Source organism: Vibrio sp. vnigr-6D03, assembly GCF_002835515.1.
GTDB classification, from domain to species: Bacteria; Pseudomonadota; Gammaproteobacteria; order Enterobacterales; family Vibrionaceae; genus Vibrio; species Vibrio penaeicida.
The window spans coordinates 115,343-230,685 of record NZ_PIZL01000019.1 but is presented as its reverse complement, the minus strand read 5'-3'; the positions used below and the strand labels follow the sequence as shown (position 1 = coordinate 230,685).

Sequence of the window (115,343 nt, the reverse complement as noted above, 5' to 3'; positions counted from 1 at the left end):
TTTTTCTCGTTACGCCAATGCTCAAGTAGCTGGCCAGTGTTGATATTGGGATGAGAACGGCATTTATCAAGTACTTCCTCAAATAAACTTAACCCCGGCAAGTTAATATGCCGTACGCTGGTCAAATCTGGTACTAACTCCACGTAATGTGGGTTCTGTAGAAGTAAGGCAATGACTTCACGCATTGGAGTACGTTTGATTTCTTTATGCGGGGCAGGGGGCTTTCCATCCTGTTTTGGTAAGGATGGTTTTTTGTAAATTCCCGTCTTTTGTCCCAACAGCTTTAATAGCTGATCTTGCATAGAGGTATCAGGCACTTTGTGTATTAAAGGTAGTGCCAATGCTTCTAATGCAGCTTTACCTTCATTGTTGCCGACATCTACTTGCGAAAGCAAATTGCTAAAAAGGTAATTAGAGAGAGGCTCGGCATTTTTCATTTGCTCTTCAAAAGCTTCTTTACCGTGTGCTCTAATGTAGCTGTCTGGGTCTTCCCCATCAGGAAGAAAAAGAAACTTTAGAATATTGCCGCTTTTTAAAAAGCTAAGCGCATTTTCTAATGCTCTCCAAGCCGCTTCTCGACCTGCTCTGTCTCCATCGTAACAACAAACGACCGTATTGGTTTGTCGGAACAGGAGTTGTAAATGATCGCCAGTGGTAGATGTACCTAGCGATGCGACGGAATAGTCGACCCCATATTGTGCCAAGGCAACCACATCCATGTAGCCTTCAACCACAAGTATTTGAGGCGGTTCTCGATAGGCTTGGAGTACCTCATACAATCCATAGAGCTCTTTACCTTTATGGAATATGGGGGTTTCTGGTGAATTGAGATACTTTGGTGTGCCATCACCAATGACTCGACCGCCAAAACCAATGACACGCCCACGCCTGTCTCTAATTGGGAACATGACGCGCCCACGAAAACGGTCATAGCGATTGCCCTTATCGTTTTCGATCAACATACCGCCGGAAACAAGCATGTCTTGATTCGTTTGAGATTGTCCGAAGTTTTTACGGACTAAATCCCATTCATCGGCGACATAACCGATCCCGAATTTCTGAACGACTTCTTTTGAAAGACCGCGGTCTTTTAAGTACTCAATGGCATGCTTGCTGCTTGATAGTTTTAATTGAGAACGATAAAACTGAGCAATGCTGCCCATCATGTCGTAGAGATTGCGCTTTTGCTCTGTATTGGCTTTTGGAGCTGAGCTGAAGCCACCTCCGCTCCGTTGCTCTCTTGGAACTTCTAATCCAAGATAGGAAGCAAGTTCTTCAATAGTTTCAACAAACTCTAAGCGTTCGTACTCCATAAGGAAGTCGATGGCATTACCATGCGCACCACAACCAAAACAGTGATAGAACTGCTTTTCTTGGCTTACGCTAAAAGATGGGGTCTTCTCGTTATGGAAGGGGCAGCAAGCACTGTAGTTTTTGCCTTTCTTTTTCAGCTTCACTCGAGCATCGACGATGTCTACGATATCAAGCCGCGCGAGGAGGTCATCAATAAAAGAACGAGGGATCTGTCCTGCCATAAAATCCAGAATATTGAATCAAAGAAAAGAAGAGGCTTGCAGATACAAACAAGCCGTGCACTCCAGAGGATAGCACGGCTTGTTGCAATTTGATTTGGGTTTAAGCCAATTTAGAGCGAACGAGTCCGCTGACTTTACCCATATCTGCGCGCCCTTGAATTTGCGGTTTAAGAACACCCATCACTTTACCCATGTCTTGCATGCCCGCAGGTTTTGATTCAGTAATAGCAGCATCAATCAGTGCAACTACTTCTTCTTCGGTTAGCGGTTGAGGCATAAAGTCCTCTAGTACAGTGATTTCAGTTTTCTCCGCGTCTGCAAGATCTTGACGACCAGCAGATTCAAATTGAGCGACTGAATCGCGACGTTGTTTAACCATTTTGGTCAGCACTGCAAGTATATCGTCGTCTGACAGAGTAATCCGTTCATCGACTTCACGTTGCTTAATGGCTGACAGAGCTAAACGAATTGTGCCAAGGCGCGGTTTGTCCTTGGCTTTCATCGCTAATTTTTGCTCATCTTTGAGTTTATCAATTAGAGCCATAACTTAATCCTTTTGGAGCAAGTTATTAGTACAGGCGAACGCGACGTGCGTTTTCGCGAGCTAGCTTCTTAGCGTGACGCTTTTGAGCTGCTGCTTTAGCGCGTTTGCGAACTGTAGTTGGTTTCTCATAGTGCTCACGACGACGCACTTCAGAAAGAATACCTGCTTTTTCGCAAGAGCGCTTAAAACGACGTAGAGCTACGTCGAACGGTTCGTTTTCACGTACTTTAACTACTGGCATATGCCTTTCACCTCAGGGGTTATTCGTTAATGCTGGTACCTTACCAACCCATCAGTAGTCTGAAGGGTCTTTAACCAGCTTGATCAAAAATGGTGCGGAATTTTAATCTGATCAGTTACCCTTTGTAAAGTATTATCGCCGTCAGAACTGGTTAATTTTTTTTCGTAGCGGTAAACTTGCCGCAATTCTAGCTAATACTGAGAACGTAATGCGCATTTTAGGTATAGAGACGTCCTGCGACGAAACAGGCATCGCCATTTACGATGACCATAAAGGGCTTTTAAGTCATAAGCTATATAGCCAAGTTAAACTTCATGCCGATTACGGTGGTGTTGTGCCAGAGCTTGCTTCTCGAGATCATGTAAAGAAAACCATTCCATTGATTAAAGAAGCACTAAAAGATGCTGGGTTAACATCAAAAGACATTGATGGCGTCGCATACACCGCCGGACCTGGTTTGGTCGGGGCTCTATTAGTGGGTGCAACGATTGGTCGCAGCGTAGCCTATGCATGGGGAGTACCAGCCGTTCCAGTGCATCATATGGAAGGTCACTTGCTGGCCCCAATGCTGGAAGATAATCCTCCTCCATTTCCTTTTGTGGCTTTGCTGGTTTCTGGTGGACACACCATGATGGTGGAAGTGAAGAGCATTGGTGAGTACCAAATTCTAGGCGAATCAATTGATGACGCGGCGGGTGAAGCGTTTGATAAAACTGCCAAATTAATGGGGCTAGATTACCCTGGTGGTCCATTGCTTTCTCGTTTGGCGGAAAACGGAACTCCGGGGCGATTTAAATTCCCGCGTCCGATGACTGATCGTCCAGGATTGGATATGAGTTTCTCAGGTCTTAAAACATTCGCGGCTAATACGATAGCGGCGAACGATAACGATGACCAAACCCGCGCCGACATTGCTTATGCGTTTCAAGAAGCGGTATGCGCAACCTTAGTGATTAAGTGCAAGCGAGCACTAGAACAAACGGGCATGAAGCGCATTGTTATTGCGGGTGGAGTGAGTGCAAACAAACAACTGCGGGCTGATCTCGAAACGTTAGCCAATAAAATTGGTGGGGAAGTGTATTACCCACGTACCGAATTCTGCACCGATAATGGTGCCATGATTGCTTATGCTGGTATGCAGCGTCTTAAGAATGATGAGGTGGCGGACTTATCGGTTTCAGCCAAGCCTCGTTGGCCAATTGATCAGCTAGATCCGATTCATTCATAATTACTAGGGTCAATAGACCCTAAGTGATTCACATATAGCGACCAGCAAATAACTGGTCGTTTCTGTAAGTTCCCAAGCTGCATTTAATCGGTGTTACTTGGGTATGCATTTTCTAAAGGATTCCTATGCCTACTTTCACCCGTCATGGTCAAACCATGCATTATCAAGATGTGGGTCAAGGCCCGGTTTTACTGTTTGGACACAGTTACCTGTGGGACAGCAATATGTGGGCACCTCAAATCGATGTGTTGAGTCAGCAATATCGTTGTATCGTGCCGGACTTATGGGCGCACGGTAAATCCGAAGCTTTGCCGCAGCAAACCTCCACGCTTCAAGACTACGCGTCAGATGTTTTGTCATTAATGGATAGCTTGGAGATTGAAGAGTTCAGTCTTATTGGGCTGTCTGTAGGCGGAATGTGGGGAACCGAAGTTGTCACATTAGCCCCATCTCGAGTGAAGGGTTTGGTGATTATGGACTCATTTGTTGGTCTAGAGCCGGAAATTACGCACGCCAAATATTTCGGAATGCTGGATGGTATCGCGCTCGCCCAATCGATACCTGAACCTATCTTGGAAGCAATTGTACCTTTGTTTTTCGCCAAAGATGCGGAAGTGGAGAACCCAGAGTTGGTCGCTAATTTCCGTCAGTCACTTTCTCGATTACAAGGTGAGGCGGCTGTTGATGTTACTCAAGTAGGACGAGTTGTATTTGGACGCCGTGATCAGTTTGAAGATATTGAAAAGTTTGCTTTACCCACACTCATTATGGTGGGCGATCAAGATAAGCCAAGACCTGTTTTCGAATCGTATTTGATGCAAGATGCTATTACAGGTAGTGAATTAACGGTTATCCCTAATGCGGGTCATATCAGTAATCTAGAGCAGCCAAGTTTTGTTAACGAAAAACTGATTAGCTTCTTAAATAAAGTCTACGGTTAAAATAGAGTTTACGGTTAAAATTCAGTGCTCGGTTAAGCTTTAGAAGAGGAGGTGCGGTCGCCAACCTTTGGTTCCGTACCTTCATATAAGCGCTTAATGTTTTGATGATGCCGTAAAATGATTAGGCAACACAGCATAGAGACAGGAAGTGTGTATTCCGGCCTAAACCACCATGTATAAAGCGGCGCAATGAGCGTAGTGAGAATAGATGCAACAGAAGAATAACGAGTAAAAAAGACAACCGTTACCCACGTTGCCATTAACATTCCCATTAAACCCAGCCCCATGGGTGCCATTGAACCCAGCGCCGTCGCCACGCCTTTTCCGCCTCTGAAATGGAAAAACAGCGGATACATATGACCTAAGCAAGCGGCAATGGCCACTATGCCCAAAATGACATCTTCTACCCCAAGGTACCAACTTAGCCAAACAGGAATGGTGCCTTTGAGCATATCGATAAGCAATACTGATACTGCAGCAAATTTAGAACCACTTCTGAGTACATTGGTCGCGCCAGGGTTATGAGAACCTGTTGTTCGAGGATCTGGGATTCGGAACAAGCGGCAAATTAAAACGGCACTAGAGATCGAACCTAACAAATAGGCGGAGATGATCATGATGAGTGCAGTGGGTGTCATGCTTGTCCTTAATTCACCAAAAGTAATGCTGATTAGGTTAGGAAAATCGAGTATATTCTACGGGTTTTTACCTCAAATGGGTATCCGACCTGTAAACGATAAAGGAAGAATAATGGCTTTAGACAAAGTATTCATCGAACAATTGGAAGTGATTACCACTATTGGGGTTTACGACTGGGAACAAGAAATAAAACAAAAATTGGTTCTGGATATTGAAATGGCGCACGATAATCAGCCTGCAGGAAAGAGTGACGATGTCGCTGATGCCCTTGATTATGCTCAAGTGAGCGGAGCGGTATTAGAGCATATTGAAAAAGGTCGATTTTTGTTGGTAGAACGTGTGGCTGAAGAAGTGGCAGAGTTAATTATGTCCCAATTCTCAGTGCCTTGGGTAAAAATTCGCCTAGCTAAGCCTGGTGCGGTTCCTCAAGCAAAAAGCGTTGGGGTTGTGATCGAACGAGGTCAAGCATGATCGTCACCTATATAGGTGTAGGGTCAAATATTGAACCGGTGAAGCATGTTCAAGCTGCTGTGTCAGAGTTACGTCAACTTGGCGAACAATTGCGGGTTTCAACTGTCTATGAATGTGCTTCGGTTGGATTTGAAAGTCGTCCTTTCTATAACCTAGTCGTCGAGATGAAAACGCCGTTAAATCTTGACGATTTAGCGGCTAAGTTACGAGAATCCGAAATTCGCTGGGGGCGAAACCCTGACGCAAAAAAAATGCAAGATCGTACATTAGATCTGGACATTATTTTGTATGGCGACATCGTTTCGAGTACGCCATCTTTACCACGCGAAGACATTTATAAATACGCGTTTGTTATTCAGCCTATGTATGAGCTTTGTCCTCATTTAGTGATCCCAAATGATGGCAGAACCGTTACGCAGGTTTGGCAAACAATGGATAATTTAGATTCACTGACGCCAGTGAATCCTTTTGATAGCGATTTTAATCAATGAGTTATTTTGAAGCTTTTATGTTGGCCTTAATTCAAGGTCTAACAGAATTCCTTCCTATTTCCAGTTCTGCCCATTTAATTTTGCCTTCCGCCATTCTTGGTTGGGAAGATCAAGGCTTAGCATTTGACGTTGCCGTGCACGTAGGGACGTTACTTGCTGTTGTAATTTATTTTCGTAAAGAAGTCGTCACCCTTTTTGCTGCATTGTTTGCGTCCATTTTTAAAGGCGACAGAAGTAAAGAAGCTAAACTGGCGTGGATGATTGTTATTGCCACGATTCCGGCCTGCGTGTTTGGTTTGTTTATGAAAGACATCATTGAAATCTACTTACGTAGTGCTTGGGTCATCGCAACGACGACCATCGTCTTTGCCTTGCTGCTATGGTGGGTGGATAAAAATGCTCCGCTTAAAGATGATGAATACGCTGCCGATTGGAAGAAATCTGTCTTCATTGGTGTATCCCAAGCATTAGCAATGATTCCGGGGACATCGCGCTCTGGGGCAACGATTACCGCAGCACTGTATCTTGGCTTTACTCGTGAAGCAGCGGCGCGTTTTTCATTCTTAATGTCTATTCCAATCATCACATTGGCAGGCGGTTACCTAGGTATGAAATTGGTCACCAGTGGTGAGCCTGTGCATATGGGATTCCTATTAACGGGTATTGTGACCTCGTTCATCAGCGCTTATATCTGTATTCATTTCTTTTTGAAACTGATTTCCAAAATGGGTATGACACCATTTGTTATATACCGTTTGATCCTTGGATTTGGACTGATAGCATTTTTGTTGTTGAACTAAAATATGACTATTTAGAAATAAGCTCAAAAAAAGCGGTCGATAATTCGACCGCTTTTTGTTGGAAATTTAGATAGGTGATTGGGTATATATCAATCGTTATTTTTAGCTTCTACGTTTAATATTTTTGCGATAGACGCCTGATAAGACACTTCCAACGACTCTCGGCTGTGGCAGCGCACGCCTAAATCATTGAGCACCCCATCGCCAATACCGTAAATCCAACCGTGAATTTGAACTTCCTGACCGCGCTCCCACGCTGAGTGCATGATGGTCGAATTGCCTAGGTTGTAGACTTGCTCGGCCACGTTAATTTCACACAGCTTGTTTGACCACTCTTCACGAGGAAGACTGCCCAACCAATTTCTGTGTTTTAGGTACAAATCTCGAATATGCAGCAACCAGTTATTGATAAGCCCTAGCTGAGGGTTTTCTATTGCCGCATTAACGCCACCACAACCATAGTGCCCACATACAATAATATGTTTTACCTTGAGTACATCTACAGCGTATTGCACAACGGATAAACAGTTTAGGTCGGTGTGAATCACTTGGTTGGCGACATTGCGATGAACAAACAATTCACCAGAGGCTAAACCAGTCAGTTGTTCAGCGGGAACGCGGCTATCAGAACAGCCTATCCAAAGGTATTCGGGGTGCTGGGCTTCAGCGAGATTGGTAAAAAACTCAGGCTTTTCAGATTTGATGGTTTGGGCCCAAGAAGAGTTATTATTAAATAACTGTTTGATATCCGGCATGCTACATTTCCTTTTTATTTGCGCCACTATACACAAGCTTGACGTCTCATACCTCTTTCAAATCAATGTTCTTGATGATTTTGTGACTGGTCAGATTAGCATTTTGTTAATAATAGAAACGTTTTATTACTCTTTTTTCATATCTCGTATGCATTGGTAGCAAACGTTTGCATTTGTTTTATAAATTATTCATAACCAATTTCGTCATGACATTGTGAAATGGTCGTGTGATTTGCGTCACTCAATGGTAAAATCCGCCCGCATTTCTATCCATGCAGGAGCAATATTTTGACTGGAAATCGATTCGCGGATTGGAATCTGAAGGGTGATCTATTTGGTGGTGTCACCACGGCTATTATCTCATTGCCACTGGCGCTTGCATTTGGTGTTGCATCTGGAGCTGGCGCTGAAGCTGGGCTTTGGGGGGCGATACTGGTTGGTCTGTTTGCTGCTTTGTTTGGCGGTTCATCTAGCCTGATCTCGGAACCTACGGGTCCTATGACCGTTATTATGACGGCAGTATTGACCACTATGACCGCGAAATACCCAGAAAGTGGGATGGCGATGACGTTTACCGTTGTCATGATGGCGGGCGCATTTCAAATCATGCTCGGAACGCTCAAGCTGGGCAAATACGTTACCCTCATGCCTTACAGTGTTATCTCCGGCTTTATGTCGGGCATTGGTGTGATACTTATCATTTTACAGCTTTCGCCATTGTTAGGTCATCCAGCGCCATCGGGTGGAGTCACCGGTACGTTGAGTGCTTTACCTGATATGGTTTCAGGGATGAAGTTCAGTGAGCTGTTCCTTGGGATACTGACCCTTGGTATCTTATTCTTCTTCCCTAAAAAGTATCGCCGATATGTTCCTGCTCAGCTCGTTGCTTTGGTGGCGGTAACACTTCTTTCTGTAATCATTTTCGATTTCGATAGTATTCGTCGAATTGGTGAAATCCCTGCCGGTTTGCCTTCTTTTGTTATTCCAACCATAAATGCTGAAGTCTTTACCACCATGGTGATCGATGCATTGGTACTGGGTACGCTTGGGTGTATTGATACTTTGTTGACCGCCGTTATTGGTGATTCATTGACTCGTAAAGAGCATGACTCCGACAAAGAGTTACGAGGTCAGGGACTTGCAAACATGATTTCTGGTCTGTTTGGTGCTTTGCCTGGTGCAGGTGCAACCATGGGAACCGTAACTAACATTCAAGTTGGCGCACGTTCACCGCTCTCTGGCGTTATACGTGCGCTTGTTTTAGCGCTGGTGGTGCTGGTTGCGAGCGGATTGACAGAGCCGATTCCAATGGCGGTATTGGCAGGTATCGCAGTGTATGTTGGTTTTAATATTCTAGATTGGAGTTTCATTCAGCGAGCGCATAAAGTCAGTGTCCAAGGTATGGCCATCATGTACGGTGTTATGCTTCTCACCGTATTTGTTGACTTGATAGTTGCAGTAGGGCTCGGTGTATTCATTTCAAATATCATAATTATTGAAAGGCTGAGCCGTGAACAAGCACGCCAAGTAAAAGCCATCAGTGATGCCGATGAAGATGATGTGCCACTTACCGACAGCGAGAGAAAGTTGCTAGATAGTGCGAACAGCAAGGTTTTGTTCTTCTATCTGTCTGGTCCTATGATTTTCAGTGTATCGAAGGCGATATCACGCCAGCACAGCAGCATTTCCGATTATGAAGTGATGATTTTGGATTTAACCGACGTTCCAATGATCGATGTTACGGTTGGCTTAGCGTTGGAAAATGCCATTAAAGATGCCAAAGACGCTGACTGTGAAGTGTATTTGTTATGTCCAAATGAACGCACTCGTCAGCAACTTGAAAAGTTCCACGTTCTTGAGTTGGTGGACGATGGAAATACCTTCTCTTTCCGCTATGAGGCATTAAAATCAGCTGTGAAATACGTTCGAAAAGCGGATTTTGAATAACAGAGTTTGAAACAATAAAAAAAGCGCAGCCAACGAGCTGCGCTTTTTATTTGAGCAATAGACTTGAAAAGTTGACACATCGTCAGCATTTCCTTTTGGTTATCTTCGAAAAGAGCGCGGCAAGCATGTACGCATTAGAAATAGAACAACTTAGAAAAACCTATGCGGGTGGGTTTGAAGCTTTAAAGGGCATCAGTTTGAATGTCGAAAAAGGCGATTTTTACGCACTTCTCGGTCCTAATGGGGCGGGGAAGTCGACAACCATTGGAATTATCACCTCTCTCGTAAACAAAAGTTCAGGGAACGTGAAAGTCTTTGGGCACGATATTGATTCACACCTAGAGCTGGCTAAACAAAATTTAGGTCTAGTACCGCAAGAATTTAACTTCAACCAGTTTGAAACGGTTGAGCAAATCGTATTGCAACAAGCGGGATACTATGGTGTAAGCAAAGGGTTGGCCAAAGAGCGTGCGCAGAAATACCTGACGAAACTCGATTTGTGGGAAAAACGCGAAGAGCGAGCTCGAAACCTTTCTGGAGGGATGAAGCGCCGTTTAATGATCGCAAGGGCATTGATGCATGAGCCGCAATTATTGATTTTGGATGAACCAACCGCGGGGGTCGATATTGAGTTGCGACGCTCGATGTGGGATTTCCTAAAAGAAATCAACGAGCAAGGTATTACCATTATTTTGACAACGCATTATTTAGAAGAGGCTGAAATGCTGTGTCGCAATATTGGCATTATCAATCGCGGTGAGTTGATTGAAAACACGACGATGAAAGATCTACTCAATAAGCTTCATGTTGAAACCTTTATTTTGGATTTAGAGCATGGCGCTAAAGTGCCTGAGCTTACTGGTGTTAATTCTCAGAGCTTAGTGAATGACTCCTTGGAGATTGAATTAGAAAAAACGGAAGGGTTGAATCATGTATTCACTCAACTGACAGAAAGTGGTGTTCATGTGCTCTCAATGCGCAATAAAGCCAATCGACTGGAAGAGCTGTTTGTGACCATTGTAAGAGAGCAGGGGTAAAGACATGTATCAACTGTATTGGACAGCGTTCCAAAGCCTACTCGCGAAAGAAGTGAATCGTTTCATGCGGATCTGGGTACAAACTCTGGTTCCGCCAGCAATCACTATGACACTATATTTCATTATATTTGGTAGCCTGATTGGTTCAAGAATTGGTGAAATGGGCGGATTTTCCTATATGGAATACATTGTCCCCGGTCTTATCATGATGTCGGTGATCACTAACTCCTATTCTAATGTTGCCTCTTCATTTTTTAGTGCGAAATTCCAGAAAAATATCGAAGAGCTGTTGGTCGCACCAGTGCCCAATTATGTGATTATTGCAGGCTTTGTGATGGGAGGCGTGGTTCGTGGCTTATTGGTTGGCGCAATAGTTACCTTGGTTTCACTGTTTTTTGTCGATCTTCAAGTTGAGCATTGGGGCATTATTATTGCCACCGTTTTTCTCACCTCAGTTGTGTTCTCATTAGGTGGGCTCATCAACGCAGTATTTGCAGGTACATTTGATGATATTTCCATTATCCCTACATTCGTTCTAACGCCGCTAACCTATTTAGGTGGTGTGTTTTACTCCATCAGCTTGCTTCCAGAGTTTTGGCAGGGAGTGTCGAAAATTAACCCCATTGTTTACATGGTAAATGCCTTTCGTTACGGCTTTTTAGGTGTGTCGGATGTTGGTATTGCGACTTCTTTTGGAGTTTTAGGCGTTTTCATCATTGGCTTGTACGCCGTGGCGCATTATTTGGTTGCTAAAGGGATAGGGCTGCGAAGCTAATCTATCAATGACGTTTGCTCAAGTGAGCGTGTTTTAGAGCATGATAGCTTCTAGAAGCATTAAATATAAAACGGGTCGCCTGAGCGACCCGTTTTTGTCATTTATGTAATTGAACCAGAAGACTTTTGCTTACGCCTTAAGATAAAAAGTGATTACTCACCTTTATCTCTTATTACTCGCTTTTGTCTTCACTGCTCTCTTTTACATCGTTTGTCAGTTCAAATACTTGATTGTCAATCAAGCGAGCTTTTCCTAAGTAGGCAGAAATTAGGATGACAGCTTGAGACGATTCACTCGTAATAGGTTGAAGCGTTTGAGCGTCCCGAATAAAAATTTCATCAGGCTGCAAGTCGGCAGCGCGCAACTGATCATTGGCATCTTCGATGATGGAAGCGTAATCATCTCGCCCGCCACGAATTTGGCTGCTGATCCAGCGCATGGTACGAGCAACGACAGGTGCTCTCTGACGTTCGTCAATGGTAAGTAAAGAGTTACGAGAACTCATTGCCAAACCATCCATTTCACGGACGGTAGGTACACCAATAATCTCAATATCCATGGCGAGATCGATGACCATTTGACGGATAATGCCAAGTTGTTGAAAGTCTTTTTCGCCAAAGCATGCGATATCTGGCTGAACAATGTTGAACAACTTAGCAACGATGGTTGATACGCCTTTGAAATGTCCTGGGCGCGATGCGCCTTCAAGCATATGAGACAGCCCTGGAACTTCTACATATGTTTGTTTATCGAGACCTTCCGGATACATGATTTCCGGTGTTGGCGTAAACACAAACTCGACCGATTCACCGTTCAGCTTGCTCAAGTCTTCTTCAAGCGTGCGCGGGTAGTTATTTAAGTCGTCCGTACGTTCAAATTGCATCGGGTTAACAAAAATACTCGCCACCACAATGTCGGCATGCTCACGAGCCTTTCTCACAAGCGTAAGATGCCCTTCGTGCAAGTTGCCCATGGTTGGAACAAATGCAATACGACGACCATCGCGTTTACACTGTTTGATTTGTTCTCTAAGGGATGCAATATCAGTGAAAGTTTGCATTATGTTTCCTTACTCAAAGGTGTGCTCGACACCTGGGAAAATCTGATTTTGTACATCGTCCTTGTACTTCGTAATGGCTTTACGAATATCACCAGTTTCAGCTAGGAAGTTCTTGGAGAATTTTGGCATGTAGTTGGCTGCAATACCAAACATATCATGCATCACTAATATTTGACCGTCAGTATCCGGACCCGCACCAATACCAATCACTGGAATCGTTAGGCTTTCGGTAATACGCTTCGCAAGAGAGGCTGGAACGCATTCCAGCACTAGAAGTTGTGCACCTGCGTTTTGGAGAGCAATCGCATCCTGTACCATTTGCTCGGCACGCTCGGCATCACGACCTTGAATTTTAAAGCCACCAAAAATATTGACAGATTGCGGAGTCAAACCAAGGTGAGCGCAGACAGGTACAGAGCGTTCTGTCAACATGCTGATGGTATCAGCGAGCCAAGTTCCGCCTTCAACTTTGACCATGTTTGCTCCCGCTTGCATGAGCTTAGCGGCGTTTTCACAAGCTTGCTCAGGGGTTGCATAAGTCATGAACGGCATGTCAGCCAGCAAAAGACTGCTTGGGCTTCCAGCACGTACACATCGAGTATGGTAAGCAATGTCATCAATGGTGACGGGCAATGTCGAGCTTTCACCTTGGAGTACCATTCCCAATGAATCACCAACCAAAAGCAGTGGCATTTCTTGCTCTTCAAACAATTGGGCGAAGCTGGCATCGTACGCAGTCGATGTCGCGAATTTTTGACCTTCTTGCTTCCAGGTCATGAGCGTATTAATAGTGACGTTTTTCATTTTATATCCTTATTAGGGGCAACTTATGACGACCAGATGTTGAGACCATTACGGTCAGTTTGCTCCAACAATGTCTGCAGTTGCGTCCCGTCAGGGAGAGTTAAACGTGGTGCGATTTCAGCGAGTGGGTAGAGAACAAATTCTCTTACCTTCATTCCATAGTGTGGAACGGTGAGACGCTCTGAATCGATCACCTCATTGCCGTATAAGATGATATCCAAATCGAGGGTTCTTGGTCCCCATCGCTCATCTTTACGGACACGCCCTTGCTCAAGCTCGATTGTTTGAGTGCAATCGAGAAGTTCAAGTGGCGTCAAACTGGTTTTTATTTCAACCACGGCATTGATGTAGTCGGGTTGATTCTGTGGTCCCATTGGCGTACTGCTATACAGGGAAGAAGTGCAAACAAATTCTGAATTTGGAATGTCTTTAAGCGCTTCGATTCCCTGTTTTGCCTGAGTGACGGGATCAGATAAATTGCTGCCAACAGCGATGTATACTGTAATCATTCCTGTGGCTTTCTTTTTTTGTTTCTGTACGTCTTACGTCGGCGCTGCCCAGTACTTGAACCGCCTAATTCGTTCACCATAGCTTGGCGCATATTGCGACCTGCATTTTGGTAAGTTTGCCACCATTTCGCCAACTCTTTGGTGTCACCTTGCTCGACTTCACCACGCATTTCAAGGAAATCAAAACCCGCACGGAACTTGTTCAACTCAAGTAGGCGAGTTGCTCGTTTACCATTACGTCTTAGCAATCGTAGCTGGAGCTGCCATATCTCTCGAATGGTTGCAGTGTGGCGTCTTGGTATCGCAAGACTTCTAACTTGTTCATCTAGAATCATATTACTGGCTTCCATGATGGCGTCGTAGTAAGCGAAATTTCGCTTTTCCATCAATCGTTCAGCAAGTTGATTCAGTGGGTACCAAAGTAACGCTGCAAACATGAAGGCAGGGTTGATTCGTTTGCCATCTTGGATGCGCTTGTCTGTAGATTCCAATACTAGCTCAATCATTTTTTCGGTTGGGCTTTCTTGTTCTTCAGTAAATTCGCGAGCAATTTCAGGGAACAATGGTTGGAAAAGATCGTACTCACGTAACAAGTGGTAGGTTTCCAATCCATAGCCTGATTGCAGCAGTTTTAGTGACTCTTCAAACAATCGCGCTGCTGGGATGTCTTGCAGTAAGTGCGCCAGCTCTTTGATTGGAGCTGCCGTGCCTTCGCAGATATCCATGTCCAACTTAGCGGCAAAACGAACAGCACGAAGCATTCGAACCGGATCTTCTCGGTAGCGTGTTTCTGGATCGCCGATGAGGCGGATTAGCCCATCATCAAGATCATCAATACCGCCAGCATAATCATGGATACTGTAATCGGCAATGTTGTAATACATTGCATTTACAGTGAAATCACGTCGTTCAGCGTCTTCATCTATGGTGCCATACACATTATCACGAAGCAGCATGCCTTCTTTAGACTGCGCAGCAACGTTTTTAGTCGGTTCTTGATGATGACCACGGAAAGTGGCAACTTCTATGATATCGCGCCCAAACATAATGTGCGCAAGGCGGAATCTACGACCAATTAAACGGCAGTTTCTGAACAGGCTTTTTATCTGTTCTGGAGTGGCGTTCGTCGCGATATCAAAATCTTTTGGCTGTTCGCCTAATAAAAGGTCACGTACACCACCACCTACCAGAAACGCATCGTATCCAGCATTATGCAGGCGGTAGAGCACTTTCAGTGCATTGTCGCTTATCTGTTTGCGAGAAATGTTGTGATCTTCTCGTGTAATAATATTCAGAGTAATTTCTCCGTTTGAGCGACTATTTTGTTGGCCCTTGCTGGTAAGGATTTTACGGCAAAAGCGAGTAACTTGACTAAAAATAGCCCACCTCTATTACGTTTGTGCTCAAAAATTGCGGCTAATAATAGCTTAGCTGTCCTTGTTTGAGAATGGGGACGTGATTTTGATCTTGTCTGGTAACTGTTTTAAGTGCCAGTTTTCGATGCCCCATTGCAGTATTTCTTCTTGAGTAGCTTGCTCTAATTCTTTTGTAATATCAAAGCCTAAGAAGCTCATTGCTAGCAATGTTTCAGGTTTGGGATCGTCTTGAAGAATACCCTCTGCACGATTCTGCTTTGAGAGCTTATTTCCTCTATCATCAACGGCTAACGGCAGGTGTAAGTATTGAATCGGTGTTTTTTTAAGCATTTGATATAAGCTGATTTGGCGACCTGTAGGTTCGATTAAGTCAGCTCCGCGAACCACTTCCGTTACGCCCTGATGAATGTCATCTAAAACAACCGCAAGGTTATAAGCAAATAAACCGTCCCGTCGCTTAATAATAAAGTCCTCTTGCGCTAAAGAGGCTGGAATGGGTATTGAACCGTGTCGCAAATCGTTGAACTCAGTCACAGGGTGCGTCATGGTAAGTCGCACGGCACAGGGTTGATCGTTGAGCAATTTTTTTGCTCTGCAAGTACCAGGATAAAAACCACCCGCTTCTTTTATCTGCTTTCGGCTACACTCGCAGTAATATGCCACTCCATCTTTTAACCACTGATCTATTTGCGCTTGGTAAGCGTTGTGGCGTTGGCTTTGATAAATGACTTCGTCATCCCAAAATAGGTGATATTTTTCGAGAGTCGATAGAATCAAACCAGCCGCGCCAACCATTTCTCTGGGCGGATCGAGATCTTCCATTCGAACCAACCACTTTCCATGTAAAGACTTAGCTTGGAAGTAGCTGCCCAAAGCGGCAATAAGTGAGCCAAAATGAAGAGGGCCAGATGGGGATGGGGCAAAGCGCCCTATGTAATTGGATTTACTCATGGTATTCATCAAAAAAGGGAGCGAATCGGCTCCCTTTTATCCTTGCTTTAGCGCAGCTGAATTAGCCTTGCATTTGTCTTTCTTTCATTTCAGCAAGCGTTTTACAATCGATACACAAATCAGCAGTTGGGCGAGCTTCTAATCGACGGATGCCAATTTCAACACCACAAGATTCACAGTAACCAAAGTCACCATCTTCGATTTTATCAAGCGTCTTCTCAATTTTTTTAATTAGGCGGCGCTCACGATCTCGGTTACGCAGCTCTAAACTAAATTCTTCTTCTTGCGAAGCACGGTCAACAGGATCTGGAAAGTTTGATGCTTCATCTTGCATGTGATGCACAGTGCGATCGACTTCTTCCCTGAGCTGATTGCGCCAAGCTTCTAAAATTTTTGTAAAGTGAGCTAACTGGTCAGGTGACATGTACTCTTCACCTGGCTTTTCTTGGTAAGGCTCAACCCCTGCAATTGCTAGGATGCCTAGCGTTTTTCTTTTGTTACTTTCTGGCATACAGCATCTCCTACTTACACCTTTTTGACTGACCAGCAGACAAATTAAGGCGGGTATCTATAGCAGAAAGAAAAGCTGGTGGCAATGACTCGTAATGGTGGGCCCTTGCCATTGTGAAGTTCGCATCATTTTTCATTGTTGTTGATAAATTCAACATTTTGAATCAGTTGCATTTCACGTTCAGAGAGTTTGGCTTTGTAGCACAATATCTCCACGCCACTTTCTTTCGCTTGATTTAACAGTTGTGAATATTTCGCATCTATATGGTGTGCTGAAGACACTTTTTCAATACCAGTATGTAAAACAGTAAAAAAAAGTACGGCTCTGCTTCCATTTTTTGAGACTTCCATCAACTCGCGAAGGTGCTTTTGTCCTCGCGTTGTGACTGCATCAGGAAAATAGCCTTGTCCATTTTCCTCTAATAAAGTCACACTTTTCACTTCAATATAGCACTTCGGGCGATCTTCGCTTTCTAGAAGGACATCAATACGGCTGTTTTCACTACCATATTTCACCTCTGTTCTTAAAGAGTCGTACCCAATTAGCTCTGGAATGCGACCTTGTTTGATTGCTTCAACCACCAATGCATTGGGTTTAGCTGTATTGATGCATATCATGTCGCCTTGAGCATTTTGTGAAAGCTCCCAACTGTATGGGTATTTTCTTTTCGGGTTATCGGATACGGAATACCAAATCGTATTGCCGGGATCGGCGCAACCGGTCATTGCGCCTGTATTGGCGCAATGGATGGTGGTAACGGAGCCGTCTTCCAGTTCTATATCCGCCAGAAAGCGTTTGTATCTTTTGATCAACGTTGCACGTTGTAACGGTGAAGTAAATTCCATAAGTCGTCGTTTGGGGTTTGATACTGTTATTATGTACAATGCTTTGGTGAGAACTCACTGTATTTAAAAACGAATGACTTTACCGTGTGTCATTTAAAAATACGTTATTAAAGAGCACGTGAGTATCATGTCTCACCTTGCATCAAGAATACGGTTTGTAAACCAAACCCATTACAGCACAAGGATCTCTCATTGTCACAATCCTCTAAGTTACCGCTCCCGATAGAAGCCGTTCTTCCTGAATTGTTGGTTGCGTTAAGAACACAAAACCAAGTGGTGCTAAAAGCTGAGCCAGGGGCTGGGAAATCAACTCATCTGCCTCTACAGCTGCTTAAGCAAAATGTGGTGGAAGGCAAAATTATCATGCTGGAACCTCGGCGATTGGCTGCGCGGAACATTGCCACTTATCTCGCTAAGCAATTAGGAGAGAAGGTAGGTGAGACCGTTGGGTACCGTGTCCGTGGAGAAAAGAGAACAAGCAAAAACACGCGTTTAGAAGTGGTTACTGAAGGTATTTTGACACGGATGATTCAGTCTGATTCGGAGCTGACTGGTGTTGCGATGGTCATTTTTGATGAATTCCATGAGCGCAGTATCCACGCGGACACCAGTTTGGCATTTTGCTTGGAGATCCAAGAAGTATTTAGAGAAGACCTAACATTGCTTGTTATGTCTGCGACACTTGATGAAATGGCGTTAAAGGGGTTGTTGCCTTCGGCTTCTTATATTGAATCTGACGGGCGAGGCTACCCTATTGAATACCGATATGCGCCGCTGATGCCCAATGACAGGCTGACAACAGCTGTGGCAAAACAGGTTCGCTCTCTTCTTAGTAGTGAAGACGGGTCTATCTTGGTTTTTTTACCGGGAGCTGGTGCTATCAACCAAGTTATGGAATCGCTGAATGAACTTGATTCTGACGTAGATGTATTCCCGTTATTTGGTCAATTAACGTTTGCTGAGCAGCAACTGGCTATTTCTCCTGCAGAGCAGGGAAAAAGAAAGGTTGTGTTAGCGACGAATATTGCGGAAACCAGTTTAACCATTGAGGGAATTCGCATTGTTATCGACAGCGGGTTGGAGCGTTTTGCCAGTTTTCAGTTAAAAACAGGCATCACTCGATTAGAACAACAAAGGATTGCGCAGTCCTCTGCTCATCAACGTGCCGGTCGTGCTGGTAGGCTAGAACCCGGTATTTGTGTACGTATGTACAGCGAGCAGCAATTCAAGCAACAACCTAAAGTACCAGAGCCAGAAATCCTTCGGAGCGACTTGTCTTCTGTGTTGCTCGAAATGTTTCAATGGGGGAGTGACGCATTTTCTTACTCGCATTGGCTTAATGTACCAACCAAAGCTGCCATTGATACAGCAAAAGATCTGCTCAATCAGCTCGGTTTACTGAGTGATTCTGGCACGCTGTCTGAGCTAGGAAAACAGGCGCAGGCGCTGGGAACCGACCCAAGGACTGCTGCCATGTTATTAAAAGCCCATTCGAAAGGAGCTGCCTATTTGCAGTGTGCCGTAACGCTAACGGCTTTGATAGAAGAACCAGAGCGGCAAGGTGATAACTTGATGCATGCCTTGCAGCGTTTTAAAGACGGGCATCACCAAAAACAAAAGAAAGTACAAACCAGAATGTCGAGTTTAGCTGCTAGGTTTAGCTCGGTTTTAAAAGGGAGTGCTGATGAATCACTTGCAGGTGAATGTCTTTGCTGGGCTTACCCCGACAGAATCGCTAGGCAAAGAAAAACAGAAAGTGAGAACTACCTATTGGCGAACGGGCATGGCGCGCAAGTCGATTCATTGTCTTCGTTAGTGAAAAGTGAGTACTTGGTTGTCGTGGATCTGATGAAAAACCATCGCAGTGACAGCCAAGTGTATCTTGCTTGTCCGTTGGATGTTGTACCTAAAAATAGAGTGAATCAAGCCACTTATGTGTATTGGGATGACAAAAAAGGAGAGCTTTTAGCAGAGGAAAGGCTGCAGATAGGTGCTATTGTGCTAGAAAGCAAACCAACCCAAAACATCAGTGAGCAACAAAAGTCCAACGCATTGTTGGATTACATCCGTGAAAGGGGCACTCATGCTCTCCCTTGGTCGGACAAATCTGAGCGTTTACTTCAACGTATTCGATGCGGTCAGGCATGGATTGAGGAAGAAACATGGCCTGACGTCTCAGATTCGGGCTTGCTTGATAATCTGACAGAGTGGCTGTTGCCATTTATGAACGGTGTTTCTAACATGAAGACCCTAAAAAAGGTCGATATACACCAAGCGCTCACTGCCTACTTAGGTTGGCCATTGAACCAGAAAATCGATGAGTGGCTACCGGAGCGTTATACATTGCCTACAGGGCAAAGTCGGCAAATTGATTATCAAGAAGGAAAGCCGCCAATGCTTTCAGTCAGAGTACAGGAGGTGTTTGGTGAACAAGCTTCTCCAACAGTGGCGAGTGGGCGGGTGTCTGTGGTGCTAGAACTGCTTTCTCCAGCTCGACGACCGATTCAAATTACGCAAGATTTAGCCGCATTTTGGCAGGGCTCGTATCACGAAGTAAAAAAAGAAATGAAAGGGCGTTACCCTAAACATCCTTGGCCGGATGATCCGGCTAACCATGTGGCGACAACGAAAACCAAACGACAGTTGAATTCATGACAGATAAAAAGAAAACGTCAGGGCGAACGACAAAAAAAACGACGGCTAAAAAGAGCACTCAAAAGAAACGCCCTCGTCAAAACAAAACAAAAAAGAAAACGTCAAAAGGTTGGTTGCGTACTCTTTGGGGGTTAGCGTGGAAAACAACCGTTACCGTGTTTGCGGTGTTGGTTTTTGTCGGTATCTACCTTGATAGCGTGGTTCGCCAGAAATTTGAAGGTCAGCTATTTGACCTACCAACAGTCGTTTATGGACGAGTATTGACGCTGAGCCCTGGAAGTCCTGTGACATTACCACAGCTTCGTAAAGAATTGGATGTGCTCAATTATCGAAAAGTCCGAGCTCCTCGACATCCAGGGGAGTATTCATCTTCATCGACAAAAATTGAACTTATTCGACGTGATTTCGAATTTGAAGACGGTCCAGAAGCTTCCCGCCACGTGATGTTGTATTTCAACGCCCAAGGCTTGGAAAGGATAAAGTCGCTCGAATCCGAGCGAGATATGGGGTACCTGCGTATTGATCCTAAAATGCTCGGGATGTTGGAAAAAAATACGGAAGAAAACCGCCTTTTCTTAAAGCGGGAGCAATTCCCTGAAGTATTGGTCGATGCCTTATTGGTTACAGAAGACAGAGACTTTTACCAACATGAAGGGGTTTCTCCGTTTGCGATTCTTAGAGCATTAGTGGCAAATGTAAAAGCAGGGCGCACTGTTCAGGGGGGGAGTACTCTGACCCAACAGCTAGCGAAAAACTTGTTCTTATCTCGTGAACGAACACTCTGGAGAAAAGTCCGAGAAGCGTATATCGCCCTGATATTGGATTATCGTTATAGCAAAGATGAAATATTAGAAGCCTATTTGAATGAAGTGTACTTAGGTCAAAGCCGAGGTGAAGCCATTCATGGATTTGGTTTGGCGTCGAGGTTGTATTTTGGTCAACCTTTGCAAGAGCTTCGTATCGACCAAATTGCCTTACTGGTGGGGATGGTAAAAGGTCCTTCTTATTACAACCCAGTCCGGAAACCGGAGCGAGCAAAAGAGCGTCGAGATTTGGTATTACGCTTGATGATGCAGCACGACATTCTTACTTCTCATCAGTTTGAAATGGCGGCCAGCCGCGATTTGGATACGCAAGATAAACCGCAAATAGCCAGCCGCCAGCCAGCCTATTTTCAGCAGGTTAGCCGTGAGTTAAAGCAGAAAGTGGGTGAGGCTTTCCAAAGGCAAACTGGGTTGAAAGTATTTACGTCTCTGGATCCCGTTTCGCAATTTGAGCTGGAAAAAGCGGTGAAATCCAAAATTCCTCAATTGGAATTGAGGTCCGGGAAAGGGTTGGAAGCCGCTGGCATTGCGGTGGATAGACGCAGCGGAGAAATTCGCGCTATGGTAGGCGGCAAGCGAACTGGGTATGACGGCTTTAATCGAGCCTTGAATGCTTCAAGACCGATCGGTTCCTTGGCAAAGCCGGCGGTCTATCTCACTGCATTACAGAATCCGTCGGAATACACGCTAGCATCCACGTTAGATGATACGCCATTCTCTCTCAAAGGCAGTAAAGGGAGCGTGTGGTCACCCAAGAATTACGATCGAAAATTTCGCGGTGATGTGTCTTTGTATCAAGCCTTTGCGAAATCACTAAATGTGCCTACAGTAAGACTCGGTCTGAAGTTGGGTATTCCTCAGGTGATGGACACATTTGAAAAGCTTGGTGTAGATCGGCAGGAAATTCGCCCTGTACCGTCTATGTTTCTTGGATCGTTTTCTTTGACACCTTACCAAGTCGCACAGATGTACCAAACGCTGACGAACTCCGGTAAGAAAGCACCACTGAGCGCGCTTCGAAGTGTGAAAGATTTAGATGGAAACGTTCTGTATCGTTCTATTCCCAAAGTATCACAACGAGTTTCGCAACAAGCGGCTTGGTTAACAACTTATGCAATGAAGAAAGCGGTTGCCGAGGGAACTGGACGCTATTTGCAAGGTCAATTTAGCCGTATGACACTGGCAGGAAAGACGGGAACCAGCAATGATACTCGAGACAGCTGGTTTGTAGGAGTAGATGGTCGCGAAGTGGTGACTCTTTGGCTTGGTCGTGATGATAACAAGCCTACCAAGTTAACGGGTGCAAGTGGCGCATTGCGGGTGTACCACCAATATTTGCAAAACCGAATTCCAGAACAGCTCATTCTTCCGTGGCCTGCACAAATTACTACCTTAGGGTTTGCGATTAAACCTGATGGCGGATTAAAAGTTGATTGCGATAAAGCATTTACGCTTCCTGTTTGGGATAAAAACGGTAATGCACGTGAGGCGTGCAAAAGTGAGCCCGCCAAATGGTTGAGCAGTTTATTTGACTAAAGCCATTGATGTAGCCCTCAAAACCATGAAACTGCGTTGGGGGTCTAAGGTGCTGGGGTATAAGGATATCGATAAAGGAGTGCTTTTGTTTTTCTCTAAGTTTAATGGAATAGCAACTTTCACTGTGATGGTGGCAACCGTAAGTATTGCGGCTTTACTGAGCTCTTTTGTTAATGCTCAGGAGCAACTCCGTGAGGCAGAACATCAAGAGAAAGAGCGACCCGTTATCGCCGTCGTACTCGCTGGCGGTGGAGCAAAAGGTGCAGCCCATATTGGTGTGTTAAAAGCACTCGAAGAGATGCATATTCCCGTTGATATCATTACAGGCACCAGCATGGGTGCCTTTGTGGGAGGGTTGTACTCTACCGGCATGTCGGCTGATGAAATCGAGTCGTTTATCCATACGATAGATTGGAACAGTGGCTATCGCGATCGAGTTGAGCGACAGCATTTGCCCGTTCGTGAAAAAGAATATTTTGACCGATACCAGATCAGAACCGATTTAGGGTTACGTTGGATAGAAGTCACCGCGCCGCGCGGAGTGGTGCAGGGGCAAAACATGTATAAAATCTTGCGCGAGACCGCAGGAAACATTCCGCCTATGGCATCATTCGATGATTTAGCTGTGAAGTATCGTGCTGTGGCAACAGACATTGTTGAGTTAGCTCCCGTCGTATTAGAAAGCGGCTATTTAACCGATGCCATGATGGCCAGTATGTCTGTGCCTGGAGCGCTGCCGCCATTTCCTTTGGGGGACAAATTGCTCGTGGATGGAGGGGTAACCAACAATATGCCCGTCGAGCTTGCTCGCTCTATGGGGGCTGACTTGGTTATTGCTGTGGACATCAGTACAAACTATCAGTCCAAACAAGAGCTAAAAACGTTCCTCAATGTGGGTGATCAGCTCTCCAATTACATGGTGCAACGCAGCACTCAGCGGCAAGCAACCCATTTACAAGATAAAGATGTATTGCTCAAGCCCAAAGTTGGCAATATGTCGACAACAGAATTTTCCCGTATGCCAGATGCGTATGAATTGGGCTATCTAGCGGCTATTGAATCTAAAGACGCACTAGAGTCCTTTGTGGTTACGCCTGCACTTTACCAAAAGTATATTTACCGAAAACAAGAAGCGCGAAAAGCCATTGATTACGGCGATGAGCTCTTAATTGACGACATCGTTATTCACAATAACAGCCACTATAACGAAAACGTGTTAAAGCAGTTTCTTGGTTTGGAAGCAGGTCGCCGATATGATTTGGAAGAACTTGAAGAACACGTTCAGCAGCTATATTCACTCAACCGCTTTGAACAGGTTCTTTACCGCTACCAACAAGAAGATGGAAAAACCACGCTGCATATCGAAGTTAATGAGAAAGATTGGGGACCCAATTACGTTAACTTTCGTTTCTTTCTTGAAGATGATTTCCAAACAGCAAGTCAGTATTCCATTGGTGTCAGCACCAACTTTACCGCTCTGAATGATAAAGGTGCCGAAATTCGAACCAATCTTGAAATGGGCTCTGAAAAACTGATTGAAGCAGAATTATATAGCCCGATATTCAATGAACAGAACGTGTTTACTAGTGCGAAAATGACGTATAGGAATGAAAATAAGAAAGCGCCATTTGGGGCGGACGGGTTGGAAGATATTTCTCTTGGTGGCGTAAAAGATTACATTCCGGTTAACTATGTTCAGTTTTCATCAGAGCTTGCGTTAGGGATAAACCCCGCATTTGATCAGGAATTTAAGGCAGGTATTCGGTATACTGTTGGCGAAATTTCGATATCGACTTTGCCTACGTTAGGGCAAGGGCTGTTCAATCGTAAAGGCATATTTGCACGGTATCGGTACGACACGTTTGACGATATGAATTTTCCTTCTCGTGGTAGCTTGGCGCATTTTGAATTGCTGGCATCGGAAGACAATATTCAAGAAGATCAAGACAACGAGTACACCAGTGATCGTGTTAATGAAGTTGCTATAAAATTAGGGCATGCAGAAAGCTATGAACGTCATACTTTGGTAGGGACGGCTGAATACGAAGTTACACGAAGCCGTAATGCGTCTGTTCCAATCATGCCCAAGTCACTTGGCGGCTTTCTAAATTTATCGGGTATCCCGGGTAAAAGCCTTATCGGTCAAAACAAAATATTCGGTAGTTTAGTCTATCGATACCGTTGGTTTGATAATAACTTTGGCTTGTTTCAGTCACCAGTTTATATAGGTGCATCTGCGGAATATGGTGGAGTATGGTCTGATCCGAACATTAAAATCAGCGAAGCTCCGATGTACGTCGCAGGCTCGCTGTTTGCGGGTGTAAAATCGCCAATAGGGCCTATAATTCTAGCGTATGGACAAACAGAGCAAAATTTCAATTCAGTATATCTGATCGTGGGAACGGCATTTTAATTCAAAATAATTCAACCATATTCATAGAACTTTAGTCTCAAGTTGCTATGTTGGTCAAAATGATAAGATTTTAATTTTAAGTTAAATTTGCTATTCTCCACCCCACAGTTTGGCCCTATGCCGCTGTTGATTATTAAGAATCAGAATAAGACTATTCATAATAAAAGCGGCAAGGCAGCCAAGTTTTTCCAAGGATGTTTGTACTTCTTGATCACAAGGGAGGTCAAACCGCAATGAGAGGAATGAGTCGTGCTTGAAGCCTACCGTAAACACGTCGAAGAGCGTGCCGCAGAAGGAGTTGTACCTAGACCCCTTGATGCTGAACAAGTCGCGGGACTTGTAGAATTATTAAAAAATCCGCCAGCAGGCGAAGAAGCTTTCCTTATTGATCTTCTAGAAAATCGTATTCCACCGGGTGTAGATGAAGCCGCATATGTTAAAGCGGGCTTCCTTACTGCAATTACTAAAAGTGAAGTAACGTCCCCGTTAGTAAGTCGTGAAAAAGCGGCTGAACTTCTGGGTACCATGCAAGGTGGATACAACATTGAATCACTGGTTTCTTTACTAGAAGATGCCGATTTAGCCCCAATCGCTGTAAAAGCACTTTCCCATACATTGTTAATGTTTGATGCATTCTATGACGTTGAAGAGAAAGCCAAAGCAGGTAATGCTTCTGCTCAGCAAGTCCTTCAATCATGGGCGGATGCAGATTGGTTTACAGCAAAAGCAAAAGTCGCGGAAAAAATTACCGTTAAGGTATTTAAAGTCACGGGTGAAACGAACACCGATGACTTATCTCCAGCACCAGATGCATGGTCTCGTCCAGACATTCCAGTACACGCTAAAGCGATGCTGAAGATGGAACGAGAAGGTATCAAACCTGACGATCAGGGTAACGTTGGTCCTCTTAAACAAATCGAAGAACTGCAAAAAGACGGCATTCAGTTAGCTTATGTTGGTGATGTTGTTGGTACAGGTTCATCTCGTAAATCGGCGACGAACTCCGTTCTTTGGTTCATGGGCGAAGATATTCCTTACGTTCCAAACAAGCGCACTGGTGGTGTTTGTTTAGGTGGAAAGATTGCTCCAATCTTCTACAACACGATGGAAGATTCCGGTGCACTGCCAATCGAACTAGACGTACAAGAGATGAACATGGGCGATATCATTGATATCTTCCCATACGAAGGTGTTGTTCACAAAAACGGTGCTGAAATCTCAAGCTTTGAATTGAGTAAAGTTCTACTGGATGAAGTACGTGCTGGTGGTCGTATTCCATTGATCATTGGTCGTGGCTTAACAAGCCGTGCTCGCGCATCTCTAGGTCTTGCTGACACCGATTTATTCGCTAAGCCAATTGATCCTTCAGCTTCAGATAAAGGCTACACGTTAGCTCAGAAGATGGTGGGTAAGGCATGTGGCGTAGAAGGTGTACGTGCAGGTCAATACTGTGAGCCTAAGATGACAACGGTTGGCTCTCAAGATACAACCGGTCCAATGACTCGTGATGAATTGAAAGACTTGGCGTGTCTTGGCTTCTCGGCTGACTTGGTTATGCAGTCATTCTGTCACACTTCGGCATACCCGAAACCTGTTGATGTGAATACGCACCACACATTGCCAGACTTCATCATGAACCGAGCTGGTGTATCACTGCGTCCAGGTGATGGTGTTATCCATTCATGGTTAAACCGTATGCTTCTACCTGATACTGTTGGTACAGGTGGTGATTCACATACACGTTTCCCTCTTGGTATTTCATTCCCAGCGGGTTCTGGTTTGGTTGCGTTTGCAGCCGCTACAGGGGTAATGCCTCTGGATATGCCTGAGTCTATCTTGGTGCGCTTTAAAGGCGACATGCAACCAGGCATTACACTTCGTGACCTAGTACATGCGATTCCTTACTACGCAATTCAACAAGGTCTTTTGACAGTTGAAAAAGCGGGTAAGATCAACGAATTCTCTGGTCGTGTGCTTGAAATTGAAGGTGTTGAACACCTAACCGTAGAGCAAGCGTTTGAGTTATCAGATGCCTCAGCAGAGCGTTCTGCGGCTGGTTGTGCAGTTAAACTGTCTCAAGAATCCATTGAAGAGTACTTAAACTCTAATATCACCATGCTTAAATGGATGATTTCTGAAGGATACGGCGATGTACGTACGATCGAACGCCGTGTTACTGCAATGGAAGAGTGGCTAGCGAATCCAGAGTTAATGGAAGCCGATGATGACGCAGAATACGCACACGTTATCGAAATCGACTTAGCGGATATCAGTGAGCCAATCCTTTGTGCACCAAATGACCCAGATGACGCTCGTTTGTTGTCTGAAGTTCAGGGTACCAATATTGATGAAGTATTCATTGGTTCGTGCATGACGAACATCGGACACTTCCGTGCTGCGGGTAAATTGCTTGATAAACACAATGGTCAGTTGGATACACGTTTGTGGATTGCACCACCAACGAAAATGGACCGTGATCAGCTAACGGAAGAAGGATACTACGGTATTTATGGTCGTGCTGGGGTTCGTATTGAAACACCAGGCTGTTCTTTGTGTATGGGTAACCAAGCACGTGTAGCAGATAAAGCGACTGTTATGTCTACATCTACTCGTAACTTCCCGAACCGTTTAGGTACAGGTGCTGATGTATACCTAGCGTCTGCAGAGCTTGCTGCGGTAGGTGCGATACTTGGACATATTCCTACAAAAGAGGAATACCTAGAGTACGCTAAGCAAATTGATGCGACTGCTGCGGATACTTACCGTTACCTAAACTTCCACAAGATGGGACAGTACACGGAAAAAGCAGACACAGTAATCTTCCAAGAACCTGCATAAGCTTACTGAAGTAAAACCTTAAATTAAGAACGCCCCGTCAGGGGCGTTTTTTTGTTTGGTAATAACGGTTTTTATTGTGAGTTCTTAGCTTATTTTTAACCTTAATAAACAATTGCGAGTCATATCTCTAATAACGATTTTTAAGTTAGATCTACTCTGTATAACATTCAAAACTTTCGTCAGTAGTAGGTAAAATTATGAATAAACATATTCTTGGGGCTGTATTGTCTTTCGCTTTGGTTGGATGTGGAGGTGACTCTGATAATAGCAATAATACAACTAATAATACAGGGACACCCAATTTGGGTTCATCCAACACTGAACCAACCCCTACCCCGAATATAAACTGGAGTGAATTTGAGAGTTTGTTTGGGAATAATGATAGTAATATCATAGATTTGAATGGGTATGATGCAGATACGATTCATATTGAGAATTCGGCAAAGAAAGTTATTTTTATGAATGGGCTCTTTTTTGATGCCCTAGCTTCAAAAAGCGATATGAGTACAGATGAGTTGCTGAACAAAATTAGCGCGTCCGTCTTGAGTGGTGACCCTATTACACTAGGACGTAAAGGGGAAATACGGGTTCAGCTATCTACCGTTGGTGGAGGCGTTGGTTTTGTCGTTACCAGTGACTCAATGGACTTAAATTACAGATTAGCCAGCTTTTTGGAGCACTCTGCAGGAAACTTACCGTTTTATTATGCGACAAATAATCAGGCACTAAAGTTTGAAGTTACGCAGGACCTAGGAACAGGAAAATATATGTACACTCGGTTTGAACAAGGTGATGTTGTTTATGGTTTTTCTGAAAATGCCCAAGGAGATCATGAATACGTCGTTAAAGACAGTGAAGGTGGAGTAGCAAATGATTACCTGATTACTTATTTCGCTAACTCTCAACTAGTGAAAGTAATTAAAAACGGAAGCGAAATCTCGACTGGTACATACAATATATCCACAGACACTATCTCTGGTCTTTAAAAATGTTCAGCGCAGTGCATTGCTGCGCTTTTAATTCTCCTTATATCTCACTATCGATTCACCTATCTTCAGCATTTTTTCTAAAATTACTACTAGGTGAGCTTCGATTCGCCGTCGGCATAGTGGTACACTCCGCTCCCTCAAGATTTTTCGAGTAAAACGCCATGGAATATCAATTCACAAAGAACAGTCTGACTGGAGACTACTTAGTTAAATGCAGTATGGGACATGAGATCGTAGGACGTTGGCTTCAAGAAGAAGTGAACGCTCAAATCAGTGTGATTGACGGTATTTTGCAAAGGCTTGAGTGGATGGTTGATGGTCAGCATCACGAAGACAAAATCGACGGGCGAGAGATCAGCGTACTTATCACCCGTGAAGAAGTGACTATTCAAGAAAATGGTTTCACCTACCAGCCTGAATGCGATGAGCCAGATATGCATATTTACGAAAGTGAGAGCAGTGCGAGTTGTGGCTTCGAGGATTTTGTTGATTTAGTCAAGGCCTGGAAGGATTTTGTGAAGTCTTACTAACGCTCCAAATTTCAGCTTTTCATTACTCTGTCCCCAAAATGGGGAAATGATTGAGCTCTGCTTCAAATTCGGGAAGAGGATGCACTAATGTTGTGCATCCTCTTTTTTGTTTAATCACCGAAAGTACATTAATTCTTTAGAATCAGTCTATTAGGTTTTTGGCACGCTCCTTGATTGTTATCTAGGTGTTAACGGATTACACCAAATCAGAGAGGACGTGATGAAAATAATCAATGCCATTATTAAACCATTCAAACTTGACGACGTAAGGGAAGCTTTATCGGACGTAGGTATCGAGGGGATGACCGTCAGCGAAGTGAAAGGCTTCGGTCGTCAAAAAGGACATACCGAACTGTACCGAGGAGCGGAGTACCAAGTGGATTTTCTGCCAAAAGTAAAATTAGAAATCGCTACCCAAGCAGATAATGTTGACCGAGTTGTAGAAGCGATTACCAACGCAGCACATACGGGAAAAATTGGGGACGGTAAGATTTTTGTTTATGACCTTCACCAAGCGATTCGAATTCGTACAGGTGAAATGGATTCAGAAGCACTTTAAGGAATTGAGGATTTTATTATGGAACTATCAGTAACTGTAGCCGAACTAAGATACGCACTGGACACCTTTTTCTTTCTCATTTCAGGTGCGTTGGTTATGTGGATGGCCGCTGGCTTTGCCATGTTAGAAGCGGGATTGGTTCGCTCAAAAAACACCACCGAAATTCTGACCAAAAATATTTGCTTGTACGCGATTGCTTGTACGACATTCTTGTTGGTTGGTTATCACGTAATGTACGTAGACAATGCTGAAGGTGGTTGGTTGCCATCATTTGGCGCATTGATTGGTACTCAAGGTGAAGGTGCCGATCACTCCCTTGAGTCTGATTTCTTTTTCCAAGTGGTGTTTGTTGCTACCGCCATGTCTGTTGTGTCGGGAGCGGTGGCTGAGCGAATGAAGCTTTGGTCGTTCTTGATTTTCTCCGTTGTATTAACTGCGTTTATTTACCCAATGGAAGGTTACTGGACTTGGGGAGGCGGTTTCTTGTCAGAAGCAGGCTTCAGTGATTTTGCAGGCTCTGGCATCGTGCACATGGCGGGTGCAGCTGCAGCTTTAGCTGGCGTAGTGCTACTTGGTGCGCGTAAAGGTAAATATGGTAAGAATGGTGAAATCTACCCAATTCCAGGTTCAAACATGCCTCTAGCTACATTGGGTACATTTATCTTATGGTTCGGCTGGTTTGGGTTTAACGGTGGGTCTCAATTGATGGTGTCGGACTTTGAAAATGCGACCGCGGTAGGTCAAATCTTCCTGAACACCAATGCAGCCGCAGCAGCTGGCGCAATCGCAGCACTGCTTGTGTGTAAAACAACTTGGGGCAAAGCAGACCTAACCATGGTGTTAAACGGTGCGTTAGCGGGTCTAGTCGCTATCACAGCGGATCCACTGTCTCCTTCTCCACTGGTTGCTGTTGGAATCGGTGTAGCCGCAGGTGCGTTAGTGGTGTTCAGTATTGTCGCGATGGACAAAGTGAAAATAGATGACCCTGTAGGCGCAATTTCAGTGCACGGCGTGTGTGGTCTGTTTGGTTTGATGATGGTACCAGTGAGCAACGCAGATGCTGCTTTTTCAACCCAGCTTCTTGGCGCCGCTGTTATCTTTGCTTGGGTATTCGGAGCAAGCCTAGTGGTTTGGTATGTTCTGAAAGTAACAATGGGTATCCGAGTGACGGAAGAAGAAGAGCTTGAAGGTATGGACATGCACGACTGTGGAGTAGGGGCATATCCGGAGTTTGTATCAGTGAAATAAAATTGAGACGAAACATGTCGTTACCAAATTAATGATAAACCTGTCAGAAATGACAGGTTTTTTTGATCTAGATACAGAATGGATGATTGTCAATGAGATTCGTTTGAATATAATAAGGCGACTGATAAACATTATCATTATGCTTTCACAAAGGACGAATACGATGAAAAAATTGCTAACCCTTTCCGCCATTGCGTGTGGTGTGGTTGCTCCTTCTGCAATGGCCGCTGAAGAAGTTAACGTATACTCTTACCGTCAGCCTTTCTTGGTTGAACCTATGTTCAAAGAGTTCACTAAAGAAACAGGTATTAAAGTAAACGTTAAGTTTGCAAAGAAAGGTTTGGCTGAAAAGCTAGCTCAAGAAGGTGAGTACAGCCCAGCAGACGTTATTCTGACTGTAGACATTAGCCGCCTTGCTGAATTGTCTAAAAAAGGTCTTGTACAATCTGTAAACAGCGACGTGATTGAAGCGAACATTCCAGCTCAGTATCAAGATAACAACAATGAGTGGTTTGGTATCACAACACGTACTCGTAATGTTTACTCTTCTCGTGAGCGCGTTGGCAAATTAGGTGAAGACTTCACTTACGAAGATCTTGCTAAGCCACAATTTAAAGGCAAGATTTGTACTCGTAGCGGTAAGCACCCTTACAACGTATCTCTGATCTCTTCTATGATTGCTCATAAAGGTGAAGCGGCAACGAAAACTTGGTTGGAAGGCGTTAAAGCTAACCTAGCACGTAAACCTCAAGGTAACGACCGTGCACAAGTTAAAGCAATCAAAGAAGGTCTATGTGACGTATCTTTGGGTAACAGCTACTACCTTGGCAAGATGGTAAACAACAAAGATCAACTTGCTTGGGCTGAAGCGGTTTACATTAACTTCCCTAACCAAAAAGCAGCGGGTACTCACGTAAACATCAGTGGTATGGCTATGGCTAAGCACTCGCCAAATAAAGCGAATGCTAAGAAGTTGATGGAATTCCTAACAGAAAACAAAGCTCAGGCTATGTACGCGGAAGTGAACTTCGAATACCCAGTTAAAGAAGGTGTTAAGCGTTCTGAGCTAGTTGCATCTTGGGGTGACTTCAAAGCAGATACTATCTCTCTTGAAGAAATCGCAGGTAACCACTCTAAAGCGATCAAACTTCTAGACGAAGTTAAATTCGACCTGTAATTCGAAACTTTTGCTCAATCTATTAGGTTGAGCAAATGCTTTTTAAAGCCATCATAAACAGTGTAGATAGTAGTAACTTTAAGATGTTACTGACTCATTTCATTGTTAATGATGGCTTTGTTAGTTTTTAGGGATTAAAAAGCAAAATGAGAGTCGTTTTGATATACTTTCCTAATTACCGCATTTTTTAAAAGGGATATGAAGTGAAAAGAGCTTTATATTGCTTTGAAGTCGTTGGGCAATGAAAGAAAATCATACTACTTGGAAAATCAGCAGCTGGAGTGTTGCTGGACTGTTGGCACTACCAATAATTGCCATTTTTTATATGTCCATTGGTCCATCGGATATCTTTCCGCATCTGATGAGTACCGTCCTGCCTATCTACATAGCAAACACCATAAAACTTGTTGCCGGTGTTATGCTGCTTTCGATTTTACTCGGTGTACCCAGCGCATGGCTTATGGCTATGTGTAAGCTTCCTACTGAAAAAATTCTGCAATGGGCATTGGTACTTCCATTAGCAATGCCAAGTTACATTGTTGCCTACGTCTATACGGACTGGTTTGATTTTCCAGGTCCGATTCAGATGTTACTCAGGGATCTGACGGGGTGGGGGCCGGGTGAGTATTGGTTTCCTGATATTCGAACGCTGACTGGCGCGGTTATTATTCTCGCTTTGGTTCTATATCCTTACGTATACCTTTTAGGGCGTGCTGCCTTTATGGAGCAGAATGTTTCGTTGCTTCAATCCGCTCGTTTGCTCAAATGCTCGCCTATTACTAGCTTCTTTCGAATTTCGATGCCGTTGGCAAGACCTTCCATTGCGGTGGGGCTTTCACTTGTTGCGATGGAAACCATTGGTGACTTTGGTACCGTAAACTACTTTGCGGTTCATACGCTAACTACTGCTGTCTATGATACATGGCTTGATCATTCAGAATTACCAGCAGCGGCTAAGATATCTTCTATTATGCTAATGGTCGTGATCTTATTGATCAGCGCAGAACGTTACAGTCGCCGCAGACAAAAGTTGTTTCAAACTCATTTTAATAGCCATGAAGACGTGAGGTACGAACTTCAAGGGTGGAAGAAATGGGCAGCTCTAGTGTGGTGCTGGGGGCTGGTCTCAGCCGCGTTCATTTTACCGCTTCTACAATTGTGTTCGTACGCGTATACCTATTTTGCACAAAGTTGGACAGATGAATTTCGCCAATATTCATTGAATAGCCTACAGGTATCACTCACTGCAGCAGTGTTTGGTGTCGCTGTCGCCCTAATTGTGAACTTCTGTCAACGAGTCAATCCAGGGAAAAACAGTGTTATGTCGATGCGCTTTTCTTCCATGGGTTATGCCGTACCGGGAACGGTCCTTGCCATTGGTGTAATGACCTTTGTTAACACGGTAGAGCATGGCATCAACGACTTTGCAAAATGGATGGAACTTACCCCGCCGGGGTTATTGCTGTCTGGCTCTATGTTTGCACTTATTTTTGCCATGGTGGTTCGATTCTCGGCTGTTGCGATAGGCAGTGTGGAAAGCAGTATGAACAAGATATCGCCTTCTTTGGATATGGCGACACGCACCATGGGTTGCAATGCCAATGAAATGCTTAGAAAAATCCACCTACCATTAGTGAGACGTGGTGCGTTGATTGCGGGGTTACTTGTTTTTATTGAGTGTATGAAAGAACTCAATGCCTCCTTGCTTTTACGTCCTTTTAATTTTGAAACACTGGCAACGTACGTTTTTAACTACGCGTCAGACGAACAGCTAGAGCTGGCGGCAATGCCGGCTGTTCTGTTGGTGCTTGTGGGACTTATCCCCTTGATTATGGTTAACCGTTCACTGGAGCAAAATCACTGATGAGTTGTGCATTAACAATTGAAAATCTGACGTGTCAGTACCAAACCCAGACAGTGCTGGAATCATTATCTTTGACCGTTGAACACGGTGAAATTGTATGTTTGCTTGGGGCGAGTGGTTGTGGCAAAACAACACTGCTAAAAGCAATCGCAGGTTTGCTTCCATTGGCGAGTGGGACGATGACCCTTAACTGCCAAACCATTGATAACGGTAAAGATTGGGTGCCGCCAGAAAAGCGCAATATTGGCATGATTTTCCAAGATTACGCCTTATTCCCTCATTTGACCGTGGAACAAAATGTAGGCTTTGGACTGCGCACGAGTAATGAAGCTGAGAAAACGAACAAAGTGGCAGAAATGCTTAAGCTCGTTAAATTGGACGAATTTGGCGATCGTTTTCCTCATCAGTTATCTGGTGGTCAACAGCAGCGTGTCGCTATCGCTCGTTCATTGGCGTACAAGCCCGATCTTTTATTGCTAGACGAACCATTTTCAAATATCGATACTCAAGTGCGCCATGAGTTGATCCGAGAAATACGTAAGATCTTTAAAGCTCAAGGCGTAACCGCAATTTTTGTAACGCATAGCCGTGAAGAAGCGTTTGCCTTCTCCGATAAAATGGCGGTGATGAATAATGGTGTGATTGAGCAGTTTGGCAGTGCATCTGAGCTGTATTACCAACCTTCCAGTAAATTCGTTGCAGACTTTCTTGGTGGAGGAAGTTATCTGCCCGCAAAACGTGTAGCGAGTAATCAATTCGATACCGCGTTTGGCGTATTAGGGGCTTTAGCTCAGTCGGAGATTCGGATGGATCAAGAGTGTGAATTATTGCTGCGTCCTCAGCATGTTAAGGTGAGTGCTGATAGTGAAAGCAGCATTCATATTCTTGAGCAGCAATTTATGGGTGACCACTGTCGCTACGTCATAGAAGCCAATGGCACACGTTTGATTGCCAGTTCTTCTGAAGCGCTAGATATCAACCAAAAAGTGAATGTTCAGATAGAGTCGGATGGCGTTTTAGCGTTTTGACGAAAACCTGATTTAGAAACAGAAAGGATAAAGCCCAGCAATTGCTGGGCTTTGTTTTTGGACCTATAGGGGTATATCACCATCAATTGATAGGTGAACACCGAGCTGTGACTAGCAACTCGGTGCGTCCAAAGTATCGTAAAGAATAATTGTGACAATTGTTCTTTAGGATCAGAGTGACAAGAACTCTTTGACCAAAGCAACGGTCGCTTCAGCAGTTTCTTTGTCTTTCATTTCAGAGAAGATACGAAGCAAGGGTTCAGTACCTGAGAATCTTGCGATCACCCAGCCACCATTTTTAAAGTAAACTTTTGCGCCGTCTTCATAGCTGACTTTTTCAATTTCAAATTCAAACTCAGGGAGCTGCTTTTCAACATAGATCTTGTTGTAAAGTGCTTCTTTCTGGCTTGGTTTAAAGGTGCAATCACCTTCAGCAGTATAGGCATAGCCATATTGGCTGTAGATCTCATCCAGCAATTCAGAGAGTTTCTTACCTGTAACACTGATCATCTCAACCAAAAGGCTGGATGCGAACACACCGTCTTTGCCTTTGATGTGACCACGAATGGTCAAACCGCCTGAGCTTTCACCACCAATCAAGGAATCATCTGCTTCCATTTGAGAGCTGATATGCTTAAAGCCAACCGGCACTTCAAAAGATTTTTCGCCGTTATCTTCCGCAATCTTATCTAGGAGGTGAGTCGTTGCGATGTTACGTACAACCGACCCTTTCCAACCTTTGTACTTCAGCAAATAGTAGTACAGCAGAATTAGAACTTCATTGGGGTGAATGAAGTCACCTTTTTCATCAATAATGCCCAAGCGGTCAGCATCGCCATCGGTACCGATACCAATGTCATACCCTTCAGCGGCAACCAAATGCTTTAGTCGGTAAAGTGTGGCTGCACTAGGAGAAGGCATCAAGCCGCCAAAATCTGGGTTCTTTCCATCATTGATCACATCGACATCACAACGACCATTGATCAGTACCGTTTGCAGTGCGTTCTTTGCAACACCGAACATAGGATCGATCAGAACACGCAAGTTGGCTTTTTTGATCGCTTCGATATCAATAAAGTTAATGATCGAGTCAACGAACTCGTTCATTGGGTTGATTTCGATGATGGTTTTGTCGGCTACAGCTTGCTCAAAGTCGGTACTTTTGACTTGATCAAGTGTAAGCGTTGAGATTTGATCTTCAATCTTCTGCGTGATGATTTCGTCTGCGTCACGACCGCCTTCAATGAAGACTTTTATGCCATTGTAATCGGCAGGGTTGTGCGATGCAGTAATACAAGCTGAGTAGGCACAGCCCATCTCTTTTGCTTTAAACATCACAATTGGTGTAGGAACAAACTTGTTGATAAAGCTGACGGTGATGCCATTTGCGGCAAGCACTTCTGCAAACCAGCTGCCTGCTTTATCAGAAAGGAAGCGTCTGTCGTAACCGACAATGAAACCTTTGTCCTCTACTTTTTCGTTTAACATGATATTGGCTACGGCTTGAGCCACCAGACGAACGTTGTCTTTGGTGAACTCTTCGCCGATAAAGGCGCGCCAGCCACCTGTACCGAACTTAATCATATTAAAATCCTATTTCTCTCCGCGGTTCGCAATGAACCAAAAAATAAATGGGTGGGAGAAAGCTCTCCCACCAAAAAATTGTCCAAGAACCGTTAGGTTATCTAAGACCAACTAAGAGCTAGCCAAGAACAACGACAACGTCGTTGATACTGCCTTCAGCTTGTACTGGAACTACGCCGCTTACCGCTTCGCCATTCACAGTGATAGATTTCACGCCCTTGCTGACGGAATCTGGGTTTTGCACTTTAATGTTGTACGTTGCTCCACGCCATTGACGCGTCACTTCAAATCCAGGCCATTCGGTTGGGATACAAGGATCAATACTTAAGCCTTCAAATCCAGCACTTACACCAAGAATAAAGTTGGTCACGGCGAAATATGCCCAGCCAGAAGTACCCGTCAACCAAGGGTGGTTTGCACGGCCATGATCTTGGTGGTCGCGACCCATGATGAACTGAACGTAGGAGTAAGGTTCAGCAACACGCTTTTCGATGTTCTCGTTTTGGTTGTATGGGTTCAGTGCATCGAAGAACTTCATTGCACGGTCGCCACGGCCCAATTTCGCTTCTGCAACCCATGCCCAAGGGTTCGGGTGAGAGAAGATCGCACCGTTTTCTTTTACGCCTTGATAAACACGAGTAACAAAGCCGATGTCGTCGTTTGGAGTAGCGAAAGAAGGCGCGTTTAGGTGCAAGCCGTATTCAGAGAATAGGTTCTCATCAACCGCGTCCATTGCTTTTTCGCCGCGCTCTTGAGATACCGCGCCAGATAACACCGCCAGAGTATTGGACTCTAGGTGTACACGCCCTTCTTTTTGCTGGGCTGTACCAATTTTTTCACCATTCTTTGTTAGACCACGGATGTACCAGCCACCTTCGTCGTCCCAAAGGTGCGTTTCACACGCTTCACGAACGTTTGCTGCCATTTCAGTGTACTTAGCAACATCTTCATCGTTGCCACGGTATTTCGCGAGGTCGATAAATTCTTGCAGTGCCCAGAAATGAAGGAATGACACCATAGATGACTCACCGCCACCTAGGTTCAGACAGTCGTTCCAGTCTGCGCGCAGACCTTTACAAATACCTGTTTGTCCAACGTATTTAGCCGAGAAGTCTAGGGCAGCTTTCATGTGGTCATAAACGGACGCATCGCCACCGTCTGCGTATGGAATACTTTCGTCGAAGAAACTTTCTTCACCCGTTTCCATAACGTACTTACAGATAGTAGGAACCAACCATAAGTGATCATCTGAACATGTATCTTCAATACCGTGGATCTTGTCTTCGTCTGAAGGCGTAGGAACGACGGTAGGCGATTTCGAAGGCTCAACGTCAGCTTTTTCAGGATCAAACCAATCAGGATCAAATAGGTGCAAGCCGTAGCCCGCTTTAACCTGACCACGTAGAAGATCGACGAGACGCTTACGTGTCATTTCAGCATTGGAGTGAGGCACCGAAATGGCATCTTGCGCGGTATCGCGGTAACCCAAACCAGTACGACCACCTACTTCAATGAAAGAAGCAAAGCGAGACCAAACTACACATGTTTCTGCTTGGTATAGCGTCCATGTGTTGATCATGGTATCCAAGCCTTCGTTTGGTGACTTCACTTGGAACTTGGCACAACGCTCGTCCCAGTGGGCTTTAATGCCATCAAATGCGGCATCCACTTCATTGAGGTCTTGGTACTTTTCACGCAGGCGCTCGCCGTTGCCTTTACCAATACCTAGAATGTACGCAAAACGCACTTCTTCACCCGGTTGGATAGTGAATTGCTTGTGCAATGATCCACAGTGGTTGTAACAAGTTTGCGCAGTGTTAGAACACTTGCCGTTTTCAACTGCGATTGGGTTTGCTTCGTCGCGGTAAGCACCTAGGAAACTGTCTCGCTGACCATCGTATGAATCTGGGCTGAACGTAGAAGCCAGGTAGTAGAAGCCTTCAAAGTCATTTGTGTTGTAGTACAGGTCATACTCAATCACACCCTCTTTGTATTCTGTACCTGCAGAGTACAGAGACATTTGGTGGTTTTGGTTATCTGATTGGATATGGCTGAACGAGAATTCAACAAAAGAAAACGCACTGATGGTACGAGGCTTATCTGATGTGTTTTTAAGAACAACATCCCAGATTTCTGCATCTTCGCCTTTTGGTACAAACAGTGTTTTGGTCGCAGTAATACCCGCATATTCACATTTGAATTTTGAGTAAGAAAGACCATGACGAACTTCGTAGTTCGCTTCATCTAGGCTTTTTGCCACTGGCTGCCATGAAATTGACCAGTAATCACCTGTTTCATCGTCACGCAGGTAAACGTAATGCCCTGGGCGATCAAGTGTCGCATTTGGACGAAACTTAGTGACACGGTTGTATTCTGGAGAGTTATAGAATGAGTAACCACCTGCGTTATGAGAAATCACAGTACAGAACTTTTCCGTGCCTAAGTAGTTTGTCCATGGCGCTGGTGCATCTGGACGCGTAATGACATATTCACGATTATCGTTATCGAAATAGCCGTATTTCATGGTTCTTTCCTTTTAAACAAACTGCGAAGGGTTGCAGTAAAAAAACGAGTAATTTCTTCGTCTAAGCCGTTGCTTGACGCAATGTTAATCTTGCCAAGGCGAGCGGTAATTCACGCCCAAGCGTTGCCAATGAGGCAGATGTCCTTTCAATCTGGACAAATAGTCCAGCCAATCTCGTTGTTTGGTTTGGCTCCAACTGACTTCCGCTAGTGCAGAAATTCGTGGGAATACCATGTATTCAAGACGAGATGGGTCTGATATTTTTTCACACCATAAGGCGCACTGAATTCCCCAGATTCTTTGGCGAATTGGGTCATCATCTGAAACTTTATTTAATGGTTCATAGTGGTAAGCCAGCTCAAGAGGGATTGGGTTGGCCCAGTCGACTCCCGGCTCTTCTGGCGCGTAGTCTTGTGTCATGTCGAGGTACGTGGTTTGAGCAGGTTGAAGCACGACGTCAAACCCATCTTTTGCACATTCCAATGCAGCTTCTTCGTTCACCCAAGAATAAATAACGGTCTCTTTAGAGACTTTATTGCCGTGTTTCGCTTCTTCCCAGCCCAACATGCGTTTTCCGAGGGACTTCAGCTTTTTCTCAGCGTGGCGTAATAGATGTCCTTGCAGTTCTTTGGCATCTTCATAACCAAACTCTTTCATCATTGCTTGGCAACGAGGGCTTTTGGTCCAAACATTTTTGGGAACTTCATCTGCACCAATGTGAACGTAAGGCGAAGGGAACAAATCTGAAACTTCGGTGAGCACGGTATCCAAGAACTGGTAAGTGCCATCAATGGCTGGAGAAAGCACATTGTCGGAGTAGTTTTGGATACTTAAATATTCGGATTGATCTTCTTTATCGACTAATAAGTCGGGCAAAGCTTTGATCGCTGCGCGGCAGTGACCAGGAATATCAATTTCAGGTATTACCGTAATGGCACGTTGCGCGGCGTATTCGATGACGTCCTTTATGTCTTCTTGCGTATAGAAACCATCATAAGGTGTGGCTAAATGGCTGTATTGGGCATCATTTGCCATTCCAGGTCCGCGTTTAGCACCGATGTCAGTTAACTCTGGAAACGCTTTAATCTCGATTCGCCAGCCTTCGTCATCGGTTAGGTGCCAATGGAAGTAGTTAAACTTGTAGTAAGCAAGATGGTTAATCATCTTCTTAACTTGCTCAACGCTGTGAAAATGCCTTGCGCAATCGAGCATCATGCCGCGGTAGCTGTATCTCGGGTTGTCTTTAATGGCTACGCATGGAACGTGAGTATTGACCTGCTTAGCCGAGATAAGCTGCATCAAACTTGCACATGCATGCATAAAACCAGAGCGAGATCCGGACTCTAATGTTATTGACTGCTCTTGAACGGTAAGGTTGTAATGACCTTTATCGAGCGTAGGATTGCTCCTAAAGATGACATTTCCATTTTCGTTGCGTGTCAGGTTGATACTAGCCGTATGGGCTAATTCTTCTATCAGCCATTCCGTTGCTTCCTCCGCTAACGATGTCGAAACTGAAACACCGGTCACCTCAGTGAGCGCAAATGTTCCATCCTGCTGCGTAATGCTGCTTGGTTTGGGAATTAATGCGATATCTGCCGCTTCTACTTGTGGAATGCTTTCGCGCTTCTTGTAAGGAGACAAGAGAGCAATGGGCGTAATATCAACTGATAGGTTTTTCGAACCTTCGCCTTGTTTGATTTCAAGGTAGGCATCATCAATACCATCGGCAAGATAGCGAAATGGGAATGTATTCGTCGAAAATTCGATAAAGTAATGATGGTTGGCAGCAAGGGCTTCACTATTCTGAGGCGTGAGAATGCAATGGCTACCGACTTGCTCTACATTGCCTTGCGTTAAGGTATCCGTAAGGATGTATCGATCTAATGAAAAATGCAGTGCCCAAGAAGAGATATCCTGATCACTCAAATTATGGAGAGTAAGACCAAAGCGAGCGACGCCATTTTGCTCTGAAAGTACAGCAAGATCGACACGATAATTCATAAATATTACCTCAGAGTAAATAGGTTGTGCTCTGGTTTGCCCGCCATCATGATGCCGCCTTCGATGGCATCGTGTTTAGGTGTCACAATCCAGTTTTGTACAGGGGGAGATAGCCATTGGACGATGCGTTCGCCAATACTGCCCATTAGAGCGATGCGTTCTGCCCCTCTTTTGTTCAATGCCACTAAGAACATTTCAACATCGGAAGCAGTTTGCTTAAGCATTTTTATACCCAGTTCATCACCTTGGTAGGCGTGCTCGAAAATCGCGGGAGAGAACTGACCATAATCACGAGGCTTTGCTGTTTTAGACCAAGTCACGATATTGTCTATGTTATTGTCGAAATGGTTCATGACATGTTGAGATAGCGGTGTTTTTGCAACGATCCCGTCTTCAGCTAATAGCACCTGTTGAATGAGGTGTAACCCCATAACGGCGCCGCCACCTTGATCCGAGATAGGAAACTCTCGTCCACCGACAACATGCTGTTCGCCGTCTTTCAGCAAAATACCGCAAGACCCAGTTCCGGCGATCATAATGGCGCCATTTTCACCATTGTGAGCACCCAAACATGCACCATAGGCGTCTGTATTCAGCACGATGTTGGCAAAAGGGTGTGGCAGAGCCATAAAATCTTGCCAGAAGGATTCTTGTTCAGCCCCAGCCAATGCCATGCCAAGATGCATGTTATTTAAATCGGCATCAGATAAACCACCTTGTTTAGCGGCTTCTGTTACTGCCGTAATAATGGAATCCATGGCTAATTGGACACCTAACATGATATTGGCACTTCCACTTTTGGCTTCGCCTAGTGTTTCGCCTTGTTCATTTCTAATGCGAGCTCGACACGAGGTGCCGCCGCCGTCGATACCGACAAAATACTGAGTCATTCGTTTGAATCCTGAGGTTGACCTACGTCTTGTGTTTGAACAGAAAACTGCGCCATGATGGCAAGCAAGTACCAAGCGCCATGCGGGATCCATTGTTCACCCCAACGCCAGTTTTGAAGCATGTCGTCTTTCTGACCTTCTGGGTTGAAAGCGATGTCTTCTTCGTCGTCAAAGCCACCTGTTATCCCGTTGCAAATACCGCCTTTGGCGTTATAAAAACCATATTGTGGTAAATAATCTGGGTTGTTTTTTCCGTATCCATCTAGCATGCACATGTCATAGGGATTGAGACCAACGATCCAGTCGAGACAGCGCTGAGCATAAGCTTGAGCTCTAGTTTGCAACGATTCAGTGAGATATGGCTTCGCAAGGTAAACCATGCTTGAAAGAGAGCCCAAGCGAGCATTTTCGCCTTGCCACCAATACCCAGATTCATTTTCGTGTGCGACGAAGAATGTATCTCGTTTTACGCCATTTACCGACTTAACGTATTGGCGAGGGTAACCAAATGGGTTATCCACGTGATGAGTGATATTAAATTCGAACTCAACCGCTTTATTGATGACTTCTTGGACTTTTTCTTTTTGCGATTCGCGTCTTTCAATAGACAAATATTCACAAAGAGCAATAACGGGTAACCCCGCTTCTGCTGCGTGATAATAAGGGCGACTGCCATCGTCTGTGGCAGCCCAGTAATGTTCAAAACGTGCGTCGGTCAGCTGGCGTAACGATAGGCGGTTCGCCCACATTTGCGCCTCCGACAGGTAGCATTGCTCGCCAGTGGAGCGGTACAGCTCAACACTGGCCATCAATGCACAATACTCATCAATAATGTTCTCTACACCATCATTGAGGTAGCGAGTATTGTACTCCTTTAAGTGCCAGTAGCCTTTTTCTGCCGCTTCTAGGTAATGTTCTTGCGAAAATTCGCCACACATATCTAGCCGAGAAGCGGAAGCTAGGGCTGCGATTGCTATTCCGCCACCTTGACGAAAACCTGCATGGTAGTCGTCTTTTTTGTGGCCGTCCTGCGTTTCGTAGGCACAAATCTCCCGTTGCTTTATGTCTTTGCTCCATTTGTCAAAGACCGTCATATAAAAGAAACCCTCCGGGTGTTGCATACGGGCTAAGAAGTCGGCACCAAACAGTGCTTCCTCTATTAGCCTCACCCGAGAATATGCTGCAAAGTCAGAGCGTTCCTCCACTAACTCTAAGCCTTTCAACATATTCCATACGACCATTGGAGTTTGTTGAGGGTTTAAAAAATTGGCATAAGACAGGTGGCTCATATATTTACTAACGTCACCTGATGCATCGTACCAACCACCTCGAACGTCGACAGTTTTGTCTGAGTTCAATAGAGGGATAGTGCGATCTTGTTTCTCGTAAATCCCACCACAACGTTGGGATTTAAAATAATGAAGGACATCCGAGAAGGTAGTGTTCATCAACACACCTTCGCGAATATCGAAGGGAGAAGATTGCAACTCATTAACTTGCAGCAAGAAGCGACCAGATTCCGAAAATTCTGAAAAGTCGATTTCGCAAAATAGCCCTTGATGCCAGTGAGCAACTTGAGTGGCTTCACCAATCTGGAATGAAGCAACAATTTCTTCAGACGCTGTCTTCTTAGAAGCCATGTCTTCCGAACCAATGCTTCCAGAAACGCTGTCTTTAGAGTCTGCTCTTACCAGTAGAGCCAGGCTGCCTTTTTCGAGTGCTTGGTCAACACAAAGCACCGCGTGCTTAGCGCCTGAAGCCTCATAGCCTATCTGGTTAGTTAAGAGTTGCATTGGGTTCTCCCGTAAATTAAATCAGTGAGGCACAAATCGGTGCCTCAATATCTTTTATAGCTTTCTTCTTGCGAAGCTTGGTTTTCGTACAGATCAGTTTTCGTACAGATAGCAACGGACAAAGTGATTGTCTGATAGCTGAGTAACGCCCGGTAGCTGCTCTTTGCATTTATCGGAAACGTGGGTACAGCGACCAGCAAACGGACAACCTGCCGACTCTGGTGTCCAGAGAGGGATGTCCCCTTTGTTGCCTTTCAACTTTTCATGGATCGATTTCTTTGGATCCGGCACTGCCGATACTAAAAGCTGAGTGTAAGGGTGTTGAGGATCGTGAATGATCTCTTCAGTGTCTCCCCACTCAACCATATGACCTACGTACATAACGGCTAAGTCTTCAGCGATGTAACGTGCAGTTGCGATGTCGTGAGTGATGTAAAGCAAAGACATCTGCTTTTCAAACTTCATTTCTTCCATCAGGTTTAGTACACCTGCACGGATAGAAACGTCTAACATCGAGGTTGGTTCATCAGCCAAAACGACCTCAGCTCCAACGGCAATGTTTCTTGCCAAATTAACACGCTGGCGTTGGCCACCAGAAAGCTGGTGGGGGAACTTTTCTGCCGTTTCTTTTGGCGGAATAAGTCCGACTTGCTCAAGAAGATCGTATACGCGTTCTTCGAGCTCTTTTTTATTACCAGACGTGATCTTCTTATGGATCAGTAATGGGCGTGCAATATGGTGGAAGATATTATGCGTTGGGTTCAATGAACCAAACGGGTCTTGCCATACCATTTGAACACCTTCGCGATAATGCATCATGTCTTTGCGACTACTAATGCCTTGAATGTCACGACCTTTATATTCGATAACGCCTTCAGTTGGGGCGTACATTTTTGCGATCATTTTTGCTGTTGTGGATTTGCCTGAACCAGACTCTCCAACCACTGACAGACCGCGGCTTTTATACATTTTGAATGACACGTCGTTAATGGCACGCATCATAGGTTGGTTTAAGGAATTACTGTTGATAGGGAAGTCTTTTACGACATTCTTGCCTTCAACCAGTAGTTCGCCAAAATCTTTGCTCATAATTGTCTCCAGTTTCTCTTTTCGCTTTTTTTATTTTTTGTTGGCTCTATGCTTTGGCCGTCGCGATTGGTTGTCCATATAAATGGCAGTTAGAGAAGCGGTTTGGTTCTATTTGACGCAGTGTTGTTGCATTAGTCGTACATGCTTCGTGTACGCGGTCGCAACGTGATTGGAATCGACAGCCCTGCGGAATTTCCAGTAAGTTCAGCGGGTTGCCAGGAATGCCAGTTAACTTGGTTTTTGGACCTGTTAATGGAGGGAAAGAACTTCCCAGCCCTTTAGTATATGGATGGTATGGGCTTTCCAATATTTCCTTAGAAGGGGCAACTTCAATCAATTCACCTGAGTACATGATGCCGATGCGGTCTGAGAATTCGACCATCAACGATATATCATGAGTGATGAAGAGAATGGAGAAACCAAATTCCTCTTTTAATGCGTAGATCTTTTGTAGGATTTCTCGCTGTACAACCACATCTAGTGCTGTAGTTGGCTCATCCATAATGATCATCTTAGGATTTAGTGCTAACGCGATAGCGATAACCAGCCTTTGACGCATACCGCCAGAGAATTGGTGCGGGAAGTCATTTAGGCGGCTAGGGTGGATATCAACAATTTCCAATAACCCTTCTGCACGACGTACAGCTTGTTCACGTGTCATATTGGTATGACGCATAATGACATCGCAGAATTGCTCTTCCATCGTGAGGACTGGGTTGAGCGCATTCATAGCGCTCTGGAACACCATCGACATTTCACTCCAGCGGAACGACTGCATACGCTCGTCATCGTATTTAAGGATATCTTCACCATTGAAGATAACCTGTCCGCCAGTAATGAATGCTGGCGGCTTATGAAGACGCATCAGTGAAAATGCAACAGTGGATTTTCCGCAGCCTGACTCTCCAGCCAGCCCGAAAACTTCCCCTTTACCTATGTCAAAACTTACGTGGTTACAAGCGCGGACATCGCCCGCGTCTGTAATGTAGTCCACGCACAAATCTTTTACAGAAATGAGTGGCTCAGTCATGATTACTTGTCTCCGCTCCAAAGTGCATTTTGTGGTGGAAGATCTGACTGACGTTCTTTTTGGTCTTGAGCGTTGAGTTTTTTCCAACGCTTCATACCTTTATGAGAACGCAGCTGTGGGTTAGCAATTTCATCTACTGCGAAGTTAAGCAATGCAAGACCAGTAACAAGAAGCGTCAATGCCATACATGGAGCAACCAGTTCCCACCAAGCGCCAATGAGCATTGATGAAGAGGTTTGCACGTTGTAAAGCATGATGCCCCAGCTGATGGTGCTTGGGTCACCAAGACCTAGGAACGAGATTGTCGCTTCCATCATGATGGCGTACATAACTGAACCGATGAAGCTTGCACCTACAATTGGGATAAGGTTTGGCAAGATTTCAACGAAGATGATTCTCCAAGAAGACTCACCCAATACTTCTGCCGCTTTAACAAACTCTTTCTCACGCAACGCCAGTGTTTGCGATCGAATAACCCTTGCGCCCCAAGCCCAGGATGTACACCCAACTATGATGGCAATGGTTAACGGTCCTGCCTCCCCAATAAATGCCGCCAGTACAAACAGGAGCGGATATTGTGGAATAACAAGCATGATATTCATTGCGGCTGTCAGAATGTCATCGACTCGACCACCGAAGTAACCGGCTGAGATACCTATGATAGTGGCTAGGAAACAAACGGTAATACCAGCACCAAAGCCGACTGAAAGCGACACGCGAGCACCGTATGCTAGCTGGGACCATACGTCACGACCCATACGAGTTGTTCCGAAAATATGGTCTGCTTTTTTCGACATAAGCAGAGTACGGCGGTCTGTAGCTAGCTTTTCAGCAATAAAGCCATCCGGGTTGTTCTGAGCGGCTTTTACAACAAAGCCAGGGTATTCGTGTGGCTTACCAGTACGCTTATCCGGCGCATGTTTCGTAATAATAGGTGCAGCCAAAGCCATGAATAAGAATAGGCTCAGAATAACGACACCAATCATAGCAACGGGGTTGCTCCAAACTAATTTAGCGAAACCTTTCATGATTATTTGCCTCCCTTACGTAGGCGTGGGTCAAGAACCACATACAACATGTCTGCAACCAGGTTAAAGAACAGCATAAACAGGGTCATAATGAGTAGTTGTCCCTGAAGAACTTGGTAATCACGAGCGTGAATAGCGTTAAATAGCACTGAGCCAAGACCAGGGTAGTTAAAGATGATTTCGATGATAAGCTGGCCACCGATCGCCATACCAAGAGACATAGACAGTGCTGTCACACTTGGAAGTAAGGCGTTACGAGCTGCGTAGTTGAATACCACACGGTTTTCGCTCAGACCCTTACCTTTCGCCATGGTGATGTAATCTTCAGCCAATAGGTTGATCATGTTGTTACGCATGTTTACCAAGAAGCCACCGATTTGTACTACTGAAGCACAGAATAATGGAAGAACAGCGTGGTAAGCGGCGTCTTTATAGAACTCCCAGCTTGTCCACTCTGGCAATGTACCCGCCGTGTAAGCGTAACCTGTAGGGAACCACTTAAGGCCAATCGCAAAGGTAAACAAAGCTAGCATCGCGATAACAACCTGCGGTACCGCTTGAATGATCAGCATACCTGGAGTGATGAAGGTGTCGTAACGGCTACCACGTTTCCACGCAGCGAAAATACCTAAAATAGAACCGATTGAAAATGATAGAACAACGGCAGTACCAGCTAGGAAAAGAGACCAGCCAAACGCGCTACCTAGTAGTTCGTTTACGCTAAGAGGGTAAAACTGAATTGAAGTGCCCAGTTCCCAGCTTAGGATGTTTTTCATGTAGGCAAAATACTGTACCCAAATTGGACCATCCACAAAGCCCAGAAGTTGTTTCATGGCTTCAATACGCTCAGGTGTTACCTGAACAGAAGCGTTAGCGAACATCATGGTAACAGGGTCACCTGGCATTGCTCGCGGAATGATGAAGTTCAAAGTGGCTGCAACTAACAGCGCAATAAAGTAAAACGACAAACGTCTTAAAAAATATCCCATAACTTATACCTTACTCACCCAGATTTTTTACCTGATCCTGGATTCAGGACGCCCTTTTTGGAACGAAAAACCCCCTGACGACGAGCGCCATACCTTAAACAACTAGGGAGAGGGTTTAGAGAGCGGTGCACGGAATGCGCACCGCAAAGGTTATTGCTTACTTAACTGGTTTTAGGTCCAGTACGTGAAGCAGACGCTCAGGGATACCAGCCCAAACATTTGGACGTCCCTTAGGATTCTTCTCACTCCACCAACCTGTGAAACGAGCTGTGTTGTATTGGTACATGTAAGCACCAGACATTACAGGAATCGTTACTTGGTTAGATGCGATGATTTGCTGAATACCATGAGCGATTTCAAGCTGCTCGTTTTTGTTTGCAGTCTTGTAGAAGCTGTCTAGAAGTGAATCTAGCTTGCTGTCTTTGAAGTAGTGCATTGCAAAACGAGGCATACCTGCACCTTCTTGAAGGTTTGAGTTGTATGCACTGTTCCAGTATAGGTACGGGTCAGCACCGTGGAAGTAGTTTGTGTATGCAACATCGTAAGTACCTTCAAGCATCGCTTGGTTGTACACAGAGAAGTCTGGTGTACGAGCACGTGCTTTGATGCCAACTTCTTGAAGTTGCTCAACCGCTAGCTGTACTGTGTTGTTGAAGTCAGTCCAACCATTTGGAGACTGAACCAACAGCTCAAAAGACTTACCAGATGGAGTATCAACGAAACCATCGTTGTTTACGTCTTTGAATCCAGCTTTCTTCAGAAGTGCTTTAGCACCATCAACATTGTACGTGTTGTAGCCCTTGTACTTGTTGTGAGTCTTTTCATCAGACCATGCTTCAAACGCATAACCTAGACCAGATGCGAAGTCATTCACTGTACCGCCACCGTAGAACGCGATGTCGATGATAGTTTGACGGTCTAGAGCCATTGAGAATGCACGACGGAATTCAACATTGTTAAGTGCTTCGTTCTTCGCTGCATCTGGGTGCTTGAAGTTTACAACAAACGCCTGAGTACCTGCTGGCGGGTACCAGTAGTGGTGTTTAGGGCTTGCTGCTGCGTAAGTACGGTCGATGTCTGGAATGAATGAAGAAGTCCAGTCCATTTCGCTGTTTACAACTTTACCTAGGAACTGGTCGTTGTTTGCGATTTGTGGAACACGCAGACAATCAACTTCTAGGTTATCGTTGTCCCAGTATTGTGGGTTACGACATTGAACGTAAAGTTGAGGTGTAAAAGTAGCAATCTCTGTGAACGGACCTGAACCTACAGGGTTCTCGTTCATAAACGTTGTTGGATCTTCAACTTTAGACCAAACGTGCTCAGGTACGATAGAAACTTTAGCAATTTCGTAAGGTACATTTGAGTTAGCTTCAGTCAAACGGAAACGTACTTTGTACTCGTCGATTTTCTCAACGTTTGCAACCCAGTTGTTTGTACCGTGTTGGTCAAGAGCCGGTGTTTTCTTTACAAGATCGAAAGAGAATACAACGTCGTCTGCTGTGAATTTTTCGCCATCCGACCATTTCACACCCTTACGGATGTCAAAGGTTACGCTCATTAGGTCGTCAGACATTTTGAAGTCTTCAGCCAAACGCATAACTGGCGTGTTGCCGTGCATTTCGTTAAACACAACTAGAGGCTCGTATAGGAAGTCCCAAGTTGTGTGAAGGTGAGTTGCGCCCAAGAATGGGTTGAAGTTACGAACGAACGTGGTGAACTCTTTAGGGTGAATAGTCAGTTCACTACGCTCTGCAGCTGAAACTACAGGAGCGACGGCAGTTGCTGCAGCAACTACTGCGACTGCTAGCGCTGTCTTCTTAATATTGGCAAGCATAGCTGTTCCTTACTCATTGCTTTTATTTCACTAAATGGATGTGAATGTCATCAATTGATAAACACTCGCCGCGGCTATCCCAACATTCTCCAACTTCGAAAATTGAGAGAAGTTGGGTGGCCTATAGCCCTCGGTCAAGGCTAAGAAAACACCTTGCAGAGTAAATGGTCAAATAGGGTGTACGTTAAAAACGTTAAAACCGCGTTTAACTACGTCATAAACGTCAAAATAAGCTTCGGTGTGTGTTTTTTAGTCAGTTTTTTTGATGTGATCAATATCTAATAAAGTGCTGTTTTATAGTGTTGCTGTTAGTATTTACTAACTGTTTGTTCTTTGTTTTTTATGGCCTGTTTCAGGCTTCTCTTTTTAAAGAGATCTTACTCACTATGCGGTTCTTACGTTAATTTACATCGATAAAATTATTCTGACAATTTGTTGTGACTGGCTTCTCAAAGACGTAACAAAACGGGATGTTTACCTGATAAATTCGTAAAAATAACGAAATTAGAGGTGATTTAGGTGTGCGATTTTAAGGTTAATTTAAACGATAAAATAACCCAGTTATTCTTGAAATTAGGCGAAAGATAACAGTAAAAAAAACTTAATTCGGTAGGGGGTTTTCTTAATAAAAATACTGAGCGTAGAATAGAAAAGTACTCAATTGTAATACCTTTCTAGAGGTGAAAAGGAGGCTTGAAGGTTTGCTGCCTCTTATTTAAATCAGCCTTGGATAAGCTAGAATATTGCGCTTTATACGTAACAGTTAAAGTGGGATGTGATTGGCATAAGGCATTTGGTTGAGTAGAAAGAGTAACGAAACCAGCAATAAAAAAGGCTTCATAATCGAAGCCTTCGTTTGCATTAATGAACTCTTTGCTCTAACACATCTGAGTGCAGACTATGAAGTCAAAAGTTTTTGCAGCTTGTCTCTCAGTGTAATCAACTTTTCACGTTGACCGCTAGGCGTATGGCAATGCTCTAGTATGAACTCGATAGAGTTAATGACGGTTCGCCACCTTGGCGTTTTTGGTAGTGTTTCTACCCTTAAATACTTATCAAGAGTTCGGGTTTGAAGCGTACTTCTGTCTAGGTATACGCGCCATAGCCCACTTTGTTCAGCAAAAGAGAACTTAGTTTGACCCGTTTCTGACTCCCAGTAATCGATGGCTGTCGTCATTGAATCGACGAGAATTTCTCTCATTAGCTCCTGTTTATCACCACCGCGCCCCGATACTTTGTCGGCGATACGTGTAAACTCGCCGCCTAATTCTTTGAGCTGTTGGAGCTTACCTTTATCCCCTTCAAATGCGTAACTTGATAGCGCCTCTACGGCGGTTTCTAGGTTGTTAATTCTCGCAGCGTTCAGGCCGCCACCAACATTGAAGATATACATATAGTGGATATCAGAGCCTTCTGGGAGCTTAAGCACATCCGCAGAAATGTGGTCGCGTCGATCGTCGACGTATACATCAATACCGCCGCAGAAGTGGTCTTCCTGAAGGTTGAGGTATTTAGGAGCGATAACTTCATCGCCATTAGACCGTTTAAGTTGCTCTTGCGTCCGCTTAAACAGTTTTGCTGCTGCTTCATTTGCGAAACGGATTCGACCATCATCCCGCAGACAGAGAATAGCTTCGGGAGCAGATTCTAATTGCTCAAGCAGCCTACCTTGTGTTTCAAGCAAGTTTGCCTCTACAAGTGCACGCTGTTTTAATTCAGCTTGAAGTTTGTCATTTTCAATTCGTCTTAGCTCCGCTTTACCTGCTGCGAGGTGAGCTTTAATACGCGATGCTAGTTCTAATTTGTTGAATGGCTTAGTGAGATAGTCATTGGCACCGCTATCAAAGCCTTTGATTCTGTCGTTAGTTTGACTTAAAGCGGTAAGCATGATGACAGGTAACTCAGAGTGGTCATAACTCAACCTGACTTGCTCGCATACTTGATACCCGCTTAAGCCTGGCATCATAACGTCTAAAAGGAGTAGCTCAGGCTTCTCTTGCTGAACCAATTCTAATGCTTCAGTCCCATCTTTCGCTGTTTTAACTCTATAGCCTTCCATTTTGAGGAAGCTGTCTAGAATCTGTAGGTTCACTGGTTCATCATCAGCAACGACAATCAGTGGACCGTCTGGGTTTTCAGGTAGTGAGTTTTCATCCAGTTTGGCGCTGTCTGAACTATCGGGCGCCTGAAAGTGGCTTTGTGTTGTCCCCAATTGTTTGGATATCGAAATCTCTTCCTCGGAGGCTAAAGGTAGCGAGAAACTGAATGTGGTTCCCACTAAAGGCTGGCTGCTGACATACAGTGTTCCACCCATCAGTTCTATTAACTGGCGGCTAATCGATAGCCCTAGCCCTGCGCCTTGTCGATAGCGACTAGAGTCTTGTCCTGCTTGAATCAAGGGCTCGAATATATGTTCAAGCTGTTCTGCCGGTATACCTTGACCGGTATCGACAACTTGTACCCTAAGTTTCTCGTCGAGTACGGTCGCGGAAATAACGATTTTACCTTCCGACGTGTACTTAATAGCATTACCGATTAGGTTGTAAAGTACTTGCTCAATACGCTGAGGATCTGCGGAAACCAAAGGAAGATCCATTGGGACTTGATTAATGATGCGAATGGATTTGTTCCCCAACAAATGCTGAGACAATTCCAAAACAAGTCGAGTCGATGAGGATAAGTTTACCGCGGATGCTTGAATATCTAAGCTGCCATAGCGCATCTTATGGTAATCGAGCAAGTCATCAACCAAAGTCGCCAGCCGCTGACCGCTGTTAATGATGATGTCGAGTTGGTGTTTCTGATTGGCTGGGATAGGACCGTTTGCGCCACTGATGAGAGCCTCGGCAATACCGACCATTCCGTGTAGTGGGGTTCTTAATTCATGCGAAGTTGTTGCCAGAAATTCATCTTTTAACTTGTTGGCGAGTTGTAATTCATCATTTTGGGTCTGAATCACCTTCAAGTGCGCTTCAAGCTCTTCATTCTGAGATTTGATCGTTAGAATTTTCTCACGTATTGAGCGCTGCATCCGCTGGAAGCTGACACCTAATCTGCCGATTTCATCTTTACGTTTTGTTTCAAACATCACTTCATCAAGATCACCTGCCGACACTCGTTCAGCAGACCAAGTTAGCTTAAGAAGAGGGGAGGTAATAAAATTAGACAAATAATGCGAACAAATCACCACCAAGATAATGGCGATAAACATGGCGACCACAAACACTTTTTCAAGCTGTTGTATTCGCGCAAAAGCTTCTGCTTCTGTACGCTCAGCAACTAATGCCCATTCAATGTTTTGGATTTGAATATTCGTATACGCGGCAATAATGTTTTCGCCAGAGGTGTTTACAAAGGTTTTTACTGACGTTTGATCGTTTAATGCAAGCTCGATAATCTCGGCACTTTCGTCAATTTCTTCTTGAGATACGTTAAAAATACGAGCTGCTTTATCTTCACCAACTAAGAAAGCCTTGATTGTTTTACTCGTAGCAGCATCTTCAAACAGCGACAAAAGTTTGGTGCTCGGCAAACGAAATAGCGCGTAGCTGTGTAAGTATTCATGTTGCACAATGGGCGCGGCAAACCACGCAACATGTTCGTTGCCTTCTAAAGCAAAGTCCGACATGGCGATAGGCGTGAAATCTTGGTTGTCTTTGTGCTTTCTAACTTTTTCTTTTAACGCGTTAAAAGTTTTGCCTAGATTACTTTTACTGTATTTTCCAGTATTTAGATTAGTACCGTAATTGTCATATTTATTTAGGGAATAAACGACATTACCATCCATATCTACTAATAAAATATCGTCAAAATCGCTACGTTTCAGCAAATCAACGTAGCGGCGGTGATAGCGTTTGTGCATTAATCGGTAGCGCTCACTACCCTGATAGTCTTCGGATTCTGGTAATACCGATGTTTTTATTTGATCGCCAGAACCTTGTATATAACGCTGTTGTGCATAGTCTCGGGCTTGCTCAATAGTCTCGCCCAAGTTATTGAAAGCATTTATTAAACCGTAGAACCTTCCCCCGCTATTATACGCCAGTTCAGAACGGACAAAGCCCATCACCTCGGACTCTTTGGCTTCGAAGTAATCGAGCAACTGTTGTTTTTTTGTATCTCGAACTGAAAGGAGGTGAGACGTACTTTGTTCTTGTAAATCTTTACTATGGGACTGGAGAAAAAACAGCGCGATCATAGTCAGTGGCGTGATGCTCAAAACGAGAAAAGCCACCATTAACGTGTGCTGAAGACGTTTAAATTTTTGTTTTTTATTAGGTTTAAACATAAGTGTCGTTTAAAAAAGCCTATTAACAACTCAAGCCGTTTTCGTAAGCTGCGACGAAAACGACAAAACGGGAAATGATGATTTTAACGTTTATACGAGGTTTTTTTTCTTAATCAAGTAAGTGCCATATAAATCGTGGTCAATAACGCAAAAATTGAGTCTCGCTTAGCAAGAGTCGCATGAGTATTGGTGCTAAAGCAACGCCAGCATGAGAGATCAGGCTGGCAGGTAAACTCAATCTGTTATGCTTTATTTGCTTGGTAAATAGCGAACTTTGTTGTTTTGTCAGCTAACTCGCAGTGACCAAATGCTTTTTCAATAATTGGAGGATATTTTAGAAAGCTATTGGCGACGATGTGTAATGTCCCTTTTTTATTCAAGTAAGCAGGGGCTTGAGCCAACAATGTTTCTGTCGCACTGTAGCTGGTATCTAAGCCTGAATGAAACGGCGGGTTAGAGATTAAGAAATCATAAGAATCATTCACGTCTGAATACACGTCAGTTGCAAACACATGACCTTCAGTATGGTTGGCTGCAAGTGTTGCTTTCGAAGAGGCAACAGCCAGTGCGCTGACATCACACATAGACAAGTTAATTCCTGGGAATTGATTCGCCATCGCAGCGCCAATAACCCCTGCGCCACACCCGAAGTCGAGCACTTTTCCAGCTAAGTTAGGGAGCGTTTTCAATAGCAGTTGAGTACCAAGATCAAATTCACCATGGCTAAACACACCCGGTAGACTTTTTATTGTTAAGTCAGCTCCGCCGATGTTTAATGAGTAGCTTTTGTACCATTGCTGAATGTCAAACTCAGCGGGCTCAGAGGTACATTGCCCCCAGTAAAAAGAGCAACGGCGCGCTGAATCGTATTTCTTGATGACGCCATAAGGTTTGAAGAATTTCTCTATACTTTTGATACCAGAACGGTTTTCTCCAATGATGACAACTTCTGTATCTACACCGAGTTTGCTCATCAACATTGCCAACAGATATTCAGCTTCAGCTTTTGCTTTTGGCCAATACAGCAAGATGAGATCAGCCTGACTTGGCGCTGTGAATTCTTCACCGAAAAAACGTTGAATAGAGGCGTGGTTTTCGAGTTGGCGATAGTAACCATAATGTGTGGTAAATACCGAAACACTTTCACAGTTCTTGGCGAGTTCTATTGGAAACAGATCTTCTGCTTCGCCCGCAACCAATACGTGTTTGCCATTAAAATATTCCAGATTTCGCTCTGCAATTTGGCTAGGAGCGGTAAATGCTGACATGAAAGGATCTCGAAAAGAAAAATATGGTCGGATTCTCGCACAATCCGACCATAGCTTGAAGTGCCTATGAAGGAATTAGGTCAACAGATTTTAACTGTTGTCTTGTTTATTTAAGAAGGTTTGGAACTCTTCTTCATAAATAGTGAATAGCACCATGGTGACAGCAAAGATAAGTGGACCATAGATTAAACCTATTAACCCGAACAGCTGGATACCCCCTAATAGGGAGAAGAAAATCATCAGTGTATTCATCCCGGCACTGCCCTGCATTAGTAGGGGGCGTAGGATGTTATCGATAGAACCAACAATGACGACACTCCATATGGTTAAGAAGATTGCCCAACCCGTATCACCTGTAACAAATAGGTAAATTGCTGCAGGTATCCATATTAAAGCGGTACCAACCAGTGGAATGAAGGAAGCAAACCCCATCATGGTTCCCCAAAATAGCCCCGGGAAACCGGCTAGCCACATTCCAATACCACCAGCCAAGCCTTGCGCTATCGCAGTGAGAAATGACCCTAAAACTGCCGACTTTGATACTTTCTCAATTTCTTCAAGTAGCCTGTCTTCTTGGCTTCGAGAAAGAGGAAGGATATGGCGGATCGCTTTGATGATTTTGTCGTGATCTCTTAATAGAAAGAAAAGCACAAACAGCATCAAGAAGAAATCCATTAAGAAGTTGGTCGCATCTCCAAGTACTTTGGCACTAAATGCCACTAACTGAGAACCAAACTGAGAAACAAACTCTGCGACTTTTTGGGCAATTTGCTGCGGGTCTATTGCATCAAAAGGCAGATACTCATTAATAAAACCGAGCGCTTTGATAACAAAAGGATGCGATGTGGCTTCTTGAATTCCGCCATGAGTTAGCCAGTTATAAGCATTTTGAGAAAAACCGGCTCCTTGCTGAACAATGGCCGTAAATACGGCTAATAAAGGCAAAACAATGATGACAGTGAGTAACACGCAAGATAAGACAGATGCGGTATTTTTGTAGTTTGGCATTTTGTTTTCTAGCCACTCATGCACTGGAAACATAAGAAGAGAAATAATGAACGCCAAAATAATGGAGTTAACGTAGGGCTGGACAAGCAAATAGCACGCATAACCAGCAGCCAAAAGTGCGAGTACGAGTACCCAGTGACTGGAAGATAACTTGAGTTTATCTGACACGGTATTGCCTCTAATCTTTTTAGTCTGTGCATTATAATGGCGGTAATACAATTGGTTATCAACAAAAGAAAAGCGTTATGGCGTGTTGTAGGAAAGAGAAAGCGTGCTCAGGAAAAAGAAGTCGATTATCGCTATTTATATTATGTGTTTGTGTACTTCTCGCTTTAGTAATTTTCAATTGGCGATAAAAAGGGCAGCAAAGGCTGCCCTAAATAGACTGATTCTTATTGAATTCAAATAGGTATAAGAACTTATGCTTCAGAAGCAAGGATCGCAAAACAGCGGTCTGCTGCTTCCAGCGTTGCATCAATTTCTTTGCTGCCGTGTGCCAAAGAAGTGAAGCTTGCTTCAAATGCGGAAGGTGCAAGATAAACACCGTGATCAAGCATAAGGTGGAAGAATCGTTTAAAACGCTCAATATCGCATTTTGTGACGTCTTCATAGCTAGTTACGCTAGTCTGATCCGTAAAGAAGAATCCAAACATCCCACCGACTTGGTTCACAACCAAAGGAATACCATTTTTATCGGCTAATTCTTTGAATCCATCAGCCAGTTGCTTGGTCACGTCGGCCAGACGTTGTTCATTGCCTTCGCACGTTAATTCCTGCAAACAAGCGTAGCCAGCAGCCATTGCCACAGGGTTACCAGAAAGGGTACCCGCTTGATAAACAGGTCCAGTTGGTGCGATATGCTGCATGACTTCTTTCTTACCACCAAACGCACCGACGGGCATACCGCCGCCAATCACTTTACCTAACGTAGTCAAATCTGGCTGAATATTGTAGTAAGCCTGAGCGCTACCTTGTGCAACACGGAAGCCCGTCATGACTTCATCAAAAATCAGCAAAGCACCTTCTTGATCGCAGAGGCTACGTAAACCTTCGTGGAAACCATCGACAGGAGGAATACAGTTCATATTACCCGCAACAGGTTCTACAATAATGCAGGCGATTTCCCCTTTGTTTGCAGCAAACAGCTCTTTTACCGACTCTAGATCGTTAAAAGTCGCAGTAAGAGTATATTTAGCAAAATCGGCAGGTACACCCGGAGAGCTTGGCTGACCAAGGGTGAGAGCTCCTGAGCCCGCTTTCACTAACAGACTGTCTGCATGACCATGATAACAGCCTTCAAATTTCAGAATTTTATCTCGACCAGTGTAGCCACGAGCTAATCGAATCGCACTCATAGTGGCTTCAGTTCCAGAGCTCACCATGCGAAGTTGCTCCATTGAAGGAACCAATGTCGACACCAACTCCGCCATTTTGATTTCCATCTCTGTTGGTGCACCAAAACTCAGTCCGCGATTAGCGGCTTCTACTACGGCATCGCGAACAGCAACATGGTTGTGACCTAGAATCATTGGTCCCCATGAACCAACATAGTCGATGTAAGCTTTACCATCAGCATCAAAGATAAATGCGCCGTCAGCTCGTTCTATAAATAGCGGTGAGCCACCTACGCCATTAAAAGCGCGTACAGGGGAGTTAACGCCTCCCGGGATAATATCTTGCGCTTTTTGATACAGCTCGGCTGATTTGGTCATGGAGAAATCCTTATTTAAGTTGAACGCACGCATTGTAACGGTAACCGTGATTTTTGCATTATCCAATTTAAAGTTTTGTGTGACTTAGGTTGAAATAGGCAATACTTGAACGTAACAGTCAGGTATTAGATAATCAGCTAATAATCGAAATTTTAATAAGTCGGCGTATTGATGAAATAAGCCGCGTGAGAGAGGTCGTTGTGAGTGAAATAAATGTACCCTTGTCCTTTTCAGATACGGCGGCAGCACGTGTAAAGCTCCTAATTTCTGAAGAAGAAAATCCAGAACTAAAACTGCGTGTATACATCACTGGAGGTGGTTGCAGCGGTTTTCAGTATGGATTTACTTTTGATGAGTCCGTCAATGAAGGTGACTCGATTATCGAAAATGATGGTGTTGTTCTTGTTGTAGACCCTATGAGTCTTCAGTACCTAATGGGGGGTATTGTTGATTACACTGAAGGTTTAGAAGGCAGTCGCTTCTTCGTCAACAACCCTAACGCTACGACAACATGTGGTTGTGGAGCATCATTTAGCGTGTAGTCGCAGTTTTAATACGTCCTTTAATTCCATGAAAACCCAGTAATTTACTGGGTTTTTTCATTTTTTTGTGAGTTTACTTGCAAAACACTGTTCGGTACGGTGTATTGTTTCCGTATACTTGATTAGCATTGGGTCATTCAATGTTAATCTGAGCTTAAGGTTGCTCAGATATAATCCCCGTCTAAATTGAGTCTTTTGCGTTAGGAAGTCGTATAAGACAAAAAAATATAACAAGGAATTTGTATGCCAGTTGCAAGAACTAATGGCTTTTTCTCTCAACGCCCTTGGCTAGTTTCCCTCATACTCGTTACTATTCTCACCGTTTGGCTTGGTCTTGGCATTCTGAAAGCGGAAGAATCTCCCCAAAGTAATAAGCAAGAAGAAACCATCCCACTCGCAAAGGTTGTTGTTGATAGTTTTATAGCTCAACCCACCGCAAAAAATATTAACCTCTATGGTCGTACCGCACCAAACCGTGAAGCCACTCTCGGCGCAGAAATCGCTGGAAAAATTATCGCGCTCAAAACGAGTAAAGGTGACTTTGTTAAGAAAGGACAAGCCATTGCCCAAATAGACAAGGCGGATTTGGATATTAAGCTTGAGAAAGCCAAAGCGTTATTGACTGTAAAAGAGAAAGAATTTAAAGCAGCTAATTCTTTGAAAAAAAGAGGGCTACAAGGTGAGGTGGCTTACAGTAATGCTCAAGCTGCTTTAATCGATGCGCGAGCTGGTGTTCGAAATGCACAATTGGCACTAAATAATACTGAAGTTAAAGCACCTTTCTCTGGCTTTGTAGAAGACATGATGATTGAAGTCGGGGACTTCGTTGGTGTGGGTGATCCCGTCGCGAAAATCTTAGATCTTTCTAAGTTGGTTATCGAGGCAGACGTCAGCGAGCGCCATGTTCATCAACTGAAACTGAATCAACTTGCTTCTATTCGCTTGGTGACTGGTGAGATTATTGAAGGGCGTTTACGCTATCTTTCTCGTGTTTCCTCTTTATCTACCAATACGTTTGCCATTGAAATTGAAATTCCAAACAAGGGGCAGAAAACACCAGCAGGTGTGAGCGCTGAAGTTGATCTAGAGCTAGAGACTCAGCTCGCTGTTAAAGTAACGCCTGCAATGCTAGCGCTAGATGAATCTGGGAATTTAGGCGTGAAAACGGTTCAAGCCAAAGACATAGTTAAGTTTATTCCTATTCAATTGGTTAAAGCGGAACAAGACGGTGTTTGGCTGACAGGGCTAGGCAGTAAAGTGGATATCATTACTGTTGGTCAAGGATTCGTCCGTGATGGCGATTCCGTAATCGCTACTCGCCAATAAGAGGGCTGTATTATGTATTCTGTAATTGATGCAGCACTCTCACGTAGCCGTACAATGCTGACTTTGTTGGTCTTGATTTTGGTTGCAGGAGTAGTGACTTACCAAGCGATCCCCAAAGAATCCAGCCCGGATATTACCATTCCAATTATTTATGTGTCTGTTGGACACCAAGGTATCTCGCCTGGAGATTCAGAGCGACTGCTTGTTCGACCTATTGAGCAAGAGCTACGCTCAATTGAAGGTGTAAAAGAGATGAATTCCACCGCTTCAGAAGGTCATGCCTCTGTCATGCTGGAATTCAATGTTGGTGTTGACCTCAATAAAGCAATGGCTGATGTTCGTGAGGCTGTGGATTTAGCCAAAGCCAAGTTGCCAGCAGACAGTGACGAACCAACCGTTAACGAAGTAACTTTGGCTTCCGAGCAGCCGATTTTATCTGTTGTGCTATACGGGACAGTACCGGAACGCACTATTGTTCAGGTGGGGCGCCAAATACGAGATAAGCTGGAAGGCTTCCGTCAGGTTCTTGAAGTTGATATTGCTGGTGACCGCGATGATGTTGTTGAAATCATTGTCGATCCGCTTCTCATGGAAAGCTATGGCCTTGATCAAGGCGATATCTACAATCTAATTGCTCAAAATAACAAAGTTGTTGCAGCCGGGTTTGTTGATACGGGCTATGGACGATTTTCTGTCAAAGTGCCTTCGGTTTTTGACTCTCTAAAAGACGTCTTAGAACTACCGGTAAAAGTCGATGGAAAACAGGTGATTACATTTGGTGATATCGCGACCGTAAGACGCGCATTCCGAGATCCTGAAAGTTACGCTCGACTCGATGGTGAGTCCGCTGTCGTTCTCGATGTGAAGAAACGAGCAGGCGAAAACATCATTGAAACTGTTGATCTGGTTAAGCTGGTTCTAGCAGAGGCACAGAAACGTGACGATTGGCCTTCTAACCTGTTAGTTAAATATACATGGGATGAGTCGAAAGATGTGAAGACCATGCTTAATGATCTTCAAAACAATATTCTTTCTGCGATCATTCTTGTTGTCATCGTGATCATTGCGATTCTTGGTACGCGAACGGCTTTCTTAGTTGGTGTATCCATTCCTGGATCATTTCTTACGGGGTTGTTGGTTCTCGCGATATTTGGCTTAACGGTTAATATTGTCGTTCTTTTCTCGTTGATCATGGCCGTCGGTATGCTGGTAGATGGTGCCATTGTAGTTACCGAATTTGCAGACAGAAGAATGCAAGAGGGTGTCGATAAAAAAGACGCCTACCGCGATGCAGCAAAACGAATGGCATGGCCTATTACCGCTTCTACCGCTACTACGCTGGCGGCATTTGCTCCCTTACTATTCTGGCCCGATACCACGGGCGAGTTCATGAAGTATCTACCGCTGACGCTAATTGCAACGTTAAGTGCATCTTTGGTCATGGCGCTATTGTTTGTTCCAGTTCTTGGGGGGCTGTTAGGTAAACAGCAGTACGTTTCTCCCGCTAAGCAGAAAGAAATGGTGGCCTTGCATGATGGCGACTTTGAAAAAGCGACTGGTTTAACAAGGGCATACTATAAAACGCTGTCTGTGGCGATTAAGCATCCTCTCAAAATTCTATTTTCTGCAATCTTACTGGCTGTTGCCGTAGGCTTTGCTTATAACAAAGCCGGTCTTGGTGCGGAGTTCTTCCCAGAAGTTGATCCTCCATTCTTTACCGTAAAAGTACGCTCACATGGGGATTTATCATTACGTGAAAAAGACACCATCATGCGCGAAGTTGAAGCCGCTGTTTTAGGGCACGATGAATTTGAGAGTGTCTATACCAAAACAGGTGGAAAAGATGAGATAGGACAGATCCAAATTACCCCTATTGATTGGCAGTATCGTCGTAAAGTGACCGTCATTATCGAAGAGCTTCGTGAAGTGACAGACAAGTTTGCAGGGGTCGAGATCGAATACAAATTCCCAGATGCAGGTCCCCCAGTAGAGAATGATTTAGTCATCGAGATGTCTTCAAGCCAACCTGATAATTTGGACGAAGGAGCGAAAATTGTACGCCATTGGGCGGATTCATATCCTGCGTTCACAAACTTGAATGACACATCCAGTAAAGAGGGTATCGACTGGCAAATCGATATTCGACGCGATGATGCTTCACGTTTTGCGGCTGATGCAACCTTAGTAGGAAACACGGTTCAATTTGTCACAAACGGATTGAAAATTGGTGATTACCTTCCCGATGATGCAAATGAAGAAGTGGATATTTTGGTTCGATTCCCTGAAGACAAGCGAGATATTGGACGCTTTGATCAATTGAGAGTCAAAACTCAACAGGGGTTAGTGCCAATTACTAACTTTGCAGAAATTAAACCGCACCAAAAACAAGACGCGATCCAACGCCTCGATGGGCACCGTATCATCAACATCATGGCTGACATGAAAGAGGGTGAGGAATATAACCTAGCTAATGAACTGCCTAAGATTGAAGAAGCTTTGGTGAAACTAGAGCTTCCTGCTGGTGTGGAATACAAGATTCGAGGACAGAATGAGGAGCAAGAAAACTCGTCTGCATTTTTGCAAAAAGCGTTCTTGATTGCGTTGGCTGTGATGGCGTTGATTCTGATTACCCAGTTCAATAGCTTCTATCAAGCATTCCTAATTTTGAGTGCAGTGCTGTTTTCTACTGTTGGTGTGTTTGTTGGTTTGTTGATTTTCCAAAGACCATTTGGCGTGATTATGTCAGGAATTGGTGTTATTGCGCTTGCGGGTATTGTCGTTAACAACAATATAGTACTTATTGATACATACAATCAGTTGAGAAAGCGCGGTTTAGATAAGAGCAATGCGATATTACGCACCGGAGTTCAGCGTCTTCGTCCAGTTATGTTAACCACTGTGACCACTATTTTAGGTCTTCTGCCAATGGTATTGGAAATGAACATTGACCTTATTAATCAGAAGATAGAGTTTGGTGCGCCAAGTACTCAGTGGTGGTCTCAATTAGCAACTGCTGTTGCGGGTGGGCTGGCATTTGCGACAGTGTTAACGTTGGTCTTGACACCTTGTCTGCTCATGCTTGGTAGAGAGCCTAAAACAGAAGTCAAATCAGATGACTCTTCTGTTATTGGAAAAGCAGAGTCAGAAACTACTGGTCCCGAAAAAGCAGAGCTTGAATTGGTAAACGAGGCATCGTAACTTCTTTCACTACTCTCACTTAAAAAGAAAAACGCCAGCTTAGTATCACTAAGCTGGCGTTTTTGTTTGGATGTGAAAATACAGCGAACGCTAACTTTCTTGGGGTTGCAGAAGCACTTTGTATTTATCAAGTTGCTCTAGACGAAGCTTGGAGTTGGCAATAAATGTTTGCTTCGCTTTCCCTTTTAACGATTTGGACTCAGGAAGCTTAACCGTCCGAGGGTTTTTGTGTACACCATTAACCAAAAATTCGTAGTGAAGGTGCGCTCCAGTGACTCTTCCGGTGCTACCCAAAGTGCCAACGGTTTGTCCCTGTTTTACTCTTTGCCCTGTTTTTACTCTACGCTTTTTCATGTGTAGATATTTAGTTATGTACGTGTTGCTGTGGCGAATAAAGACATAATTGCCATTAAACTTGTTGTAGCCAGACTTCTCAACAATACCGTCTCCAGCCGCCCAGATAGGTGTACCAACAGGTGCAACATAGTCGGTTCCTCTGTGCGCGCGTACTTTGCCCGTCACAGGGTGTAGCCGTCGTGGGTTGAAATTAGAGCTGACATAACGGAAGTTGATTGGAGAACGAAGGAACGCTTTTTTCATTGCGCGTCCATCTTGATCGTAATAGTTACCCGTTTTTCTATCACGAATCGCTTTGAATGTGTCACCTTGGTTGGTAAAGATGGCGGCAATGATATTACCTCGTCCAATCTTTTCACCTTCGACAACTTTTTCTTCGTACAGCACCTGAAAGTTATCGCCTTTTCGAATATCCAGAGCGAAGTCTATATCCCAGCCAAATATCCCAGCCAGCTCCATAATCTGATTTGCATTTAAACCGGCGGTAACGCCTGCGTTCCAAAAGTTCGACGTAATTTCAGCTTCGGCATAATTGTATTGTATGTCGACTTCTTTCTTACTTAGCTGGGAGGTATACCCATCTTCAGACCGAGTAATACTGAATGTTTCAAAGGCATTTAACTGACGATTCAAATGAATCAGCTCATTATTCTCATCAAAGCCAAATTTTAACGTATCTCCTGGGCGCAAACGTGATAGCTGTCTGTTGATTTCTTTGTTGCTGCTAATCAAGTTATGTAGAAGACGAGGAGATAACCCTATGCGACTAAATAGGACAGCAGCGCTTTCACCTGAACGTACTTTATGGGTTTCCCAGCGAATCAGAGAAAGGGTTTTGGGCTCGTAGCTTGGGCTTAAGTTCGCACCATCAATGGGGATTGGATAGGCTTTGCCCACTTCCAAACTTTGAGTCTTGGGTTTGAGCTCACTGGCGTCTGGAAGAAGAAACACAGCGATGATGACAATCGCAGAAAAGAAGGCAATCCATACTCGGTGCAACGGAGAAAGACGTGCGAATTTAGACATCGGAATCCATTTATTGGGTTAATGATATAAAAAAGACAATTACTGAGTCTAACTGGTTTCAAAACTGAGTGCTATTCAAGTAAGATGGCGGAATATCAAATTTTTGCCAAATCTGTGGGAGTGAACAAGAATGGCGAGTATTGAAGCAGCACTGGCGGAAATTAAGCGCGGTGTCGAAGAGCTTATTCCAGAAGAAGAATTAATTGAAAAGTTAAAGGAAGGTCGCCCTTTACGTATTAAGCTAGGTGCCGATCCTACTGCACCAGACATCCATCTCGGTCATACCGTTATTTTTAATAAGTTGCGTGCATTTCAGGATTTAGGTCATGAAGTGACGTTCCTTATTGGTGATTTTACCGCAATGGTTGGTGATCCAACGGGTAAAAATAACACTCGCCCACCTCTTAGCCGTGAAGATGTTCTTCGCAACGCAGAAACGTATAAAGAGCAAGTGTTTAAAATTCTCGATCCAGCAAAAACCAAGATCCAATTTAACTCAGAGTGGTTATCGGAGTTGGGTGCTGAAGGTATGATCCGTTTAGCTGCGAATCAAACCGTTGCGCGTATGTTAGAGCGTGACGATTTTAAGAAGCGTTATGCTGGTGGCCAAGCTATTGCGATTCACGAATTTATGTATCCACTGCTTCAAGGCTGGGATTCAGTCGCAATGGAAACGGATGTAGAGCTGGGCGGTACAGACCAGAAGTTTAACCTCCTAATGGGACGCGAACTGCAAAAGTCGAATGGTCAAAAACCACAAGCTGTTTTGATGATGCCTTTATTGGTGGGTTTGGACGGTGAGAAGAAAATGTCCAAATCAGCGAATAACTACATTGGTATCAGTGAAGCGCCAAGTGAAATGTTCGGTAAAATCATGTCGATTTCTGATGATTTGATGTGGAGTTACTATGAGTTGTTGTCATTCCGCCCATTAGGCGAAGTTGAGCAATTCAAGAATGATATCGCAAACGGTAAAAATCCACGTGATATCAAAATACTACTGGCTAAAGAAATTATTGCTCGCTTCCACTCCGAAGCGGATGCTGACGCAGCTGAGCAAGAATTCATTAACCGTTTCCAGAAAGGTGCAATGCCTGAGGAGATGCCTGAATTTGAATTTGATGCTGGGTTGCCAATTACGAACTTGCTGAAGGATGCTGGGCTAGTTAATTCAACATCAGATGCGATGCGAATGATTAAGCAAGGCGCCGCCAAAATAGACGGCGAGAAAGTTGCAGACAACAAACTTGTCCCTGAAGTTGGCACTGCTGTTTACCAAGTGGGTAAACGCAAATTTGCACGAGTGACAATTAAGTAGAAATAACTGCTTTGAAAAAGCCCTGATTTATCAGGGCTTTTTTTATATTAGAGATCGTTGGGAGTATAGCTTTTAAATCGAGCGATAAACCAAGTTTCAAATACAAGTAAAGAGATAACGCCATATTGCCAATGGGTTCCCCATGCAAGCCAATACAAGACCGCTCCCATAGATAACCAGATAACCACTAGTGATTGGATTTTTTCTGATTTTGTTAACCCTTGCTTGTTCTTTAACCGTCTTGAAATAGGTCCTAAATACTTATTTTGAAGCAACCAATTTTGAAATTTCTCAGATGTTGCTCCAAAGCAATAAAGCGAGACGAGCAAAAATGGAACGGTGGGAAGCAACGGAATAAATACCCCGATAAAAGCGAGCACAACCGTAAGCCACCCTAGAGCGATGAGGAAAAGGCGCTTTCCGTTTGAGATTGGCGTATCTGTGTGCACTTTTTCCATGTGAATCCAATTTGTGTGTATAAAAAGCCTTGTCTATATGGTGGAAGTATAGACCAATTAATATGTTGATTGTCATTCTAATTTTGATGTTAATGAGAATCAATATCAAAACGGTGTGCTGTTGCTCAATTGGTTGTTAGGATCTTATTAGTGCGACCAATTAGTTAGCATTTATGTTGATTTTTAAGGAATTAAAGTTCCTTTTATGCCATTCGAATTTTTAGGGGGCATGGTAAAATCCTCGTGCTGCAATTGTGCAGTAGATAGGAGTTTATCATGAGTAATGCCGACAATCCTCCCAGTAGTCGAGGAGAAAAATAGCTGCATGATCCTGAAATGACTCTCTATCGATTTCAAACTTCTATTTATCTCCCTTCTGCAAGAGCAAGACTTCCCTTTACAGGTAACTGAATTCCGGAAGTATGTTGGTTGTTCATGAAATTTACTGTCTCTAGGCAATAGATACCGCTAATCGGGAGATTCGCAATGACAATCATAAAAAGTAAATTATATTCTGAAGAAGAAACAAATACGGTATTCACAGTATTTAAGCAATATGACCATGAACATCAGCTTTACTTACTTTCAATTATGCCACTGGAAGAAGTAACAGTGATTCTCATGCATTACTCAGTAAGGGAAGTTCAGCACTTTATCAAGCAACTTGAAAAGTGTGGTCATGATTTACGTGCACGGCAGTGCGCAATCCGGCTTGGCTTCATTCATTCTGAAGCTGAAACCGCACAAGGGTATATGTCTACCAATGTGTTTGAACACTTTAAACAGCGTGTTGGGTGGATAATTGGATTAGCGCTGCTAGGAATAGTTTCAGGGCTCATTATTGCTCAATATGAGGATACACTAAGCCAATTAGTATTATTGGCAATTTATATGCCGGTCATCGCTGCAGCTGGAGGAAATACAGGAACTCAAGCTGCAACACTTGTCATTCGTGCACTCGCGACAGGAGAAATAAGAAAAAGGCAGTGGCTACAGGTACTTTGGAAAGAAAGCCGCGTGTCCCTCTTGTTAGCAATGGTGGTCGCGGTAGTGATTGTAGCCAGAATCATGCTATTTAGCGGAAATGTGAATACTTCGAACTTTGAATTGGAATTGATCGCTGTAGCTGTTGCTGTCGCTCTGTTTATTCAAGTCACCATTTCTACAACGTTAGGTGGTGTGTTGCCTATTTTAGCGCGAGCTTGTCGACTGGACCCCGCAGTTTTAGTGAGCCCAGTATTGGCGTCTATTGTCGATATATCAGGTATTTGGATCTATTTTACCGTAGTGAATCATTTTCTAGGCTTGAGTTAACCAAGTCGCGATAAAATTGTTTCTCAAAATTAAAAATAGGGGCGATAACCTTTGGGGCGTCGTCCTTTTTTATAGGGTGATAGTCAGTAACGAATTGAACAAACAGCGATGTTGGTTTGTTTTTTTCATCCAAAACATACCCAGCCATATTGTAGCTGCCGTACAGTGACCCACTTTTTGCGGTTATCCGACCGGCTATAGGTTTTGTCCTCATGCTTTTTCGATATTTAAGTGTGCCAGATTGTCCGGAAACAGGAAGTAGCTCAATTAAACCCAGCTCGGCATTATGTTTCCAAACGTATTTAAGCACTTTTTCCATATCAGAGCTTGTTAAGCGGTTATTCCGTGAAAGTCCAGAACCATCTTCCAACTGCGTATGCTCTAAATTGATGCCTGCTCGTGTATAAAGAATTTGTTTAATGGCTTCAGTACCGTTCGAGAAACTCCCTGGCTGGTGATAAAAACGAGCCCCCATCGTTTTGGTTAAGTTGTCAGCAATTAAGTTGTCTGACTTACTCAACATTATCTTGAGTAACTCTGGGAGTGCTTGGGATTGATGTGTAGCAACAATGATCCCTTTTTTAGTTTCATTTTTACTTGAGATCGAGCCTGTTACGCTGATGCCATTTTTAGCTAAGATGCGCTGGATAATGGCAGATACGTAAAGATAGGTATCTTGCACCGCAAATTTTAGCGGCAGTGGCTTATCTCTCTCCTGCATGCACCCTGATAGGTGGTACTGATTTCCCTCAGAGGTTATCAGCTCTAACTGGCATCGTTTGGATTTCACTGTCACCTTATTCAAGCTAAGAGCATCGGTTGTGACATCGATGGGCTGGTGGCTTGGGACAAATACCGATGTTGCTTGATTGGATTGAGACGAAATCGATGCTTGTACACAGTTATTGTCCAACGTTATCGCGCTGGCTGGAGCACTATAGCAGACGCCTAAAATGTCCCAAGGCCAGCCTACTGCTCGTTCATACCCTCTGAAAGCACTATTGTCTAGGATAACGTTGTTAACAGAGGTTATACCTTGTTGCGTAAGCCGCTGAGTAAGAGCTGTTAAATGTTCGGTTCTTAACTCAGGGTCGCCACTAAAGCGAATAACGAGGTTTTGTTCAACTATTTCAAAATGCGTTTCGAAGCGAAAATCATTGCCTAGTTCTAATTTTGCAGCCAGAGCAGTCAGAATTTTTAGAGTGCTTGCTGGAGGAAAAAACTGTTCGCTGTTTTCCTTTAATACATAGTCTCCGAAGCTGTTTGACACCAAAAGAGTGTGCCTAGAACCGTATGGGAGTGAATCCACAGGGGCATATGCTAAAGATTGGAAACTGATGAGAAAAAACAGGAATATTAGTGTTCGCATAATATGGGGTCAAAGATGCATATCGGTTTTCAGTGTAGCAAATAATCAGCAAAAAAAAACGTCCACCCTAAGGTGGACGCTCTATCATTCAATTCAGCTAAAAGCGGAATTAGAAGTCGTAACGTAGACCAAGAACTGCTTCGTTTTGTGCGCTTAGCTTGCCAACTTTGTCTGAATCTAGCAGGTTAAAGTTGTAAGAAACGTACGAACGGAAGTTGTTGTTGAAGTAGTAAGTTGCATCTACAGCGATGTTGTCTTTTTCTACTTCTGATTCTGAGTTTGCTGCATTTGATTTGTCGTTCAAACGGTTATAAGTCGTTGTGAACTTAGCTTGACCCATTGTGTAAGCTGCTGCTAGTTCGTAACCGTCGCCTTTTGAACCGTTGTTCGCGCCATCTTCTTGGTTGTCGATGTTTGTGTAAAGACCAGCTACGTAAAACGCATCAAATTCGTAAGATGCACCTAGCATGAATTCTTTAACAGACTTGGTCGCAGATTCGTCTTGAGCAGCGTAAGCAGCTGTTAAACGTGCGCCAGTGTCACCGATTGAGTAGATACCAGAAAGAGCGTAACCGCTGTTATTATCTTTCTCGTTTTTATCTGTAGTTGTGTTAGCCGTAGCTGAACCAATGGTGTAGTTAGCACGAGCTTCGAAATCACCGAAAGTACCAGCGTACGCGATTGAGCGATCTGGACGGTCTGCAGCGTTTACTTTAGGTGCTGCAGTGTTACCGTGGTAAGCCATGATATCTGTGAAGTCAGTAACCGCTTGTAGAGAACCTTTTACAGTACCCATTGTTACTTCACCAAAGTTACCGCCAATACCAGCAAACACGTAACGGTGCTCTATTGTATCTTGAGTAGAACCGTTGTGACCGCTTTCGTTGTATGCCTTGAACTCACCTTCGTAGAAGCCTAGACCGTATAGCTCGTCAGTGATCTGAGTTTTACCTAAGAAGTTTAGACGTACGCGAGATTTGTCTTCTACTTTGTTATCTTTAAGAGAAAGACGAGCTTCAACACGACCACCCATTTCAAGAGAAGCGTTGTCGTTTTTCGCGATTTCAGCAGCAGTAGCGCCAGTGCTAGCAGCCGCAGCTACAGCTAGAGCAATTAGATTTTTGTTCATTGCTTTCTAAGTCCTAGTTTTAGTCCGTAAATATAAGCAGGTAGGTTATTTTCCTGCCCACTTAGGGATGCGAGTAACATCATGCAGATATCTGTGTGATTTAATTCGCATTTATAAGGTGAGGAATTTGTACCCTTAAAGTTCAGGTAGCCGTTAGTAAAATGATATAAAATCAAATAATGAACATTGTTTTTTTAGGTTTTTGTTAGCTTGTTTTTCTTTGAAAACATGGTGTTGTGATTTTTTTTATTTTTTTCATTAAATGATTTTTTTATATTTTTTTATATGAATTATGTTTGGTTTGTTGGGGATTTATAATTGTGGTGATTAGGTGAGGTTGGAGAAATCCGTCAATTTAAGGTTTTGTGACTCACAACTTTTGAAGTACGTGACCTTGTGAAAAAGTTTGATTACACTATTTAAAAGTGAACCATTTGCCCCGCCTCATACTCGCAACTTGAGTAGGAGAGGGGTTTTGTTGTCTGAAGATTCTGGCAAATACACTAAGTCAGATATCTGTTGAGGTATAAGATGGAAAAAGTTCCAATGACTGCTCGTGGTGAGCAGAAACTACGCGAAGAACTGGAAACGTTGATGAAACGTCGTCCATTGATTTCTGAAGCAATTGCAGAAGCTCGTGAGCTAGGCGATCTAAAAGAAAACGCAGAGTATCATGCGGCTCGTGAAGAGCAGGGCATATGTGAAGCTCAGATTCGTGATATTGAATACAAGCTCTCGGTTGCGCAGGTTATTGATGTGACCAAGATGGAAAATACTGGCAAAGTGATTTTTGGTACAACAGTAACCTTGGTGGACATTGATACAGACCAAGAAAGCACATACCAAATTGTCGGCGATGATGAAGCAGAGATTAAAGCAGGAAAGATTTCTGTTAGCTCTCCGATTGCCCGTGGTCTAATTGGTAAAGTAGAAGGTGATGAAGTTACCATTACTACGCCAGGTGGCATCAAAGACTACGACATCGCAAAAGTTGAATACTTATAGAAAGATAGTGATTGAACCTTGCTTTTAAGGGAATAAAACATCTTAGAAAATAAAAAAGGTCGCCAATGCGACCTTTTTTAATTGAAGCAACAAGTTGATGCTTCAAGGGCAATCTGTTATTTACGAGGAATCTCGATTTTGCGTTCCTCAGACTGACGGTACAGAACCAGTACTTTACCAATGGTTTGTACTTTTTCAGCTTTAGTCTCACGTACAATAGCGTCAATAATCAGAACTTTTGTTTCTCTGTCTTCAGAGGCAACTTTAACTTTGATTAGCTCGTGGTGGTCTAGAGCCAGTTCAATTTCAGCAAGTACGGCTTCGGTCAATCCATTGGCACCCATAAGTACCACAGGTTTTAAACTGTGAGCTAGGCCTTTCAAATACTGCTTTTGTTTGGTGCTTAGGTTCATTGTGCGCCCAATTTTCTTTAATATAAGGGTTGAAAACCGCCATTTTAACGCCATCTATCCCTGAAGACTATAATTTCTACCATACTTATTTGGTGGATGGTCATCCAAGCAATTAGGAATCGAATGAGTAAACAGAAACACTCAGCTAGCTCAGGTCGCTGGTTGAAAGAACATTTCGATGATAAATACGTAAATGAAGCAAAGAAGAAAGGTTATCGTTCACGTGCTATCTTCAAAATTGAAGAAATTCAAGGCAAAGATAAGCTATTGAAACCCGGAATGACCGTTGTCGATCTTGGTGCTGCACCCGGTGGTTGGTCTCAATACGCCGCTAAGCACGTAGGACAAGAAGGACAGGTCATAGCTTGTGACATTTTACCTATGGATTCGATCGCTGGCGTTGCCTTTTTGCAAGGTGATTTCCGTGAAGACGCTGTTCTAGAAGCACTTTTAGAGCGAATTCAACCAGATATGGTTGATGTTGTTATGTCTGATATGGCACCAAATATGGCTGGTAATCTTTCGGTAGATCAACCTAGAGCCATGTATTTGGTGGAACTGGCGTTGGATATGTGTCGACAAGTTCTGGCTCCAAGTGGTAGTTTCGTTGTTAAGGTATTTCAGGGCGAAGGCTTTGATCAATACGTTAAAGATGTGCGAGACATGTTTAAGACCGTAAAAATAAGAAAGCCAGACTCTTCAAGAGCTCGCTCAAGAGAAGTCTATATTGTAGCGACTGGTTACAAAGGCTAGCTTACGTTTACAAAGAGCAATTTAACACTATAGCTACAGCGTATAAACTGTAGTACCCTACCTTTAATTACAATTAGTTATCGAGAGGCTGACACCTTGAGTGACATGGCAAAAAATTTAATTTTGTGGCTAGTAATCGCCGTAGTCTTGATGTCGGTTTTCCAGAGCTTCGGCCCTGGGGAAAATAGCGGCAGAACAGTGGATTACACCACATTTGTACAGGAAGTTGGCCAAGGCCAGATTCGAGAAGCTCAATTCAAAGACAGAGAAATCACTTACTACCGTCGTGATAACACTCGCTATGTGACTTACATGCCTGTGTACGACAGTAAGTTGCTTGATGATTTGATTAACAAGAATGTGAAAGTAGTCGGTACTCCGCCAGAAGAGCAGAGCTTACTGGGTACTATTTTCATTTCTTGGTTCCCAATGATCTTATTGATTGGTGTGTGGATTTTCTTCATGCGTCAAATGCAAGGCGGTGGCGGTAAAGGTGCCATGTCTTTCGGTAAGAGCAAAGCTCGTATGATGAGCGAAGAACAAATCAAAACAACGTTTGCTGATGTTGCTGGCTGTGATGAAGCAAAAGAAGATGTTAGAGAGTTGGTTGATTACTTACGTGACCCAAGTCGCTTCCAAAAGCTCGGTGGTAAGATCCCTACCGGTGTTTTGATGGTTGGTCCTCCGGGTACGGGTAAAACTTTGCTTGCTAAAGCTATTGCTGGTGAAGCAAAAGTACCGTTCTTTACAATATCAGGTTCTGACTTCGTCGAAATGTTCGTTGGTGTTGGTGCATCTCGTGTACGTGACATGTTTGAGCAAGCGAAGAAAGCCGCGCCTTGTATCATCTTCATTGATGAAATCGATGCTGTAGGTCGCCAACGTGGTGCTGGTGTAGGTGGTGGTCATGATGAACGTGAGCAAACATTGAACCAAATGCTGGTTGAAATGGATGGCTTTGAAGGTAACGAAGGTATTATTGTTATCGCAGCAACTAACCGTCCGGACGTTCTTGACCCTGCACTTCTTCGTCCTGGTCGTTTTGACCGTCAGGTTGTTGTTGGTCTTCCAGATGTTCGTGGTCGTGAACAAATCCTTAAAGTTCACATGCGTAAAGTGCCGCTTGCTGGTGACGTTGAGCCATCTTTGATTGCTCGTGGTACACCTGGTTTCTCTGGTGCAGACTTAGCGAACCTAGTTAATGAAGCTGCCCTATTCGCCGCTCGTGGAAACAAACACAACGTATCAATGGTTGAGTTTGAACTTGCTAAAGACAAAATCATGATGGGTGCGGAGCGCCGCTCAATGGTTATGTCTGAAGACATTAAAGAATCCACTGCGTATCACGAAGCGGGTCACGCCATTGTTGGTCGTTTGGTTCCTGAGCACGATCCAGTATATAAAGTGTCTATCATTCCACGTGGTCGTGCGTTGGGTGTCACTATGTACTTACCAGAAAGTGATCGTGTGAGTATGTCTCGTCAGCATCTAGAGTCGATGATCTCAAGCTTATATGGTGGTCGTTTAGCCGAAGAGCTTATCTACGGTTCTGATAAAGTATCAACTGGTGCGTCAAACGATATTGAACGTGCAACAGACATTGCTCGTAAAATGGTCACTCAATGGGGCTTCTCAGACAAACTTGGTCCTTTGCTTTATGCAGAAGATGAAGGCGAGGTGTTCCTTGGTCGTAGTGTGACTCAAACTAAACATGTTTCTGACGATACGGCAAAACTTATCGACGACGAAGTTCGCAGTATTATTGACCGTAACTATGATCGTGCCAAAGTCATTCTTGAAGCGAACATGGACATTATGCATTCAATGAAAGATGCATTAATGAAATATGAAACGATTGACGCAGGACAAATAGACGACTTGATGGAGCGAAAGGAAGATGTTCGTGAACCAGCAGGTTGGGGTGATCAAACTCGTGCTCAAGAAGAGTCAAACAACGAAAAGAAAGCACAGCCAAATAAAGAAGAAAAAGATGAAGAAGAAAAACCTTCAGCTCCTTCTGATGAAAGTGCCGACAAAAACGTTGAGTAAAAAATAGTTAAATACAAACCCCGAGGAAACTCGGGGTTTTTCTGTTTCTAGAGTAGTCATGTTTATACGATCCAATAGTAAAGAACTCGATTTAAGCAGCCCCCATATAATGGGGATATTGAACGTAACCCCCGACTCATTTTCAGATGGTGGTCAGTTCAATCGTATTGATGATGCTTTAAGCCAAGCACGTTCAATGATATCGGCAGGTGCAACGATCATTGATATTGGTGGAGAATCAACGCGACCAGGTGCTCCAGACGTTACGTTAGAAGAAGAACTTGAACGTGTTATCCCTGTTATAAAAGCATTAAGAGCAGAATCTGATGTATGGATATCTATTGATACCAGCAAAGCGGAGGTTATGAGACAAGCTACTTCAGCGGGAGCTGATATCATCAACGACGTGAGAGCACTTCAGGAGCCCGGTGCTTTGCAAGCTGCAGCTCAAGCTAATGTGCCAATATGTCTCATGCATATGCAGGGGCAACCTAGAACCATGCAAGAAAACCCTACATATCAAGATCTCTTGAAAGATGTTGAGGCATTTCTAGCAGAGCGTGTTTCTGCTTGTGAAAATGCAGGGATAGAGCGTGGACAATTGATTTTAGACCCAGGGTTTGGATTCGGTAAAACGATTGAACACAATTACCACATATTGGCAAATCTAGAGCGGTTCCATCGCTTTGAGTTACCTATCCTTGCTGGGATGTCTCGTAAATCAATGATATTTAAGCTCTTGGATAAAGAACCGAAAGAATGCCTGATCGGCAGTGTTACATGTGCAAGCGTCTCCGCACTGAAAGGTGCTCAGATCATACGTGTTCATGATGTGGTCGAAACGGTTGAAGCGATAAAAATTATCAATACAATCAGTACAAACCAATAAAAATTATTAGGAAATATTATGTCTAAAAGGCGTTATTTTGGTACGGACGGTGTTCGTGGGAAGGTAGGACAATACCCAATCACTCCCGATTTTGTATTAAAGCTTGGCTGGGCTGCTGGTCGCGTACTTGCAAAGCAAGGGACAAAAAAAGTTATTATCGGCAAAGATACACGTATTTCTGGGTATATGTTGGAATCTGCGCTTGAAGCTGGTCTTGCAGCTGCAGGGCTAAAGGCGACATTCACAGGTCCAATGCCGACTCCTGCTGTCGCTTACTTGACACAAACATTCCGCGCTGAAGCTGGCATTGTAATTTCCGCATCCCACAATCCTTACTATGACAATGGCATCAAATTCTTCTCATCTGAGGGAACAAAGTTACCAGATGATATCGAATTAGCGATTGAAGCTGAGTTAGACAAAGACATTGAATGTGTTGAGTCAGCACTGCTCGGTAAAGCATCACGACTCGATGACGCCGCAGGTCGATACATTGAATTTTGTAAGAGCACATTCCCTAATGAATTGAGTTTAGCTGGGCAGAAGATCGTTGTGGATTGCGCACATGGTGCCACTTACCACATTGCTCCTAGCGTTTTTAAGGAGCTCGGCGCAGAAGTCATTGCAATGGGTATCGAGCCCAACGGTACGAACATTAATGATGAAGTGGGTGCAACGGATGTTCGAGCGTTGCAAAAGCGAGTGATTGAGGAGCAAGCAAATCTTGGATTAGCTTTTGATGGCGATGGTGATCGCATCATCATGGTTGATGAGCTTGGAAACAAGGTTGATGGTGATCAGATTGCTTACATCATTGCGCGAGATGCACTCCGTCGGGGCGAACTAAAAGGTGGCGTAGTCGGTACATTGATGACGAACCTTGGCATGGAAAATGGGCTCAAACAACTGGGTATTCCATTTGTACGGGCAGCCGTTGGTGACCGCTATGTAATGGAGCAACTGTTGGCGAAAGGCTGGAAAATCGGTGCAGAAAACTCTGGGCATGTGATTTTGTTGGACAAAGTTACAACAGGTGATGCAATCGTCGCTGCATTGCAAGTGTTGGCATCTGTTGTTGATAGCGAAATGACTTTGAATGAGCTTTCTCAAGGTATGACACTATATCCTCAAGTGTTAGAGAATGTTCGATTCAGTGGAGATTCAAATCCTCTTGAAGCTCAAGCTGTAAAAGATGCAGTGGTTGAGGTTGAGTCCAAATTGGGTGAAAAAGGTCGAGTGCTTTTGAGAAAGTCCGGCACAGAACCTCTTCTTCGTATCATGGTTGAGGGTGAAAATGCCGAGCTTGTACAGAAATCGGCACTTGAGATAGCAGAAGCGGTAAAAGCGAGCTGTTGATCTCAACAATATACAAGCCAAAGTTTTGCTTTGGCTTGATGACTCTAAATTAGGTTTGTGTTTTTGGTTAAGCTTCTTTTTTTAGCGCTTTGCTAATATTTTGACCACTTAAGCCCTAAGCTTTACAATTTAGTGAATTTTTACTTGTCAGCGTAAAAGGCATTCGATAGTATTGCTCCGCCTTCGAAAGGGAGGTGCGCTAGCTTTGTCTCTGTGCTTATTCAGTACGACGGCGCTGGCTCAACAATTTGGAACATAGGTGGAAGAATGTTTACAGTTCTACTTGTGATTTACCTGTTGGCAGCGGTTGGTGTTATTGGCCTAGTGTTGATTCAACAAGGTAAAGGCGCAGACATGGGAGCTTCGTTCGGAGCTGGCGGTTCAAACACAGTGTTTGGCGCGAGTGGCTCAGGAAATTTCCTAACCCGAACAACTGCAGTTTTTGCGGTAGTATTTTTTATCGTTAGTTTAGTTCTTGGTCGTATGTCTACAAACAGCGGCGAAACAGAAAGTATTCTAGCGAACCCAAGCCAGGCTGCATCATCTATTGAGCAACCGGCTGATGTAACGAGTGAAATTCCAGCCGGAAGCGGCGACGAAATTCCTCAGTAAAGAATTTATGCCGAGATGGTGAAATTGGTAGACACGCTAGCATGAGGTGCTAGTGCCTTTGGTGTGAGGGTTCGAGTCCCTCTCTCGGCACCATAAGTTCTGCAAACTTGTAAATTACTGCCTTGGGCGTATAATGCTCAGCAGTCGGACGCGGGGTGGAGCAGCTTGGTAGCTCGTCGGGCTCATAACCCGAAGGTCGTCGGTTCAAATCCGGCCCCCGCAACCAATTTCTAGCAAGTGATGTTGCTAAAGTTGGAAGCAAGTTTGAGCGGTTTTACCTAACCGCAAACTGAACAAAATAATGTTCAGTTATATCAGGGTCCAGCAACAAAAACCCCGACTAATCGGGGTTTTTTGTTATTTGTATTTTGTACTGTGCAAAATATGAGTAATGCTCGGCTATTTGATAGGGCTATTAGCCCTTTTTTTGTTTCTAGAGTGGTTATCTAAGGGTGATTTCATGACGGGTTTGGAAAGACAACTAACAGAAATGCTGGACGCGCCAGTGGCAGCATCTGGTTATGAGTTAGTTGGATTGGAGTTCATCCGTGCTGGTGAGCATTCAACATTGCGTATTTATATTGATCACGAGAACGGCATCAATGTAGATGACTGTGCAGAGGTAAGTCATCAGGTTAGCGCAGTGCTCGATGTTGAAGATCCTATTTCTGTCGCTTATAACCTTGAAGTATCTTCACCTGGTTTAGAAAGACCACTTTTTAAAGCAGAACACTATCAGCAATTTATAGGTCACGAGGTCAGCCTTGTCTTGAAAATGGCTATGGGCAACCGTCGTAAGTGGAAAGGTGTGATCGAAAGCGTTGAAGGCGAAACGATCACAATCACAGTGGACAATGCGAAAGAAGAGTTTGCACTAAGCAACATTTCCAAAGCTAACCTGAACCCTAAGTTTTAAGTCTTAAGAGGCTAGAGAATGAACAGAGAAATTTTAGCGGTAGTAGAAGCTGTTTCTAATGAGAAAGCGGTTCCTCGTGAGCGTATTTTTGAAGCTCTAGAAATCGCATTAGCTACGGCAACTAAAAAGAAATACGAGATTGAAATTGATGTTCGTGTTGCGATTGATCGCAAGACGGGTAATTTCGACACTTACCGCCGTTGGTTGGTTGTGGAAGAAGTAGAAAGCCCAACTAAAGAAATTTCACTGGAAGCAGCACAGTACGATGACGAAGAAATGGAACTGGGTAGCTTTGTAGAAGATGATATTGAGTCAGTAACATTCGACCGTATTACCACCCAAACCGCTAAGCAAGTTATTGTACAAAAAGTACGCGAAGCTGAACGTGCACAAATCGTTGAGCAGTTCATTGATAACGAAGGTGACCTGATCACTGGTGCGGTTAAAAAAGTGAACCGTGAAACCGTTGTTCTCGACCTAGGCAACAATGCTGAAGCCGTCATTTTACGTGATGACCAACTTCCTCGTGAAAATTTCCGTCCAGGTGACCGTGTTCGTGGTCTTCTGTACAAAGTTGCTCCTGAAGCGCGTGGCTTCCAACTGTTTGTCACTCGCTCTAAGCCTGAAATGCTATCTGAACTCTTCCGAGTGGAAGTGCCAGAGATTGCTGAAGAGCTAATCGAACTGAAAGGCGCAGCTCGAGATCCGGGTTCACGCGCAAAAATTGCAGTGAAAACAAACGACAGACGTATTGACCCAGTTGGTGCTTGTGTAGGTATGCGTGGTGCACGTGTACAAGCAGTATCAGGTGAGTTAGGTGGTGAGCGCATCGATATCGTGCTTTGGGACGATAACCCAGCTCAATTTGTTATCAATGCAATGGCGCCAGCAGATGTGGCTTCCATCATTGTAGATGAAGACGCACACGCAATGGATATTGCAGTTGAAGCCGATAACTTGGCTCAAGCCATCGGTCGTAACGGTCAAAATGTACGTTTAGCATCTCAGCTTTCTGGTTGGGAACTGAACGTTATGACAGTGGAAGACCTTGAAAAGAAACACCAAGAAGAATCTGGTGCGGCTATCGAAAACTTTATGAAGTACCTCGATATCGAACAAGATTTTGCAGAAATGCTCGTTGAAGAAGGTTTCTCAACGCTAGAAGAAGTGGCTTATGTGCCAGTGAACGAACTTCTGGAAGTTGATGGTCTAAACGAAGAGCTTGTAGAAGAATTGCGCCAACGTGCAAAAGATGCCCTAACTACGATCGCCTTGGCGAAAGAAGAGTCATACGATGGTCTTGAGCCAGCGGAAGACCTACTTGCACTAGAAGGTTTAGAGCGCGAAATGGCGTTTAAACTTGCAGCGAAAGGCGTCGTAACACTTGAAGATTTAGCCGACCAGGGTACTGATGAGCTTGAAGGCATTGAAGACCTAACGGAAGAGCGTGCTGGTGAGCTAATTATGGCTGCACGTAACATCTGTTGGTTTGGCGACGAAGAATAAATTCAGCAAGGAGGAAGTGGCATGACAGAATTAACGGTTAAAGCACTGAGTGATGAGATTGGTACGCCAGTTGACCGCTTGATTGAGCAACTTGCTGATGCTGGAATGAAAAAAACGGGCGTAGACACCGTTTCCGACGATGAGAAGCAAAAGCTTCTTACTCATTTGAAAAAAGAGCATGGTGATACCTCAGGAGATTCTGAGCCAACTCGCTTAACTCTCCAGCGTAAAACTCGCAGTACTCTAAGTGTGAATGCGGGTGGCGGTAAGAGTAAAAATGTTCAAGTAGAGGTGCGCAAAAAGCGCACGTACGTAAAACGCAGTGCAATCGATGAAGAAGCTAAGCGAGAAGCTGAGGAAGCAGCTAAACGTGAAGCTGAAGAGCTAGCGAAGCGTGAAGCGGAAGAGCTAGCTAAACGTGAAGCTGCAGAGAAAGCACAACGCGAAGCGGATGAAAAAGCAAAACGAGAAGCTGAGGAAGCAGCTAAACGTGACGCTGAAGATAAAGCAAAGCGCGTACAAGCTGATAAGGCTAAGAAAGACATGAACACAAAGAGTGCGGAAGTAAGTTCGCAAGCAAAAAAAGAAGCTGATGAGCTAAAACGCCGTCAGGAAGAAGAAGCACAACGTAAAGCAGAAACTGAAGCGGCGAAGCTAGTTGAAGAAGCTCGCAAATTGGCTGAAGAAAATGCAGCACGTTGGTCTGAAGCAGAGAAGAAAGAAAAAAAGGTGATGGAAGAAGGCGACTATCACGTTACAACTTCTACTTTTGCTCGTGAAGCAGAAGATGCAGCTGACCAAAGCGAAGAGAAGGCCCCTCGTCGTCGTAAGAAGAAGTCTTCTGCGAACAATGATGACAAAGGTGGCAACAATCGTAATGGCAACCGTAACCAACGTGGTCGCGGTGGTAGGAAAGGCAAACTTGCTAAACCTACTTCAATGCAGCATGGCTTCGATAAGAGTGCATCCGTTGCGAAATCTGATGTTGTAGTTGGAGAGACAATTGTTCTTTCTGAGCTGGCAAACAAGATGTCAGTTAAAGCGACTGAAGTTATTAAAGTGATGATGAAGATGGGTGCTATGGCAACCATCAACCAGGTAATTGACCAAGAAACTGCTCAGCTTGTTGCTGAGGAAATGGGTCACAAAGTTATCCTGCGTAAAGAAAATGAATTGGAAGAAGCAGTACTGTCTGATCGTGATAACAGTGCTGAATCTGTACCACGTGCTCCGGTGGTTACTATCATGGGTCACGTTGACCACGGTAAAACATCTACACTGGATTACATCCGTAAAGCACACGTTGCTTCCGGTGAAGCAGGTGGTATTACCCAGCACATTGGTGCTTACCATGTAGAAACTGACAACGGCATGATCACCTTCTTGGATACTCCAGGACACGCAGCGTTTACGGCTATGCGTGCACGTGGTGCTCAGGCAACGGATATCGTTGTTCTTGTTGTTGCGGCAGACGATGGTGTAATGCCTCAAACAATCGAAGCAATCCAGCACGCTAAAGCGGCAGGTGTACCTTTGATTGTTGCTGTAAACAAGATCGATAAAGAAGACGCAAACCCAGATAACGTTAAAAACGAACTGGCTCAATACGATGTTATTCCTGAAGAGTGGGGCGGTGAGAACATGTTTGTTCACATCTCTGCAAAACAAGGTACTAACATTGAAGGTCTTCTAGAGACGATTCTTCTTCAGTCTGAAGTTCTTGAACTAACAGCTGTTGAAGAAGGCATGGCATCTGGTGTGGTTGTAGAATCTCGCTTAGATAAAGGTCGTGGTCCTGTTGCTACTGTACTGGTTCAATCGGGTACATTGAACAAAGGCGATATCGTTCTTTGTGGTCAAGAGTACGGTCGAGTTCGTGCTATGCGCGACGAGAATGGACACGAAATTACAACTGCTGGTCCTTCTATTCCTGTTGAGATTCTTGGTCTGTCTGGCGTTCCTGCTTCTGGTGATGAAGCAACAGTTGTACGTGATGAGCGTAAAGCGCGTGAAGTAGCGAATTACCGTCAAGGTAAATTCCGTGAAGTGAAACTTGCTCGTCAGCAGAAAGCGAAACTAGAAAACATGTTTGCGAACATGTCTGCTGGTGAAGTTGCTGAGCTTAACGTTGTGCTTAAAGCTGACGTACAGGGTTCTGTTGAAGCTATCGCTGATTCACTACGTAAACTGTCTACAGAAGAGGTTAAGGTCAACATCGTTGGTTCTGGTGTTGGTGGTATTACTGAAACTGATGCAGTACTAGCAGCGGCTTCTAACGCTATCATTCTAGGCTTTAACGTACGTGCTGATGCTTCTGCTCGCCGTACTGTTGAAACTGAAAACCTAGACCTTCGTTACTACTCAATCATCTACCAATTGATTGACGAAGTAAAACAAGCAATGGGTGGTATGCTTGCTCCAGAATTCAAGCAAGAGATCATTGGTCTTGCTGAAGTACGTGACGTGTTTAAGTCGCCGAAACTGGGTGCAATCGCTGGTTGTATGGTTACTGAAGGTCTTATTAAGCGCAACAACCCAATCCGCGTTCTTCGTGAAAACGTCGTTATCTATGAAGGTGAGCTAGAATCTCTACGCCGCTTCAAAGACGACGTTCAAGAAGTTAAGAACGGCTATGAATGTGGTATCGGTGTTAAGAACTACAACGACGTTCGCGTAGGCGACCAGATCGAAGTATTCGAAATTGTTGAAGTGAAGCGTACTCTAGACTAATAGACAAAATTGCCTTGTTTATTTAGATAAACGGCAAAGGTTGTTGAATACACCATGGGGGGCGTTTGCCCCCCATTCTTTCTATAGTGAGAAAAGAAATGTCAAAAGAATTTAGCCGCACGCAGCGCGTGTCGCAGCAACTACAAAAAGAGTTAGCGCTGATTCTTCAGCGTGAAGTTCGTGACTCTCGTATCGGAATGGTGACCATTTCTGATGTTGAGGTTTCTCGTGATCTCGCCTATGCAAAAGTATTTGTGACTTTCCTATGTGTAGGTGAGCAAACACCAGAAGATAGCCTTGCTGCACTAAAAGAGCATGAAGTTCAGATTCGAATGATGCTTGGTAAGCGTATTCGCTTACGTTTAACTCCTGAAGTACGATTCACCTATGACAATACACTTGTTGAAGGTATGCGTATGTCTAATTTAGTGAGTGATGTCGTCAGCAAAGACCAGCAGAAAAAACAAGATGCAGGTCGAGGAGACGAAGAGTAATGGGGCGCCGTCGTAAAGGTCGTCCGGTTAACGGCGTTGTACTACTTGATAAGCCAACGGGTATTTCCTCTAACGATGCATTACAGAAAGTAAAGCGTATTTACTTCGCTGAAAAAGCGGGTCATACCGGTGCTTTAGATCCATTGGCAACGGGCATGTTGCCTATCTGTTTGGGTGAAGCGACTAAGTTTTCTCAGTTTCTTCTTGATTCTGATAAGCGATATGTTGTCATTGCTAAGCTTGGCGAGCGTACTAATACATCAGACTCAGATGGCGAAGTCGTTGAAACTCGTGATGTGAACGTGACGAAAGAACAGCTCTTAGAATGTATAGAGAAGTTCAAAGGTACAACGGATCAAATCCCTTCTATGTTTTCTGCCTTGAAGTATCAAGGTCGTCCACTCTACGAATATGCGCGCGAAGGTATTGACGTTCCGCGGGAATCTCGCAAGATTACGGTTTATTCTATTCAATTACTTCGCTTTGAAGGTGATGAAGTTGAAATGGAGATCCACTGTTCAAAAGGAACCTACATCCGCACTATCACTGATGATTTAGGTGAAATGTTGGATTGTGGTGCGCATGTTACTTACCTTCGTCGTACTGGGGTTGCGAACTACCCATACGATCGCATGGTCACTTTAGAGCAGCTGAATGAGCTGCTAGAACATGCTAATGATCAGGGGTTACCTCCTAAAGATTTGTTAGATGCTTTGTTGCTTCCGATGGATACAGCGGTTGAGGATTTGCCAGAAGTTAATTTAAATGCTGAATTGACTGATATGGTTCAACATGGGCAACCTGTACAAGTCTTTGGTGCACCCGTTGAAGGCACTGTAAGAATGACGAGTGGCGATGAGAAGCTCTTTATTGGCGTCGGTGAAATTGATGATAACGGTAAAGTTGCTCCAAAACGTCTAGTTGTTTTTCGTGATGAAGAACATTCTGCGTGAGCGAAATGTAATTGAGAAAGTTCAACAGACACAAGGGTCTGTTGATCTTTCGAGATATTTTTTGCAGCAATTTGTGGGTGATTTATACAAGGCAGAGCTTATTCGGTGTAGTCGCTCGACATCAATGAGCGATAACGCAGTAGAAATAAGCCACAAATGCTGCCCGAAGGGTTCGTTTCTATGCCTTTTACTCTTTGTTGCAAGGTATTTGCTTAGAATAGCTAGGCTACACACCTTGCGCCGCGATTAAAATGCATAGAAGTCGAACAAAATTTAACCGCGAAAGTTCAACAGACCCTAAAGTAAACCGAGGCATTCCTGCGTAATGTAGAGTGTTTCGGTTTTGTTTTTAGAGTGCTTGTGTTTACTCATTACACCCCGTATAATTCGCGCTTCGCGTGTCGGCTGAATCAGAGATTGGCTGGCACAGTTTTATACTTAACTCTTATTAGGAGAGAAATATGTCTCTGAATGCAGAAACTAAAGCAGCAATCGTTGCTGATTACGCACAATCTGAAGGCGACACAGGTTCACCAGAAGTACAAGTAGCTCTACTGACTGCTTCTATCAACCACCTACAAGGTCACTTCAAATCGCATAAGCAAGACCACCACAGCCGTCGCGGTCTGCTACGTATGGTTTCTCGTCGTCGTAAGCTTCTAGACTACCTTAAAGGTAAAAACCTAGAGCGTTACCAAGACCTAATCAAACGTCTAGGCCTACGTCGCTAAGATCAGTTTGTTTGAAAAAGGAGCTTCGGCTCCTTTTTTTACGCCTATTGTTTGGGGATAAGACATTTCCGATTAAGTAGTTTATACTACTGCGGATTTGGCTTTTGCCAGTCACACAAAGCAGCTTTACAGTCACCGATGTCGACCATAAAGGTCGCGACTAATGAAAGGAATCTTCCTTAGGTTACTTTCATTAGTCGCGATTGGTAAGGCGCTGTTGTGTTTAATCTAAGACAACATCTTTGAAATTTTCAAAGTTAAGGAAATTACGTGAATCCAATCGTAAAAACGTTTCAGTACGGCAACCACACCGTAACTATTGAAACAGGTGTAGTTGCGCGTCAAGCAACGGCAGCTGTTATGGTTAATATGGACGATACAGCAGTATTCGTATCTGTTGTTGGTAAAAAAGAAGCGGTAGAAGGTCAAGATTTCTTCCCGCTAACAGTAAACTACCAAGAGCGTACTTATGCAGCAGGTAAAATCCCTGGTGGTTTCTTCAAGCGTGAAGGTCGTCCTTCTGAAGGTGAAACGCTAACGGCTCGTCTAATCGACCGTCCTATTCGTCCTCTATTCCCAGATGCGTTCAAAAACGAAGTTCAGGTTATTGCGACAGTAATGTCTGTAAACCCAGACGTTCAGCCAGATATGGTAACAATGATCGGTACTTCAGCAGCTCTTGCTATCTCAGGTATTCCGTTTAACGGTCCTATCGGTGCAGCACGTGTTGGTCATATCGATGGTCAATTGGTACTAAACCCAAGCAACACAGAGCTAGAAAACTCTAAGCTTGACCTAGTTGTAGCTGGTACTGACAACGCAGTACTTATGGTTGAATCTGAGGCAGATAACCTAACTGAAGAAGAAATGCTTTCTGCAGTTGTGTTCGGTCACGATCAACAGCAAGTTGTTATCAATGCGATTAAAGAGTTTGCTGCTGAAGTGGCTACTCCAGCATGGGAGTGGGAAGCACCTGCAGTAAACACTGAGCTTAAAGCTCGCGTTGCTGAACTAGCAGAAGCTCGCCTATCAGAAGCTTACCAAATCACTGAAAAAATGGCTCGCTACGAGCAAGTTGGCGTTATTAAAAACGACGTTGTTGAAGCATTGCTTGGACAAGATGAAGAGCTTGATGAGCGTGAAATCCGTGGCATGCTTGGTTCTCTAGAGAAGAATGTTGTACGTGGTCGCATCATTGCAGGTAACCCACGTATTGATGGTCGTGAGAAAGACATGGTTCGTGCACTGGATGTACGTACTGGTATCCTTCCTCGTACACACGGTTCTTCACTGTTTACTCGTGGTGAAACTCAGGCGATCGTTACTGCTACACTAGGTACGCAGCGTGATGCTCAAATCATTGATGAACTAACAGGTGAGCGTAAAGATCACTTCTTGCTACACTACAACTTCCCTCCTTACTGTGTAGGTGAAACTGGTTTTGTTGGTTCTCCTAAGCGTCGTGAAATCGGTCACGGTAAATTGGCTAAACGTGGTATTGCTGCAGTAATGCCATCAGTAGAAGAGTTCCCATACACAGTACGTGTAGTATCTGAAATCACTGAGTCAAACGGTTCGTCTTCAATGGCGTCTGTATGTGGTACATCTCTAGCACTTATGGATGCGGGTGTTCCAATTAAAGCTTCTGTTGCGGGTATCGCGATGGGTCTTGTGAAAGAAGGCGACGATTTCGTTGTTCTTTCTGACATCCTTGGCGACGAAGATCACCTAGGTGATATGGACTTTAAAGTAGCAGGTACTAATGAAGGTATCACTGCGCTTCAAATGGACATTAAAATCGAAGGTATCACAAAAGAAATCATGCAAATCGCGCTTAACCAAGCACAAGGCGCGCGTAAGCACATCTTGTCTGTAATGGACGAAGCGATTTCTGGTGCTCGTGATGATATTTCTGAGTTTGCTCCTCGTATTCATACGATGAAGATCAGCTCTGATAAGATCAAAGACGTTATCGGTAAAGGTGGTGCAGTAATCCGTGCTCTAACTGAAGAAACGGGTACAACTATCGAAATCGAAGATGATGGCACAATCAAGATCGCTGCGACCGAAGGTACTGCTGCGAAAGAAGCGATTCGCCGTATCGAAGAAATTACAGCAGAAGTTGAAGTCGGCACTATCTACACTGGTAAAGTAACTCGCATCGTTGATTTTGGTGCATTCGTTGCTGTTCTAGGTGGTAAAGAAGGCTTAGTACACATTTCTCAAATCGCTGATAAGCGCATCGAGAAAGTGGCTGATCATCTATCTGAAGGTCAAGAAGTTCAAGTTAAAGTTCTTGAAATTGACCGTCAGAACCGCATTCGTCTAAGTATGAAAGAAGCGGTTGAAAAGACTGAAGAAGCAGCATCAAATGAGCAACCAAGCGCGGAATAACGTGTGAGGCATACGCATTTGAGATAAAGCGTGTTATAAAGGGGAGCTGAGGCTCCCCTTTTTGTTTTTGGGTCCAGGAAAAAAGCTTCATTTCCTGACAATGCCACAATATATATTTCTGTCTATACAGCTACTATAACGACAACCTTGGACTGAAGCTAAATAAGGAGAAACAGTTTGGCGAAATGGTTAAAAATGGTCGGAGTAATATCAACCCTAATACTCACTGGGTGTGCTTCCAACCAAAACCAATGGCTTTACCCACCGATGGCGGTGCCGTTGCAGCCTAGCATTCAACAGGAAGTGCAGATTGCAAGGCTGACTCAGCTATTGCAAAGGCAAGACCTGAAAGAAGAAGTGCGAGCCAAAATGTTCTACGAACGGGGTAATTATTACGACAGCGTAGGCTTACGTGACTTAGCTCGTTTGGACTTTGAGCGTTCTTTAAACTTGAACCCTCGTCAGCCAGATGTGTACAACCTACTGGGCGTATACTTTACCGAGAAGCGAGAGTTCGATGCTGCATATGACTCATTTGATTCAACGTTAGAGCTCGATCCGGCTAATCAGTACGCTGAAAGGAATCGCTCTATTGCTTTGTATTATGGTGGACGTTACGAGTTAGCATTTGAAGAGATGACAACACACTATAATGACGACCCCGATGACCCTTTTCGTGCTCTTTGGTTGTATTTGATTGAGCGTGAAATTGATGCCGGTGTAGCGAAAGAAAAACTGCTGAATCGTTACGATAAAAGAAGCGAACGATGGGGCTGGTTGATGGTTGCGCTAATGCTGGATCAGATTTCAGAAGAGCGTGCTCTAAAAGCCATCGTCAACGCAACGAACGACAACGAACGCTTGTCTCAGCGATTAACAGAAACGTATTTCTATCTGGCAAAACGTTATCAGTTACAAGGTGATTATGGTAATGCCATATCGCTGTATAAATTGGCCCTCTCCTTCAACGTCTATGAATACGTTGAACACCGGTACTCTTATATGGAGCTGGGCAACATTTATAGCGAATTGAAAGCGGAAAGAGATAACGCTCCGAAAGAAACTGAAATCTAGAAATTTGTAAAAGAGTCGCCAAACAAGGCGGCTTTTTTATGTGTTTCTGTTGGTTGTCATTCACACAGTGACAGTATTAAGCCCTGCTATTTGGTGCCAATAACCATTACAATCCCGGTTTGTTAGTTCTGCTGGGTGAGAGCCATCTTCATTGTTTTTAAATGCTGAAAGCTGTTGGAACGTCTCTGTTCCAAGAGGACTGAGTCGAATTACATCCACAGTATTATGCATATTGGCTACGTCATTGATTAAATTGTAACAATAACCGGATTGTGTCTGAATTCCATTCAGTGTGAAGACCTCTTGCCCTTCTTGACTGCTGACTTTTAACCCATTTGGATATCGAATACAGCAAGTCTCGCATTCGTCTTTAGGGCGGTCTTCTGCTCTCGCAGTAAAGCAACGTGCGGAGTATGCAAGCGGCAAATAACCATACCCAAACACTTCGACTTCAAACTGCTTTCGAATACCTATTTCGTCACACTGCATGAGTAAGTTACTTAGCCAATCATGTGATAACTCTACAGGCATACACCAGCGCGTCATGCCCTGTTTTACGAAAAGACCCAATGTTTGAGCGTTGTATGCATTAACCGCAGGGCCAACAGTAAATGGAACCTTTTTCTCAAAAGCCAACTGAATGGCAGACACATCGTTGGCTTCAATGGCAAATTCGCCATTGTCGATGTATCGCTTCATTATGCTGACTTCACTAGGTGCTTCGAGTAATGCCATAGTGGAAATAACTACTTGCTTACCACAAGCGCTAAGCTCTTTTGCGAGCATAAGCCAATCTTTAAGTTTTACTTCCCTTCGCTTTGAGCAAACGCTTTCTCCTAAATAAACAATATCTGCCTCGGAAGATTTGGCGTGATGGTAAAACGCTTCAACATCTTGCTTTTGCCAGAAATAGAGGAGTGGACCTAATGCGTATTTCATATTTTTCTATTCCAGATTACTGCCATTTTCTGTGATAGGCACCGAGAGTGGTTTGTGTACCCTCAGAAACGTTTGCTAGTGTGCTATTCCAAGTGTCTTCGACGCGATATTGCTCCGGTGAGGATTGGTAACGATCTATCGCCGCACGCCATGTTCTGGTGACTTGTTCCACATAGGCAGGGCTACGCTGGCGACCTTCTATTTTGACCGAAGCGACATTGGCTGCAAACAAGTCAGGTAGCAAAGATAGCGTGTTTAAGCTCGTCGGTTCTTCTAGCGCATGATAGCGTTTTGGTTCCCCATCGATCATCGCATCAAATCGACCTTTGCACAGCGTCGGGTAGCCTGCATTTTCTCCTTCGGAGTAGCGGTCAATAAGTATGTTATTCAAACGAGATTCCAAGCCCATATCCGTCTCTTGCCAACGAACATATTTTGCCGGAGAGCAAGCCCCAACCGTATTAGGGGATTCACCAGTCATATATGAGGAAAGGTAGCATCGCCCTTCCGCCATGATGCACAGGCTTCCAAACGCAAAAACTTCCAGCTCAACCTCACTGGTCATGTTACGAGCCAACTGTTTGACTTGATGGATTGAAAGGACACGGGGTAATACAACCCGTTTTACATTGAAGTTTTGATGATAGAAATCGATAGAGGCAACATTAGTAGCGGAAGCCTGTACTGAGAGATGTAACTCCAGATCGGGGTATTTTGTCGAGGCATAATCCAACACAGCAATGTCGGCAACAATTAAGGCATCGATACCCAATTGCGCGGCAGTGTCTACTGCCGTTGTCCATCGTTCGAACCCATTTGGGTGAGCGAAAGTATTCAGTGCGACATGAATTTTTTTATTGTTGTCGTGCACATACTGCACAGCTTTTTCCAGTTTCTTTCCGGTGAAATTCAGACCAGCGAAATGTCGGGCATTGGTATCATCCTTAAACCCGATATAAACCGCATCGGCACCACAGTCGATGGCGGTTTTTAGTGCAGGTAAATTGCCCGCAGGACAGAGGAGTTCCATACGCTCGTTACCTTTCATTGTTATTGTCAGTAACAGAGCATTTTAGGTAGGTTTTACAAATAGGAATTTGATGTGGGGCAGTTTTTGTTCAGTTTAGAGTTCAGTTTTTATGGCGGCGATTTTGAACCAATAGCTCTTCAATTTCTTGCTTAGGTTGCGGACGATAAAAATGATAGCCCTGAATTGAATGGCAATTGAGGTTAGACAAAAGAGTGGCTTGCTGCGTAGTTTCAACTCCTTCCGCGACCACGACCAAATTCAAGGATTTACCTAAATTAATGATGTTTTCTATGACGGTTAGCTGCTTCGGTAGCGTATCAAGATCGGTAATAAAAGCCCGGTCGATTTTTAATTCATCAAGAGGGAAGCGTGCTAAATAGGAGAGAGAAGAATATCCGGTACCAAAGTCATCAATAGAAAGGGCAAAGCCAAGGTTTTTGATAGCATTGAGCATCTGAAGTGTATGATCACTGTCGCTCATTACGGCACTTTCGGTTAACTCAAAGGTAATACAGCTTGGATCCAGCTCCGTCGTACTAAGCAACTTTTCCATATAGTCGATAAGTTTTGGGTTACCAAACTGCTCGGGAGAAAGGTTAATTGCAACCCGACCAGGAAGAATGCCTTGCATCTTCCAACGCTTGACTGTTGAGAAGACTTCGCGCATGACCACACGACCAAGGTGTTCTATCAAGCCCGCTTTTTCTGCCACTGGAATGAATGCTCCAGGGCTAATGTAACCTTCTACTGGGTGTTTCCAGCGAACCAGTGCCTCTGCACCATTGATACTGAAATCACGCGCGTTAACTTTAGGCTGGTACCAGACTTCCAAACCGTTTTGCTGCAGTGCTTTTTGCAGCTCAATTTCAAGCCACAAGCGCATACGTGCTTCTTTGTTCATCTGATCGTTAAACTTGATCAGACGGTTACGCCCGCGATCTTTCGCTTCGTACATTGCCGTATCTGCATTTTGCAGCAAAATACGCGCATCATGTCCGTCACCTGGGTAGCTCACACTACCAATAGAACACGCCAGGCGCTTACTAAAGTGGTGTAAATCAAATGGCTGATTAATCAAAGAGATAATACGTTCGGAAAGTTGATCTGCGGTGCGATTGTGATCGGGTTCGGGAAGAATTATGCCAAACTCATCGCCTCCAAGATGCCCTAAGACTGCTTGTACAGGCAGTAATCTTTGCAAACGAGAGGAGACTTCTTTGATCACTTTGTCGCCGATATGATGCCCTAAAGAATCGTTAATGTTCTTAAAGTTATCGATATCAAGGTAGAGCATAACCAAGGGTGTTTCATTGTGAATGAACTGCTCCAATCGACGCGTAAAGCCAAAGCGGTTATACAGCTTGGTTAGCGAATCAATATGGGTTTCATTCTGGCCGATACTGGCATCGTTTGCTGCTTCGTCTAGCCCTTGAATCAACACTATGTGCGATTGGTTGCCAAGTAAACTCGTCAGTTCAGCTTGCAATGAAACTCGTCTTTCTAAACCACAACGCGCACCTGTTAAGCAAGTTATCTGGGATTCAGTCAACATATTAAGCAATTGATTACCAAATGTGCGTTTGGATTTCTCATCAATAAACAGACGGCTTAGCTCTTCGCCTAATAATTCGGTCGAGGTATTGAAACCCAGCAACCTTGCTGCTGAGGCATTAGCTGAAATAATGCAACCATCTTCTACAAGAAGAAGCCCATTAGGGAGTAGCTCAGTTAACTTAGAAAATTTGTTTTCGGATTCTTCAAGAGAGCGAACAAGAATTTGTTTCTCAGAAGTATCGATAGCATGAAAAGCGATATATTCGACCGTTTGCTCTCCAATAACCGGAGACAAACTAAAATGCAGGCTAGTTTCGAGGCTGTGATCATTTAAAGTGATTTCTGCTTCTACAGATTCCCCTTCAAATGCTCGCTCATAATAGGGTTTTAGATTTCGATAAAATGCGTCACCTAATACTTGTGTGTCGCGCATACCAACCAATTCTTCGCTACTAAGACCTGCGATTTCGCAATAGCGTGCGTTTACCATGCGGTAATTGTGCTGCTTATCTAAAATGGCAAAGAAAAACGGACTGTGATCAGTGAGTTTTGAAAACCAGTGTTGTAATTGTTCTGTTGGCATCAATCTGTTACCGAGTCTCCGGGGGAGGTAATGCAAACACCTACAGGTGCGAGTCGATAAGTTACTATAACCTTGATATACGAGATGTAAAAGCGATCCAAGGCTTAGCTGAGTTTTTTTTGATACATAACATAAATTCGAGACAAAGATTGCTCTAGTATTGCAATTATTTATGCCTATCCGAGAGATATTACCGTGTTTGAACTCCTGCGCACTAAACTAGTGCTTAATGCTGCGTCCATTTTGAGATCTCCAGCCCAGTTTTTACCTCACTCTCTTCAAAACAAAGCTATGCTTGAAGGTTTGCAGCACGTATTTAAAGAGGCACTGGAAGATGGAGACTTCGATTTTCTAGAAGGGAAGTGGTTGAAAGTAGAAGTTTCAGATGTCCAACTAGAGTGGTATATCAGCTATCGAAATGACGCTCTCGTCGTGAAGAGAGATGCAGAGCAGCACGATGTGAGTTTTAGTGGAAAATTGAATGACCTCGTTCTCATCGCGGGACGAAAAGAAGATCCTGATACGCTTTTTTTCCAACGTCGTCTTAAAATAGAAGGAGACACGGAACTTGGGCTAGAAGTGAAAAACATAATGGACAGTGTGGATCTCGACGCATTACCGAAAGCACTTAACACTTTGTTAAATCAATTAGCCGACTTTGTTCAAAAAGGGCTACAATCTGCGCCCGAACACAAAGAGGTGATGAATGCTTATACGAACTGAAGCACCGGCAGATATTCTGCCTATAGAACAGTTAATCAAACATGCTTTCCCAACTGGCGCGGAAGCCGAGTTAGTGAATCGCCTGCGTGAAAATGGACAAAGAACCTTATCATTGGTTGCCTGCAATGACGAAGGTGAAGTGGTAGGGTATGTGTTATTCAGCCCTGTTACACTAGATCAACAAGATTTAAACTGGCAGGGTTTGGCACCTCTTGCGGTAAAAGAAGAATACCGTGGAAAAGGAATCGCATCAGATTTGGTGAAGGAGGGCTTATCTTCACTCGCTGAATTGGGTTACCCAGCGTGTGTTGTACTAGGCGATCCTGCATACTATGGTCGATTTGGATTTGAAAGCGCTGCTGATTATGAAATGGATACTCAGTGGGATGTGCCAGAAGGTGCATTTCAAGTTCGAGCCTTAAACGAAGGTGAATTTGACGGTAAATCAGGAAAAGTATTTTTCAGCCCTGAATTTTCAGATATGTAATGGCCGGAATTCTTTACCGTACCGTTTTGGAATAATTGAAAAAGGGGCTTAAAGCCCCTTTTTTACGTCTGTCATATTTTTATACCAACAGCGGAGTGTTCTTTGCTAACAAGTCGATCTTTTCTGCTTGGAGTTGGTTGAAACTTTGGCACGGTTGCTGCGCTTGAATCAGTTCCAACATGGGATCTTCGATACCCGTTTTAACGCCACATAATGTTTCGATTACCGCTAACCCACAAAAAGGCACATACGCTTCAGAATACCCCCCCTCATGAACGATAACCAATTTATTGTTGGCGTGACGTCCTGAAACCTCCATTATCATTTGCGTCATTGTGCGATATGTTTCGCTATGAGCCAGCATACGCGCGAGTGGATCTACCCCACAGGCATCGTACCCTGAAGCGACCAGTATCAGTTCAGGCTTATAAGCATCGAGTGCTGGAATAACGATCTTTTCCATAGCATTTAGGTAACTGTTGTGTCCGCCTCCTGGCATCAGCGGAATATTGATATTACTGCCTTTCCCCTTGTTTAACCCTATATCCTCTTCGCCGCTATACCCAGGAGGAAAGCACCCTTGTTGGTGGAGAGAAATGGTTAAAACGTCTGAACGAGAGTAAAAGATATCTTGTGTACCATTACCATGGTGTACATCCCAATCAACGACGGCAATACGTGATAATCCATGAACTTCAATGGCATGTTCTACCGCAATCGCAATATTCGCGAGTAAACAAAAACCCATAGATTGGTCCGCAAGGCAGTGATGCCCCGGCGGTCGGGAAAGTGAGTATGCGTTATCCAGCTCTCCGCTTATGACTTTATCAATGGCATGACATACCAAACCGGCAGAGCGTGTCGCAATCTCGAAGCTTCCTTTTCCGAAAGGGGCGTATAGACCAAGTTCACCACCTTTTTCATCGCTGAGCGCTTTAAATTCGTTTAGGTAATGCTCCGGATGCACTCGTAACAGTTGTGCTTGGCTGCATGATGGGGCCGAACTTAAAGTTAGGTGCTTGGTTATGCCAGAGGCATCCAATAAATTTTTTAGACGACGTTTGGTTTCAGGAGATTCTGCATGACCACCAGCACTCATGGGTTGCACCCAATCACCAACGGGAAGCACTAATGCATGCTCGCCAGCGGTATGCCAAAAGCACTGTTCATCATATAAAAAACCGGTTCTCTTACTCATTGTGAACTCCTTGAACGGAAGGTGTGTTGAATTGAAAAAGAATGAAGCCAAGTAAAATGAAGGAAACGAAAGCAGTAATGCAGGCATAAATGATTAAATGATCGAGAGAGTGCCCCGACTCAAGAAGGTGACCAAATATCGCTGGACCAATGGCAAGCCCCCCGCCAATCACTAGGTTCGTGCTGTTCATGAGTTGCCCTTGATGGTCAATTCTTGCAAGTGTTGCGAGAATAAAAGGGAGAGCTAACGTCCATGAAAACTTAAACAAGAATGTGGCATTTGAGAAAATATATTCGCTGTTCTGTTGCAGTAAATACGTTCCTAATATCATCATGCTGAAGCCCGCGAGTAATGGAAGAAATCTGCCCCAACGATGCCCCACCCAAGCGGCGCACAACGCCCCTGCGATGCCAAAAATACTGGCAACTGAAAATATATCGCCACTTTTGGTTGAGCTTATATTCAGCCTTTCTGCAAACATGCCTGCAAATGTCCATACTCCATTTAGGCTGACGTAAAACAGCAAGACAGCCACAAGCCCTACGATCGCCATATGATTGATTTTTAATGTCTTGGTTGCAGATTTTGTTTGATTAGAAGCGGTAAAAAAAGCGCAGAGTGGAGAGCATGCAAGCATTAACACAGCTAAGGAAAAATACGCTGCTTTTATGCCATAGCTTGAAAACAGAGATGGGAGAACAGCCAACCCGATAGCACCTACAATGAGTTGCCCTAAAACCCAAAAACTATAGACTCTGTCTGGGTTGCGTGTCGTGGATGCAGCCGACAAACAGATGATCATTAAAGACCCACCAGCTAGCCCGCTTAAAAATCGAAATACGATGAAAAGAAGTTCGGTTTGTGCAAATCCACTTATCAAGTTGAAGCTCGCAAAAAGTACGATACAGATTCGAGCTGAAGTTGGTTTTGGATATCGGTGAAGCCAGTACCAAGCAGGGACAGTGGCTAGGCTCATACCGAATAACTCAGATGAAATTACCCTGCCGATTTGAGCGGGACCAAATTGGAATTCAGCGGCTAATTGGCTGGCTATTGCCGGTGCCATCATCAATACCGTAGGTAAAAAGGCGGCAATGATCACTAGCGCTGCGATCGTGCGCACTTCATTGGGCGAATGTTTGTTTGGTGAATGATGCTTGTTTGATGAAAACTGGGGAGGTTGTTCTTTCATAGGGATATCCTTTCCGCTGTTATTTGAGCACACGAATCCATGACGTACCTTTCGATACGACCTAAGAAGCGCGTGTTTTAGTGGATGTTCTAACGGTTAAGCAAGTGAGAGTACTAATGCAGTAACGGTTGAATTAGCCGGATGAGCTCGGTTTTATTATGAATGTTCAGCTTTTGGTACATAGACCGAATGTGGTGTCTAACCGTGTTGGGGGCGATATCGAGCTGTCTCGCAATCATTTTATAGGTCATGCCTTCGTTCATGAGCTTAGCGACACTTTTTTCTCGGCTAGAAAGCTGATCCGATTGATCTCGATATCTTGCTTGCATGAGCAGTAGCCCACCGATGCGATCAAAAGATAGAGTGATGTTTTCTCCACAGTATTCAGACTCGTACAATTCAGGTGGTAATTGTGGTCCCTTCCAGTCGGGGAAATCGGTAAGAAGCAGGGTCGTGAAGGTTGGCTCTGTCATTTGAAGAACGCCTTTTTTATCGCATATCGCAAACGCTACACGATGGTGGTTAACTGATTCTCTGAGGTTGTACAGTGTTCTAAGTTGGTTTGTTGCAGTCGCAGATACAAGGTGAGGCATAAGGTTAGTGAGAGTATCGACATCGGATTGAGTAAAATCGGGCTCTCCGTGACTTCGATACAACGCTACGTGTTCACATAATTGAGTCACTGGGTCGATAGCGATCACGCACATCAGTTGGTTAATCCCGTGTTCTTTACCCAAGTTCTTGAGCTCTAATGGTGTGTCGCTATCTGCGAAGCGAATAATGACTGCCTGCCCCGGATCATCAAACACTTTCTGTACCGTAATATCCTTCTCTCTCATCGCTTTCCAATCGCTCAAATAGCGCTCTGAAAGATTTTTTAAATGTGTTCTGTGTAGGTGGGGACCGTCATTTTGAATTGAGGCACGTCCCCACCATGCACTGCTGTGTGAAATACAGCTTTCAATCGCATTCAGCACTTCACTTTGGAATTCGTCAATGGAAACGTGGCGCGCTAATTCATAGACAGATAGCAGCAACGCACTAAAGGTTTCAAGTTCACTGGAGCACCGGTTGATCTGTTTTGACATCATGTCACCTTTACGTTTGCATTGAATGAAGATTGGTTAACATTTTGTTTACATTATCACGGGAAATACTCGAAAAACATCGTCCAAATGTAGGATGGGGCCGTGGCTTGCGAAGGTTAAATTTAACGAGAAATTTCCATTGGATATTCGTGTCAATACCTTCGATTTTTTTCAAATTTTATTTTGATAAGAATCAACTCTTTATTCATTTTAGATGAAATTATCACCAGATTTTCCTTTCAAGCTCACTGGTTTGTCTATACTGATTTGGCGGTTGTGATCGGTTTGACTAGGAAAAGGGAGAGGATTATATGCTGGCTAGACATTTAGATTGTGCGCTGAACGATGTGTCACACTCCAAGGCACATATCGAGGTAAACCCAACTGGTGTGGTCGCTGTTGAAATTCATGAGAGTCATCAAAGCTTAAGAACAGAATTTGACTCTCTAAGATTCGAACGAAAGGGCAACGTTACAGAGCTTGTCGGGGAAACACCGAATGCTCGTAAAGGTAAAACCTGGAGGTTGCCACTTTGCCATCGTGATGCTCGAGTTCTGCAAGAATGTATCGATGATGCATCGGAAGAACTGGAGATTTTGATGCGCGATCTCTAACAACGTCAATGAATAATTCTTCAAGAGCACTTCGGTGCTCTTTTTTTGTAGTGAATAGTTTTTAGTTTTGGGCTTAAGCGAGAACGATAGAAATGAGCAGCCTTTTCTTTTCGTGCAATCATCGTTTTTTGTTACTATCGACTACCTCAATGAATAACTAATTGTGTCGATGTCATGAGTAACACGTCTTTTCTTCAAGAAATGCAGATCGATCAGTGGCAGGTTCTTCACCCTGAGCGTTTAGAAGGGGTGGATATCACACCTATCTCACTGCCAGAGCACTGCCGAATGTTACTGATTTGCCCTAATGTTCCGACATCTGCTGAGCGTACCTTTCTTGCAAAAGTGCTTGGCAGCTTCAAGGTGAGTATTGATGATGCCTTTTTACTTGAGCCTCAGCAGTTGTCACAAGTTGATATTGCCAACGTCGAGTGGGTTTGGTTTTGTCAATGTGAGCCTAGCGAACTAGAGAGTGTGAAAACGTTACATTCGGAGTCACTCTCATTGGTTGAATCGAATAAAGAGCACAAGCAAGCACTTTGGAAGCAAATAAAGTCCTATGAATAATGCAATTACGCCGCTGTCTACACAGCACTTAGATAGTGTTTGGGCGATCGAGCAGCAAGCGCACAGCCACCCATGGAAAGAATCGATGATACGGGAATTAGACTCTCGTGGAGCGTGTCATTATGGGCTTCATATCGATGATGAGCTGGTGGGGTATTTTTACGCGCAGAACATTGTAGGAGAAGTGACGTTACTGAACATTGCCGTTTCTCCTTCTCATCAAGGAAAAGGGTACGGAAAACAGCTGCTTCAAGGGTTTATTGAAATATGCACAGCCGCTAATGCCGAAAGTGCTTGGTTAGAAGTAAGAGAAAGTAATCAGAGTGCATTTGGGCTGTATGAATCGGAAGGATTCAATGAAGTTGACCGACGCATCGATTACTACCCGACGGCATCAGGCAAAGAAGACGCGATTATTATGAGTTATCTGTTTATGTAGCGTAAAGAAAGAGAAATCCCTTTCACTTATATTCTCGCGCCTTGAACCCGATTAACTGAAACCGAAAACAGCGTAGTACTGTCACTTAGATTGACTTAATTGTTTGATGATTTGATTGTTGTATTGCGGCTTCTTAAGTCGCAAAGACATCGTTTCTGCATCCAAAGGTTTATCGAATATATATCCCTGAAATTGTTCACAACCTAAGTCTGTTAAGGCTTTTAGCTCTTCGGGCTCTTCGACACCTTCTGCAATCACTTCTAATCCAAGGCGCTCCGACATCAAGATGATTGAATCAACGATGGCGGTATCGTTTTTATTAAGGTGAAGTTCGGTTACGAATGAGCGATCGATTTTTAACACATCCAGTGACAATCTTTTTAAGTACTTAAGAGATGAATACCCCGTACCAAAGTCATCAATGGCAATCTTAAAACCTTTCTTTTTCAATTCCGCCATTTTTATTACACAAGCATCGATGTTTTTCAGTAGCATGTTTTCAGTGAGTTCTAGCTCGATGTCTTCGGGAGCGATCCCCGAACGCTCTACCGCGCCTGTCACCTGCTCAACAAAATCTGCCTGAGAAAATTGAAGTGGACTGATATTGATAGCGAGGCGTTTGAAGGTGCTAGGTACATTACCGCTCTCTTTCCAATGCGCCATTTGTAAGCAGGCTTGCTCAAGTATCCAAGAGCCCATAGGAATGATTTGCCCAGTCTCTTCGGCAATAGACATAAAGGTATCTGGCGGCACAGTACCTTGAGTGGGGTGGTTCCACCGGATGAGCGCTTCAGCACCCACTAACTCCCCTTTTTTATTTACTTGAGGCTGATAGTAGAGCTCGAATTGGTTTTTGTTGAGGGCTTCATGAAGCCCTTTTTCGATCGACAAAAAAGAGTCCACTAACTTACGCATTTCGGGCTCATAAGTCTTGTAAGTGTTACTGCCCGCCGATTTTGCGCGATACAGGGCGGTATCGGCTTGTCGCAGAAGTTCTAAGGCATTGGTATCTGGGCTCGGGAAAGTGGCAATGCCAACACTGATACTGCAATACAAGTGGTGTGATTCGACGACATAAGGAGAGCGAGCTAAAGATAAGACCTCCTCCGCGTGTTTTTTTGCCTGATCTAAGGGGACGTTAGGCATCAAAATCGCAAACTCATCCCCCCCAATCCGAGCGAATAAATGTATCGGGTCGAGTAGCTGTTGCAAACGTTCTGATACAGCTTGAAGAAGCTGATCGCCAATCGCATGCCCGAGTGAGTCGTTGATCGTTTTGAATCGGTCAAGGTCGAGGTAAAGAAGTACCCCTGGTTCGCTGGTGCGATACGACTTATTGAGCGCTTCATCCAATCGGTCGAGTAGCTGTTTTCGATTCGGTAGCCCTGTCAGTCCATCAAAATACGCAAGGTTGTGAATTTGTATTTCAGCCTGCTTACGGTTAGAAATATCCCTCGCTTGCACCAAAAACATGGGAGTATCATTCATAGTAAGCTCAATAGCTGTTGCTTCAACGGGAAAGGTTGCCCCGTTCTTTTTACGATGAACCGCTTCAAATAAAGAAGCTTGGCTTTCTGACGGTTGTTTTACTTTAAAACCAATGTAATCAATCGAATAACTAACGCTTATCGTGACCGCAGGAAAGCCCACCAGCTCTTCTTTTTCGTACCCCAATAAGTCACAAGTATTACTGTTGACGTGGGTAATTTTTCCATCTTGATTGATCAGTAAAAGTGCATCGCTTGAGTTATCCATTATGGTACTGGCGAAATGCTCACTTTTTTCAAGCGCTTCAATATTTTGGCTTAATTGTGCGGATGCTTGCTCACGTTCATTCCACATGGTTTGAAAAGACTGGGCGAGCTGCCCTAGTTCATCGTCTCTTAGTTGTCCTGGGAGCTTTTTTTGAGATTCTTGAAATTGCAAAGAACGAACCCAGTAGGTGAGATCAATAAGAGGTTTGGACAGTTTTCGATAAAAGAAAAAAAGCAGAATACTGGCAAGGAGTACATTGCGGATCATATCGAAAATAAGCAGTGATTTTGCTCTTTCTAAAAAGCCATTAGCAGATGCAATGCCGTTAACCGTGAAACTAAGCGTCCCTACAACTTGCGTAGTGCCTGGCTGGTGGAGTGAAATAGTGTAAATTTGTTCGTTGGTGAAAAGCCACTGACCAAGAGATTGATTCAATCGGCTTTCATAATGAAAAGTTCGACGCTCTTCCGATAATACGTCATTAAAGTCATCGGTAAGTACCACATGACGCACAGCTTTATCTGTCATTATGCTGTCCGTCACTTGCTGCGCTAATAAGGGGTTAACGTGATAAGCCGCTTGGCTGGCATTGGTGTAATTTTGCTCCAGCTTCAGATGATATTTCTCTGAAATCTTTTGACGTTCTCTGTGCAGATCCAGAACAATTTGGTAAAAGCTAAAAAGCAGCCCCAGTGCAACAGCAACCAGAAATACAGTTTTGGTCTGACGAGTAGCAAGAGATTTTCGGGACTGACGATACAAATTTTTTTCCTTAACGTTGGTGGATCTCTATAAATAAGCGCCTAATTATTATTTAATTTTTGAGCGCATTGTATATTGCAAGATCTTGATTAAACCTAGCCATAATCTCTTTTGCATTTGGTGTTCGTTTTCCTAAGCACATATGCAGCGTGATGGGTTTGCTGTCTTCAAACAATACGACTTTCAGCTTATTTTGTTTGTGCGACCTTTCAGCAAAGTACTTCACACTCTCGGTTCCGCTATAAATTGCGTCGAAATCGCGCCTTAGAAGCATATCTAATGCCTGCGGAATAGAGTTTGCTTGGGCGTGGGGAATGTTATTTCTTACTAATTCGGTTTGAGTGTTCCATTTGTGGATAGCAATTAGGTTGATGCCATTTAAATCGCTGATGTGTTTTGGTGGTGTGCCAGTGTAGCTGTTTCGAACAATAAGACCGTTATTTATGGCATCAATTGGATCAGAGAAAAGCATATATTTAGATCTGTCATTATTTTTCGTACAGCTCACTAATCCTGAAATCTTACCATGCTTGACGCTTTTTAATGCCCGAGACCAAGGTGGGTTGATCAAATTAATGCGGATTCCTTGCATAGCCATAACATCAACAACAATTTTAGTATCTTTACCTGTTATTTCGTTGTCGGCATTGATAATGGTGTAAGGAGGGTAGTGAATGGCTGCTAAAGAAATTTCTTTAGAAATAACGGGTAAAGAAAAAAACATCACGAGGAATAATACTCGAATTTTGCCATTCAACATGATGTGGTTCTTCCTAATTGTTATCGAGCTGTAAAGTTTAGATTCTAGAGACTTTACAACATATGTGAATGATAAATATCACAAAAAACCTAAAACTTTTACAAAATTATTCGATTAAAGAATTTTGGCAAACTATTCATACTAGTTAATTTTTCTGATGTGAGTAATCTCATTTATTAAAAAGCTCACATTTAAGACAGTAGCATCAGATATGAGCCTCACTCTGTGGCAGTTTTCTTTCACGTTATTGCAAATTTCGCTGATTTTAATCTCATGTTTGACGAAAATATCGTGCTACTTATGAATTGTTTAAAAGTTAACCGATGTACTCTTTTTCAAATTTCGGTTTTTTTTGCAGTTTATAAATAGGGGATATCGCAGATGTGTCTACATGATGTTCAATCACTCGCAAGTTCTCACTTCATTACGATTGTTGAATACAGTAAAAAGATGAATAAAAGGTTTGGTTTGTATCAGTCGGTAAGTTTGAGTATAAGCGCGTTCATGTGATTTCTTGCCTCTTAGCTGGTGTACTATCGATAACCAACTGGAAAGCTGAGCGCGAATCTCATACAATTGCGCCATTTGCTCACGCCTGACGACAAGACCGATGTAATAGCCTGAATTCAAATACACAGTTTATACCTCGCATATTGTGCCTAAAGCTTGTTTTTAAACAGCGAGTTTGGCGTGTCGTGCATACCAGTTTCAATGTCATTGCTACTTTAACGCAGTGATCAATAAAGAAGATTACAACCATGTCTAATTCCCCATTTACGCAAGAAGTGTCTAAACGTAGAACCTTCGCCATTATTTCTCACCCGGATGCGGGTAAGACCACCATTACAGAAAAAGTACTTTTATTCGGACGTGCGATTCAGTCTGCAGGTACGGTAAAAGGGCGTGGCTCTAACCAACACGCCAAATCCGACTGGATGGAAATGGAAAAAGAACGTGGTATCTCCGTAACCACCTCTGTGATGCAGTTTCCGTACAACGAGTCTTTGGTTAACCTTTTGGATACTCCAGGACACGAAGATTTCTCGGAAGATACATACCGTACTTTGACCGCAGTTGACTCCTGTTTGATGGTGATTGATGCGGCAAAAGGTGTCGAGGATCGTACTCGTAAACTCATGGAAGTAACGCGTCTACGTGACACGCCAATCGTGACGTTCATGAACAAGCTCGACCGTGATATCCGTGATCCAATGGAATTGCTGGACGAAGTTGAAAGCGAGCTGAATATGGCCTGCGCCCCAGTTTCTTGGCCTATTGGCTGTGGTAAAGAATTTAAAGGTGTTTACCACATTCATCGTGACGAGACGATTCTGTACTCGACTGGTCAAGGTCATACTATTCAAGACACAAACATCGTAAAAGGTTTGAATAACCCAGAACTTGACGAAGCCATTGGTGAAGAACTTGCCGAGCAACTGCGTGAAGAGCTTGAATTAGTGATAGGTGCTTCCCATGAATTTGATCGTGAGCTGTTCTTAAGCGGTGAACTCACCCCTGTTTTCTTCGGTACCGCATTGGGTAACTTCGGCGTCGACCACATGTTGGATGGTTTGACTGAGTGGGCACCAGAGCCTCTATCTCGCCAAGCGAACGAGCGAGAAGTCGAAGCTAAAGAAGAAAAGTTCTCAGGCTTTGTTTTTAAAATTCAGGCAAATATGGACCCGAAACACCGCGACCGTATTGCATTCATGCGAATTGTGTCGGGAACGTACATGCAAGGCATGAAGATGAATCACGTTCGTCTTGGTAAGCAAGTCAGCATTTCTGATGCTGTTACCTTTATGGCGGGCGACCGATCTCGTGCAGAAAACGCGTACGCTGGTGACATCATTGGGTTACACAACCACGGTACAATTCAAATTGGCGATACCTTTACACAAGGTGAAAGCCTGAAGTTCTCTGGTATACCAAACTTTGCGCCAGAGTTGTTCCGTCGTATTCGATTGAAAGATCCTTTGAAGCAGAAGCAGCTTCTGAAAGGGCTAGTCCAGTTATCAGAAGAAGGCGCTGTACAGGTGTTCCGTCCACTGCAAAACAACGATCTGATCGTAGGTGCCGTTGGTGTTCTTCAGTTTGATGTTGTTGTGGCTCGTTTGAAGTCGGAATACAACGTTGAAGCCATCTATGAAGGCGTTAACGTGGCAACAGCTCGTTGGGTAGAATGTGACGACGAGAAAAAACTGGATGAGTTCCAGCGTAAGAACCAAACGAACCTAGCGCTCGATGGTGGTGATAACCTAAGTTACATCGCGCCAACCATGGTTAACTTAAACCTTGCGCAAGAACGCTTCCCTGAAGTTAATTTCCGTGCCACTCGCGAGCACTAATCAGTTCAGGAAAGTTGTTCAAGAAAGCGGTTCACAAAACCAAATTAAAAACGTTGCCTTTTTGGCGACGTTTTTATTTGAGAAACACACAAATGGGATAATTAATCCAAGAAGACTATTTTCATCAAGATTTTCAATCAGGCTCCATCACTGCTATTAAGCGAATGACCTTGATAGTATTTCTCCAGCGCGTCTCTGGTCATCTCTAATGACACCTTGGCGTCTTTTCCTCGACGGAACATCAAGGCGAGATAAAGCAAATCAATGAGGTATAACTGGCAAGCTCGCCCTTCCAGAAAGTCGCCATAAAGAGGGACTTGCCTTGGGTTGTGATTGTGCCAAGTGAGCAGTGTATGATCTGCGCTTTGCCCCACTTTAGAGTCTTTCAAGCTGGTGATGGCAATGGTATTTGCCCCATTGATTTTAGCCTGAGTTAATGCCTTTGCGACGGTGTCAGTTTCGCCAGTATGGGAAATGCCGATCATCACGGCATCCGATGGCAAAGTAGAGGCAACAATGGTTTGGGTATATCCATCGCAATAGCTGGTGGCATCAATCCCTATTTTTAGCAGTAAATGCACGGCTTCATCACAAATCTCAGCCGCTCCACCAACACCGACGAGTACCACTTTACTGGCATTGTGAATGGCATCAACAGCTTGTTCTAGATTGCCGTAGTCGAGGTTTTTTTGGGTCATCCCTAAACCATTAATCAATGCGTTCATCAGCTTTTGGCTTAACACCACTAATGAGTCTTTTTCTGATAGCTCGCTAGGAATGTTGGGAATGGTATTTTCTTCCGCAATACTGCTTGCTGCCGCCATGGAAAGTTTTAGATCAGAATACCCAGCGTAGCCTATAGAACGAGTGAATCGACTGATGGTTGCTTCGCTAATTTCTAGCTTGTCTGCGAACTCGGTGATCGAATAATTCAGCCGCTTTCCTAAGTGGCTCAAAATGAAATCTGCGACTAATCTTTCTGATTTACGCAGTTTCTCGTAATTTGAGTGGATTCTTTCTACCAGCTCTGTGCCTGCCTGTTTGTCCATTTTATATCATCTCATTCCGTCATTGGGCGAAGGGCTCTCGATCTTTCGAATAATCGTTAACTTTGAAAGGTCAATCACTCCCATAAACACAAAAAATAAAAATGTAAGTAATTTTTAACATTAATAATCCTATGTAACTTCTAGTAAGTCAATTTTCAATATCACAGCATTACAAAGTTAATTAGTAAAATAATTTTCACAAAGTGTGATCTTTCTCTGGTTTGTCTTTTTAAATTTATTATTATCAAGTATTTATTCGTTTATCTCTGTATGTCTTTCGAGTGTCTTTATTCTATTTAACACAAGCTAATTGCTTATATTTCATACGTTTTGATTGGTTTTAAAGTTTGTTTTTTATCGTGTGTGAAATTATTTACATTTAAAATTGTACGATCTATAGTCAATTCCATATCGAGAAAACGACACGGAAAATAAGTTTAGGTAACGAAATGGACGCGAAGAAAATACAGGTAGATACGCAGGTCTCCAGCGAGACGTTGAAAAAAATTTTCACAAGCTGCTACAAAACGCGGTTGTTTGAAACTGAGGGGGTCAAGCTGTACCGCCAAGGTCATGTTAGAGGGTATTTTCACCCATACCTTGGGCAAGAAGGTATTGCGGCTGGTGCGTGTGCTGCAGCGATCCCAAATAAAGATTACATATCTTCCACCCATAGAGGGCATGGTCACTGCATCTCATGGGGAGCCGATGTTAAGCGTATGCTCGCTGAACTTTTGCAAAAGAAAGAAGGATACTGCAAAGGGTTCGGTGGCTCGATGCACATTGCGGATATTCAATCCAACAATCTAGGAGCCAATGGGATCGTAGGGGCAGGTACCCCGATCGGAGTTGGCAGTGCGTTAGCTAATCAAGTGAAGGGTAGCGATGCGGTCACTATCATTTTTACGTCCGACGGTGGCGTAAATAACGGGACGTTTTTGGAAGCATTAAACCTTGCCGCCATTTGGAACCTCAATGTCGTTCTGATTATTGAGAACAACCAATACGCAGTGTCAACGCCAATTGAAGATTCCACACGACAAACGGATTTGTATCGCCGAGGTGAAAGCATTGGTGTTCCTAGCTATGCAGTGGACGGCAATGATCCGCTGGCTGTCTACGCATTGGTCTCGGAGGCATGCGAAATATGTCGCTCCGGAAAAGGACCTGTGTTGATAGAAGCTAAAACTTATCGCCACTCTGGTCACCATGTAAATGACCCTGGTAACTATATGCCTGAAAGCAAACTTCAATATTACAAAGACAAAGACCCCGTGACTTCTGCTCGCAACAACTTAAAAGATTTAGGGGGGTACTCAGAAGAACAAGTTGCCTCCTTGGAAGCTGAGATTGAATCGGAATTGGAAGAAGCGTTGTCATTTGCTTTAGCGGGAACGCAAGTCTCGGTGGATGAGTTTGAACAGACCATAGCCGGTTATTAAAGGAACGGACAAACCGATTTATAGGATTAAAACATCAAAGGAGAGATGGTTTTGGCTAGCAGAGTAATTATGTACCGAGACGCGCTGCGCGAAGCTCTCGAAGAAGAAATGGAAAGAAACAGCGACGTGTTCATTATTGGTGAAGGCATCGCAGAACGAGGCGGTTCCTACAAAGTAACAGAGGGGCTACTTGATAAATATGGAGAGTTAAGAGTTCGCGATACCCCTATATCAGAAGCCAGCATGATAGGAGTGGGTGTGGGCGCCGCTATTTCAGGCGCAAGACCCATCGTGGAAATTCTTTACGTCGATTTTGCCATGTTGGGTATGGATCAAATTGTAAATCAGGCGGCTAAATTCCGTTTGATGACGGGTGGTTCTGGTCATGTTCCCTTTGTGCTACGAACCCAAGGTGGAGCAGGCGGTGGGGTTGCGGCTCAGCATTCACAAAGTTTAGAAGCGCTGTTTTACCACATTCCTGGGTTAAGAGTTGTCATGCCTTCAACGCCTTATGATGCAAAAGGTTTATTAAAACACGCCTTAAGACAAGCTAACCCCGTAATGTTTATTGAGCACAAACATTTATACATGGCCAAAGGCGAAGTGCCTGAAGGTGAGTACGAAATTGAGTTTGGTAGAGCAGATGTGAAGCGAGCGGGATCGGATGTCACCTTGATTGCTTGGTCGAATATGCTGCCTCGCTCTTTAGAAGTGGCAGAAGAAATGGCGAAAGAGGGCATTTCTGTCGAAGTTATTGATCCAAGGACATTAGTGCCTCTCGATGAAGAAACCATCATCAATTCAGTGAAGAAAACGAACAGAGTCATCATTGTGCAAGAGGCTGTGCGCCGAGGCGGTGTGGCGTCAGATATATGCTCCATCATCCAAGATAATGTCTTTTATCACCTTGATGCGCCCATTGAAATTGTGGCTGGGCTTAATACGCCAATACCATTCAACCTTGAGTTGGAAAAAGCCTCCATTCCGCAAAAAGAGCAGATTCGAGACGCCATTTTGAAGGTGGCGAACAGCACGGTTCAAAGTGAAGCGGGATAGAAAGAGCGTTTAGCCCTATGTAGAGCGCTCAAATTTACAACACGAAGAGCGATTAGCTTAACAAAACGCAAAACGATCAGTTTAACGCTATGCGGAACGACAAATAGCAAAGCAAACGAGTGAACAGGGAAGTGAAATTATGGCGACTCCGGTATTGATGCCACAGGTTGGTCAGGATCTGGAAGAAGGCACGTTAACAGAGTGGATGGTAGAAGTCGGCGATACGGTCAAAAAAGGCGATATTGTTGCTGTTGTCGAATCTGAAAAGGCTTCGTTTGAAGTCGAAACCTATCAGGAAGGCGTTGTGCTGGAATTGCTTTATGAAGAAGGTGATACCACCACAGTGTTGGAGCCCATTATGTTTATTGGGGCACCTGATGAAGCGAACAATAACGAGAAAGTACAAGCGGAAACCACGCCTGTCGCCGCAGTGACTTCTTCGACAGAAAACGATACAAAAGCCGAGCAAACCTCACACCTAAATACAGTGATATCGGCTAACCATGGGCAATTGGGAGCGTCACCTTTGGCGCGAAGGGTGGCTGCGAATCGAAATATTGATTTAGCCTCTGTCAGCGGCAGTGGACCTGGAGGGGCTGTGCTGGAAAGGGACTTGGCTGATGCAGAGCCGAGCTCTGGTAATGATTATGGCGACCAGCCTTACTCGAAAGTCCGTCAAGTTATTGCTGATAGGCTGACGGAATCGAAGCAAACCAAACCCCATTTTTATTTGCGCACCGAAGTAGATGTAACGGATTTACTGGCGAAACGAAAAGCGTACAACCAGTCTAATGATGACAACCTTTCGATTAACGATCTGGTGATTTTCGCGGTCTCTCGTCAATTAAAACACCATGGCAAACTCAATTCACATGTGTTTGCCGACCGTTGCACGCTTTTGGAGGATATCCATATTGGAGTGGCGGTATCGGTTGACGATGGTTTGTTGGTTCCGGTTATCGATCATGCCGACCGTAAATCCTTGAAAGAAATCAATCAGGCATCTCGCACTCTGGCTGAAGGTGCGCGTAATGGGATGAATAAATCCAAATCCCGTGGCTCATTCACCATTTCGAATATGGGGAAATGGGGCGTTGAACTTCTCCCCATCATCAATCCACCGGAAGCGGCCATTCTCGGGGTGGGCACCATCAATAAACGTGCTTGCTGCATTAATAATGAATTGGGATGGCGTGACTTTATGGTATTGACGCTATCGGCGGATCACCGAGCAGTCGATGGCGTTTACGGCGCCGAGTTCATGATGAAGCTGAAGGAAAGTATTACCGCTTTGGATCTATAAATTTTATGAACGTATGAATTACGCCGAAGCGCGGAAGTGATTCGGCATCAAGATAGACACTCTCTGAGGAGAATTAATTATGCCTTTAATCTCAATGAAGCCAATGTTGCAAGATGCGAAGCGAGACGGTTATGGCGTCGCAGCCTTCAACATTATTGATTACAACAGCGCACGCTCTGTGATCAGTGCGGCTCAGGATCTGAACTCGCCAGTCATTGTCCAGCTTTCCGTTAAAATCATCCGTTTATGGGGATACGACGCCATTGCCTCGTGGGTAAAAAGCCTAGCACAAAATGTGGATGTGCCAGTGGCGTTGCACTTGGATCACTGTGCTGATTTAGACGTGATTCAGCGCTGTATTGATGCCGGTTGGACGTCGGTTATGTTTGATGGCTCTGATATGCCTTTTGAAGAAAACTTATCCATGACGTTGAAAGCTTACGCGTTGGCGACTCAGGCCAACGTAGCACTAGAAGCGGAGTTAGGCGCTATTGGTGGTGTGGAAGACGACAAAGTCGTTTCCCTAGAAAGCGCGATGCTGGCGGATTTTCAGGAGTGTTTGCAATTCTGCACCGAAATGCCCGAATTGGCGGCGTTTGCGCCAGCGATTGGCACGGCCCATGGACAGTATAAAGGTGAGCCCGTCATTGCTTACGATCTTCTCGAGAAGATCACAGAAAACATCGATACCCCAATTGCATTACATGGCGGCACAGGCTTAGCCGATGCACAGTTTGAACGCTGTATTCGATCTGGCTGCGCCAAAGTCAATATTTCTACCATGCACAAGCATCAGTTCATCGAAGGTTTTGTCACTTTTGCGTTGCAAAAGCCAGGAGTCAAAGAGCCAATTCCTTACATCGAGTCACAGTTCTTAATGCTGAAAGATGGGGTGGAGTCGATGATTTCAAAATTTGGTTCTCAGCAAAGGGCAGGTTCATGGACGCACTGATTTTTGATTGCGACGGGGTTTTAGTCGATACCGAATGCGATGGGCACCGAGTGGCGTTTAATCAGGCATTCCAAGAGAAAGGTTTACTGGATTACTGGTCGAAAAGCCAATACGAAGATCTGCTCGGTATTGCAGGTGGTAAAGAGCGCATGTCGCATTACTTCAATGCCGTCGGTTGGCCGGAAGTCTCCATTAGCCGAGATGAATTCATAAAGAACTTACATCAGTTAAAAACCGCGATCTTTATGGCGCTGATTGAATCAGGAGAACTTGCGCCTAGACCCGGGGTTAAGACGTTGATAACAGAAGCGTATGAGCGAGGTATACCGTTAGCTGTGTGTTCCACATCGAATGAGAAAGCCGTCAAAACGGTAGTGAAAAATTGCGTTGGAGAAGAGATCGCCAAAAGCATACGAGTTTTCGCTGGAGATGTGGTTTCCGCTAAAAAACCCGACCCTGCCGTTTATAGGCTTGCCGCTGAAAAAATGCAGCTTTCTCCTAAGCGATGTTTGGTGGTCGAAGACAGCAATATCGGTATGCGAGCAGCGTTAGGCGCTGGGATGAATTGCTTAGTGACAAAATCCTACTACACCGAAAATGAAGATTTTAGTGGTGCAAACCGAGTCGTTAGCGACCTATCTGAAGTGGATTTAAATCTTTGTTATCAGCTAGTGGGTGATGAATGAAAAGAGATCGCTAGGTAGATAACGAATCTGATTGCGACTTGTTTGTACACCCAACGAGGGCACAAACAAGTCACATGGGTTTGTCCGAGTATGTGCAGGATCGGAATCAACACTATAGGACGTAGTGGTACTTGAATAAGGTACTTTAATTAAGGAATTGAACATGAAAAAGCGCATCAACAAAGGTGTCAGCGAATCTGACACTCCAAAAACAGAACCAGTCACACATGAATCCTTTACACACGAATCCGTTACACGTGGAGCCAGTGATGATCTCTCCCCGATAGGGTTGTCTCGCCGAAGAATGATGCAACTGAGCATGGGAACGGCAGTGGCTGTCGCGACCATGGGACCGGCAACATTCAGACCTGCTATGGCTGCGTCGGGCAAGAAATTAAAATTTGCGGCTGCACTAGGCTGGACAGCCTTTGATTCAGGCGCAGCATTACACCAAGGATATAAAGATGCCGTTGAACAACTTGGTGGAGAACTCACGATTACCGATGCAGGGTTCGATCCGAAAAAGCAGACTGAGAACATCGACGCCTTCATTACCAGTAAACCGGATGCATTGTTTATCACTCCAGCTGATGCAGCGGCAATAGCTCCAGCGGTTCAACGTGCACTCGATGCAGGAATCCCAGTTTTTGCAGGGGATAGCCAAGTGCCAGGGGTTGCCGTTCACAGCACCGCGATGTCGAGTAACTACTCCATGGGTTGGTTTACTGCGGAATGGCTTGCAGAGCAATTGGGTGGTAAGGGAAAGATTGCCATTGTGACGTTACCGCAAAATGAAAGTTGGGATCAGCGCACGCTGGGTATGGAATGGGCATTGCGCCAGTACCCCGGAATTGAAGTGGTCGCCAAATGGGCGTTTAACTTTAACGCCAGTACGACACCTCGCCAAGCCGTCGATAACATGCTGACAGCACGAGACGATCTGGATGCCATCTGGTGCGCTTGGGACGGTGCGGCGATCGAAGGTGCTCTTGCTGTTCGAGCTGCAGGGCGTAAAAACATCTTCCTTACCGGTATTGATGGCGGTCCTCAATCCTTCGGATACATCAGTGGTGGCTCTGCTTTCAAGATGAGCTGTGCTCAAAGCTTCTATGAAATGGCCTTTTCTAATGTGTTTTATGCTCACGAATACGCTGCGGGCAGAAACATACCTCGCCTAGTGATCACACCTTGCTACAAAGCGACGGAAGATACTTTACAAGGGCTAGGAGAAAAGGCTGCCGACTATGACAGACCGGGTCGAGCAAAAGAGTTGGGCTGGGTACGAGTCGTTTAACTGGAGAGTAATATGAACAGCAACGTTATTTCGATGTCAGGGATAGACAAGAAATTCGGTTCTGTCACCGCCCTTGATAATGTGGATTTTGAACTCAGGAAGGGTGAAATCCACGCACTCCTTGGAATGAATGGGGCGGGGAAGTCCACGCTAATCAAGATCTTGTCTGGTATTTACCAGAAAGACTCAGGGCAGATTGAAATTGACGGGCGAGAAGCGGATCTTGGCACCCCTAGTGCATCGTTGCAGCAGGGCATAGTTTCTGTGCAGCAGCACCCAGAAATGATCGATGATTTTACAGGGTATGAAAACATCTTTTTGGGAAGGGAAAACAACAGTTTTGGTCTTTTCTCTTTTTTCAATAGTAGCGTTTTAAAGCGCAGAGCCGATGCATTGCTGGAAAAACTACCCATTCCGGTCAATCTGGATAAAACCATTGCTGAAATGAATCCGGTGGAAAAGGAAGCCACCGCGATTTTGCATTCAATGGTTAACGACAAAATCACCGCTCTTATTTTAGATGAACCGACCTCGACTTTGACAGAAAAAGAAAAGCAGCACTTGTTTGAGTTGATGTCGATCCTTAAATCCAGCGGTGTATCCATTATTTACATTACTCACCGCCTTGAAGAGGTGGAACAGATAGCGGATCGCTTCACTGTGTTTAGAAATGGCAAAAATGTAGGTTGCCATGATGTGACGCGAGAAGCGTTGTCTCCAGCAGCCATTGCCGAGCTAATCCTAGGGAAATCGGTCGCAAATTTGTTTCCACCAAAGTTGGAACAGGCTTGCGACGATGAAGTGTATTTAAAGGTGGATAACCTCTCTTTTGACTCATTTCAGAATGTCTCCTTTGATGTCAGGAAGGGTGAGATTTTAGGCATTTTTGGCTTGGTTGGTTCAGGCATTGACCATTTGTCTAAAGTGATATTCGGAGCAAGAGTCAAAGGTGGCGGCAGTATTCATGTTCGCGGTAAAGAGGTGACGTTCGAAACCACTCAAGACGCATTGAATCATAAGTTGTTTTTGCTTCCCGGTAACCGTTTGAAAGAAGGGTTAGTACTGGAAGAAAACGTGGTATTCAACATTTCACTGGCCAACCTTGATCGTGCCTCTTCGGGTATGGGCGTGCTCAATTCAGAACAAACTCATGAAGATAGCCTTGATTTGGTTAACCTAACTGAGCTTCATCCTGCGGAATTGGACGAAGCCGCAAGTAACTTTAGCGGGGGAAACCAGCAGAAAATTGTGATGTGCAAAGGCTTGTATTCTGAGGCCGAAATTTATGTGTTTGTCGAACCCACGATTGGTGTCGACATCGGTGCTAGAGCGACTATCTACCGTCTACTGAGAAAGCTTTCGCAAACAGCCGCGGTTGTCGTGATGTCTTCGGATTGTGATGAAGTACATGGCGTGTCGGATCGTATGTTCGCTTTATACAAAGGCGAGCAGGTATCGGAACCCGTGAGTGATATCAGTAGAGATGAGTTGTTGATTGCTGGCATATCAGGGGAGTACCGCGTATGACCAAGACTAATGCTAAGAAAGCCGCTTTTATTCGAGTTGGGCTGTATTTGATTATCGTCGCTTCCATCACATTGACGTTTTATCTGCTTGAACCTAGGTATGTCACTACTTCTAACATTACCGCTGTTTTACGCCATTTAGCGGCAACAGGCTTGGCTGCATTAGGGCTAACGTTTGTAGTGGTTTTGAAGAAGTTTGATCTCTCATTCCCTGGCGTTATCTCTTTTGTGGCGATGACAATAGGGTTTGGTATCGCAGCGGGTATTGACTTGTATTTGGCGATCTTAATCGGGCTCGTCGTTAGTGTCGCATTTGGGCTGATAAACGGTTATGCGGTCAGCTACCTCAAGTTACCCGATATCGTGACTACCATCGCGGTTGGGTCGATAGCCGGAGGCGCAGCTTTCTTATTCAGTGGTGGACCATCTTTATTCCGCAACTTCTTTACATCGGGTTTACTCGACATCAATGACGGGCGCTGGTTTGGAGTGAACTATTCCACTTATTTGCTGGTGGCGGTGTATGCGCTGTCTTGGTTCTATCTGCACCGTTCTCGCTTCGGTAACAGCTTGTACGCTGTCGGGTATAATGAAAAATCGGCATTTTACTCTGGAGTAAACGTACGTAAATACGTCTGCATTGCTTACGTGATCTGCTCCACTCTGATGCTGTTTTCTGCCTTATTGGTGATCGCTGAAACCGGCAAATCAGAACCCATAGCGGGTAATGGATTTTTAATGCCTGCTTTTGCCTCTGTATTTATTGGCATTGCGTTTTTTGGTAAAGCCTCAGTACTTGCCACTCTTGCAGGGACGGTATTGATTTCCATGGTTTTGAACGGGTTTACTCTGATCAATATTCCTTACTACTGGAGCGATGGCGCCACCAGTATGTTGATGCTAGTGGGCAGTATTCTATTTAGCCCCGACACCCGAGAAAGAGTGACAGGGTGGGTCAAGGCGAGAGTCCGTCTTGTTTCCCACGCTTAGATTTCGCAGAAATGAGGTTTTTGACCATGAGTAACAGTAACAGAGTAACCACTTGGCTGATGAAATATGGTGTGCTGGTGGGGCTGTTTATCCTTTTGTTTGGGTTTGCCTTTGTCAGGCCGAATATCCTTTTGCCACAGAACATCACCACCATTTTCGCAGCAGCCAGTATTTCATTCATTATGTTTGCGGGGGTGACATGGATTTTCTCCATTGGGGAAGTCGACGTTAGTTTCACCAACATTGCTGCGCTTTCCAATGTCGTAACGGCTTGGTCGGTTCAACAAGGTATGGGGTGGGGTACGGCCATTCTAGCGGGGCTAATGGTTGGTGTGGTGTTTGGTATTTTAAACGGTGTATTGGTTGGGTATTTGCGCTTGTCGTCATTGGTGACCACGATAGCGACGGGTGGGCTGACTCTCTCTATTGCGAAAGCCATTGGCGCAGGCGCATCTTTTAGGATTGACGATACAGGCTTCATGGGCGATTTGGTGAATGCGTCGTTTGGCATTTTCCCAGTCACCATGCTTTTGGCACTGCTTATCGCGTTTGTCTTATGGGTGTGTCAGGAAAAATTGCTTCTGGGACACTATATTTATGCACAAGAGTCCAATTATAAAGCCGTACACGAAGCGGGTATTCCGGTTAAAAAACTGAATGTTTATCTCTTTCTTTTTGCTGGCGTCATGGCGGCGTTGTCGGGGTGTTTTATCGCGGCGAGCTTGTCTTCAGGGCAGCCTGGTATCGGTAATTCCTACTTCATTGACGGGTTGACCGCCATATTTCTGGGCAGCTTAGCGTTCAGGCAAGGGAAAGCCAATGTCTTAGGCACACTGATTGGAGTCTTGATCCTCACGGTATTAACCAATGGAGCGGGTTTGTCTGGTTGGGCAAATTATGAAAGGGATATGGTGAAAGGGGGGCTGTTA

93 protein-coding genes and 2 tRNA genes (2 of these 95 running past the window's edge) are annotated in these 115,343 nt (G+C 44.2%); 55 read left to right on the top strand and 40 right to left on the bottom strand.

The window, feature by feature from the left end:
• The 3 genes from dnaG to rpsU form a co-directional block, all read right to left on the bottom strand.
• Positions 1–1,535: the 5' portion of a DNA primase gene (dnaG, locus tag CW749_RS16175; RefSeq protein WP_101113302.1), read on the bottom strand. The gene continues 208 nt to the left of window position 1, outside the view; 1,535 of the gene's 1,743 nt are visible here — the first part of the coding sequence; it begins with the start codon at positions 1,533–1,535; its stop codon lies off the left edge, out of view.
• A 100-nt stretch (positions 1,536–1,635) separates the two neighbouring features.
• A complete protein-coding gene (locus CW749_RS16170; protein WP_101113301.1) occupies positions 1,636–2,079 on the bottom strand; it encodes a GatB/YqeY domain-containing protein in 444 nt (147 codons plus the stop codon).
• 25 nt (positions 2,080–2,104) lie between these two features.
• On the bottom strand, positions 2,105–2,320 hold the full coding sequence (gene rpsU / locus CW749_RS16165) for a 30S ribosomal protein S21 (protein ID WP_001145625.1): 216 nt from the start codon (positions 2,318–2,320) through the stop codon (positions 2,105–2,107).
• 208 nt (positions 2,321–2,528) lie between these two features.
• On the opposite strand from rpsU, the gene tsaD reads away from it, so the two are divergent.
• Together tsaD and CW749_RS16155 are read left to right on the top strand one after the other, a co-directional pair.
• Positions 2,529–3,548, top strand: coding sequence for a tRNA (adenosine(37)-N6)-threonylcarbamoyltransferase complex transferase subunit TsaD (tsaD, locus tag CW749_RS16160; protein WP_101113300.1), 1,020 nt, complete (start codon positions 2,529–2,531; stop codon positions 3,546–3,548).
• 125 nt (positions 3,549–3,673) lie between these two features.
• On the top strand, positions 3,674–4,489 hold the full coding sequence (locus tag CW749_RS16155; protein ID WP_101113299.1) for an alpha/beta fold hydrolase: 816 nt from the start codon (positions 3,674–3,676) through the stop codon (positions 4,487–4,489).
• A gap of 32 nt (positions 4,490–4,521) precedes the next feature.
• Here the strand turns inward: CW749_RS16155 and plsY are convergent, their stop codons facing one another.
• Positions 4,522–5,127 carry a glycerol-3-phosphate 1-O-acyltransferase PlsY gene (gene plsY, locus CW749_RS16150; protein ID WP_101113298.1) on the bottom strand — a complete coding sequence of 202 codons (606 nt, stop codon included), beginning with the start codon at positions 5,125–5,127 and terminating at the stop codon, positions 4,522–4,524.
• Between the two features lie 112 nt (positions 5,128–5,239).
• On the opposite strand from plsY, the gene folB reads away from it, so the two are divergent.
• The 3 genes from folB to CW749_RS16135 are packed head-to-tail and all read left to right on the top strand — an operon-like array spanning position 5,240 to position 6,890.
• Positions 5,240–5,599 (top strand): bifunctional dihydroneopterin aldolase/7,8-dihydroneopterin epimerase, encoded by a 360-nt coding sequence (gene folB, locus CW749_RS16145; protein ID WP_101113297.1) that lies wholly within the window; start codon positions 5,240–5,242, stop codon positions 5,597–5,599.
• Positions 5,596–6,090, top strand: coding sequence for a 2-amino-4-hydroxy-6-hydroxymethyldihydropteridine diphosphokinase (gene folK, locus CW749_RS16140; RefSeq protein ID WP_101113296.1), 495 nt, complete (start codon positions 5,596–5,598; stop codon positions 6,088–6,090). The genes folB and folK (CW749_RS16140) overlap by 4 nt, the downstream gene beginning before the upstream one ends.
• Positions 6,087–6,890 carry an undecaprenyl-diphosphate phosphatase gene (locus CW749_RS16135; protein ID WP_101113295.1) on the top strand — a complete coding sequence of 268 codons (804 nt, stop codon included), beginning with the start codon at positions 6,087–6,089 and terminating at the stop codon, positions 6,888–6,890. Before folK (CW749_RS16140) ends, CW749_RS16135 begins: the two co-directional genes overlap by 4 nt.
• Positions 6,891–6,979: 89 nt before the next feature.
• Here CW749_RS16135 and can read toward each other — a convergent pair whose 3' ends face one another.
• Positions 6,980–7,645, bottom strand: a complete 666-nt coding sequence (can, locus tag CW749_RS16130; RefSeq protein WP_101113294.1) for a carbonate dehydratase — start codon at positions 7,643–7,645, stop codon at positions 6,980–6,982.
• 288 nt (positions 7,646–7,933) lie between these two features.
• On the opposite strand from can, the gene CW749_RS16125 reads away from it, so the two are divergent.
• From CW749_RS16125 to CW749_RS16115, 3 genes are all read left to right on the top strand, one after another.
• Positions 7,934–9,592 (top strand): SulP family inorganic anion transporter, encoded by a 1,659-nt coding sequence (locus tag CW749_RS16125; RefSeq protein ID WP_101113293.1) that lies wholly within the window; start codon positions 7,934–7,936, stop codon positions 9,590–9,592.
• Between the two features lie 125 nt (positions 9,593–9,717).
• The gene (locus CW749_RS16120) at positions 9,718–10,629 is read left to right on the top strand and encodes an ABC transporter ATP-binding protein (RefSeq protein WP_101113292.1); all 912 of its coding nucleotides are present in this window, start codon (positions 9,718–9,720) and stop codon (positions 10,627–10,629) included.
• Positions 10,630–10,633: 4 nt separating this feature from the next.
• Positions 10,634–11,404 carry an ABC transporter permease gene (locus CW749_RS16115; protein WP_101113291.1) on the top strand — a complete coding sequence of 257 codons (771 nt, stop codon included), beginning with the start codon at positions 10,634–10,636 and terminating at the stop codon, positions 11,402–11,404.
• A 172-nt stretch (positions 11,405–11,576) separates the two neighbouring features.
• Here CW749_RS16115 and panC read toward each other — a convergent pair whose 3' ends face one another.
• From panC to sfsA, 7 genes are all read right to left on the bottom strand, one after another.
• Positions 11,577–12,464 carry a pantoate--beta-alanine ligase gene (panC, locus tag CW749_RS16110; RefSeq protein ID WP_101113290.1) on the bottom strand — a complete coding sequence of 296 codons (888 nt, stop codon included), beginning with the start codon at positions 12,462–12,464 and terminating at the stop codon, positions 11,577–11,579.
• A gap of 9 nt (positions 12,465–12,473) precedes the next feature.
• The gene (gene panB / locus CW749_RS16105; RefSeq protein WP_101113289.1) at positions 12,474–13,268 is read right to left on the bottom strand and encodes a 3-methyl-2-oxobutanoate hydroxymethyltransferase; all 795 of its coding nucleotides are present in this window, start codon (positions 13,266–13,268) and stop codon (positions 12,474–12,476) included.
• Positions 13,269–13,291: 23 nt separating this feature from the next.
• On the bottom strand, positions 13,292–13,777 hold the full coding sequence (gene folK, locus CW749_RS16100; RefSeq protein WP_101113288.1) for a 2-amino-4-hydroxy-6-hydroxymethyldihydropteridine diphosphokinase: 486 nt from the start codon (positions 13,775–13,777) through the stop codon (positions 13,292–13,294).
• Positions 13,774–15,123 carry a polynucleotide adenylyltransferase PcnB gene (pcnB, locus tag CW749_RS16095; protein WP_237322469.1) on the bottom strand — a complete coding sequence of 450 codons (1,350 nt, stop codon included), beginning with the start codon at positions 15,121–15,123 and terminating at the stop codon, positions 13,774–13,776. The genes folK (CW749_RS16100) and pcnB overlap by 4 nt, the downstream gene beginning before the upstream one ends.
• Positions 15,124–15,204: 81 nt before the next feature.
• Positions 15,205–16,113, bottom strand: a complete 909-nt coding sequence (gene gluQRS / locus CW749_RS16090; protein ID WP_101113286.1) for a tRNA glutamyl-Q(34) synthetase GluQRS — start codon at positions 16,111–16,113, stop codon at positions 15,205–15,207.
• 52 nt (positions 16,114–16,165) lie between these two features.
• A complete protein-coding gene (gene dksA / locus CW749_RS16085; protein ID WP_101113285.1) occupies positions 16,166–16,615 on the bottom strand; it encodes an RNA polymerase-binding protein DksA in 450 nt (149 codons plus the stop codon).
• Between the two features lie 125 nt (positions 16,616–16,740).
• Positions 16,741–17,460: a DNA/RNA nuclease SfsA gene (gene sfsA, locus CW749_RS16080; RefSeq protein WP_101113284.1), complete on the bottom strand. Its 720-nt coding sequence runs from the start codon at positions 17,458–17,460 to the stop codon at positions 16,741–16,743.
• Between the two features lie 192 nt (positions 17,461–17,652).
• On the opposite strand from sfsA, the gene hrpB reads away from it, so the two are divergent.
• From hrpB to CW749_RS16025, 11 genes are all read left to right on the top strand, one after another.
• On the top strand, positions 17,653–20,115 hold the full coding sequence (hrpB, locus tag CW749_RS16075) for an ATP-dependent helicase HrpB (RefSeq protein ID WP_101113283.1): 2,463 nt from the start codon (positions 17,653–17,655) through the stop codon (positions 20,113–20,115).
• On the top strand, positions 20,112–22,475 hold the full coding sequence (gene mrcB / locus CW749_RS16070) for a penicillin-binding protein 1B (RefSeq protein ID WP_101113282.1): 2,364 nt from the start codon (positions 20,112–20,114) through the stop codon (positions 22,473–22,475). Before hrpB ends, mrcB begins: the two co-directional genes overlap by 4 nt.
• Positions 22,468–24,888: a patatin-like phospholipase family protein gene (locus CW749_RS16065; RefSeq protein WP_343232626.1), complete on the top strand. Its 2,421-nt coding sequence runs from the start codon at positions 22,468–22,470 to the stop codon at positions 24,886–24,888. Before mrcB ends, CW749_RS16065 begins: the two co-directional genes overlap by 8 nt.
• Positions 24,889–25,137: 249 nt before the next feature.
• Positions 25,138–27,726 (top strand): bifunctional aconitate hydratase 2/2-methylisocitrate dehydratase, encoded by a 2,589-nt coding sequence (gene acnB, locus CW749_RS16060; protein WP_101113281.1) that lies wholly within the window; start codon positions 25,138–25,140, stop codon positions 27,724–27,726.
• A 197-nt stretch (positions 27,727–27,923) separates the two neighbouring features.
• On the top strand, positions 27,924–28,712 hold the full coding sequence (locus CW749_RS16055; protein ID WP_101113280.1) for a hypothetical protein: 789 nt from the start codon (positions 27,924–27,926) through the stop codon (positions 28,710–28,712).
• A gap of 164 nt (positions 28,713–28,876) precedes the next feature.
• On the top strand, positions 28,877–29,245 hold the full coding sequence (locus tag CW749_RS16050; protein WP_101113279.1) for a YacL family protein: 369 nt from the start codon (positions 28,877–28,879) through the stop codon (positions 29,243–29,245).
• A 220-nt stretch (positions 29,246–29,465) separates the two neighbouring features.
• Positions 29,466–29,804 (top strand): P-II family nitrogen regulator, encoded by a 339-nt coding sequence (gene glnK, locus CW749_RS16045; RefSeq protein WP_101113278.1) that lies wholly within the window; start codon positions 29,466–29,468, stop codon positions 29,802–29,804.
• An 18-nt stretch (positions 29,805–29,822) separates the two neighbouring features.
• Positions 29,823–31,052 (top strand): ammonium transporter, encoded by a 1,230-nt coding sequence (locus CW749_RS16040; protein ID WP_101113277.1) that lies wholly within the window; start codon positions 29,823–29,825, stop codon positions 31,050–31,052.
• Positions 31,053–31,215: 163 nt separating this feature from the next.
• Positions 31,216–32,229 (top strand): Fe(3+) ABC transporter substrate-binding protein, encoded by a 1,014-nt coding sequence (locus CW749_RS16035; RefSeq protein WP_101113276.1) that lies wholly within the window; start codon positions 31,216–31,218, stop codon positions 32,227–32,229.
• Positions 32,230–32,470: 241 nt separating this feature from the next.
• Positions 32,471–34,093, top strand: a complete 1,623-nt coding sequence (locus CW749_RS16030) for an iron ABC transporter permease (protein WP_101113275.1) — start codon at positions 32,471–32,473, stop codon at positions 34,091–34,093.
• Complete coding sequence (locus CW749_RS16025; protein WP_101113274.1) at positions 34,093–35,121, top strand: ABC transporter ATP-binding protein; 1,029 nt, start codon at positions 34,093–34,095, stop codon at positions 35,119–35,121. Before CW749_RS16030 ends, CW749_RS16025 begins: the two co-directional genes overlap by 1 nt.
• A 171-nt stretch (positions 35,122–35,292) precedes the next feature.
• Here CW749_RS16025 and CW749_RS16020 read toward each other — a convergent pair whose 3' ends face one another.
• The 14 genes from CW749_RS16020 to hemL all read right to left on the bottom strand — a co-directional run bounded on the left by CW749_RS16020 (position 35,293) and on the right by hemL (position 58,165).
• Positions 35,293–36,705 carry a phosphoglucomutase/phosphomannomutase family protein gene (locus tag CW749_RS16020; RefSeq protein ID WP_101113273.1) on the bottom strand — a complete coding sequence of 471 codons (1,413 nt, stop codon included), beginning with the start codon at positions 36,703–36,705 and terminating at the stop codon, positions 35,293–35,295.
• A gap of 118 nt (positions 36,706–36,823) precedes the next feature.
• Positions 36,824–39,229, bottom strand: coding sequence for a N,N'-diacetylchitobiose phosphorylase (locus CW749_RS16015; protein ID WP_101113272.1), 2,406 nt, complete (start codon positions 39,227–39,229; stop codon positions 36,824–36,826).
• Positions 39,230–39,313: 84 nt separating this feature from the next.
• The gene (locus CW749_RS16010) at positions 39,314–41,233 is read right to left on the bottom strand and encodes a family 20 glycosylhydrolase (protein ID WP_101113271.1); all 1,920 of its coding nucleotides are present in this window, start codon (positions 41,231–41,233) and stop codon (positions 39,314–39,316) included.
• A gap of 5 nt (positions 41,234–41,238) precedes the next feature.
• Positions 41,239–42,123 (bottom strand): N-acetylglucosamine kinase, encoded by an 885-nt coding sequence (locus CW749_RS16005; protein WP_101113270.1) that lies wholly within the window; start codon positions 42,121–42,123, stop codon positions 41,239–41,241.
• Entirely contained in the window at positions 42,120–43,916 is a 1,797-nt protein-coding gene (locus CW749_RS16000; RefSeq protein ID WP_101113269.1) for a glycoside hydrolase family 9 protein, read from the bottom strand. The genes CW749_RS16005 and CW749_RS16000 overlap by 4 nt, the downstream gene beginning before the upstream one ends.
• 93 nt (positions 43,917–44,009) lie before the next feature.
• A complete protein-coding gene (locus tag CW749_RS15995) occupies positions 44,010–45,005 on the bottom strand; it encodes an ABC transporter ATP-binding protein (protein WP_101113268.1) in 996 nt (331 codons plus the stop codon).
• A gap of 46 nt (positions 45,006–45,051) precedes the next feature.
• On the bottom strand, positions 45,052–46,035 hold the full coding sequence (locus CW749_RS15990; protein WP_101113267.1) for an ABC transporter ATP-binding protein: 984 nt from the start codon (positions 46,033–46,035) through the stop codon (positions 45,052–45,054).
• A gap of 2 nt (positions 46,036–46,037) precedes the next feature.
• A complete protein-coding gene (locus CW749_RS15985) occupies positions 46,038–47,063 on the bottom strand; it encodes an ABC transporter permease (protein ID WP_101113266.1) in 1,026 nt (341 codons plus the stop codon).
• 2 nt (positions 47,064–47,065) lie between these two features.
• On the bottom strand, positions 47,066–48,052 hold the full coding sequence (locus CW749_RS15980) for an ABC transporter permease (protein ID WP_101113265.1): 987 nt from the start codon (positions 48,050–48,052) through the stop codon (positions 47,066–47,068).
• Positions 48,053–48,209: 157 nt separating this feature from the next.
• Positions 48,210–49,889: an ABC transporter substrate-binding protein gene (locus CW749_RS15975; protein WP_101113264.1), complete on the bottom strand. Its 1,680-nt coding sequence runs from the start codon at positions 49,887–49,889 to the stop codon at positions 48,210–48,212.
• A gap of 898 nt (positions 49,890–50,787) precedes the next feature.
• On the bottom strand, positions 50,788–54,177 hold the full coding sequence (locus tag CW749_RS15970) for an ATP-binding protein (RefSeq protein WP_101113263.1): 3,390 nt from the start codon (positions 54,175–54,177) through the stop codon (positions 50,788–50,790).
• 242 nt (positions 54,178–54,419) lie between these two features.
• Positions 54,420–55,445 carry a 16S rRNA (guanine(1207)-N(2))-methyltransferase RsmC gene (gene rsmC / locus CW749_RS15965; RefSeq protein ID WP_101113262.1) on the bottom strand — a complete coding sequence of 342 codons (1,026 nt, stop codon included), beginning with the start codon at positions 55,443–55,445 and terminating at the stop codon, positions 54,420–54,422.
• 90 nt (positions 55,446–55,535) lie between these two features.
• Positions 55,536–56,621: an AI-2E family transporter gene (locus CW749_RS15960; protein WP_101113261.1), complete on the bottom strand. Its 1,086-nt coding sequence runs from the start codon at positions 56,619–56,621 to the stop codon at positions 55,536–55,538.
• 251 nt (positions 56,622–56,872) lie between these two features.
• Entirely contained in the window at positions 56,873–58,165 is a 1,293-nt protein-coding gene (gene hemL, locus CW749_RS15955) for a glutamate-1-semialdehyde 2,1-aminomutase (protein WP_101113260.1), read from the bottom strand.
• Between the two features lie 200 nt (positions 58,166–58,365).
• On the opposite strand from hemL, the gene erpA reads away from it, so the two are divergent.
• The 3 genes from erpA (at position 58,366) to CW749_RS15940 (ending at position 63,231) form a co-directional block, all read left to right on the top strand.
• Complete coding sequence (erpA, locus tag CW749_RS15950) at positions 58,366–58,707, top strand: iron-sulfur cluster insertion protein ErpA (RefSeq protein ID WP_101113259.1); 342 nt, start codon at positions 58,366–58,368, stop codon at positions 58,705–58,707.
• A 243-nt stretch (positions 58,708–58,950) separates the two neighbouring features.
• Positions 58,951–60,033, top strand: coding sequence for an efflux RND transporter periplasmic adaptor subunit (locus CW749_RS15945; protein ID WP_101113258.1), 1,083 nt, complete (start codon positions 58,951–58,953; stop codon positions 60,031–60,033).
• 12 nt (positions 60,034–60,045) lie between these two features.
• Positions 60,046–63,231, top strand: a complete 3,186-nt coding sequence (locus tag CW749_RS15940; RefSeq protein WP_101113257.1) for an efflux RND transporter permease subunit — start codon at positions 60,046–60,048, stop codon at positions 63,229–63,231.
• A 90-nt stretch (positions 63,232–63,321) separates the two neighbouring features.
• Here the strand turns inward: CW749_RS15940 and CW749_RS15935 are convergent, their stop codons facing one another.
• Positions 63,322–64,614 carry a peptidoglycan DD-metalloendopeptidase family protein gene (locus CW749_RS15935; RefSeq protein ID WP_101113256.1) on the bottom strand — a complete coding sequence of 431 codons (1,293 nt, stop codon included), beginning with the start codon at positions 64,612–64,614 and terminating at the stop codon, positions 63,322–63,324.
• A 130-nt stretch (positions 64,615–64,744) separates the two neighbouring features.
• Between CW749_RS15935 and tyrS the strand changes: the two genes are divergently transcribed.
• Complete coding sequence (tyrS, locus tag CW749_RS15930; RefSeq protein WP_101113255.1) at positions 64,745–65,932, top strand: tyrosine--tRNA ligase; 1,188 nt, start codon at positions 64,745–64,747, stop codon at positions 65,930–65,932.
• Positions 65,933–65,979: 47 nt separating this feature from the next.
• Here the strand turns inward: tyrS and CW749_RS15925 are convergent, their stop codons facing one another.
• Positions 65,980–66,390: a YbaN family protein gene (locus CW749_RS15925; protein WP_101113254.1), complete on the bottom strand. Its 411-nt coding sequence runs from the start codon at positions 66,388–66,390 to the stop codon at positions 65,980–65,982.
• Between the two features lie 486 nt (positions 66,391–66,876).
• On the opposite strand from CW749_RS15925, the gene CW749_RS15920 reads away from it, so the two are divergent.
• Complete coding sequence (locus CW749_RS15920; protein WP_101113253.1) at positions 66,877–67,704, top strand: magnesium transporter; 828 nt, start codon at positions 66,877–66,879, stop codon at positions 67,702–67,704.
• On the opposite strand, the gene dacB is transcribed toward CW749_RS15920, so the two are convergent.
• Both dacB and CW749_RS15910 read right to left on the bottom strand, forming a co-directional pair.
• The gene (gene dacB, locus CW749_RS15915; RefSeq protein WP_101113252.1) at positions 67,670–69,073 is read right to left on the bottom strand and encodes a serine-type D-Ala-D-Ala carboxypeptidase; all 1,404 of its coding nucleotides are present in this window, start codon (positions 69,071–69,073) and stop codon (positions 67,670–67,672) included. The genes CW749_RS15920 and dacB overlap by 35 nt on opposite strands.
• A 109-nt stretch (positions 69,074–69,182) precedes the next feature.
• A complete protein-coding gene (locus tag CW749_RS15910) occupies positions 69,183–70,202 on the bottom strand; it encodes a porin (RefSeq protein ID WP_101113251.1) in 1,020 nt (339 codons plus the stop codon).
• A 531-nt stretch (positions 70,203–70,733) separates the two neighbouring features.
• Between CW749_RS15910 and greA the strand changes: the two genes are divergently transcribed.
• Entirely contained in the window at positions 70,734–71,207 is a 474-nt protein-coding gene (gene greA, locus CW749_RS15905) for a transcription elongation factor GreA (protein ID WP_101113250.1), read from the top strand.
• Positions 71,208–71,323: 116 nt separating this feature from the next.
• Here greA and yhbY read toward each other — a convergent pair whose 3' ends face one another.
• Positions 71,324–71,620: a ribosome assembly RNA-binding protein YhbY gene (gene yhbY / locus CW749_RS15900; protein ID WP_101113426.1), complete on the bottom strand. Its 297-nt coding sequence runs from the start codon at positions 71,618–71,620 to the stop codon at positions 71,324–71,326.
• 123 nt (positions 71,621–71,743) lie between these two features.
• Here yhbY and rlmE point away from each other — a divergent pair, with 123 nt between their 5' ends.
• The 15 genes from rlmE to nlpI all read left to right on the top strand — a co-directional run bounded on the left by rlmE (position 71,744) and on the right by nlpI (position 88,077).
• Positions 71,744–72,373, top strand: coding sequence for a 23S rRNA (uridine(2552)-2'-O)-methyltransferase RlmE (rlmE, locus tag CW749_RS15895; protein WP_101113249.1), 630 nt, complete (start codon positions 71,744–71,746; stop codon positions 72,371–72,373).
• Between the two features lie 105 nt (positions 72,374–72,478).
• Entirely contained in the window at positions 72,479–74,422 is a 1,944-nt protein-coding gene (gene ftsH / locus CW749_RS15890; protein ID WP_101113248.1) for an ATP-dependent zinc metalloprotease FtsH, read from the top strand.
• A 58-nt stretch (positions 74,423–74,480) separates the two neighbouring features.
• A complete protein-coding gene (folP, locus tag CW749_RS15885; RefSeq protein ID WP_101113247.1) occupies positions 74,481–75,311 on the top strand; it encodes a dihydropteroate synthase in 831 nt (276 codons plus the stop codon).
• Between the two features lie 15 nt (positions 75,312–75,326).
• Positions 75,327–76,667, top strand: a complete 1,341-nt coding sequence (glmM, locus tag CW749_RS15880) for a phosphoglucosamine mutase (RefSeq protein ID WP_101113246.1) — start codon at positions 75,327–75,329, stop codon at positions 76,665–76,667.
• 267 nt (positions 76,668–76,934) lie between these two features.
• A complete protein-coding gene (secG, locus tag CW749_RS15875; protein WP_101113245.1) occupies positions 76,935–77,279 on the top strand; it encodes a preprotein translocase subunit SecG in 345 nt (114 codons plus the stop codon).
• Between the two features lie 9 nt (positions 77,280–77,288).
• A tRNA-Leu gene (locus CW749_RS15870) sits at positions 77,289–77,372 on the top strand.
• A gap of 56 nt (positions 77,373–77,428) precedes the next feature.
• Positions 77,429–77,505: transfer RNA gene (locus CW749_RS15865), tRNA-Met, on the top strand.
• A 234-nt stretch (positions 77,506–77,739) separates the two neighbouring features.
• Positions 77,740–78,195, top strand: coding sequence for a ribosome maturation factor RimP (gene rimP / locus CW749_RS15860; protein ID WP_101113425.1), 456 nt, complete (start codon positions 77,740–77,742; stop codon positions 78,193–78,195).
• 18 nt (positions 78,196–78,213) lie between these two features.
• Positions 78,214–79,701: a transcription termination factor NusA gene (nusA, locus tag CW749_RS15855; protein ID WP_101113244.1), complete on the top strand. Its 1,488-nt coding sequence runs from the start codon at positions 78,214–78,216 to the stop codon at positions 79,699–79,701.
• A 21-nt stretch (positions 79,702–79,722) separates the two neighbouring features.
• The gene (infB, locus tag CW749_RS15850; protein WP_101113243.1) at positions 79,723–82,431 is read left to right on the top strand and encodes a translation initiation factor IF-2; all 2,709 of its coding nucleotides are present in this window, start codon (positions 79,723–79,725) and stop codon (positions 82,429–82,431) included.
• 98 nt (positions 82,432–82,529) lie between these two features.
• Positions 82,530–82,925: a 30S ribosome-binding factor RbfA gene (gene rbfA, locus CW749_RS15845; protein WP_101113242.1), complete on the top strand. Its 396-nt coding sequence runs from the start codon at positions 82,530–82,532 to the stop codon at positions 82,923–82,925.
• Positions 82,925–83,878, top strand: a complete 954-nt coding sequence (truB, locus tag CW749_RS15840) for a tRNA pseudouridine(55) synthase TruB (RefSeq protein ID WP_101113241.1) — start codon at positions 82,925–82,927, stop codon at positions 83,876–83,878. Before rbfA ends, truB begins: the two co-directional genes overlap by 1 nt.
• A 461-nt stretch (positions 83,879–84,339) precedes the next feature.
• Positions 84,340–84,609, top strand: coding sequence for a 30S ribosomal protein S15 (gene rpsO, locus CW749_RS15830; protein WP_101113239.1), 270 nt, complete (start codon positions 84,340–84,342; stop codon positions 84,607–84,609).
• A gap of 270 nt (positions 84,610–84,879) precedes the next feature.
• The gene (gene pnp, locus CW749_RS15825) at positions 84,880–87,003 is read left to right on the top strand and encodes a polyribonucleotide nucleotidyltransferase (protein ID WP_101113238.1); all 2,124 of its coding nucleotides are present in this window, start codon (positions 84,880–84,882) and stop codon (positions 87,001–87,003) included.
• Positions 87,004–87,198: 195 nt separating this feature from the next.
• Positions 87,199–88,077, top strand: coding sequence for a lipoprotein NlpI (gene nlpI / locus CW749_RS15820; RefSeq protein WP_101113424.1), 879 nt, complete (start codon positions 87,199–87,201; stop codon positions 88,075–88,077).
• 60 nt (positions 88,078–88,137) lie between these two features.
• Here nlpI and CW749_RS15815 read toward each other — a convergent pair whose 3' ends face one another.
• The 3 genes from CW749_RS15815 to CW749_RS15805 all read right to left on the bottom strand — a co-directional run bounded on the left by CW749_RS15815 (position 88,138) and on the right by CW749_RS15805 (position 92,183).
• A complete protein-coding gene (locus CW749_RS15815) occupies positions 88,138–89,016 on the bottom strand; it encodes a U32 family peptidase (RefSeq protein WP_101113237.1) in 879 nt (292 codons plus the stop codon).
• Between the two features lie 16 nt (positions 89,017–89,032).
• Positions 89,033–90,046 carry a peptidase U32 family protein gene (locus CW749_RS15810; RefSeq protein ID WP_101113236.1) on the bottom strand — a complete coding sequence of 338 codons (1,014 nt, stop codon included), beginning with the start codon at positions 90,044–90,046 and terminating at the stop codon, positions 89,033–89,035.
• A 100-nt stretch (positions 90,047–90,146) separates the two neighbouring features.
• The gene (locus CW749_RS15805; RefSeq protein WP_101113235.1) at positions 90,147–92,183 is read right to left on the bottom strand and encodes an EAL domain-containing protein; all 2,037 of its coding nucleotides are present in this window, start codon (positions 92,181–92,183) and stop codon (positions 90,147–90,149) included.
• A 195-nt stretch (positions 92,184–92,378) separates the two neighbouring features.
• On the opposite strand from CW749_RS15805, the gene CW749_RS15800 reads away from it, so the two are divergent.
• Both CW749_RS15800 and CW749_RS15795 read left to right on the top strand, forming a co-directional pair.
• Positions 92,379–92,906, top strand: a complete 528-nt coding sequence (locus tag CW749_RS15800) for an SCP2 domain-containing protein (RefSeq protein WP_101113234.1) — start codon at positions 92,379–92,381, stop codon at positions 92,904–92,906.
• Positions 92,890–93,393: an N-acetyltransferase gene (locus CW749_RS15795; RefSeq protein WP_101113233.1), complete on the top strand. Its 504-nt coding sequence runs from the start codon at positions 92,890–92,892 to the stop codon at positions 93,391–93,393. The genes CW749_RS15800 and CW749_RS15795 overlap by 17 nt, the downstream gene beginning before the upstream one ends.
• 79 nt (positions 93,394–93,472) lie before the next feature.
• Here the strand turns inward: CW749_RS15795 and CW749_RS15790 are convergent, their stop codons facing one another.
• The 3 genes from CW749_RS15790 to CW749_RS15780 all read right to left on the bottom strand — a co-directional run bounded on the left by CW749_RS15790 (position 93,473) and on the right by CW749_RS15780 (position 96,871).
• Positions 93,473–94,591, bottom strand: coding sequence for a class II histone deacetylase (locus CW749_RS15790; protein ID WP_101113232.1), 1,119 nt, complete (start codon positions 94,589–94,591; stop codon positions 93,473–93,475).
• Positions 94,584–95,783 carry an MFS transporter gene (locus CW749_RS15785; RefSeq protein WP_101113231.1) on the bottom strand — a complete coding sequence of 400 codons (1,200 nt, stop codon included), beginning with the start codon at positions 95,781–95,783 and terminating at the stop codon, positions 94,584–94,586. Before CW749_RS15785 ends, CW749_RS15790 begins: the two co-directional genes overlap by 8 nt.
• 113 nt (positions 95,784–95,896) lie before the next feature.
• The gene (locus tag CW749_RS15780) at positions 95,897–96,871 is read right to left on the bottom strand and encodes a helix-turn-helix transcriptional regulator (protein ID WP_180958425.1); all 975 of its coding nucleotides are present in this window, start codon (positions 96,869–96,871) and stop codon (positions 95,897–95,899) included.
• Between the two features lie 311 nt (positions 96,872–97,182).
• Here CW749_RS15780 and CW749_RS15775 point away from each other — a divergent pair, with 311 nt between their 5' ends.
• The 3 genes from CW749_RS15775 to rimI all read left to right on the top strand — a co-directional run bounded on the left by CW749_RS15775 (position 97,183) and on the right by rimI (position 98,491).
• The gene (locus CW749_RS15775) at positions 97,183–97,485 is read left to right on the top strand and encodes a hypothetical protein (protein WP_101113229.1); all 303 of its coding nucleotides are present in this window, start codon (positions 97,183–97,185) and stop codon (positions 97,483–97,485) included.
• A gap of 174 nt (positions 97,486–97,659) precedes the next feature.
• On the top strand, positions 97,660–98,052 hold the full coding sequence (locus CW749_RS15770; RefSeq protein WP_101113228.1) for a DNA polymerase III subunit psi: 393 nt from the start codon (positions 97,660–97,662) through the stop codon (positions 98,050–98,052).
• Positions 98,045–98,491: a ribosomal protein S18-alanine N-acetyltransferase gene (gene rimI / locus CW749_RS15765; RefSeq protein WP_101113227.1), complete on the top strand. Its 447-nt coding sequence runs from the start codon at positions 98,045–98,047 to the stop codon at positions 98,489–98,491. The genes CW749_RS15770 and rimI overlap by 8 nt, the downstream gene beginning before the upstream one ends.
• Before the next feature lie 81 nt (positions 98,492–98,572).
• Here rimI and CW749_RS15760 read toward each other — a convergent pair whose 3' ends face one another.
• Positions 98,573–101,008 carry an EAL domain-containing protein gene (locus CW749_RS15760; RefSeq protein ID WP_101113226.1) on the bottom strand — a complete coding sequence of 812 codons (2,436 nt, stop codon included), beginning with the start codon at positions 101,006–101,008 and terminating at the stop codon, positions 98,573–98,575.
• A 52-nt stretch (positions 101,009–101,060) separates the two neighbouring features.
• Positions 101,061–101,768 carry a transporter substrate-binding domain-containing protein gene (locus tag CW749_RS15755; protein ID WP_101113225.1) on the bottom strand — a complete coding sequence of 236 codons (708 nt, stop codon included), beginning with the start codon at positions 101,766–101,768 and terminating at the stop codon, positions 101,061–101,063.
• A gap of 758 nt (positions 101,769–102,526) precedes the next feature.
• Here CW749_RS15755 and prfC point away from each other — a divergent pair.
• On the top strand, positions 102,527–104,116 hold the full coding sequence (gene prfC / locus CW749_RS15750) for a peptide chain release factor 3 (RefSeq protein WP_101113224.1): 1,590 nt from the start codon (positions 102,527–102,529) through the stop codon (positions 104,114–104,116).
• A gap of 137 nt (positions 104,117–104,253) precedes the next feature.
• Here the strand turns inward: prfC and CW749_RS15745 are convergent, their stop codons facing one another.
• Positions 104,254–105,165 carry a MurR/RpiR family transcriptional regulator gene (locus CW749_RS15745; protein ID WP_101113223.1) on the bottom strand — a complete coding sequence of 304 codons (912 nt, stop codon included), beginning with the start codon at positions 105,163–105,165 and terminating at the stop codon, positions 104,254–104,256.
• 449 nt (positions 105,166–105,614) lie between these two features.
• Here CW749_RS15745 and CW749_RS15740 point away from each other — a divergent pair, with 449 nt between their 5' ends.
• The 9 genes from CW749_RS15740 to CW749_RS15700 all read left to right on the top strand — a co-directional run.
• Positions 105,615–106,607, top strand: coding sequence for a thiamine pyrophosphate-dependent dehydrogenase E1 component subunit alpha (locus tag CW749_RS15740; protein WP_101113222.1), 993 nt, complete (start codon positions 105,615–105,617; stop codon positions 106,605–106,607).
• A 51-nt stretch (positions 106,608–106,658) separates the two neighbouring features.
• On the top strand, positions 106,659–107,663 hold the full coding sequence (locus CW749_RS15735; RefSeq protein ID WP_343232624.1) for an alpha-ketoacid dehydrogenase subunit beta: 1,005 nt from the start codon (positions 106,659–106,661) through the stop codon (positions 107,661–107,663).
• A gap of 139 nt (positions 107,664–107,802) precedes the next feature.
• The gene (locus tag CW749_RS15730) at positions 107,803–108,966 is read left to right on the top strand and encodes a dihydrolipoamide acetyltransferase family protein (RefSeq protein ID WP_101113220.1); all 1,164 of its coding nucleotides are present in this window, start codon (positions 107,803–107,805) and stop codon (positions 108,964–108,966) included.
• Between the two features lie 79 nt (positions 108,967–109,045).
• The gene (locus tag CW749_RS15725) at positions 109,046–109,918 is read left to right on the top strand and encodes a class II fructose-bisphosphate aldolase (protein ID WP_101113219.1); all 873 of its coding nucleotides are present in this window, start codon (positions 109,046–109,048) and stop codon (positions 109,916–109,918) included.
• Positions 109,906–110,604, top strand: coding sequence for an HAD-IA family hydrolase (locus tag CW749_RS15720; protein ID WP_101113218.1), 699 nt, complete (start codon positions 109,906–109,908; stop codon positions 110,602–110,604). Before CW749_RS15725 ends, CW749_RS15720 begins: the two co-directional genes overlap by 13 nt.
• A gap of 163 nt (positions 110,605–110,767) precedes the next feature.
• Positions 110,768–111,898, top strand: a complete 1,131-nt coding sequence (locus CW749_RS15715; RefSeq protein WP_101113217.1) for a sugar ABC transporter substrate-binding protein — start codon at positions 110,768–110,770, stop codon at positions 111,896–111,898.
• A gap of 12 nt (positions 111,899–111,910) precedes the next feature.
• A complete protein-coding gene (locus tag CW749_RS15710) occupies positions 111,911–113,425 on the top strand; it encodes a sugar ABC transporter ATP-binding protein (protein WP_101113216.1) in 1,515 nt (504 codons plus the stop codon).
• A complete protein-coding gene (locus CW749_RS15705; RefSeq protein ID WP_101113215.1) occupies positions 113,422–114,414 on the top strand; it encodes an ABC transporter permease in 993 nt (330 codons plus the stop codon). Before CW749_RS15710 ends, CW749_RS15705 begins: the two co-directional genes overlap by 4 nt.
• 26 nt (positions 114,415–114,440) lie before the next feature.
• Positions 114,441–115,343, top strand: the 5' portion of a protein-coding gene (locus CW749_RS15700; protein ID WP_180958423.1) for an ABC transporter permease. Its footprint extends 105 nt past the window's final position; 903 of the gene's 1,008 nt are visible here — the first part of the coding sequence; the start codon lies at positions 114,441–114,443; its stop codon lies off the right edge, out of view.

What these genes read in the sequence shown, in the direction of transcription:
- CW749_RS16170 (WP_101113301.1), bottom strand. Translation starts at nt 2,079, where the DNA reads ATGGCTCTAATTGATAAACTCAAAGATGAGCAAAAATTAGCGATGAAA.
- rpsU (WP_001145625.1), bottom strand. Translation starts at nt 2,320, where the DNA reads ATGCCAGTAGTTAAAGTACGTGAAAACGAACCGTTCGACGTAGCTCTA.
- tsaD (WP_101113300.1), top strand. Translation starts at nt 2,529, where the DNA reads ATGCGCATTTTAGGTATAGAGACGTCCTGCGACGAAACAGGCATCGCC.
- CW749_RS16155 (WP_101113299.1), top strand. Translation starts at nt 3,674, where the DNA reads ATGCCTACTTTCACCCGTCATGGTCAAACCATGCATTATCAAGATGTG.
- plsY (WP_101113298.1), bottom strand. Translation starts at nt 5,127, where the DNA reads ATGACACCCACTGCACTCATCATGATCATCTCCGCCTATTTGTTAGGT.
- folB (WP_101113297.1), top strand. Translation starts at nt 5,240, where the DNA reads ATGGCTTTAGACAAAGTATTCATCGAACAATTGGAAGTGATTACCACT.
- folK (WP_101113296.1), top strand. Translation starts at nt 5,596, where the DNA reads ATGATCGTCACCTATATAGGTGTAGGGTCAAATATTGAACCGGTGAAG.
- CW749_RS16135 (WP_101113295.1), top strand. Translation starts at nt 6,087, where the DNA reads ATGAGTTATTTTGAAGCTTTTATGTTGGCCTTAATTCAAGGTCTAACA.
- can (WP_101113294.1), bottom strand. Translation starts at nt 7,645, where the DNA reads ATGCCGGATATCAAACAGTTATTTAATAATAACTCTTCTTGGGCCCAA.
- CW749_RS16120 (WP_101113292.1), top strand. Translation starts at nt 9,718, where the DNA reads ATGTACGCATTAGAAATAGAACAACTTAGAAAAACCTATGCGGGTGGG.
- CW749_RS16115 (WP_101113291.1), top strand. Translation starts at nt 10,634, where the DNA reads ATGTATCAACTGTATTGGACAGCGTTCCAAAGCCTACTCGCGAAAGAA.
- panC (WP_101113290.1), bottom strand. Translation starts at nt 12,464, where the DNA reads ATGCAAACTTTCACTGATATTGCATCCCTTAGAGAACAAATCAAACAG.
- panB (WP_101113289.1), bottom strand. Translation starts at nt 13,268, where the DNA reads ATGAAAAACGTCACTATTAATACGCTCATGACCTGGAAGCAAGAAGGT.
- folK (WP_101113288.1), bottom strand. Translation starts at nt 13,777, where the DNA reads ATGATTACAGTATACATCGCTGTTGGCAGCAATTTATCTGATCCCGTC.
- gluQRS (WP_101113286.1), bottom strand. Translation starts at nt 16,113, where the DNA reads ATGAATACCATGAGTAAATCCAATTACATAGGGCGCTTTGCCCCATCC.
- dksA (WP_101113285.1), bottom strand. Translation starts at nt 16,615, where the DNA reads ATGCCAGAAAGTAACAAAAGAAAAACGCTAGGCATCCTAGCAATTGCA.
- sfsA (WP_101113284.1), bottom strand. Translation starts at nt 17,460, where the DNA reads ATGGAATTTACTTCACCGTTACAACGTGCAACGTTGATCAAAAGATAC.
- mrcB (WP_101113282.1), top strand. Translation starts at nt 20,112, where the DNA reads ATGACAGATAAAAAGAAAACGTCAGGGCGAACGACAAAAAAAACGACG.
- CW749_RS16055 (WP_101113280.1), top strand. Translation starts at nt 27,924, where the DNA reads ATGAATAAACATATTCTTGGGGCTGTATTGTCTTTCGCTTTGGTTGGA.
- CW749_RS16050 (WP_101113279.1), top strand. Translation starts at nt 28,877, where the DNA reads ATGGAATATCAATTCACAAAGAACAGTCTGACTGGAGACTACTTAGTT.
- glnK (WP_101113278.1), top strand. Translation starts at nt 29,466, where the DNA reads ATGAAAATAATCAATGCCATTATTAAACCATTCAAACTTGACGACGTA.
- CW749_RS16040 (WP_101113277.1), top strand. Translation starts at nt 29,823, where the DNA reads ATGGAACTATCAGTAACTGTAGCCGAACTAAGATACGCACTGGACACC.
- CW749_RS16035 (WP_101113276.1), top strand. Translation starts at nt 31,216, where the DNA reads ATGAAAAAATTGCTAACCCTTTCCGCCATTGCGTGTGGTGTGGTTGCT.
- CW749_RS16030 (WP_101113275.1), top strand. Translation starts at nt 32,471, where the DNA reads ATGAAAGAAAATCATACTACTTGGAAAATCAGCAGCTGGAGTGTTGCT.
- CW749_RS16025 (WP_101113274.1), top strand. Translation starts at nt 34,093, where the DNA reads ATGAGTTGTGCATTAACAATTGAAAATCTGACGTGTCAGTACCAAACC.
- CW749_RS16020 (WP_101113273.1), bottom strand. Translation starts at nt 36,705, where the DNA reads ATGATTAAGTTCGGTACAGGTGGCTGGCGCGCCTTTATCGGCGAAGAG.
- CW749_RS16015 (WP_101113272.1), bottom strand. Translation starts at nt 39,229, where the DNA reads ATGAAATACGGCTATTTCGATAACGATAATCGTGAATATGTCATTACG.
- CW749_RS16010 (WP_101113271.1), bottom strand. Translation starts at nt 41,233, where the DNA reads ATGAATTATCGTGTCGATCTTGCTGTACTTTCAGAGCAAAATGGCGTC.
- CW749_RS16005 (WP_101113270.1), bottom strand. Translation starts at nt 42,123, where the DNA reads ATGACTCAGTATTTTGTCGGTATCGACGGCGGCGGCACCTCGTGTCGA.
- CW749_RS16000 (WP_101113269.1), bottom strand. Translation starts at nt 43,916, where the DNA reads ATGCAACTCTTAACTAACCAGATAGGCTATGAGGCTTCAGGCGCTAAG.
- CW749_RS15995 (WP_101113268.1), bottom strand. Translation starts at nt 45,005, where the DNA reads ATGAGCAAAGATTTTGGCGAACTACTGGTTGAAGGCAAGAATGTCGTA.
- CW749_RS15990 (WP_101113267.1), bottom strand. Translation starts at nt 46,035, where the DNA reads ATGACTGAGCCACTCATTTCTGTAAAAGATTTGTGCGTGGACTACATT.
- CW749_RS15985 (WP_101113266.1), bottom strand. Translation starts at nt 47,063, where the DNA reads ATGAAAGGTTTCGCTAAATTAGTTTGGAGCAACCCCGTTGCTATGATT.
- CW749_RS15980 (WP_101113265.1), bottom strand. Translation starts at nt 48,052, where the DNA reads ATGGGATATTTTTTAAGACGTTTGTCGTTTTACTTTATTGCGCTGTTA.
- CW749_RS15975 (WP_101113264.1), bottom strand. Translation starts at nt 49,889, where the DNA reads ATGCTTGCCAATATTAAGAAGACAGCGCTAGCAGTCGCAGTAGTTGCT.
- CW749_RS15970 (WP_101113263.1), bottom strand. Translation starts at nt 54,177, where the DNA reads ATGTTTAAACCTAATAAAAAACAAAAATTTAAACGTCTTCAGCACACG.
- rsmC (WP_101113262.1), bottom strand. Translation starts at nt 55,445, where the DNA reads ATGTCAGCATTTACCGCTCCTAGCCAAATTGCAGAGCGAAATCTGGAA.
- hemL (WP_101113260.1), bottom strand. Translation starts at nt 58,165, where the DNA reads ATGACCAAATCAGCCGAGCTGTATCAAAAAGCGCAAGATATTATCCCG.
- CW749_RS15945 (WP_101113258.1), top strand. Translation starts at nt 58,951, where the DNA reads ATGCCAGTTGCAAGAACTAATGGCTTTTTCTCTCAACGCCCTTGGCTA.
- CW749_RS15940 (WP_101113257.1), top strand. Translation starts at nt 60,046, where the DNA reads ATGTATTCTGTAATTGATGCAGCACTCTCACGTAGCCGTACAATGCTG.
- CW749_RS15935 (WP_101113256.1), bottom strand. Translation starts at nt 64,614, where the DNA reads ATGTCTAAATTCGCACGTCTTTCTCCGTTGCACCGAGTATGGATTGCC.
- tyrS (WP_101113255.1), top strand. Translation starts at nt 64,745, where the DNA reads ATGGCGAGTATTGAAGCAGCACTGGCGGAAATTAAGCGCGGTGTCGAA.
- CW749_RS15925 (WP_101113254.1), bottom strand. Translation starts at nt 66,390, where the DNA reads ATGGAAAAAGTGCACACAGATACGCCAATCTCAAACGGAAAGCGCCTT.
- CW749_RS15920 (WP_101113253.1), top strand. Translation starts at nt 66,877, where the DNA reads ATGACAATCATAAAAAGTAAATTATATTCTGAAGAAGAAACAAATACG.
- dacB (WP_101113252.1), bottom strand. Translation starts at nt 69,073, where the DNA reads ATGCGAACACTAATATTCCTGTTTTTTCTCATCAGTTTCCAATCTTTA.
- CW749_RS15910 (WP_101113251.1), bottom strand. Translation starts at nt 70,202, where the DNA reads ATGAACAAAAATCTAATTGCTCTAGCTGTAGCTGCGGCTGCTAGCACT.
- greA (WP_101113250.1), top strand. Translation starts at nt 70,734, where the DNA reads ATGGAAAAAGTTCCAATGACTGCTCGTGGTGAGCAGAAACTACGCGAA.
- yhbY (WP_101113426.1), bottom strand. Translation starts at nt 71,620, where the DNA reads ATGAACCTAAGCACCAAACAAAAGCAGTATTTGAAAGGCCTAGCTCAC.
- rlmE (WP_101113249.1), top strand. Translation starts at nt 71,744, where the DNA reads ATGAGTAAACAGAAACACTCAGCTAGCTCAGGTCGCTGGTTGAAAGAA.
- ftsH (WP_101113248.1), top strand. Translation starts at nt 72,479, where the DNA reads ATGGCAAAAAATTTAATTTTGTGGCTAGTAATCGCCGTAGTCTTGATG.
- folP (WP_101113247.1), top strand. Translation starts at nt 74,481, where the DNA reads ATGTTTATACGATCCAATAGTAAAGAACTCGATTTAAGCAGCCCCCAT.
- secG (WP_101113245.1), top strand. Translation starts at nt 76,935, where the DNA reads ATGTTTACAGTTCTACTTGTGATTTACCTGTTGGCAGCGGTTGGTGTT.
- rimP (WP_101113425.1), top strand. Translation starts at nt 77,740, where the DNA reads ATGACGGGTTTGGAAAGACAACTAACAGAAATGCTGGACGCGCCAGTG.
- nusA (WP_101113244.1), top strand. Translation starts at nt 78,214, where the DNA reads ATGAACAGAGAAATTTTAGCGGTAGTAGAAGCTGTTTCTAATGAGAAA.
- infB (WP_101113243.1), top strand. Translation starts at nt 79,723, where the DNA reads ATGACAGAATTAACGGTTAAAGCACTGAGTGATGAGATTGGTACGCCA.
- rbfA (WP_101113242.1), top strand. Translation starts at nt 82,530, where the DNA reads ATGTCAAAAGAATTTAGCCGCACGCAGCGCGTGTCGCAGCAACTACAA.
- truB (WP_101113241.1), top strand. Translation starts at nt 82,925, where the DNA reads ATGGGGCGCCGTCGTAAAGGTCGTCCGGTTAACGGCGTTGTACTACTT.
- rpsO (WP_101113239.1), top strand. Translation starts at nt 84,340, where the DNA reads ATGTCTCTGAATGCAGAAACTAAAGCAGCAATCGTTGCTGATTACGCA.
- nlpI (WP_101113424.1), top strand. Translation starts at nt 87,199, where the DNA reads ATGGTCGGAGTAATATCAACCCTAATACTCACTGGGTGTGCTTCCAAC.
- CW749_RS15815 (WP_101113237.1), bottom strand. Translation starts at nt 89,016, where the DNA reads ATGAAATACGCATTAGGTCCACTCCTCTATTTCTGGCAAAAGCAAGAT.
- CW749_RS15810 (WP_101113236.1), bottom strand. Translation starts at nt 90,046, where the DNA reads ATGGAACTCCTCTGTCCTGCGGGCAATTTACCTGCACTAAAAACCGCC.
- CW749_RS15805 (WP_101113235.1), bottom strand. Translation starts at nt 92,183, where the DNA reads ATGCCAACAGAACAATTACAACACTGGTTTTCAAAACTCACTGATCAC.
- CW749_RS15795 (WP_101113233.1), top strand. Translation starts at nt 92,890, where the DNA reads ATGCTTATACGAACTGAAGCACCGGCAGATATTCTGCCTATAGAACAG.
- CW749_RS15790 (WP_101113232.1), bottom strand. Translation starts at nt 94,591, where the DNA reads ATGAGTAAGAGAACCGGTTTTTTATATGATGAACAGTGCTTTTGGCAT.
- CW749_RS15785 (WP_101113231.1), bottom strand. Translation starts at nt 95,783, where the DNA reads ATGAAAGAACAACCTCCCCAGTTTTCATCAAACAAGCATCATTCACCA.
- CW749_RS15780 (WP_180958425.1), bottom strand. Translation starts at nt 96,871, where the DNA reads ATGTCAAAACAGATCAACCGGTGCTCCAGTGAACTTGAAACCTTTAGT.
- CW749_RS15775 (WP_101113229.1), top strand. Translation starts at nt 97,183, where the DNA reads ATGCTGGCTAGACATTTAGATTGTGCGCTGAACGATGTGTCACACTCC.
- CW749_RS15770 (WP_101113228.1), top strand. Translation starts at nt 97,660, where the DNA reads ATGAGTAACACGTCTTTTCTTCAAGAAATGCAGATCGATCAGTGGCAG.
- rimI (WP_101113227.1), top strand. Translation starts at nt 98,045, where the DNA reads ATGAATAATGCAATTACGCCGCTGTCTACACAGCACTTAGATAGTGTT.
- CW749_RS15755 (WP_101113225.1), bottom strand. Translation starts at nt 101,768, where the DNA reads ATGTTGAATGGCAAAATTCGAGTATTATTCCTCGTGATGTTTTTTTCT.
- prfC (WP_101113224.1), top strand. Translation starts at nt 102,527, where the DNA reads ATGTCTAATTCCCCATTTACGCAAGAAGTGTCTAAACGTAGAACCTTC.
- CW749_RS15745 (WP_101113223.1), bottom strand. Translation starts at nt 105,165, where the DNA reads ATGGACAAACAGGCAGGCACAGAGCTGGTAGAAAGAATCCACTCAAAT.
- CW749_RS15740 (WP_101113222.1), top strand. Translation starts at nt 105,615, where the DNA reads ATGGACGCGAAGAAAATACAGGTAGATACGCAGGTCTCCAGCGAGACG.
- CW749_RS15730 (WP_101113220.1), top strand. Translation starts at nt 107,803, where the DNA reads ATGGCGACTCCGGTATTGATGCCACAGGTTGGTCAGGATCTGGAAGAA.
- CW749_RS15725 (WP_101113219.1), top strand. Translation starts at nt 109,046, where the DNA reads ATGCCTTTAATCTCAATGAAGCCAATGTTGCAAGATGCGAAGCGAGAC.
- CW749_RS15720 (WP_101113218.1), top strand. Translation starts at nt 109,906, where the DNA reads ATGGACGCACTGATTTTTGATTGCGACGGGGTTTTAGTCGATACCGAA.
- CW749_RS15715 (WP_101113217.1), top strand. Translation starts at nt 110,768, where the DNA reads ATGAAAAAGCGCATCAACAAAGGTGTCAGCGAATCTGACACTCCAAAA.
- CW749_RS15710 (WP_101113216.1), top strand. Translation starts at nt 111,911, where the DNA reads ATGAACAGCAACGTTATTTCGATGTCAGGGATAGACAAGAAATTCGGT.
- CW749_RS15705 (WP_101113215.1), top strand. Translation starts at nt 113,422, where the DNA reads ATGACCAAGACTAATGCTAAGAAAGCCGCTTTTATTCGAGTTGGGCTG.